This window comes from Neisseria perflava (assembly GCF_002863305.2).
Taxonomy (GTDB): Bacteria; Pseudomonadota; Gammaproteobacteria; order Burkholderiales; family Neisseriaceae; genus Neisseria; species Neisseria perflava_A.
The window spans coordinates 863,832-979,174 of record NZ_CP136962.1 but is presented as its reverse complement, the minus strand read 5'-3'; the positions used below and the strand labels follow the sequence as shown (position 1 = coordinate 979,174).

The following is a 115,343-nucleotide window of genomic DNA, read 5'->3' as shown; positions in this document are numbered from 1 at the left end:
GGCGGCGCAAGTCGTGCCGAAACGGTACGCAATGGTGTGTCCGCTTTATTGGAGCAAGGTTTGGCCGAGGCGCAAGATAATATTTTGGTTCATGATGCCGCGCGCTGTTGTCTGCCTGCTGAAGCGTTAACGCGTTTGCTTGATGAGGCGGGCGAGAGTAATGAGGGCGGTATTTTGGCCATACCGGTGGCTGATACGCTCAAGCGGGCAGACGGCAATCATCATATTGATGAAACCGTTGCACGCGCAGGATTGTGGCAGGCGCAAACGCCGCAGCTTTTTCAGACGGCCTTGTTACATCGTGCTTTATCGGTTGATGATTTAAGTGAAATTACGGATGAAGCATCAGCGATTGAAAAACTGGGTATCCGGCCGCGCTTGGTGCAGGGCGATACGCGCAATTTGAAATTGACGCTGCCGCAAGACGAATACATTGTCAGATTGTTGCTCAAGGCCGTCTGAACAATCAAAACCCATTATTTAAGGAAACAAACATGAATATCCGTGTCGGACAGGGCTACGATGTCCATCAGTTGGTCGAAGGGCGAGATTTGATACTCGGCGGCGTAAACATTCCGTTTGAAAAAGGCTTGCTGGGTCATTCAGATGCCGATGCGCTGTTGCATGCGATTACCGATGCCCTGTTGGGTGCGGCCGGTTTGGGCGATATCGGCAGCCATTTTCCCGATACTGCCGCCGAGTTCAAAGATGCTGACAGCCGTGTGCTGTTGCGCGAGGCTTATCAAAGCGTGCAGGAGTTGGGTTGGAAGGTGGTTAATGTCGATACGACCGTGATTGCGCAAAAGCCAAAACTTGCGCCGCATATTCCGGCAATGCGCGCTAATATTGCCGCAGATTTGGGTTTGCCCGAAAACTGCGTGAACATCAAGGGTAAAACCAACGAAAAACTTGGCTATCTGGGACGTATGGAAGCCATTGAAGCGCAAGCGGCAGTATTGCTGATTAAAGCCTAAGAGCTTAAAATTACTTTATTATTCAAACTGAAAGACTGACAACATGGCAACTCAAGACGAACTCAAACGTATTGCCGCCGAAAAAGCGGTGGAATTTGTTCCTGAAAACGAATACATCGGTATCGGTACCGGCTCTACCATCAACTTTTTTATCGAAGCTTTGGGTAAAAGCGGTAAGAAAATCAAGGGTGCCGTGTCTACTTCTAAAAAATCCAGCGAGCTTTTGGCGAAATATGAGATTCCAGAAGTTTCACTGAATGAAGTGATGGGTTTGGCGGTTTATGTTGACGGCGCAGACGAAGTCAACCATGCGCTGCAAATGATTAAGGGTGGCGGCGGTGCGCATTTGAACGAAAAAATCGTGGCCAGCGCATCCGATAAATTTGTTTGTATTGCCGATGAAAGCAAATATGTTTCCCGTTTGGGTAAATTCCCATTGCCGGTGGAAGTGGTTGAAAATGCCCGTTCGCTGGTGTCGCGCAAACTGCTTGCCATGGGCGGACAGCCTGAGTTGCGTGTTGGTTATACTACTTTCTATGGAAATCAAATCGTTGATGTTCATGGCCTCAATATCGATCAAGCCCTGAAAATGGAAGACGAAATCAACAAAATCACCGGCGTACTCGAAAACGGTATTTTTGCCCGCGATGCCGCCGATGTGTTGGTTTTAGGTACGGCAGAAGGCGCAAAAGTCATCCTGCCTTGTCAGGATTAATGAAGATTAATCAATCTTAAAGGCCGTCTGAAAGTGCATCAGGTCTTTCAGACGGCCTTTAATTTGGCAAAATATGCAAATCAGTAAAATTATAAAATGGTTGCCCGTTGTTTTATCCGTTTTGGGCGCGCTTGGTTACAGCTCACGCGATACTGAGTTGATTCGTACCGGGGTAAGCGTTGCTGCAACATTGGCACAAGGCGACAATATCGGTTTGGAAAAGGTCAATGAATGGCTGGGAAAAAATGTCGTCAAAGCCACATCTGACACCAAAGCCGAAGCTAAACCTAAACCGGAACAAAAACAAAAGTCATCGCGACAATCCTACACATACAACGGAAAAATCATCAAAATCCATGATGGCGATACCATGCACATTATCGATAGCGACGGCAGGAAACATAAAATCCGTATGGCCCATATCGATGCACCAGAAATCAATCAGGCTTATGGTACGCAATCACGAGACAATCTGATTGATGCTGCATTGAATAAAAAAGCCAAAGTCCGCGTGTTTGAAGCCGATCGCTACCAGCGCGAAGTTGCCCAAGTATCAGTCGGCACGATTGACTTGAATTTAATGCAGATACGGGATGGCGCCGCATGGCATTATGAAAGTTATGCCAAAAAACAACAAAGTAAAACTGCCTACACTGACTATTCGGCCGCACAAAAACAAGCCAAGGAAAAACGTAAAGGTTTATGGAAAAAAGATAATCCGCAAGCGCCTTGGCAATTTCGCCGTCAAAACCACGAGCAGCAGAACGGTAATAAAAAGCAGTCTGATAAACAATGGTTTGGGATTTGGTAGGTTTTAAGAAAGAGGCCGTCTGAAAACTTTCAGACAGCCTTTAATCATTAAGGTTTAGTATAAGATAAGAATGAGTGGCAGGTTTATGATTAGAGGGTAATAGAAATAAAAGTGTGGTGTAATATTTTTAAGAAGGGCGGATATGAAAAAAGACACCGTTAGCTGGTGTCTTTAGTATCTGGCAGAGAGGAAGGGATTCGAACCCTCGATACGCTATTCACGTATACACGCTTTCCAGGCGTGCGACTTAAACCACTCATCCACCTCTCTGTGGACTATTATCCTAACTTGTTATCAGAATAATGTAAAACTTGACTGATTGATTTATCAGTGGTGCCCAGGAGAAGACTCGAACTTCCACACCCGTGAGGATACTAGCACCTGAAGCTAGCGCGTCTACCAATTCCGCCACCTGGGCAATTTAAATTTTCTTAAGCAAAGAAGCACCAAATTATTTGGTGCCCAGGAGAAGACTCGAACTTCCACGCCCGTGAGGACACTAGCACCTGAAGCTAGCGCGTCTACCAATTCCGCCACCTGGGCTTTGCTTTATTCTTCAATTTAAGGTAGAGTTGACTACCTGAACTGCGAAGAAGCAGCTATTATATATTTTAAAAAAAGAATGTCAACTATCAAAATGAACAAAAATACTAAATCTTTAAATTTACGAGAAAAAGACCCGTATTTGGAGCGGGAGAAACAACGTTACTCTCATCCGTTGCCCAGCCGTGAGTGGGTCATTGAATTATTGGAACAAAAAGGTGTGCCGACAAAAATCGAAGCTTTGGCACATGAATTGTCGATTACAGAAGATGAATATGAATTCTTCGAACGCCGTCTGAAAGCGATGGCGCGCGATGGTCAGGTGTTGATCAATCGACGTGGCGCGGTGTGCGCGGCAGAAAAATTGGCATTGGTTAAATGCCGTGTCGAAGCGCATAAAGACGGCTTTGGTTTTGCCGTGCCGCTAACGCCGACGGGCGAGGGCGATTTTATTTTGTATGAGCGTCAGATGCGCGGCGTGATGCATGGGGATATTGTTACTGTTCGTCCTGCTGGTATCGACCGCAGAGGCCGTCGTGAAGGTACAGTTTTGGATGTGGTGGAGCGTGCGCAGTCTAAAGTGGTCGGCCGTTTTTATATGGATCGCGGTGTGGCTATTTTAGAGGCAGAAGACAAGCGTTTGAGCCAAAGTATCGTGTTAGAGCCTGAAAGCGTGGCGAACTTTAAACCGCAATCCGGCCAAGTGATTATGGCTGAAATTGAGACGTATCCTGAAGCGCATCGTCCTGCTGTGGCTAAGCTGATTGAAGTGTTGGGCGATTATGCCGACAGCGGTATGGAAATCGAAATCGCTGTACGCAAGCACCATTTGCCTCATCAATTCAGCGAAGCATGTGTCAAAGCTGCGAAGAAAATTCCTGATCATGTGCGTAAAACCGACTTGAAAGGGCGCGTGGACTTACGTGATTTGCCTTTGGTAACCATTGACGGTGAAACTGCGCGGGACTTTGACGATGCGGTTTTTGCTGAAAAAGTCGGCCGCAATTACCGTTTGGTGGTAGCGATTGCCGATGTCAGCCATTATGTCCGTCCTGATGACGGAATTGATGTAGATGCTCAGGAACGCAGTACCAGCGTGTATTTCCCACGCCGTGTGATTCCGATGCTGCCGGAGAAGTTGTCCAATGGTATCTGCTCGCTCAATCCTGATGTTGAACGCCTGTGTATGGTGTGCGATATGGTGATTACCTATGCCGGCAATATCAAGGAATACCGTTTCTATCCGGCAGTAATGCGTTCGCATGCGCGACTGACTTACAATCAAGTTTGGGATTGGATTTCAGACGGCCGGGATCATCCGTTTAAACCACAAATTGATACTCTGTATAAGTTATTTAAAATCTTGCAGAAAAAACGTTTCGAACGTGGCGCGGTTGAGTTTGAGAGCGTTGAAACCCAGATGATTTTTGATGACAACGGTAAAATCGACAAGATTGTTCCCGTTGTCCGCAACGATGCGCACAAGCTGATTGAAGAATGTATGTTGGCGGCAAATGTTTGCGCGGCAGAATTTTTGCTGAAAAACAAACATACGGCTTTATTCCGCAATCACTTGGGCCCGACCCCCGAAAAACTGGCCACTTTACGCGAGCAGCTTGGTTTGTTGGGGCTGAGTTTGGGTGGTGGCGATAATCCGACGCCGAAAGATTATGCTGCGCTTGCTGAGCAATTTAAAAACCGTCCGGACGCGGAATTGTTACAAGTAATGATGTTGCGTTCTATGCAGCAGGCGGTTTATGAGCCGCATTGCGACGGTCACTTTGGTCTGGCTTATGGTGCATATGCACACTTTACTTCGCCTATCCGCCGTTATCCCGATTTGACGGTACATCGTGCCATTAAGGCTGTGTTGAACGGACAAACTTACCAGCCCAATAAAACCTGGGAGGCTTTGGGCGTGCATACCTCTTTCTGCGAACGCCGAGCTGATGATGCCAGCCGCGATGTGGAAAACTGGCTGAAAACTTATTATATGCGCGACAAAGTCGGCGAAGCCTTTAGTGGCAAGATTTCGGGCATAACCAGCTTCGGTATTTTTGTAACCTTGGATGATATTCATATCGACGGCTTGGTACATATCAGCGATTTGGGAGAGGATTATTTCAACTTCCGTCCTGAAATTATGGCGATTGAGGGCGAGCGTAGTGGTGTCCGTTTCAACATGGGCGATACGGTCACTGTAAAAGTCGCGCGTGCCGATTTGGATACCAGCAAGATTGATTTGACCTTAATCAGCGGCGGTTCAGTTGGTAAGAAACGCGGCAGTAGAAAAGTGAAATCTGTGAGTAAGCCGACAGCTGCTGACAAGCCTGTCGAAAAGCGTAAGCGTAAACTTTCGGCTAAAGAAATTGATGAAGCGTTGGCTACTCCTGTGAAGGCAAAGAAGAGCAAGGTGAAAAGTAAACCTGCTTCTAAGCCGGCCAAACCAAGCAAACCTAAAGTCGCAAGCAAGAAAAAAGCGCAGGAGAAAACAGCTTCTGTCAAAGCTGGGCGTAAAAATAATGCTCAAGGCAAAAGCGTGAAGATTAAAGTGAAGAAAGCTGCTAAGAAATAAGCTGTATTCAATTCAGGCCGTCTGAAAAGTTTCAGACGGCCTGAATTTGTGATTTTATGAATAACACCAAGGATAAATAAGATGATAAAACTGTACGGTATTCCCAATTGCGATACGGTTAAAAAAGCGCGCAGTTGGTTGGCGGAAAACGGCATCGAGTTTGAGTTTGTAGATTTTAAGAAAAACGCCCCGACTGCCGAATTGATTGATGGCTGGCTGGAGCAGGCGGCTTTGGAAATTTTGCTCAATAAAAGAGGCACGACTTGGCGCAAGTTGGATAAAGATGCGCAAGAATCTGCCGCCACAAAAGAAGGGGCGATTGCTTTAATGGTGGAGAATCCCAGTATCATCAAGCGGCCTGTATTGGTCAAAGAAGGACAGGTTCATATCGGATTTTCAGTAGAAGCGTATCAGGAAATTTTCGGATAAGGCATTTTTAGGTTTTTAGGCCGTCTGAAAAAGCAAGCCTCGAAAAAATACGTTACAATACGCGCTTTGAGCCTGTTTTCAGGATTTTAAGATTTTTGCGGCAGCATTTTGCGTCTGCCACGCCAAACTTTTCTTTCGGATAAATATGTTCCATATTGTTGAAAAATATAAAACACCCGCCCAGATTGTTTTAGGTATCATCGGTCTGACCTTTATCGGATTCGGTGCCAATAATTTGTCTTCGCCGGGTTCTGATTACATTGTTAAAGTCGGGGATGAGAAAGTCAGCGAACACGCTTTACAGATTGCGATACAAAACGAGCAGGCTGCCGGCAATAATGCGCCTTCGCGTGATGCGATATTCCAATCTTTATTGCAAAGAGCTTACCTGAAGCAGGGCGCCAAGCTGATGGGCATCGCTGTGTCTCAGGAACAAATCAAGCAAGTTATTGTGGATGATCCGAATTTCCATGATGCTTCCGGTAAATTCAGTCAGGATTTGCTCAAGAAATATTTGGATCAACGCAGGATAACCGAGGATCAGTTCGTTGAAGATATCCGTGAACAGTTCCAATTGCAAAATCTGTTGAATTTGGTGCAAAACGGTGCTCTGGTCAGTGATGCGCAAGCGCGTCAGTTGATTAACCTAACTCAAGCAACGCGTACCATCCGTTCATTTACGTTCAGCCCTGAAGCATTTGCTGCACAAGTCAAAGTAGATGATGCGGCTTTGCAAAAATATTATGAAGCGCATAAGAAAGATTACTTGATTCCTCAAGCCGTTAAGCTGGAATATGTAGCTTTGAACATCAAAGATTTGGCTGACAAACAAACCGTCAGTGCGGAAGAAGTACAAAAAGCTTACGACAGCAAAAGCGTAGATTTGTCGCCAAGAGCCGAAATTGCGCATATTTTCATTCCGGTTATGCCTAATGGAGATGAAGCAAGCAATGCGGAAATTAAAGCCGAAGTGGACAAAATGGCTGCGGAGCTTAAAGCACATCCAGATTCGTTTGCCGAACTGGCGGCTAAGTATTCTAAAGACCTGTCCAGCAGCAACAAAGGCGGCAACTTGGGTTACCTGAGCAAAAGCGGCGGCAGCGGCTTCGGGCCAGAGTTTGATAAAGCGGCATTTGCATTGGGCAAAGGCGAAGTCAGCGATACCGTTAAATCATCTTTGGGTTATCACGTCATTAAAGTTTTGAATGTCGAAGCTGAACCGACTTTAGAACAAGCCAAAGCGCGTATCGAAGCAGCCTTGAAACTGAAAAAAGCGGCTTCTGCCTTTAATGCCGCTAAAGAAAAACTGGGTGAAGATACCTTCAATGATCCGTCTTCTCTGGCAAAAGCAGCCGCCAATTCAGGTTTGAAAGTAGAAAGCCTGGATGAATGGGTGACCAAAGCGGGTGCGAAGGAAGCCGGCTTGCCTGAAGCATTGATTAATGCCGCGTTTAGTGATGATGTACTGAAGAAAAAACACAATTCTGAAGTGATCGCCATCAACAACGATACCGTTTGGGTCATTCGTGCGAAAGAAGTGCGCGAAGAGAAAATCGCACCATTTGCGGAAGTCAAAGACAATGTCCGTGCAGCATATCAGCGCTCTGAAGCCGCCAAACTGGCAGAGAAAAAAGCCCAGGAAACTTTGGCCGCATTGAAAGCCGGTAAAGCTGCCGATGTTCAATGGTCGCCTGTTTCTCAATTGAGCGCGCAAGATGCACGTAAAACCATGTCTCCGGAGGCTTATGCAGCTTTGTTGAAAGCGCGTCCTGCCGGTGGCAAACCTGCGTATACATTGTTGGAAGGTATGCCTGCGCCGGTGATTATGGAAGTTCAGAGCGTTTCTGCTCCTGAAAATGCCGATTCACAGATTCCTGCTGCCAAACAGGCTTTGGTTCAGCAGCTTTCTGCCAATGTTTTCGATGCCTTGCTCCAGTATTTGGATAAGAAAATCGATCGTACGCAAGGTGCACAACAAGTTAATAATGCTGCCGAATAAGCAGAGTATTTGAGTAGGGCAGCCGGATGAATTCCGGCTGTTTTCTTATTTTTAGCTATCTTTTTAAAGGCCGTCTGAAATCATGAGTAAAAATCCTGATGCCTTTGTCCGCTTGATTAATGCATTAAAAATCCTGCCAAATGTCGGCCCGAAATCCGCACAACGCATGGCTTACCAGCTTTTACAGTACAAACGCGAAGAAGCGCAGGAGTTGGTGGACGCTTTGCAGTTTGCTTTGAGACAGGTGCAACATTGTCGGATGTGCAACACATTTTGCGAAGGCGATTTGTGTGAAATTTGTGCGGACGAAAAACGCGAGAAAAGCCGCTTGATGATTGTGCATATGCCGGCGGATGTTTCCAGTATGGAGGCGGCTAATTGCCATGATGGCCTGTATTTTGTTCTGATGGGGCAAGTCAGTCCGGCGCAGGGCATGGATATTTCGGCAGTAGCGTTAGATAAGCTGGTTGTCCGTTTGCAGGCGAGTGATATTGAGGAAATTATCATTGCAACCAACTTCACAGCCGAAGGCGATGCGACAGCATATGTATTGGCGGAATTGTTTAAAAATCTTCCTTATAAAGTCAGCCGATTGGCAAGGGGAATCCCTTTGGGTGGCGAGATGGAATATGTGGATGCCGGTACTTTGGCACAGGCTGTTTACGATAGAAGAAATATTCAATCTTAAATGGCAATATAAAAAGGCCGTCTGAAAGTCTTTCAGACGGCCTTTTCATTGATTAAATCAGATTATTTGCAGCTGACGCCTTGAATTTGAGGCGTATCGCCGTTGCCGACTTTGAATGCGCATTTGGTTGCGCTGCTGCCGGATACGGTAACAACACCGTTTCCGCTGTTGAGGCTGACAGGTTCTTTTACGCCCATGCCGACAGCAGTAGCTGCCAGTTTTTGAACATCGGCGTCGGAGTAAGCGGTATTGTTTGAACTGATTTTGATTTCTTTGGCGGCATATGCATTGAAGCTGAATGACAAACCTACAGCTACGGATACGAGGGCCAAGAATTTTTTGCTGTTCATTAGTGTATTTCCTTTTTGATGGTGACAAAGTGTGTCACAGCTTCAGAATAAGGGCGATTGGCCGATTGTGCAAGTTTTTCGGCGGAATTTACGGGAAGATACATGGTTTTACATACACTTTATCCCTGAATGCTACATCAGTCGGGCAATCGGACGACCTGTCGGTTTTACGGTACAATAAGCGTTTTTTGACAAACGAATGAGGCATTTTTGAATGGCTTCTTTAGAAACTTGGATAGGCCTGCGCTATCTGCGTGCGAAAAAACGCAATGGCTTTATGTCATTTATTACCATGATTTCAATCGCCGGTATCGCCTTGGGCGTAACGGCACTGATTGTGGTGCTATCAGTGATGAACGGATTTCAGAAAGAGATACGCGGCCAATTGTTGAACGTCGCACCTCATGCGGAAATCGGCTATTACGATGTCGGCAGTGCGCCGGGTTGGCAGAATTTGCGCGAATTTGTAAAAGGCAAAAAGGAAGTGTTGGCCAGCGCGCCTTATGTTTCCGATCAAGCTTTGCTTGCCAATGCCGGAGAAGTACGCGGTGTACAGATACGCGGTATCTTGCCGTCTGAAGAAAAAAATGTCGTTGATTACGGCAAGGATATGCCGGCCGGCAGTTTTGACGATTTGAAGCCGGGAGAATTTGATATTATTTTAGGCCAAGGGCTGGCTGAGGCATTGGGTACGGAGCTTGGCGGCAAGGTTACAGTGATTACGCCAGAGGGTAATGTCACTCCTGCCGGCGTGGTGCCACGCTTGAAGCAGTTTAATGTAGTCGGTGTGGTAAAAACCGGTGTTTATGAGGTCGATAATACCTTGGCCATGACGCATATCAAGGATGCGCAAGTCTTGTATCGACTGGGTGAAAATGTCGGTGGACTGCGTTTGCGGTTGGCTGATCCTCAGAATGCACCATCTTTCATTGCCAAGTTGATTCCCGATGCTAAAAAAGATGAAGTATGGGTGCGTGACTGGACGTTTAACAACCGCAGCTATTTTGAAGCCGTTGAGTTGGAAAAACGCATGATGTTCATCATTTTGACACTGATTATCGCGGTTGCTGCGTTTAACCTCGTCTCGTCTTTGGTAATGGCGGTAACGGAAAAACAAGCCGATATTGCGATTTTGCGCACTTTGGGTTTGTCCCCTGGCGGCGTCATGAAGATTTTCTTGGTGCAGGGCGCATTTGCGGGATTCTTCGGTACGCTTGTAGGCGTGGTATGCGGTGTATTGCTGGGTTGGAATGTCGGCAAGATTGTCGCGTTTTTTGAAGACCTGTTCGGCGTACATTTGATTAACTCGCAGGTTTATTTCATCGATTACCTGCCTAGTGATGTGAACTTGAAGGATGTTGCCGTTATTGCCTGCATTTCGCTTGGCTTGGCATTTATTGCCACACTGTATCCGAGCTGGCGTGCAGCAAAAACCCAACCTGCGGAGGCTTTGCGCTATGAGTAAGACAATTTTGAAATGTATCGGCGTTGGCAAAAGCTATAATGACGGTGCATTGAATGTACAAGTGTTGAATCATTTAGATTTTGAAGTTGCCGAAGCGGAAAGCGTGAGTATTATTGGTTCATCAGGTAGCGGTAAATCCACATTGCTGCACCTTCTTGGTGGCTTGGATATGCCGTCTGAAGGCAAGGTGATACTGATGAATCAGGATTTGGGCGGCTTGAGCCAAAAACAGTTGGGCGAATTGCGCAACCGTTATTTAGGTTTTGTGTATCAGTTCCACCATCTATTGCCTGAGTTTTCTGCTTTGGAAAATGTCATGATGCCGCTTTTAATCGGTAAAATGCCCAAGGCGATGGCTGAGGAGAAAGCTGTCAATATGCTGAAAAAGGTTGGCTTAGATAAGCGTATGCTGCACCGTCCGAGTGAACTTTCCGGCGGCGAGCGTCAGCGTGCGGCGATTGCCCGTGCTTTGGTCAATGAGCCGAAATGCCTGTTGGCAGATGAGCCGACAGGGAACCTTGACCGTAAAAATGCGCAAAATGTGCTGGACATGATGCTGGATTTGAAACGCGAATTGAACACCAGCTTGATTGTGGTGACCCATGATGACGATCTGGCTGAGCGTTTCGACCGGGTAATGACCATGAAAGACGGCAGCCTGCAAGTGTTGCAATAAGGTTATTATTTCAGGAAAATATTTTATGCTTTGAACGGTATAATAGAGGCCGTCTGAAAATAGGTTTTCATTTATGGAAACGCTGTTTTTCAGACGGCCTTTCTTTTGTCCGTATCAATCAAGCATAAACCATGAATCCAACCGACTCTATCCTTTCCTCTGCCGCAGATGCGGCCATAGCGTTTTTCCGCCGCCACGAAGTACAGGGAGCATCCGTTATTGAGCCTTATGTGGTTCGACTGTTTGCAGCCTTGCAAAACGGGCATTCGTTTATTTACTTGGATAAAGCGGATGTTGATGCCTTAAGCAACTTGCCGAATTTGGTCGGCAATGAGGATAAACCGCTTATCCTGCAAGGCCGGAAATTGTTTTTAGGGCGGATGTGGCAGTTGGAGCATGATTTGGCTGTTGAAATCAAACGGCTGGCAAGTGCCGAGGCGGAAGAAGTGAATTTCATGGCGGCTTCAAAAAGCCTGAGCGACTGGTTTGATACTAAAGACAGCAAAGAGCAAAGGGGTGCTGCGGCTTTGGCCTTGCTGCAAAACTTTATGCTGATTACCGGCGGGCCGGGTACGGGGAAGACGACGACCGTAGCAAAGCTTTTGGGTCTGATTTGCAATAACAGTACGAAGCTGCCCCGTATTGCGTTGGCTGCGCCGACGGGCAAAGCGGCTGCGCATATGGTACGGGCTTTGCAGCGTGCTTTGGACGGTTTTGATTTGTCTCCGAGCGTCAAAGCGCATTTGGAAAACTTGGAAGGGCAGACTGTTCATCGTTTGTTGAAACTGCGTCCGCCGCAAATGCGCCCTGCGTTCAATCATGAATATCCGCTTGCATTGGATGTTTTGGTGGTGGATGAGGCCTCAATGTTGGATTTGCCGCTGGTGTTGGATTTGTTGCGCGCCGTGCCGACCGGCTGTCGTCTGGTGTTGCTTGGCGATGAAAACCAGTTACCGTCGGTTGGCTTGGGTGCCGTATTGGCGGCATTGTCGCGTCCGACGGCTTTGGATAAAGAAACCGCTGAAAAGCTGGAAGTGTACCTGCCCAATCATGGCTTTGAAATTAAAGGGCAGCCACAGGCTTTATCGCAAAACAATGCCAAATTGACATTCAGCCACCGTTTCGGTGCAGACAGCGGTATTGGTTGTTTGGCAAGGGCGGTGGTGTCCGGGGAAAAGCAAACTGCGGTCGAACAGTTTGACAAGTTCCCCAAAGAATTGGAAATGAAAACAGGCCGTCTGAAAGAGCAGGTCGCTTTGCTGTATCAAAAGCAACAGGATTATTGGCAGGCCGTGGCAGAGAATAATGTTGCACTCGCTTATGGTCATGCGGCCGATGTGGTGGTATTGGCAGCTTGGCGGCAGGATGCGGATGATTTGAATCAGGCTTATCAAGAATACTTGCAACGACAAGGCAAGGTTTCGGGCGAAACGCCTTGGTTTGCCGGACAAATCATCATGATTACGCACAATGATTACATGCTGGAAGTGTTTAACGGCGACATCGGGCTGATTATGAAAGATGAAGAATCGTTGAATGGCTTGTCTGCCTATTTTCCTGAGAAAGATGGATTCAAAAAAATTGCCATCAGCCGTTTGCCTGATTTTGAATCGGCTTTTGCCATGACGGTGCATAAGAGCCAAGGTTCGGAATATCGGGAAGTATGGCTGTTGCCCCCGTCAGTGCCTGCAACGACGGAAAGTGAAGAGGAAGCCCGAGGTTTGGATAAGGCTTTGCTTTACACGGCCATTACCCGTGCGCGTGAACGTTTTGTGTTTTGGGGAAATGCGGAGGAATTGTGTCAGGCTGTGGGATGCCATCAAAAACGCAGGACAGCATTGGCCGATGCCTTGAAATGGCAGTTTGAACAGCCTGATGAGCAGGCTTCTGTTTGACCTGAATCAAGAGGCCGTTTGAAAGGGAATAAAGCGTTTAAATCTGCTTGACTGATTACACTAATTTACATACGATAAAAATAATTAGTAAATAAAATGAATAATTTATACGAAATTCATAATTTTGTACGCTTTATCGAATACTTCACTTTCAATACCTTCTTTTGGAGAGTCGGCATGAAATTTCAAACCAAACTGATTGCAACCTGTATTTTATTGGCTTCATCATCTTATTCATTGGCAGAAAATGCTGATGGCGGACGTGATGCGGCGGCTTTGGCCACCACCAACGATTATGTCAATTCCGGCAGCATCATTCGCAAAGATGACGATAAAATCAGCATTTTCAATGATTTGTTGACTGTAAATGGTGGCTTGCGCGTACGTGCGGATACCAAAGACATCAATGCCAACAACAGCGGTATCAATCCGACGCCTGAAGACACCAATGCCAACTTCAATGCGGAGTTTTGGTTACGCGCGAAACTGTACAAAGATTGGAAGTTGGTTGCCCAAATCGAGCCGAATATTGATTTGGAAACTGGTAAGTTCAACGGCGATCATGATGTGCCGGTGAATAAACTGTATGCCGAAGGTACTTTGTACAACAACATTAAAGCGCGTGTCGGTAAATTTGGCGCGTTCTCTTCATACGGCCGCGTATGGGATACCGAAGTTACCGGCGGCGAAATCTTCTTTGACAATAAAACCCTGCCTACCAAAATCTATGCGGGCCGCCGTACTGGCAATCTGAACGACAACACATGGGGCATTGGTGGCCGTCGCAGACATTTTGCCGCAGTTCAAAGCGTGTTGCCTGTAAATGAGAATATCAACGTCGGCGCAACCGTCAGCTACATGAAAGACATCGATGTACGCGGTGCGAAGAAAAATGCAGTCTTCGGAGAAATCGGTACGGACATCAAGTTTAATGACGATTGGCATTGGATGGCTGCAGTCAGCAAGTCCAATATCAAAGCCTATAATGATGCCGGCCAAAAAATCAAAAATGATGGCGTGTTCACTGAAGTGCGCTATAAATCAGCCGACTGGAACGTCCGCAATTCTTACGACGTATTCTTGAACTACCGCCGTGTCGGTTCGTTGTCCGGTGTCTCTTCCGTTGAGGATTACAGCAAAAACGTCCAAGGCGTGCAAATCGGTGCGACCTATATTCCTTGGAAAAACTGGAAACTCAAAGGCTTCTATTTAGCCGGCAAACAGGTTACGCCTACTGTTGGCACGGATAAGCAGGACGTAAACGTTATTCGTGGTCAGTTAGAATATAAATTTTAATCATCACAAATAAAAAAACAGGCAGGATGTCCTGCCTGTTTTTGGTTTTCAGACGGCATGGATATAGGGCCGTCTGAAATAATGGATTCAACGCTTACCAGCTATCGCGCTTCATACGGTCAAGCTGACGGCGGTCGCGTTTGGTCGGGCGTCCGTCCGGATAAGCAGCACTGATGCGGCTGGCTTGGTCGAGCTGTTTTTGAGCTTCGCGTTCGGCAGCCGTTTTCATGTCTTCTTCGTAGAGTAAACGCGCTTCCGGTGCCGGTCGGCGTTGATGATTGAGCGCGGCAACTTTGAATTTATAGGGCAGGGAGTTCAAAGTCATGTCGATGGTGTCGCCGGCAGAAATATTTTTGCTGTTTTTCACCTTTGAGCCGTTTACCAAAACCCTGCCCAGCTCAATATGTTTTTGTGCCAGCGCGCGGGTCTTGAAAAAGCGCGCGGCCCACAGCCATTTGTCCAAGCGCATGGACGAATTGTCATGATCGTTTTTCATAGCCTGTTTGAAATGATTGAACTGAATTGAAGTTTATCATAAGATACGGCACTTCATTCGTTTAGTGCAGATATACTATTTCTTTGTTAAAGGCCGTCTGAAAGATTTTTTATTGCAAAAGATGGCAGTTTCCCTTTGAGAAATGCTGTCAAATACGCCTGATTAGCGTATCATGTCAGCAACCGTTACCGAGAGCTTTGTTTTATGAAACCCGTTTTTTTGGACTTCGAACAACCCATCGCCGAATTAACCAATAAAATCGACGAGTTGCGATTCGTACAAGACGAATCTGCCGTTGATATTTCCGACGAGATTGCCAGACTGCAAAAGAAAAGCAGTGAGTTGACCAAGTCGATTTTCAGCAAGCTGACTCCGGCTCAAATTTCACAAGTGTCCCGCCATCCGCAACGTCCTTATACTTTGGACTATATCAACGGTATTTTTACCGATTTTGAAGAATTGCACGGCGACCGCCATTATTCTGACGATCATGCCATTGTCGGCGGTTTGGCGCGTTTCAACGGCCAAAGCGTGATGGTTATTGGTCATCAAAAAGGCCGCGATACCAAAGAAAAAATCCGCCGCAATTTCGGTATGCCGCGTCCTGAGGGTTACCGTAAAGCACTGCGCTTGATGCAGACTGCCGAAAAATTCAATATTCCGGTCATGACCTTTGTCGATACCCCGGGCGCGTATCCGGGCATTGGTGCGGAAGAACGCGGCCAGTCTGAAGCCATCGGCCGTAATTTGTACGAACTGACCCGCCTGCATGTGCCGGTATTGTGCACCATCATTGGCGAAGGCGGCTCGGGTGGCGCTTTGGCAGTGGCTGTCGGCGACTACGTCAATATGCTGCAATACTCGACTTATTCGGTGATTTCTCCCGAAGGTTGCGCCTCTATTCTTTGGAAAACTGCTGAAAAAGCAGCAGATGCCGCGCAAGCATTGGGTATTACCGCCAAACGCTTGCAAGAGTTGGATGTCATCGATAAAGTAATTGATGAGCCTTTAGGTGGCGCACACCGTGATTTTGAAACTACGATGAAAAACGTCAAAACCGTTTTGGAACAGCAATTAAGCGAAGCGCAAAGCATGACTATGCCTGACTTGCTTTCTCGCCGTTTCGACCGCATCATGGCTTACGGTAAATTTACCGATAAATAAGTTTGACTGTTGAAGAAGCAAGCAGATGCCGTCGCTGCTTGCTTTTTTTGTGTTCTATTTTTGAGTAATTCACAATTTCAGGCCGTCTGAAATGTCGCCAGTATCCCCTGATTCCCTATTTAAAAGTTTTCAAGCAGCTTTTCCTGATTTGCCGAGCCACACTGTTTTTGAAGTTGGCTTGAGTGGCGGATTGGATTCTGTCGTCCTGCTGCATCTTTTGCATCGGATGCGCGAATTTCGCTATTTTGATTTGCGTGCCGTCCATGTTCATCATGGTTTAAGTACCAATGCCGACAGTTGGGCTAAATTTTGTCAGGATTATTGTCAGCGTCTGAATGTTGCCTTGCGGGTGTGCCGTGTCAATGTGGAAAAACAAGGAAAAGGTTTGGAAGCGGTGGCTAGGGCTGCACGATATCAGGCATTTTCAGACGGCCTGAAGAAAATTATTGTTTTGGCCCATCATCACAATGATCAAATCGAAACATTTATGCTGTCGGCTGTACGCGGGGGTGGATTGCGCGGTATGGCGGCCATGCCGGTATGGCGTGATTTAAATGAGGAGATTCAAATCTGGCGACCGCTTTTGGCATTTTCCCGTCAGGAACTGGCTGAGTATGCGCAACAATGGGGATTATCTTTTGTTGAAGACGAAAGTAATGAAGACTCCGGCTATTTACGCAATTGGATGAGAAATCAGGCTTTGCCGCAATGGCAGCAGCGTATTCCGAATTTTGAGCAGCAAATTTGTGCCAATGTTCGATTATTGCAGGAAGATTTGCAGCTTTTAGATGAATTGATTGAGTCTGAATACCAGTGCATCAGTCCAAGTGGAATATTCAGCATCAGTCTGTGGCGGCAATGTACGCCGCTTTTGCGTCGTCGGCTTCTTTGGTATTTTTTGCGAAAGCAAACGGAATCATTGCCTTCTTATCACAGTATTGCCGATTTTGCCCGAGTGTTGGAAACCGCTGATCAGGCGCAGTTGAATTTGCCAGATGGGGAACTGGTCGCATATCGGGACAAGCTGTTTGTTTGTCAGGAAAGTGAGTTTCAAACACTGCCTTGGTGTAATGGCAGGGAAGTTCGAGGCCGTCTGAAAGATATTTTGTTGGAAAATGGTTTCGTTTTATTACCGTTTAAGGGAGGTTTGTTAGAAGAGGAGTTGGTGAAGCCGGCGGTACTTAGAAGTGTGGCCAAAGGTGATGTGATTCAGTCGGGACAGAGGGAAAAATCAGTCGAAAAACTATTGCAAGAGTGTCATATTGTGCCACTCGTCCGTAAATATTGGCCGATTATCCTAAGTATGGGCAACAAGTGCCTTGCTGTTGTTAATCTTCGGGTGGGAAGCGGTGTTCAAATAGGCGAAGGCTATCTGCCTGTTCATGAAAAGTTGGTCAAATATATAGCAGAAAAGCAAAGAGACTAACTGTAAATTTAGTAAGTATTAGTAATTTAACTACTTGTGCTAAGTGTATATATAATAAGCAATACAGCTTATGTTAGAGCATCTGCACGAATAAACTTTGGCAATTGAGTGTAATCTTGTGGAACTATTTCAAAGCGTTGCTGTCTTTACTGTGCACAGCACGCTTTACTATTTTTGGTTTAAAGCAGTAAAACGATTAAAGGTTGGGTATGAACGATCGCCAAATAGATCAAGTTTTGGTGGAGCGCGCGCAGAAAGGTGACCATAAGGCATTCGAGATGCTGATGTCCAAGTATCAGCGTCGGCTAAACAGACTGATTTCCCGGTTTATTCAGGATGAGCATGAAGTGCACGATGTAACCCAAGAGGCAATGATTAGGGCTTATCGTGCGCTGGTTAATTTTCGCGGTGAGAGTGCGTTTTATACATGGCTGTACCGTATCGGTATCAATACGGCAAAGAATTTTCTGACCACTTCGGGTCGCCAGTTTTTTGTCAGTTCGGAAGCAGCCAATGAGGAGGGAGATGTTCTTGATTTAACCGATCAGGTTGCGGATTACCATACGCCGGAAGCTGAAATGATGAATCGGGAAATCTTGCAGACCGTCGAAGCAAGCATTGCGCAACTGCCAGACGATATGCGTCAAGCCATTACGCTTAGGGAAATGGATGGCTTGTCTTACGAAGAAATAGCTCGGGTAGTGGATTGTCCGATAGGTACTGTACGTTCGCGTATTTTCAGAGCGCGTGAACTGATTGCAAAAGATTTGCGGCCGCTGTTGGATACTTCTGAAGATCAAAGGTGGTAATAAAAATGAACGAAAAAACAAATAAAGCATTGGAGTATGTGTCTGCATTGATGGACGGTGAAGCATTGACTGATGAGATGCTGGATGCCGTATTGGCAGACGAGGAAGCTATGCGCGCTTGGCATGAGTACCACATTATCGGCGACTGTATCCGTCAGGGTGCAGCGGCAAGTGTTGCCGGTGAAACCATGCAAAGCAAAGCATTTACAGTGCCTCAAACCGAAGCTGAAGGCAAACAGGAAAAATATGCTCAGCGTGAAGCGGCTAATAGCGGCTTCTTCAAATTCTTCGCGGCCGCTGCCAGCGTGTGTGCGATTGCTGTTGCAGTATGGCAATTTACACCGCAAACTTCTCGTGACGCTCTGCCGGTTGCAGAGAAGTCTAATACTCAGCCTGCCCAAAATATCATTCCAGTGAGCGGTACGCCTAGTGATAAAGCGGCTTCCGAGCCTGGAGAGACTGTTGTACCGAATGCGGCAAAAGACGGCAAACTTGAAAACCGTCCGACTGTCCGTACCGAGCAGCAAAATGAGCAGCAGACTGTTGTGCAGTAAAAAATGAAATCATGTAAAACCCTTGCTTTATTGCAAGGGTTTTTTTATTTTCGTAGTAAAACCGTTAGGCCGTCTGAAAGCATAGCTTCAACGAAGTCAAAACAGTTATAATGCGCTCCATGAAACTGATTACCTCTGCTCAAAACGAACAGCTCAAACATTTATTCCGTCTACTGACGCAGGCCAAAGCAAGGCGTGAAAGCGGTGAAACCGTATTGGAAGGCGTACATCTGCTGCAAACTTATTTGCAAAGCGGCGGTACGCCCAAACAGGTTTATCTGCCTGAAAAGAAACAGCAACATCCTGAAATTCAAGAAATTACAGCGCAGTTGGATGAGGGATTGATTACTTGGGTTGGTAACGAAGCACTGTCTAAAATCACCAGCCTGACTGATGCCGATGATGTGATGACTTGGATTGATATTCCGCAGCAGGCAGGTTTACCTTCAGACGGCGATTGTGTGGTATTGGAGCGGGTACAAGACCCCGGCAATGCAGGCACAATTTTGCGCAGCGCGGCGGCGGCAGGAGTCAGGCAAATCGTGTGCGGCAATGATTCCGTGGATATCTGGTCGCCCAAAGTATTGCGAGCGGGGATGGGCGCGCATTTTCTGCTGTCTATTTTCAGCAGAGTGGAATTATCCGCTTGGATGGAAACGTATTGGCATCAAATTTGGGCAACCGCCTTGGGCGGGCGCAATATCGGTTTGTATGAAATGGACCTCAGTCAACCTTGTGCTTGGGTGTTTGGCAATGAAGGCAGCGGCGTGAGCGAAACGGTAAAAGAGAAGGCCGATGCCTGTGTCAAAATTCCCATGTTGGGGCAAACCGAATCATTGAATGTCGCGATGGCGGCGACGGTTTGTCTGTTTGAACAAATGCGGCAGCGTATCCATGCCCAGGCCGTCTGAAAACAATAATACGATTTTATTTTAAGGAACAAAAATGCAAATACTGACTTTTGATGAAGCGGCACGCAGCCGCTTGATGGAATTGCTGGATGCCAAATCCGAAGCCCACAACACCATGCGTTGTGATGAGGTTCAAGGTTTCATGATGGCATTGTTGAGTGGCCCAGATGCTTTGAATCCGACCAACTGGCTGCCTGAGATTTTGGGTGAAGAATCTTTGTTTGATGCCAAAGAGCGCACCGAAATCGAGCGTTTGGTCATGGCAATGGCCGCCGATATGCGCATGAAGCTTAACGAGAAAATCCTGCCTGATTTGTGGTTTTATGAAGATGAAGCCGGCAATCCGGATTTCTACACTTGGTGTAACGCCTATCTTTACGCATTGGATATTGTGCCTACCGATTGGTTTGAAGCAGTCGATCAAGAAGAGTTTGAGGATTTGTTCTATCCGATTATGGCTTTGGGCGGCATCTATGATGATGAGGAAAACGGCGAAGTCATCTTGCATCTCAATGAAAAAGAGTTGACCCAGCTGGAATCTGATTTGCCGCATGTCCTGCTTGATATTTACTGGTATTGGCAGGCCATCATCAATAAACCTCAAACCGTACGCCGTGAAGGCGAAAAAGTGGGGCGTAACGATCCTTGCCCTTGTGGCAGCGGTAAAAAATACAAAGCCTGTTGCGGTAAATAAACAGCGAAATAAAAAGGCCGTCTGAATGCTTGAAATTCAGACGGCCTTTAATGTTTTGTCTTAGAACAACGAGGCCAACCAAACAAACAGGATGGTTAGTGCGATGGTCAAGGCACAGCCGATTTTGGCTACTGTGCCGATGATGAAGCCGATAAACGTACCGATACCGACTTTGCCTGCCTGCCAAGTGTCTTTGCGTGCGATAAATTCGCCGATGGCCGCACCGGTCAACGGGCCGAGCAACAAGCCGGGAATGGAGAAGAATGCGCCGACGATGCCGCCGATAAATGCACCCCAAACCGCGGTTTTACTTGCTCCGGTATATTTTGCACCTAATGCCCCCGCCACATAGTCCATTGCAGTACCGAATACGGCAACGATAGCCAAAAAGGTCAGCGTACCTGAGCCAAACACTTGATAATTACCGGCATAACCCAATAGCCATGCGCCACCAAACATCAAGCCCAATCCGGGTAAGGCAGGGTAAATAGTGCCTAAAATGCCGACAACAATGGCAATCAAGCCGAGAACGATGAGAACAGCAGCCATGAGGTTCCTTTTGAATTTAAGAGTGTAGGCAGTATTATGGGCACGTTTTGTTATATTTTCATGAGAGATTGTGCAATAAAATGAAAAATTATCCGGAGGCGCGCCCAATTAAAATCGATGGATGAATATCTGAGCGAATTATTGTGAATCATGCTCTGAATGATTGAATAAATTTCTATTCAAATATAAAAGCAGGCCTACCAATACGGCTAAGTACACTGCAACCCAATACGCATCTGTATAACCAATAGCCTTTGCCAGCCGAAGGGCGGCGAAACCGGCCGCGTAACTGCCGAGCAGAACCACGGAAAATTGCAGGCTGCTGTCGAGTGCGGCGGTGGCACGGTTGGATTTGTCCATCACCAACGCCAGTATCACCGGCAGCAGCAGTGTGTAGCTCAGGCTCAGGGCGATGATTTGCGCGGGCGGCAGCCAAGGGTGGACACGTGCGAACGTATCGATGGCGGTCATGGACGCCAAAAGCGGCAGTTGCAGCGCGTAGAGCAGGAACACGAGTTTGCGGCGCGGATAATTGCGCGAAAACCAGCCCGACAGCGGCGTAACGATCAGGCAGGCAACAGGAATGCCCACCGCCAGAATCCCGCCCGTCTGCTTCGGGTTGAAGCCCAAATCCGCCAGCTTGGGCACAAAGGTTGCCGCCATAAACGCATACGGTGCGGCAACGGCAAACAGCAAAACCAGCCACCGCCAGCCTGTTTCAGGTTGCTGCCAAAAAGAAACCAGCCGCGTTGCCAACGCCGTCCAACTGCCTTGCGCAGTCGGACTTTCCGGCTCGCGGTAGTACAAGAGTTGCAGCAGCATCAGCAGGCTGAACGCCAGCATCAAGCCCGCAGCCGCCGTCTGTCCGTATTCCTGATACAGCCACAACACCAGTGCGCCTCCGATCATCTTGCCGCCGCGCGCCGCCATCGTCTGAATCACGCCGCCGAAACCGCGTTCGCGGTGCGGCAGGACGATGCATGACAAACCCAGCATCGCGCAGCCGTACACCGCCGACATCGCCGAGAGCAGTATGCAGCAGGTCAAAAGCAGCGCGAAGTTCTGCGTTATGTCGGTACAGGCCATCAGCCCGAACACTGCCGAAAGCCCCAGCGTCGCCGCCAGCAGCCAGCCGCGAAACCGCCCGAACCGCCCCGCCGGTCGCCGCTCCATCAGTGCGGCAAACAATACCTTCGCCGCTTCGATACCACCGATTAAATGTATCCAGCTCAGTTGGTTCAGGCTGTAACCGTGATTTTTCAAAATAGCGACCAGCGCGACCAGATAAAAACCGGTTAGCGTGAATTTGTAAGTGCTGCCGCCGATAAGCAGCAGCCAGTCGCGTGAGTTTGGGGAAGTCTGATTGTCGGACATCACATGATTCTTTTGAAGATGAGGCAAATAAAGGGACAAGGCCGTCTGAACATATTGGGTGGCAATACTCAATTTGTATTTAAATAGGTTTAGTATCTTTTCAGACGGCCTTCAACGCTTCTTCTGCGCGAAGCAGGGCGGTTGTTTCATCTGCTTCGACGATATAGTTCACGCCCAGCGCGGGGCCGAGTTTGGACGATTGTTCGCGGAAGAACGCCAGCTGCGCCGCGTCGGGTTCGATAAGGAGCATGGCGGCGCAGCGTTCGGACAGTTGCGGCCGATGTGCCTTTATCCATTCGATGTAGGTTTTGCGGTCGGCAATGCGCTGTTCATCGCTTACCTGCCGCTGCATCGGGGTGCAGACGGTGGCGAAGCGGGCGTTTTGGTTTAACAGGGTTTCGAATTCGGTCAGCCAGTTGGCGAAGTCGGCGACGTGGGTCAGGTCGGTCAGGTAGATGGTGCCTTCGGGCAGGGTTTTGGCAGGGGTGAAGTAGTGCATGGGATTCCTTTGGGTGTTTTGGAGGAATAAACGGTAGGTCGGGCATAAATGTCCGACCTATGTTTTTTCAGACGGCCTCTATCATTTCAGCTTCATTTAAAACTTCCATTCCGCGCTCACACCCACGCTTCTGGGACGTTGGTAGAGCGCGTCTTGGCGGTCGGTGCTGGAAATGAATATGGGTTGGTGGCGGTTGAACACGTTGTCGGCGTAGAGCGAGACGCGGCCTTGTTTGAAGTTGTAGGCGGTGTAGAGGTTGACTTGGTTGTATGCGCCGATTTTGCCTGATTCGGCATTGTCGGCGGCGGAGTAGTAGCCGCCGTAGAAGCGCACGTCGCCGCCGGCTTCCCAGCCTTTGTCGTTCAGGTATTTCACGCCGATGTTGGCGGTGTATTTGGGTGCGCGGCCGAGTTTGTTGCCTTCGATGCCGCTGTCGGGATAGCTTTTGATTTTGGTGTTGAGCAGTCCCAGTCCGGTGATGAGTTTCAGGCTGTCGGTCGCCTGCCAGTCGGCGGCGAGTTCCGCGCCGTAGGTATGGACTTTTTTGGCGTTGCGGATGACGACGGAGTTGGTGCCGAGATAGAAGGGGAGCTGCATGTCGCGGTAGTGGTTCAGGAACAGGTTGCCGGAGAGTTGCAGGCGGCGGTCTGCGCTGCGCCAGCGGGTGTACCACTCGTAGTTGTTCACATATTCGGGCTCATAAGTGTAGGTTACGACGGGGCGGCCAAAGGTGATGCCCGCGCCGCCGGGGTTGTAGCCGCGCGCGGCTTTGATGCCGCTGACCCATTGGTCGGTGGGTTTGAAGGCGATATCGATTTTGGGCAGGAACACGGTCTGGCCTTTGTCCAAATCAAGGTGCAGTGCGCCGCTGCCGCCGCTTCGTTTGTGCGTTTCTTTTTCAAGGCGTGCGGCGGCTGTGATGTCCCATTTTTCGCTGGGGCTGTATGTGGTTTCGGCAAACAGGGCGCGCACGCTGTTGCGGTCGTCAAAGGTGTTGCGGCCGCCGACGCTGCGGATGTCCACCCATTCGTCTTGTTTGCTGCGGAAGTAGTGCAGTCCGGCAAGGCCTTTCAGACGGCCTTTGTTTGAAAAATGCAATACCGGTTCCCATTGCAGTTCGCGACCTTTGAGTTCGGCGGGCACGCCTTGCGGGCTGACGGTCATCGGCAGGTGCAGCCGCTCGTTGTGGTAGCGGCCGTAAACCAGTTTGTTTTCCAGTTTCAGATAGTCGTTAAGCTGCCACGATACGTCCCAGATGCCCGATGTCGAGCCGGTTACGAACACGGGTTTTTCTTTTAAAAAACGGCGGCTGGCGGTGTTGCCCATGATTTCGTTTTGCGGCGCGCGCGAACGGATGTGGTTCAGTGTCAGGCGGCTGTAAAAATCGGGATGGTTTTCGGGCGTGAGCAGGAGTTTGAAGCGCACATTGGTGTTTTCCACGCGGCGCGGGTTGCCGGTCGGCTCGTAGGACACGAACGGCTCGTAGCTTTCGCGCTGCTGCCGCTCCGCGCTCAGGCGGAAGGCAAGGTTGTTTTTCACAATCGGGCCGGACACTACGCCGGCGATGTTGCGCGTTTTTTGGTTGCCCAAACCCAAGCGCAGCGCGCCTCCCCATTCGTCGGTCGGGTCTTTGGAACGCATCACCACCGCGCCCGCCACCGCGTTCTGCCCGCGCACATGGCTTTGCGGCCCGCACAAGACTTCCACCTGCTGCATGTCCCACAGCGACTGCGTGCCGAAGGCGTATTCGTTGTAAGTGGCGGATCGGCCGTCTATGGACAGGTTTAGGCGCGGCCGCGTGCCCGCGAAAAACGCCACTGCGCCGACGGCAGGACCGGAGCCGTCCACGCCGCGCACGGTCGGCAAATCGTTGCCGCTGCCCAAGTCCACCGTGTTCACAGTCTGTTTGAGCAAGTCGGTTGCGGAAAGATTGTGGCCGCTGCGGTCGATGTTCGGCGTGGTGAAAACGCGGTTGGACGTGGCGGTTTCAAAGCCGCTGCGGTTGGTGCGTTCGCCGGTTACGACGACTTCTTCCAACTGCACTTGTTCCGCATCGGCGGCATAAATCCATTCGGAGGCGAAAGCGGCGGCAATCAATAGGGGGAGGCGGCGGAGGGTGTGTTTCTGCATTTCCTTATCCTTTCAGACGGCATACGTCGGGGTGGATTGAACATCAGGTAATCCAATTGCTCCGTCAGTATGCAAATATTTGTGTTTACATATTTACATAAAACAAACTATTAATGTAAAGTATAAGAAATAAGAAACAGGAATGCAAGTGTTTATCATTCACTTTACTTCCCTCTTATCTTGTGAATCGTCCAAAAAAATCCCTCTCCTATTTTTGGGAGAAGGTTGGTGGAGGCAGATTCTGTAATCTTCATGAATTTGGCCTGCTAAGCATCCGATAGCCCTCATTCGTAGAGCGGAGCGGAGGGATTAGGAAAGAGGTCGTCTGAAAGCCGCCATATTGCCATTGCCGCCATGGGGAAATATGATAAGCATCCGACTTGCGGATAACTTTAACGAACCTCCTTTATGAACAAAATCAAAATCTTCTTACCGTCATGACCGCCAGCAAACAACAAACCATCACCGACACCGCCCGCCACTTATTCCGCGAACATGGCTTTTCCGCCGTATCCGTAGGCAGTATCTGCGCCGAGGCCAGCGTCAGCCGCGTCACTTTTTACAAATATTACAGCGGTAAAAACGCACTCTTGCAGGAAATTGTTACCGAGCAGAAAAACCGAGTCCGTGCCGAATTTGAAAATCTGCTTGAACGGCAATGCAGCCTCCGCGAAGCCGCCGAGGCTGTGTTTGCCCTGCAAAAACAATCGTTTGAAGAACTCTATTCCGCCGCTTTCCTGCGCGACATTGAAGAGAACACCGATTTGGAGCTGGAGCGGTTTTTCCACGAATTGAACGAAGAAAAATACGCCTTTATGCGCGGATTCTTCCATGCTCTGCAACAACGCCGCCTGATTCAGCCTGATTTGCCGGTGGAGCTCATCGACCTGTTCATCCGTCAGGCGGATATATTGATGCGCCATCCGCAACTGGCCGCGCTTTATGCCGCCGCGCCGCAAAAGTTGCCGCAGGATATATTGGGGTTGCTGCTGCACGGTTTGTCAGGGAAAGAATAGATAAAAAAGAATAGAAGAATTTTCAAATATGAATATTCAGACGGCCTTTCAGTAAATAGCTACCGAAAGACCGTCTGAAAATTAAATAGAATTATAAACCGCAGGTTTTAGGTTTATTTGCCAGAATATTGATGACTTTGCGTTCGGCTTTTTGCGGTTCGATTTTGATTTCGCTTTCGTCTTCTTCGCTGCCGTCGGAGAAACGTTCCGGCATTTTTTCGCTGTCAAACGCCAAGTCGCCGCCGTGTTTCAGGCTTTGACCGCGCTCCAAGCCGACAAAGTCGAAAAGTTCGGTATCGGCCAAATGCGATGGAACGACGTTTTGCAGGGCGGAGAACATGGATTCAATACGGCCGGGGAAGCGTTTGTCCCAATCGCGCAACATATCGCCGATGACTTGGCGTTGCAGGTTGGGCTGAGAGCCGCAGAGGTTGCATGGGATAATTGGGAATTGCTTCAGCTCGGCGTATTTGATCAAGTCCTTCTCTTTGACATACGCGAGAGGACGGATGACGATGTGTTCGCCGTTGTCGCTGACCAGTTTGGGCGGCATGGCTTTGAGTTTGCCGCCGTAGAACATATTCAGGAACATGGTGGCAAGAATGTCGTCGCGGTGGTGTCCCAAGGCGATTTTGGTGCAGCCCAATTCTTTTGCGGTGCGGTAGAGAATGCCGCGGCGCAGGCGGCTGCACAGCGAACAAGTCGTTTTGCCTTCGTCCAACACGCGTTTGACGGTGGAGTAGGTGTCTTCTTCAACGATTTTGTAGGGGACGCCGATGCTTTCGAGATAGGTCGGCAATACCTCTTCAGGGAAGCCCGGCTGTTTTTGGTCGAGATTAACGGCGACCAGTTCAAAATCAATCGGCGCGCTGGCTTGAAGCTGGCGCAGGATGTCTAAAAGGGCGTAGCTGTCTTTACCGCCTGAGAGGCAGACCATGATTTTGTCGCCCGGCTCGATCATGTTGAAATCGTTAATCGCGTCGCCGACGGCGTGGCGCAGGCGTTTGCTGAGTTTGTTGTTTTCTAATTCTTGCTTGGTTTTTTTGGACATGGCTGTTTGTGCTTTGAAATAATAGAAAAATTTAAGGGCGGTATTGTACCGCAAAAGAATAAAGGCCGTCTGAAAAACTGCGCCTGCTTGGTTGAAGCGGCGTTTTCAGACGGCCTGATATTTATGCTTTATTTGATTTGAAGGGCGGTAATTTTGATTTCAACCTTCCAGTCGGGCGAAGCCAGTTTCGCCTCCACGCAGGCGCGGGCCGGAGCGCGTTCAAGGGCTGTCCATGCGTCCCAGGCTTCGTTCATGGCGGCGTAGTCGTTCATATCGGGCAGATAGATGGTAGCTTCTAAAATATGGGCTTTGTCGGATTGGCATTGTGCGAGCCATGAATCGATTTGCGCCAAAACGTTTTCAGTTTGCGCTTTGGCATCGGCCTCAGGATTTTCGGGAACCATGCCGGAGAGGAAAACCAAGCCGTTGGCTACGACGGCTTCCGAATAGCGTTTGCTTGCACCAAGATAGCGGATGTCCATGTTGTCTCCTGATTTCAAAAAGAAGGTATGGTAACATTGCAGTTGTTTACGTTCCACATTTAAGAGGGGCCGTCTGAAAAGGATGGCAGAAAACAACCCATGAGTAAAGCAGAATATCCGGTTACGCAGGCAGTGCGCTTTTTACGCAGTAAGAAAATTGATTTTGTCCCTTATGTTTATGCGTATGAAGAACATGGCGGTACGGCGCGTTTTGCCGAGTGCACGGGCAAGCCTGAGCATCAAGTCATCAAAACAATCGTCCTGCAGGATGAACACAAAAAAGGCTTGGTTGTTTTAATGCATGGCGACAAGCATATTTCCACCCGCAATTTGGCGCGAGAACTGGGCTTGAAACACATCGAGCCGGCAACGGCAGATCAGGCAACGAAATGGACAGGCTATTTGGTTGGCGGTACGTCGCCATTCGGTATGAAAACCGCGTTGCCGGTTTATGTGGAAGAAAGCATTTGGGCTTTGGACGAGATTTTTATCAATGGCGGCAAACGTGGGTTTATCGTAGGCATGAAGCCTGAAAACCTGCGGACGCTCAATCCGCAAGATGTTCATGTTGCAGTGGACGCGTAAAGGAGGGGAATACAGATGGAACAAGTGAATTTATACGAAATTTTGGGCGTGTCTCAGGATGCTGATATTAACGTTATCCGCGAGGCTTACGGCAAATTGGTGGCCAATCCGGATATTCAGAAAGATGCGGAGCGGTTTAAAGCTATCGGACAGGCGTTTGAAGTATTGTCTCATCCGGAAAAGCGTTTGGCTTATGATGCGGCTATGCAGTACGAACGTCAGGAAGTCAAAGACAATAGCTTCAATGATACGGCGACAAATGTGGTCAATACGCCCAGCTCAGACGTGAAAAACTATGTTTTTATCGCTTATGTTACATATGCTGTGGGCTTATTGATTTTGTTTACCCCCGTTGTCGGTGTGATTATGGCGTATGTTAAACGCGATGAGGCTCAAGGCAGTATTTACGCCAGTCATATCGATTATTTGATTAAGACATTTTGGGTGTCTTTGGTGGGTACGGTTTTGGGAACTTTTACTACACTTATTTTGATTGGTTGGTTGATTCTGTTGGTAACTGCCATTTGGTTTATTTACCGTGTAGTCATCGGACTGATTAAACTGAATGAAGATAAGCCCGTCTCCAATCAAGGATGGTTCTAAAGCATGGCATATTTATTGGCAAGTATCGTTTGCAGCGTGTTGGTTTCCGTATTGCTGAAAGTGGCGCGCAAGCAAAAAATCAATATCGAGCAAGCGGTGGCGGTGAACTATATCGTTGCCATCACTTTGACCATGCTGGTGTTAAAGCCTGATTTGAGCAATCCTCAGGTATTTTTACCGACTTGGTGGCTTTTTGCGGCTTTAGGTCTTTTGCTGCCAAGCGTGTTTGTCATTATGGGCAAATCGGTAGATGCAGCAGGTATCGTCAAGTCGGATGCAGCACAACGTTTATCATTGTTTCTGCCGATTGTCGCTTCATTCACGCTTTTCCATGAGCAGTTGACCGAAGGCCGTCTGATTGGTTTGGTATTGGCATTTACGGCACTGTTTTTCTTGCTTTGGAAAAGCGATGGCGGCAAGAAATCCGGCGGCCTCAGTACGCAAGTGATGCTGCTTTTGGGCGTTTGGTGCGGCTATGGCGTCATTGATATTTTGTTCAAACAAGTGGCAAAAAGCGGTACCGCGTTTGCCGGTAATTTGCTGGTGGCATTTTGTTTGGCAGGTATATTGATGTTTGGCTACCTGTTTGCCAAAGGAAGCAAATGGACCAAAGAGGGTATAGTGGGCGGTATGATTTTAGGCTGCCTGAACTTTTTGAATATTGTTACCTACATCTCGGCACACCAAATCATGAAGGATAATCCGACCTTGGTGTTTGCCGGTATGAACATCGGCGTAATTGTTTTGGGTACGCTGATTGGTGCGGCAATGTTTAAAGAAAAAATCAGCAGCATTAATGCAGCCGGTATCAGTATTGCTATTTGCTCGATAGCCTGCCTGTTTTACTGGCCGCAGATTCGCAGCTTGGTAGGTTAAAAATACTTATGCCGTCTGAAAATTTTCAGACGGCCTTATTTTTATTATAAAATAGCCATTCATGCGCCGATTTGGCCGTATGGGAATTATTTTGCGCTTACGGGCGTTTCTATGTTAAACAATAAGTTGAACTCACACAATAATATCGATAGTTACATCATGAAACATATTAAAAAACACATTCAATGCGCCGTTCTCGGCATGCTGGTATTGTCCGGTTGCCAATCGTATCAGGAAGATCAAAGCCGCCGCAGTAAAATGGCACAATTTGCGCTTAACCATCCCGTGGCCGCCCAAGTCATCGGTATGGAGGACGAAGGCTTAATCAATATGACCAGTAATGCCACACGCTTTGCCGAGCGTACAGGTTTGGATGACAAAGCAAACGGCGACAGCAGGGGAACACAGGTCAATGCCGTACGCCAAGCATTATGGCAGGCGGCGATTGCTTCTAAATTCGACAGCATTATTGCCGAAAAAGCAGGTAATGCGCGCCTGACGGATATGGAGTTGCGAGAAGGTAAAGACGACTACTTCAGCCGCTACCTTGCCGACCAAGCGGTCGATCAACGCAACAACCGTATCGGCCGCAGTATCGGCAGTGCCAAGCCCGACAGCGATATGAAAACGCTGGCGGCAAGCATTTTGTTCTACTACAACAAAGTAGGCTTATGGACGGCTTCCGAAGTGAACAACCGTTGGCGCATCAAACAGGAAAAACTTTCAGACGGCCAGTATGCCGAGGCATTGAAAAATATCGCCAAATTGGATCAAAACGGTATGACCGAACAGGAACGTAATAGTTATAAAACCGGTACGCTCAGCGAAATCAAACGTTCGGTTAAAGCCATACGTCAAGTCGAAGACTGATTTTAAGACTTCATTATTGAAAGGCAATTGTTATGAATTTCCCTCCGCGTTATGTCTCAAACACCCGTATGCGCCGTATGCGTAAAGACGATTTTTCACGTCGTCTGATGCGCGAGCATACTTTGACGGCAGATGATTTAATCTATCCGGTTTTTGTATTGGAAGGCCAGAATCAGGAAGAGGCAGTCCCATCCATGCCGGGTGTCAAACGCCAAAGTTTGGACAAATTGTTGTTCACTGCTGAAGAAGCACTGAAGCTTGGCATTCCTATGCTGGCTTTGTTTCCTGTGGTAACGCAAAACAAAACCGAGTTTGCGGAGGAGGCTTATAACCCTGAAGGCTTGGTACCGACAGTAGTGCGAACCCTGCGCGAGAAATTCCCAGAGCTGGGGATTATGACCGACGTTGCCTTGGACCCTTATACCATTCACGGCCAAGACGGTTTAACCGATGAAAATGGCTATGTCCTCAACGATGAAACCATTGAAGTTTTGGTAAAACAGGCTTTGTGTCATGCCGATGCAGGCGCACAAGTCATTGCCCCGTCAGACATGATGGACGGACGCATTCTTGCTATCCGTGAAGCCTTGGAAGATGCCGGACATATCCATACACGCATTATGGCGTATTCGGCAAAATATGCTTCAGCATTCTACGGCCCGTTCCGCGATGCCGTCGGCAGCTCCGGCAATTTGGGTAAGGCAGACAAGAAAACCTACCAAATGGACCCTGCAAATACTAACGAAGCCTTGCACGAAGTCGCATTGGATATTCAAGAAGGCGCAGACATGGTAATGGTAAAACCGGGTTTGCCATATCTGGATGTCGTCCGCCGAGTTAAAGACGAGTTTGGCGTACCGACTTATGCTTACCAAGTTTCCGGTGAATATGCCATGCTTCAAGCTGCCATTCAAAATGGCTGGTTGGATGGTGAGAAAACCATTTTGGAAAGCTTATTGGCATTCAAACGCGCCGGCGCCGATGGTATTTTGACTTACTACGCGATTGAAGCGGCAAAATTGTTGAAGAAGTAAAATAAAGAAATAAATTAAAAAGCGGCAAACAGTGTTTATCCTGTTTTGCCGCTTTTTTGTATTATTTAATTTTGGGATAATTACTTAAATTCTTCTATTTTTTCTGGTTATCGATTTCTTTTTGTAGTATCCTGTTACAAAAAATGTTACTGACACAGGTCCTCCAGTCCATCCTTTCCATTTCCTACCTAGAAAAAATCTTAGGTTTCATCCTGTCATCTATCCGGATCTGACTGAATTGAAGACTGTTCGATTTTTCCTACTTAAAGACAAAGCCTTTAAAAAACTTTGATCAAAATCTGCTTGATGGTTGATTATCTACCAAGACTGTATTAGAAACAAAAATAATTCCTCTTATATCTGATTTTCAATTTTTATGTGGCTAAGCAGGATTTAGAAGCCAACACTCTAAGGTCTAGTATCCTTTATTCAAAATATGAAATAGGTCATCTCTTAAAACGATTCCATCATCTTCTATTAAATAAGCGATATGTTCCCAGAATGTTAACTCTTGTTCAATGGGCTCTTCCAAATCTGCCACTTTATTCATCAGATCTGTTGCAATTTCCTCTGCTTGATAAGCCTGACTCTTATAGAATTTTGATTTTAAAAGAAAGACGGCAGACATAAATAGAGAATAGGAAGAAACAAAAGCCTGTAAAGAATGATTGACAAAAATTCTTGGCTTTTGAAATACTTCTACTCCTTCCGAATTGCAAATTAAGAAGATCTGGTTCTTTTGGCTAATCACAAAATAGCCTAAAAAACACTGTCCGAAAAGAGTATATCTGTCTTGCTCTTTCCTTATTTCCAATAGCTCATTGCCTGCTTTTACAAAAGAGAATCCCATCTTGGAATAATCCTCTAAATAAGCAAAGAGATTGAAACGAATCTCATCAAAGCTGAGTTTTCTCTTTTTTATGGAGGTGTGAACTCCTTGTTCCTTCAATGAATCATCTATATTTACTTTCATCTGTTTATCCTATTTCCTAGGCTATTTTTACCAAGCATTTTTAACTTTCAAACCTTGATGATTGCCTTTTTTCTTAGTCATATGAAAAGGCTTACTTATTTTAAGACTTTCTCTTTTTTGTATCTCTAAGAACTCATATACGAGGATGTATTTCAAGAAAATATGGGTATACAAGCATATGGATAGACACCATAACTCGTTTTGCAAGCCGCTTCTTCGAATGGAATCCAGATAGCCTGATAAAGGAAATGACAGATGCAACAGAGCATAAACCCATTATAAAAAAGGATAATTCCTATATTTTTTCAATTTATTATCAATATAAGTGGATTGAATTCTTAGTTTTCTTTAGAGTTTGAATAAGGTTTATTTTGGAAATCTGAAGAGTTTTGTATATTAAACAAAGGCCGTCTGAAAAAAACAGTCTACTGATTTTTCAGACGGCCTTATATGATTTAAACTTTAGTGGTGGCTGCAACCGCCGTGGGTTTCACGCAATGCTTCGGCTGCTTGTTCGTCTGCGTGGTAGCTGGAGCGGACCATTGCACCGATGGCGGCATTGGTAAAGCCCAATTCGTATGCTTCTTTTTCAAAAACTTTGAACTGGTCAGGCGTTACATAGCGCAAGACAGGTAAGTGGCCGTCTGAAGGTTGCAGATATTGGCCGATGGTAATCATCTCGATATTGTTGGCACGCATATCGCGCATGATTTCGCGCACGTCCTCGTCTGTTTCGCCCAAGCCGACCATGATGCCGGATTTGGTCGGGATATGTGGCATCATTTCTTTGTAGCGGCGCAGAAGCTCGAGGGAGTGTTGGTAGTTGGCACCCGGACGGGCTTTTTTATACAGGCTTGGATGGGTTTCCAAGTTATGGTTCATCACGTCGGGCGGTGTTTCTGCCAAGATTTCCAGTGCGATGTCCAGACGGCCGCGGAAATCGGGAACGAGGATTTCGATTTTGGTATTCGGGCTGGTTTCGCGGATGGCTTTGATGCAGTCGGCGAAGTGTTGGGCACCGCCATCACGCAGGTCGTCACGGTCGACGGAAGTGATCACGACATAGCGCAGGTTCATGGATTTGACGGATTCGGCCAAGTGTTTAGGCTCGTCAGGATCCAACATGTTGGGGCGGCCATGGCCAACGTCGCAGAACGGGCAGCGGCGGGTACAAATATCGCCCATGATCATGAATGTGGCCGTACCCTTGGTAAAGCATTCGCTGATATTTGGACAAGATGCTTCTTCGCATACGGTATGCATTTTTTGTTCGCGAAGAATGTTTTTGATTTCAAAAAATTTTTTGCCCGGTAATTTAGCGCGGATCCATTCGGGCTTTTTCAATTTTTGTTCCAATGGAACCACTTTAATCGGAATGCGTGCAGTTTTGTCTGCGCCTTTCAGTTTGATGCCGCGTTTGGGGTCGTGTTTTACTTCTTCACTCATGGTGATGTGTTCTTTCTGTCGTTATGAAGGCCGTCTGAAAAGCTGATTGCGGCCTTTATGGCCTAAGGGTTTGTTGATTCAGAGGGGCAGTTAAAAGATGGCGTTTGGGTCGAATATTTCAGACGGCCTTATGCCAGCTCTTTTTGTAAATGCTTGGTCAGTTTGTCTGAAACTTCTGCCAAACTGGGTGCCGGAGAAACATAGTCGGCAATTTGGGTCATTTCCATCCCGGCATAACCGCAGGGGTTGATGTGGGTAAACGGGCTTAAATCCATGTTCACGTTAAGCGCCAAGCCGTGGTAAACGGAGCCGTCTTTAATACGCAGGCCTAGGGAAGCGATTTTACGCTCGCCGACGTAAACGCCAGGACGTTTTGGGTCGGCGGCTGCTTCGATGCCGTATTCTGCCAAGGTGGCGATGATGCTGTTTTCAAGTGCGGAAACGATATGGCGGACGCTGGTTTTACGGCGTTTGAAATTGATCATCGTATAGACGACCAATTGACCGGGACCGTGGTAGGTAATTTGACCGCCTCTGTCAATTTGGACAACGGGTATATCGTCGCGAATGAGGAGGTGTTCGGGTTTGCCGGCCAAGCCTTGGGTAAATACGGGCGGATGTTCGACCACCCATAATTCGTCTTCGGTATTTTCGTCACGCGAGGCATTGAATGCCTTCATGGCTTCGAAAGTCGGCAGGTAATCGACCAAGCCTTTGTGCACGATTTTCATTACAACACCACTTTAACCAATTCGTGGGAAGTCAGGTCGCGGTAGATATTGTCCAACTGCTCTTGATTATCAACATTTACATGGACAGTCGCGCCGGTATAGTTGCCTTTGCTGCTTGGGCGCGTAGTGATGTGGTGCGGCTCGGTATCGGGAGCATGTTTGCGCACGGTTTCCAAGATGGCGGATTCAAATTCCGGATGAACCGCGCCCATGACTTTTACAGGAAAGGTGCAAGGGAATTCAATTAATGATTTTTTTTCGGTTGAGTCTGTCATGGTTTACTACCTTGTTTGGTTTGCCAGGGCCGTCTGAAAAGTTTTCAGACGGCCCAAAATCCGATATATTTTATCGTAAACGTCCATATCGGGCTATTAAAAATGATGTTTTCGAAAATAGGTGCGGATAAGCTGTTTTCAAGTCTTGAAATGGAGCGCTTCAGCCCAATTTTGAGCTACATTCTGATTTAACAATGATTGAGATTATTAACTATGCCGACAAAAGACAAATATTTCGAGGAATACAGTGCGCTGGCTACTTTGCCTTTACGCGATGTCGTGGTGTATCCGCATATGGTATTGCCGCTGTTCGTCGGTCGTCCTAAATCGATTGCAGCCCTTGAGGCGGCAATGGCTAATGATGATCCGGTTTTCCTGTTGGCCCAGCTTGACCCTAATACAGAAGACCCTAAAGCTGAAGATTTGCACCAAACTGGTACGGTTGCCCAAGTTTTGCAGGTTTTGAAGCTGCCTGACGGTACTGTTAAAGTGTTGGTGGAAGGTATCCGTCGTGCGCGCGCGTTGACGGTTGACGAAACAGGCGGATTGTTTTTGTCCCATGTTGAGGTGATTGATGAAAATAGCGACAAGGACAATCCCGAAATTGAAGCCTTGCGCCGTACCTTGCTGACTCAATTTGAGCAATATGCGAAATTGAACAAAAAAATCCCTGCCGAAGTCATCAGTACCATCAGCAGTATCGATGACAACAGCCGTCTTGCCGATACGATTGCCGCGCATTTACAGCTGAAGTTGGAGCAGCGTCAATATGTGCTGGAGACCGCCGGCATTGTCGAACGTTTGGAATTTCTGCTGGCTCAGTTGGAAGCCGAACTCGACATCATGCAGGTTGAGAAACGCATCCGTGGCCGTGTAAAACGTCAAATGGAAAAATCCCAACGCGAGTATTACTTGAATGAGCAAGTGAAAGCGATTCAGAAAGAATTGGGCGAAGAAGACGAGCGCGGCGAGCTGGACGCGTTGGAAGCAAAAATCAAAGAAGCAGGCATGAGCAAAGAGGCTGAAGAAAAATGTCTGTCTGAATTGAAAAAACTGAAAATGATGCCGCCGATGTCTGCGGAATCTACCGTCGTGCGCAACTACATCGATACTTTGCTTGAGTTGCCATGGAAGAAAAAATCCCGTGTCAGCAAAGATATTGCCAAGGCTGATTTGATTTTGAATGCCGACCACTATGGTTTGGAAAAAGTCAAAGAACGTATTTTGGAATATTTGGCTGTTCAAAAACGTATGGACAAGCTCAAAGGCCCGATTTTGTGTTTGGTCGGTCCTCCGGGAGTGGGTAAAACTTCCTTGGGCGAATCGATTGCCAAAGCTACAGGCCGTCAATATGTGCGTATGGCATTAGGCGGCGTGCGTGATGAAAGCGAAATCCGCGGCCACCGCCGTACCTATATCGGCTCTATGCCGGGCAAAATCCTGCAAAACATGGCAAAAGCGGGTGTAAAAAACCCATTGTTCCTGCTTGATGAAATCGACAAAATGGGCAGTGATTTCCGTGGCGATCCAGCCAGTGCATTGCTTGAGGTGCTTGATCCTGAGCAAAATAACAAGTTTGCCGACCATTATGCCGAAGTCGATTACGATTTGAGCGATGTGATGTTTATTGCCACTTCAAACAGCTTGAATATCCCGACTCCGCTGCTTGACCGTATGGAAATCATCCGTCTGTCCGGTTACACGGAAGATGAAAAAATCAATATCGCCATGCAATACCTTGTGCCGAAACAAATGAAGCGCAATGGTGTGAAAGAGGGTGAGTTGGTGGTTGATGAAAGTGCGGTGCGCGATATTATCCGTTACTACACCCGCGAGGCCGGCGTCCGCTCGTTGGATCGCGAAATTGCCAAAATCTGCCGCAAAGTAGTAATGCAGGTTACCTTGAATGAGGATAAGAAAAAAGCGTCCAAATCCAAAACAGCAAGCAAGGCCAAGCCTAAAGCAATTAAAGTTACTGAGAAAAATCTGCATGACTATCTAGGCGTGCGCCGTTTCGACTATGGCGTGGCCGAAAGCGAAAACCGCATCGGCCAGGTAACCGGTCTGGCTTGGACTGAAGTCGGTGGCGAGTTGTTGACTGTTGAGGCGGTTGCCTTGCCGGGCAAGGGTACGATTCAATGTACCGGCCAACTGGGCGATGTGATGAAAGAATCAGTATCGGCCGCATGGTCGGTTGTCCGTTCCCGTGCCGAATCAGTGGGTCTGGCTCCTGATTTTTACGAGAAGAAAGACATTCACGTCCATGTGCCTGAAGGTGCGACGCCGAAAGACGGTCCAAGCGCAGGTATTGCCATGACTTTGGCGATGGTTTCTGCCTTTACCAAAATTCCGGTGCGTGCGGATGTGGCGATGACCGGTGAAATCACTTTGCGTGGCGAAGTGTTGCCGATCGGCGGTTTGAAAGAAAAACTGCTGGCTGCTTTGCGCGGCGGCATCAAGCATGTATTGATTCCGAAAGACAACGTCAAAGATTTGGAAGAAATCCCTGAAAATGTCAAAACCGGTCTGACCATCCATCCGGTCAAATGGATTGATGAAGTGTTGGCTTTGAGTCTGGAAACTCAGCCTGAGCAATGGGCGGCTGAATTGGCGGTTGCTGAGACCCCGCAAACTTCTAAGACGAAGTCAAGAACAAAAGCAACCAAGCATTAAGTTGGCCGTCTGATGTTGCAAAAAATGTGGTTTTGCCCTGAATGCCACAAAAATAGGGCAATTCCACATCTTTTACTTGACATGATAATTTCAGAATTGCTATAAAGTGCGTATGTGCTTTAAAAGTGCTTAAGCCCCGAGTATTCGGGCATTTCATCATTTTTTACGATAGGAAGGGACTAATTGTGAACAAGTCTGAATTGATCGAAGCAATTGCTCAAGAAGCCGGCATTTCCAAATCTGCTGCGCAAAAAGCTTTGGATGCTACTACTAATGCCGTAACCAACGCATTGAAAAGCGGCGACACTGTTACTCTGGTCGGTTTCGGTACTTTCTACGTCGGCGAACGCGCCGAACGTCAAGGCCGCAACCCAAAAACTGGCGAGCCTTTGACTATTGCTGCTGCTAAAACTCCTAAATTCCGTGCCGGTAAAGCATTGAAAGACGCTCTGTAATTTAGAGTCTTTCCCTGAATGGGAATAAAAAACCGATTTGATTCGGTTTTTTATTTTGAAGGCCGTCCGTCTGAAACCTTTCAGACGGCCTTTAGTTTGTTGAGTGCATAAAAAGGCTGAAATCCTAATGATAAAAGGATTTTAGCCTTTTTAGTTTATCTTGTTACATTTGATTTTTATATTGATATACCTTATCATTAAGGGAAACAATAACAGTATTCAAAACAAACCGCACTTATCGAAAGAAGGGGCAAATAGCCATTCGTAAACAATCTTTCAAATGTGCTACACATTCATCATACTTCTCACGTTTTTTCAATAATCTATTTTTAAAACAAAAAGAAAAGAGAGACTTATGTCTGCTGTTCCTTTGTCGCGCCTGAAAAAAGGCGCAGTCGTACATATTGATTCCATTGCTCCCAATCCTGTTTTTGGTGATTTGGATACCTTGGTAACCCGTCGTCTTGCAGATTTGGGTTTTTCCAGCGGAATGCCGTTGCAAGTGATTGCAGTGGGTGGTTTTGGGAGAGGCCCGTTTGCGGTACGTTTGGGTAACCAATCTCAATTTTCCCTGCGTTCGGAAGAGGCCGGGAAGATTATGTGTCGTATCGTTGAGGCCGTTTAAGGCCGTCTGAAAGAATAAGGAAAAATGATGGAACTAAGCTATTTTGCCTTGATTGGCGCGCCAAACTGCGGCAAAACCGTTTTGTTCAACGGTTTGACCGGCTCACATGCCAAGGTTGCCAATTATCCGGGCGTAACTGTCGATAAGCGCGAGGGCGCCTTCCTCGACGACGAGGCCGTCCGCATTATCGACCTGCCGGGCACATACAGCCTACGCACGACCAGCCCCGACGAAGCGGTGGCGAAAGATGTAATGGTAGGCAAGATGGGCATTCCGCCCGATGCCATTATTGCCGTTGCCGACGCGACCAACCTGCGTATGACCCTGCGCATGATTTTGGAACTGAAAACGCTGGGACTGCCTATGGTGGTGTCGCTGAATTTGAGCGACGTGGCCCGCAAAAGGGGCTTGAATATCGACGCGGCCAAACTGAGCGAGTTGTTGGATGCACCTGTTTTGGAAACAGTTGCAGTGAGCGCGTCGGGTGTACAGGCTGTACGCGAAGCCGTGGCGAAGCTGCCGCGCAAACGCTCTTTCCCCGCAAACCCCGCCTCTGCCGAACGCACGCTCGATGCGCTGGATAGCGACAAACTTTATCAAGAAGTCGAATCGATTTTGGCACAAGTGGTACGCACCCAGATGACGCTGCCCGCATGGCACAAAAAACTCGACGACATCGTGCTGCACCCCGTCTGGGGCATGATTATGCTGCTGGTCATCCTGTTTATGGTGTTCCAAGCGGTTTACACATGGGCGGCGCCGATTATGGACGCCATCGAAGGTGGCTTTACCGCGCTGGGCGAATGGATAGGCGCCAACATGGAGCCGGGCATCCTCAGCGACTTGCTCGTCAACGGCGTCATTGCCGGTTTGGGCAGCGTGTTGGTGTTCCTGCCGCAGATTACGATTTTGTTTGCCTTTATCCTGCTATTGGAAGACTCAGGCTATCTGCCGCGTGCAGCCTTCCTGCTGGATAACATCATGGCAAAAAGCGGTTTGTCCGGCCGTTCGTTTATTCCCCTTTTGTCCAGCTTTGCCTGTGCCGTTCCTGCCGTGATGTCGGCGCGTACCATTAACGACCCGCGCGAACGCCTTGTTACCATCGCGGTTGCGCCGTTGCTGACTTGTTCCGCACGTTTGCCAGTGTATGCGCTGATTATCGCCGCTGTTATTCCTGACCGTACAGTGGGTGGGATTTTCAACCTGCAAGGCCTGACATTGTTTATTCTTTATATCGTAGGCATTCTGTCGGCTGCATTGGCAGCGTATATCATGAAACGCTTGGCGCGGATGAAAGGCAATGTGCAACAATTCCCACTTTTGATGGAATTGCCGACTTTCCGTACGCCTAACTTCAAACACATCATGACCAGCCTGTGGGATAGGGTAAAAGCCTTCCTGAAACGCGCGGGTACCATCATTTTTGCGTTGGCCGTGGTTCTGTGGGGCTTGGTAAGCTGGCCGCAACCGCCTGAAGGCGCAACCGGTGCCGCCATCGATTACAGCTTGGCAGGTACGCTTGGTCATGCTATTCAGCCGTTTTTTGCACCTTTGGGCTTTACTTGGGAAATGTGTATCGCCATGATTCCGGGTATTGCCGCGCGCGAAGTGGTCGTTGCCGCATTGGGTACCGTTTATGCCGTCAGCGCGTCGTCTGAAGATGCCGTACAAAACGCATTAATTCCCATCATACACAACAACTGGGGCTTGCCGACTGCCTTTGCCTTCTTGGCTTGGTATGTGTATGCTCCGATGTGTGCCGCGACTTTGACCGTGATTAGACGCGAAACCAAATCCACGAAAAATATGCTTATGATTACAGGCTATTTGTTCCTGATGGCTTATTTTGCCGCATTCGTGGTTTACCAAATTTCTTCAAGGATACTATCATCATGACTCAATATATTATCGTCGGCTTGATTATGCTCGCCTGCGTATTCTTCCTCTTGCGAAAATTCGTATTCAAACCGAAAAAACGCGACTGCAGCAGCGGCTGCGGCAAATGTGGCGGTTGCGGTTAAATAAAGAGGGTTAGGTAAAAGTAAAAGGCCGTCTGAAATGGTTTCAGACGGCCTTTTTGTATGTTTGAACTATGGTTCAATTGTTGTTGTAGGTCTTTCTAAGATTCTGTGACAAAATGTTTAAACTGTCTTTTTTCTTGGGAATAGGATACAAGTGATTAAGAATATCAATGCTCCCCCTACGAAATCAATCAAATGGTGTTGATAGACAAATAAGACCGAAATGGCGAGTAAAAATCCCCATATACCAAAAAATGATTTTAAGAATTTGGATTTGAATTCTCTACAATAAACCTCAGCTGAAAGAAAAGCGAAACTCACATGTAATGACGGGCATTGATTAAAACTACTGTCCAATTTTCCCAAAATATAAAAGAAGGATTTTAAAATTTGGTTATCGACTTCAGGCTTGGGAAAATAAAATTTCATGGGAAATATTACAAATAGAGCAGTAGAAACTCCGATTAAAAAGGTTGCTCTTTTTATCAGTAATTTCAGACTGCTTTCGTTCTTTTCCAAAAATATAGTGACCAAGAAGAAAAACGGTGACGTCATATAAGGCAACATAAATATGGGCAAGAAAGGAATATTCCTTTCCCAGTCCATAAAATATGAAGGCACATTATCGACTGTATAGGTATAAAACTCAGCTCCCTTGTAAAAAACGACAAAAAATATTGATATAAAAATTGTATATTTAATCTTTAGTTTCGATAGCTTATCCACTTACCGATTCTCTCCATCCATGATTCCAATATAATTAAAATCGTAAAAATTCATCACATTATCATATATATCAGTGATATGGAATATGTCGCACTGTCTCTAATATTTTGTCGGATGGTTATCCCACCTATGGTTTCAGACGGCCTCGAAAGGTGGATTGCAAAAAAAGCGCAAAACTACAGATTGGGTATGATATTGAAGTGAATCTTTCAGTAGTCTCATGATTTATTGAACGGGAAGCCTGAAATGTCCGGTAATGGTGTAGCGGTAGAGGACATCGTCTTCACGGGTTCCCGAACCGATATTATGGATAATCAGTGGCCTGTCGCCGATTTTGCGGTCAGAGACAATGCCGATATGGGGACGGTTGCCTTTTAGTTCCCAAGTTACGATATCTCCGGCTTGATAGTTTGTATCTTGAACTACCCAACCTTGGCGTGTGAAATAAGTTATCAGGTTAGGGACGCGGCGGTGGTCGATATTAGTGTCCGGCTGTTTCAAACCCCAGCGTTTAGGATAGACAGAAAAGTTACTGCTCATGTCTTGATGAACAAGCTCTTGCAAATCTATATTTTGGTCACGTAAGGCTCGGATAATAACGTCTGTGCAAACACCTTTTGATATAGGTACATCGCCCATCGGATAAGTGAGCTTCGTGTAAGCCGGGTCATAACGAAGGGTTTTGCCAATTTGGTTGCGCGCAGATTGTACGATTTGCGGTGATGGTCCTTCGGGTTCGGTAATCTTTTGTTGTAGGAAATCGGTATTAATACTTAGGATCGAGTTGTGATGACGGGCAAAAAATACAGCTGTTGTAATCAGAAGGATGGAAAGCGCAATACTGAGAACTATGGGCTTAAAGGCAATTTTGTGTTTCATGATATATGCATGGCTTAGATGTTGACTGCATTATTATCAGATTTTTGGGTGGGTTGGCAATGCATAATGGAAAAATGGTCTTGAGCAAGTATGTACGGGCAAATAATAGATGAGTGTTATTTGGGTATTACTAAAACGTTTTTCTTAAATATAGATTTTAAATTGGCACATGATAAAAGGCCGTCTGAAATTGTTTCAGACGGCCTTGGTTATTGGAGAAGGCTTATTTCAACGCTTCCAGCAGCTTTCCGTGTATTCCACCAAAACCGCCGTTGCTCATGACCAAAATATGATCGCCTGCTTCGGCATTTTTGACGATTTCGGCAACAAAGGCATCGAAGTCGTTGCCAACGTGCAGTTTGCTGCCTAAAGGTGCGAGGGCTTCGGCGATGTCCCAGTCCACGCCACCGGCGTAGCAGAACACTTGGTCTGCATCGTTTAAGCTTGCAGGTAAGGCGGCTTTCATTGTGCCAAGTTTCATGGTATTGGAACGCGGCTCGAGGACAGCGAGGATGCGTGCGTTACCGATGCGCTGGCGTAAACCTTCGATGGTGGTTTCGATGGCGGTCGGGTGGTGGGCGAAGTCGTCGTAAACAGTGATGCCGTTTACCGTGCCTTTGATTTCCATACGGCGTTTGACGTTTTTAAATGCACTTAAAGCTTCGCAGGCCGTCTGAATATCGACGCCGGCATGACGTGCAGCGGAGATAACGGCGAGGGCGTTCATACGGTTGTGTTCGCCCATCAGTTCCCACGCGACGTGTCCGACTGTTTCGCCGTGATGGCGTACGTCGAACGAGCCGTCGGCATGGACGGTACCAACCTGCCAGCCTTGTTCGGTACCGAATTTTTCTACGGGCGTCCAGCAGCCTTTGTCCAAAGTATCTTGCAGGCTTTGCTGCTGGCCATTGCAGACGATGAGGCCTTCAGACGGCACGGTGCGTACCAAATGATGGAATTGGGTTTGAATGGCGCCCAAATCGGCAAAAATGTCGGCGTGGTCGAATTCTAAATTGTTCAAAATTGCGGTACGCGGACGGTAGTGTACGAATTTGGAGCGTTTGTCGAAAAAGGCGGTGTCGTATTCGTCGGCTTCGATGACGAAGAATGGGGATTTTGAGTTAGGGTCTTGGCGAGGCGTTTGCGGCAGGCGGGCGGAAACACTGAAGTTTTCCGGTACGCCGCCAATCAGGAAGCCCGGCGCGAGACCGGCATATTCTAAGACCCATGCCAGCATGGAGGCTGTGGTCGTTTTGCCGTGTGTTCCGGCTACGCCGAGTACCCAGTGCTGGTGTAATACGTTTTCAGCAAGCCATTGCGGGCCGGAAATATAAGGCAGGCCGCGGTTTAAAATCGCTTCAACCACATCCATCCCGCGTTTGGCAACATTACCGATAACGTAAATATCGGCTTTAAATTCGTCTAATTGAGCTGCATCAAAACCTTCGTGTACGTCTATGCCCAATGCTTCGAGCTGGGTGCTCATCGGCGGATACATCTTTGCGTCGCAACCGCTGACTTTAAAACCTGCTTCTTTGGCAATAGCCGCTACGCCGCCCATAAATGTGCCGCCGATACCGATAATGTGGATGTGTTTCATGATAAAACCGTCTTGGGAATGAATTAATTTTAAAGCCGTCATTATAACGGAGTTTGGATAAAGAAAGGGGTCGTCTGAAAAGTTAGACAACAATAAGAATAGGAAACAAATACGAGGAATTTGATTTTAAAAGGAGGGCATTGAGGTTTTGCAAGTATGGGATTGGGGTTAGCCCTGCTTTGGAAAGAGTTATTTGATACGGTAAAGTTGTTCACGAAGGTCAGGTGAAGCATTGCCTTGAATTCCTCCATACTTGATGGCGTGAGGTTTTCGGTAACTGGTTTATTTGGATAGACTTTAGAAAATGGATGGTTGTTGTTATTAAAATAATGCCGTCTGAGAAATAAGTCTTGATTAAAACAAGTCATGACTTTTTTCAGACGGCATTTGTATCCTGTGTTTTACGATTTCTATTAAAGTGCTGCTTCTGAGCGTTCTCCGGTACGAATACGGATGGCTTCTTCAACCGGATAAATGAAGATTTTACCGTCACCGATTTTGCCGGAATGTGCGGTTTCCAAAATGGCATCAACGGCCTGATCGACTTTGTCGTCAGCCAATACCAATTCGATTTTCACTTTAGGCAGGAAATCAACTGCGTATTCTGCGCCGCGATAAATTTCCGTATGGCCTTTTTGGCGGCCGAAACCTTTGACTTCGCTGACGGTCATGCCGGTAATGCCGATTTCAGTCAGGATTTCGCGTACATCGTCGAGTTTGAAAGGTTTGATAATAGCTTCGATTTTTTTCATATTGAGTCTCCTTGTTTGCGAAAAGGCCGTCTGAAACATTCAGACGGCCTTTGTTCCATCAAGTTCGTTCAAATTTTATTTGAGTGAACTTATTTCTTTTTCTGAGCAGGCAGGTCGGTACATACGCCCAATGCCACTTCCGCAGCCATACCGATGGATTCGCCCAGGGTTGGGTGTGGGTGGATGGTTTTACCGATATCGGCTGCATCACAGCCCATTTCAATCGCCAAGCAGACTTCGCCGATCATATCGCCGCCGTTAGGACCAACGATACCGCCGCCGATGATGCGGCCGGTTTCAGCATCAAAAATCAGCTTGGTGAAACCATTGTCGCAACCGTTGGCAATCGCACGACCGGAAGCAGCCCATGGGAAGTTGGCTTTGGTGATTTTGCGGCCGGAGGCTTTGGCAGACAACTCGGTTTCGCCAACCCATGCCACTTCAGGAGAAGTGTAGGCAACGCCCGGAATAACGCGCGCGTCAAAGTAGGCTTTGTGGCCGGCGCAGTTTTCAGCGGCAACGTGGCCTTCGTGAACGGCTTTGTGCGCCAGCATAGGCTGACCGACGATGTCGCCGATGGCGTAGATGTGCGGCACATTGGTACGCATTTGTTTATCGACTTCGATGAAGCCGCGATCGGTCACAGCGACACCGGCTTTTTCAGCGCTGATGAGTTTGCCGTTAGGAGCACGACCGGCAGCTACGAGTACGGCATCGTAACGTTGTGGCTCTTTAGGCGCATTTGCACCTTCAAAGGTAACGTAAACGCCGTCTTCTTTAGGCTCGACAGCAACAGTTTTGGTGTTGATCATGATGTTGTCAAAACGGTATTCGTTTTGTTTTTGCCATACTTTAACCAAGTCGCGGTCTGCGCCTTGCATCAGGCCGTCCATCATTTCAACAACATCCAGACGAGAACCCAGAGTGCTGTAAACCGTACCCATTTCGAGACCGATGATGCCGCCGCCGATGATCAATAGTTTGCCCGGTACTTCTTTCAGAGCCAAAGCGCCGCTGGAGTCGATGATGCGAGGGTCTTCAGGGATGAAAGGCAGTTTGGTTACGCGGCTGCCGGCAGCAATGATACAGTTTTTGAAGGCAACGATTTTTTTCTCGCCGGTAGGCGTAGCTTGTTCGTACACTTCGCTGGTCGTCAGAGAAACTTCCAAGTGGTGCGGATCCAAGAATTGGCCGTCACCTTGGATAACGTCTACTTTACGGCCTTTAGCCATGCCTGCCAAACCGGTAGTCAGACGGGAAACAACGCCGTCTTTGTAGCCGCGCAGCATGTCGATGTCGAGTTCAGGCTCTGGGTATTTGATACCGTTGGCAGCCAAGTGACGTACTTCATCGATAACGGCAGCGTTGTGCAACAAGGCTTTGGAAGGGATACAGCCGACGTTCAAGCAAACGCCGCCCAAAGTTTTGTAACGTTCAACGATGGCAACTTTCAAGCCTTCGTCGGCAGCGGCAAATGCAGCGGAATAACCGCCGGGACCGCCACCCAATACGACCACATCGTATTCGGCATCGGCAGAACCGCCGAATTGTGCAGCTTGAGGAGCTGGAGCAGCAGCTTTAGGGGCTTCTTGTGCAGGAGCAGCTGGTGCTTCGGCTTTAGGAGCGGCAGCTGCACCTTCTGCTTCAACGACTGCAATCAAGCCGCCTTCGGAGATTTTATCGCCGACTTTAACTTTAACTTCTTTAACGACACCTGCAACTTCGGCAGGTACGTCCATAGTGGCTTTATCGGTTTCCAAAGTAATCAGGGTATCGTCCACGGCAATGGTGTCGCCTACATTTACTTCAACCGCAATAATATCTACATTTTCGTGACCGCCAATGTCTGGCACTTTTAATTCAACTAAGCTCATGTCTAATCTTTCTGAATGATGTTCGGACTTCTTTTTTCAGACGGCCTAAGTAAAAAGGCCGTCTGAAAATGCTTGGATTACAGAGTAATGCGGCGGAAGTCTTTCAACAGGTTAGCCAGGAATACGGTAAAGCGCATACCGGCGGCACCGTCGATGACGCGGTGGTCGAAGGACAGGCTCAATGGGCACATCAAGCGAGGAGCGAATTCTTTGCCGTTCCAAACCGGTTTGATTTGGGATTTGCACACGCCCAAGATGGCAACTTCAGGAGCATTCACGATCGGAGTGAAGCCTGTGCCGCCGATACCGCCCAAGCTGGAAATGGTAAAGCATGCACCTTGCATTTCTTGCGGTTTGAGCTTGCCTTCGCGGGCTTTTTTAGACAATTCGGTCAGCTCTTGGCTGATTTGTTTCAAGCCTTTTTGATCCACGTCTTTGATTACTGGAACAACCAAGCCGTTTGGTGTGTCGGCTGCGAAACCGATGTTGAAGTAGTTTTTCAGCACCAAGTTGTCGCCATCCAAAGAGGCATTGAATTCAGGGAAGGCTTTCAGCGCAGCAACAGAGGCTTTGATGATGAACGCCAATGGGGACAGTTTCACGCCTTCGCGTTCCCATTCTTTGTTCAGCTGTTTGCGGAATTCTTCCAATTCGGTCATGTCCGCTTCTTCGTGTACGGTAACGTGAGGAATCACAACCCAGTTGCGAGACAGGTTTTGACCGGAGATTTTCTTAATGCGAGACAGTTCTTTAACTTCGACGCTGCCGAATTTAGAGAAGTCAACTTTAGGCCATGGCAACCAGTCCAGACCACCGCCCAAAGAGGCAGCGGCAGGTTTGCCAGCACCGCTTTGCATAACGGATTTAACGAAGGCTTTAACGTCTTCGCCCATGATACGGCCTTTCAGACCGGTACCTTTGACTTGACCCAGATCTACGCCCAATTCGCGTGCCAGTTTGCGTGCGGAAGGACCGGCATGTGCTTTGGCAAATGCAGCTTCGTCAATTTTGGCAGCTACAGGTGCAGCCGGAGCAGGCGCAGCGGCTGGTGCTGGAGCGGCAGCAGGGGCTGAAGCAGCGGCTGGTGCAGGTGCAGCAGCTTGAGCGGCAGGAGCAGGAGCTGCTGCGGCAGAACCGGCAGTTTCTACTTCGATAATGGCAGAACCTTCAGATACTTTGTCGCCAACTTTTACAAATACGGCTTTAACCACACCGGCTTCTGTACATGGTACGTCCATAGTGGCTTTGTCGGTTTCCAGAGTAATCAGAGTGTCGTCAACGGCAACAGTGTCGCCAACTTTAATTTCAACGGCAATAATGTCTACATCTGTATGACCGCCAATATCCGGTACAACGACTTTTACAGTTGCACCGCCTGCAGGGGCTGCGGCAGGAGCGGCAGCCGGAGCTGCAGGAGCCGGGGCTGCATCGGCAGCGGCGGCATCGGTTTCAACGGTCAGAATAACGCCGCCTTCAGAGATTTTATCGCCAACTTTAACTTTAACTTCTTTTACGACACCGGCTGCATCGGCAGGTACGTCCATAGTGGCTTTGTCGGTTTCTAAAGTAATCAGGGTGTCGTCAACGGCAATGGTGTCGCCTGCTTTAACTTCTACAGCGATGATGTCGACGTTTTCATGACCGCCGATATCAGGGACTTTGATTTCTACGATACTCATTTGAGTTCCTTTAATATTTTCAGTTTGATGCCGTCTGAAAACTGTTTCACACGGCATCGGTACAGTTTGTCTGTTCAAACCATTCAAACATTTGGTTTCCAGACGGCCTAATGTTGGCATGAAGCAAACAGGCCGTCTGAAACATCAATTAGCGTTTCCAGCTAGGAGCTGCATCGGCTTTGATACCATATTTTTTAATGGCTTGTTGAACGGTTTCTTTGCTGACTTTGCCCTGTTCGGCCAGAGCGCTCAATGCAGCAACGGCAACGTTGTAGCGGTCAACTTCGAAGAAGCTGCGCAGGTTGGCACGGCTGTCGGAACGACCGAAGCCATCGGTACCCAAGACGTGGTAGTCGTTAGGGATGTAGGCACGGATACGGTCGGCATAGCTGCGGATGTAGTCGGTAGCGGCAATAACCGGACCGTCATGGCCTTGCAGTTGAGAAGTAACAAACGGTACTTTTGCAGTTTCCAATGGGTTCAGACGATTGAAGCGTTCCACTTCGATGGCATCGCGGTGCAGCTGGTTGAATGATGGGCAAGACCAGATGTCTGCTTCTACGCCGAAGTCGGCTTTCAACAATTCGGCACCGGCAATTACTTCTTGCAGGATGGTACCGGAACCCATCAATTGGACTTTTTTGTCGCCTTTGCCACTGGCTTTCAGCAAGTACATACCTTTCAGGATATCTTGTTCTACGCCTTCAGGCATGTCCGGATGGGTGTAGTTTTCATTCATCAGGGTGATGTAGTAGAACACGTCTTCGTGGTTAACATACATGCGGCGCAAGCCATCGTGTACGATAACGGCTACTTCATATTGGAATGTCGGATCGTAAGTTACACAGTTTGGAATCAAGTCTGCTTGAATGTGGCTGTGGCCGTCTTCGTGTTGCAAACCTTCGCCATTCAGTGTTGTACGGCCGGCTGTACCACCCAGCAGGAAACCGCGTGCATGCATATCGCCTGCTGCCCATGCCAAGTCGCCAACGCGTTGGAAACCGAACATAGAGTAGTAGATATAGAAAGGAATCATGGCAAAGTCGTTGTTTGCGTAGCTGGTCGCAGCAGCAATCCAGTCAGCCATGGCACCTGGTTCGTTAATACCTTCTTGCAAGATTTGACCGTCAACAGATTCTTTATAGAACATCAGTTGGTCTTTATCTTGAGGGGTGTATTGTTGGCCTTTAGGGTTCCAAATACCGTATTGACGGAACATACCTTCCATACCGAACGTACGGCTTTCATCTGGAACGATAGGCACCACGCGTTTGCCGATTTTTTTGTCTTTCAGCAAAGTAGACAGGATGCGGACGAAAGCCATGGTGGTTGAGAATTCACGGTCACCGCTGGATTTCAGTTGAGTCTCAAATGCTGACAACTCAGGCACTTCCAGAACTTCTTGGGTAGGTTTGCGTTGAGGCAGGTAGCCACCCAAAGCTTCACGGCGTGCATGCAGGTATTTGTATTCTTCGCTGTCGGGAGCAAAAGTCAGGTAAGGCAGGTCGCCGCTGTCGATTTGCTCATCGGTAACAGGAATGTCAAAGCGGTCACGGAATTGTTTCAAAGAAGCTTTGTCCATTTTTTTGGCTTGGTGGGCAACGTTTTGACCTTCGCCGGATGCGCCCATGCCGTAACCTTTAATGGTTTTCGCCAAGATTACAGTAGGTTTGCCGTCAGCGTGGTTCACTGCGCGGTCGTAAGCGTTGTACACTTTTTGAGGGTCATGGCCACCACGGTTCAATGCCCAAATTTGTTCATCAGTCATATCGGCGACCAATGCTTTCAGTTCAGGCGTATTGAAGAAGTGTTCGCGAACGTATGCACCGTCTTTGGATTTGTAAGTTTGGTAGTCACCGTCCAAGCACTCTTCCATACGTTTGCGCAGGATGCCATCTTTGTCTTTTGCCAAGAGGCGGTCCCAACGACGACCCCAGATGACTTTCACAACATTCCAGCCGGCGCCGGCAAAGTTGCCTTCCAGCTCTTGAATGATTTTGCCGTTACCGCGTACTGGACCGTCCAAACGTTGCAGGTTACAGTTGATGACGAATACCAGGTTATCCAAGCCTTCGCGTGAAGCCAGAGCAATAGCACCTTGGCTTTCAGGTTCATCCATTTCGCCGTCGCCACAGAATACCCATACTTTACGGCCTTTGGTTTTAGCCAGGCCGCGAGATTCCAAGTATTTCAGGAAACGGGCTTGGTAAATCGCCATCAATGGGCCAAGACCCATAGATACGGTTGGGAATTGCCAGAAGTCAGGCAACAGGTGAGGGTGAGGATAGGAAGGCAGACCATGACCGGCAACTTCTTGACGGAAGTTGTTCAATTGGTCTTCAGTCAGACGGCCTTCAACGAAAGCGCGTGCGTAGATACCAGGGGCAACGTGGCCTTGGAAGAATACCAAATCGCCTTCTTCGCCTTCACCTTTAGCTTTCCAGAAGTGGTTGAAGCCGACTTCGTACATAGTGGCGGCTGATTGGAAAGATGCAATGTGTCCACCCAATTCCAAATCTTTTTTACCTGCGCGCAAAACGATAGCGGCAGCGTTCCAACGAACGAATGCACGGATACGGTGTTCGATGTTTTGGTCGCCGGGGATGCCTTTTTCGTCTTCAACGGAAACGGTGTTCAAGTATGGAGTAGTGGTGCCATGAGGCATACGGATGCCTTTGTCACGGCTGTATTTGACCAAACTTTCCAGCAGATACTGGGCGCGTTCGCTGCCTTCATATTCTAAAACAGAGCTTAACGCGTCTAACCATTCTTTGGTTTCAATTGGGTCAACATCGTGTAATTGGGTGGACATAATATCTATCCTTGTGTTGAGTGTTTTTCAATGACGGAGTATTACTCCGATATTTTCGTTTGTGAACATATGTGAGTTAAAAACGAAAATTCCTAGAGTTAGATTCGAAAAAAGTTTTAATTACTGAAATATTTTCAATACGTTATAGCCATTGATGGAAAATCAGAAAGAATTGAACTTTTTACGAACCGGCTAACCTGCAAATGCTATCAGTAATTGGGCAAACTGGCAAATCATGCTGTAGATATTGATAGGATGTAAAGGTTGAAATAAGATTTTTTAAAAGAGTTATGGAGCTTGTTTTTAAATCGGGATATTGAGTAGATACAGTAAAAAAGTATTAAATGTTTGAGTAAATGGATTCGAATACGAAAAATATTTTTCAAATTTTGTTGTGAATTGAAAGTTTATATTGGATTTAGGGTTTGAAAGGGAAAATTTAGATTATCTGATTCTTTACAAAGAGAATAGGTCGTGTCTGAAGACTTTAAAGAGATTAAGAGGGAATGGGATTTGAAGATGACGATTATTGAGGAAGGGTAAATAAAAAAAATGACATGTACAGGCTGTTTAGTTTAGCTCTGACATGTCATTTATGTAGGAAGTTAGAATTTCAGACGGCCTTTAAGCGGCAGAGACCTTTTGAGCGAATTGCTTCCATTGAGCCAAAAGCTCTTTAAGAACATCTTGTTGTTCATGTCCATGTTGGATGGCTTCTTGTAGCAAGAAACAAGCATTGTTGATGTCTTTTTCTACGCCCATACCATGATAATACAGACAGGCAAGATTATATTGAGCCATTGTGTCTCGTTGTTTGGCCGCTGCTTCAAACCATTTTGCAGCTTGGGCATAGTCGACAGGTACACCTTGTCCACTGTAATACATCATACCAAGATTGGTTTGGGATTTGCTGTGCCCACGTTCTGCGGATTGGTGGTATAGATCCAGTGCTTCAGCGTAATTTTGTTGGCGTTTTAAGCCATAGTGCGCTGCAAATGCCAGCTTGTATAGACGTTCAGCCTCTTGACGTTGGAGGGCGATTTCTTTCGTCAGTTCATAGTTTTGCTGGTTATTCAATGCGCTGTCAGACAGAAGTTTTTGGTAGGCGACAAGATTACCTAAATCAGCCGAGCGTTGATAATATTGACGCGCTGTGTCTGCATCAACTGCTCGTCCCAATCCATAACGATGGATATCACCTAAAAGACGCAAACCTTCCGGATCATTTTGATCCGCTGCAAATTTAGCGTGCTGATAGGCCTTTTGAGGGTCCCGCTCGGTGTTTTTACCCAATAGATATATTTCGGCAAGTGCTACATGCGCATTGCTGTCACCTTGTTCGGCAGCTTTTTCAAACCATTCCAATGCTTCAGCAGGATTTGATGCGGCTAAGAGTTCTGCAAGAGAAGTTTGCGCCGGAACAATGTCGTAATCGGCGGCGATACGTAAATGTTCGATTGCTTTTTCAGGGTTTTGTGCAACACCTTGCCCCAATTTGTATTGAAGGCCGAGTTGCCAGTGTGCCGCAATAAATCCCTGTGCAGCGGATTGCTGATAAAGTTTATGGGAATATTCCAAATCGGGAGAGCTGGAATATTGGTAATGCTGGGCTAAGAAATATTGTGCCTGAGGATTTTGTTGTTCGGTAGCTTTCAATGCCCATTTGACGGCTTCTTGGTCATTGCCGTTATCTGCATATAAACGCATCAGGCGCAGTTGGGCAGGAGCCAATCCTTCTTCGGCAAGCTCTTGATAGGCGTCAACTAAATCTTCTATTGCAATCCCTCTGCTTTCTTCTATTTGCAGAAGGTTGTAACGAGCATATGGATGACCGGCTTGGGCAGCTTGTTTGAGATATGAGACAGCAATTGCTAAATCTTGCGCATTTTCGTGGTGTTCGATCAGGCATCCTGCCAGCTGAAATGCAGCCTCAATATGTCCGGCTTCTGCTGCTTCGCAGAGCAAAGGGATGGCTCGTGCAAAGTCAGGTGGGTCTTGAGTGATTAATTTTTCTGCTAGCAGAAAAGATTCTTCATATTGTTGAGCATTCATCGGTTTGCTTTTATATTTTGTGAAGGATTAGGAATAAAATAATCGGCCGACAGGGTGCGGCCGTTATGATTTTGTAATTTTGAGGTTATTTACAAAAACAGGCAACCGTATTTGTACTTTTATACTTAGAATAATGGAATAATTTTTTTTTATGCTGCATAAATACAACAGAAGGATATGATAAAGTGGGTTGAGAAAATACTTCTGCTGTTTATTCAGTTTAAATTATTTATCATCCGGTTTTTTACGCCACAAAACAAGTAATTTGCCAATATGTTGCACCAGTTGAGCACCCAGTGTTTCACACAGGGTATCACAAATTTCAATACGTTCAGCACGATCATCCCCAAAAACACGGACTTTAATCAATTCGTGCGCTGTCAATGCGGCATCGGTTTCTTTGATGACCGAGTCGGTCAAGCCTTGTTGGCCAACCATAACGACAGGGTGGAGGTGGTGTGCTTGGGCTTTCAAGGCCAAAATTTCTTTGGTGCTTAATTTGTTGTCGCTCATTTTGATAAGTATCCAATTAAAAAGAATAATGGCTATATTGTACGCGATTTAGAACATTTACGGGGGAAATAACGTACAATGCTGATTTTAACTTAAGCATTTCAAATCAAGATGGCTGTACGCTCAAAATCTTCAAAAGCATGGCTGCATGAGCACGTCAACGATCATTATGTCCATATGGCACAAAAAGACGGATATCGTGCCAGAGCGGCTTATAAATTATTGGAAATCAATCAAAAAGATAAATTAATCAAGCCGGGTACGGTTTTGGCGGATTTGGGCAGCGCGCCGGGAAGTTGGTCACAGGTAGCGGCCAAGCTGGTCGGTAAAACAGGGGCAGTGTTTGCTTTGGATATTTTGCCGATGGATGCTATTGAAGGCGTGTCGTTTATTCAGGGCGACTTTAGGGAGGATGCTGTTTTGGAACAGTTTGAAGCCTTATTAGATAATCGTCCGTTAGACCTTGTAATCTGTGATATGGCACCCAATATGTCAGGCAATGCCGTAACCGACCAGGCACGCAGTTTTTATTTGTGTGAACTGGCTTTGGATTTTGCTTCCCAACATTTGAAAACCGGAGGCAGTTTTTTAGTGAAGGTGTTTCAAGGCGCGGGTTATCAAGAGTATACGGCGGCTATGCGTGAATTTTTTGCCAGTGTACAAACTCGAAAGCCGGATGCTTCCCGCAATCGTTCCAGTGAGATTTACCTATTAGGTAAAAATAAACGCTGACAATGTAGGGTGGGTGCTTTAAAATTCTTTCCCTTGATTTTATTTATTTTGTAACCATGGAGCCTGTTCAGTGGGGAATACCATTAAAAACATATTAGTCTGGGTAGTGGGTGGTGCTATGCTTTTAGCAGCATTCAATGCACTCAGCGATAAGCAGGAAGATAAACAGCAAATCGAATATTCTCAATTTATTCAGCAAGTTAATAGTGGCGAAGTATCCAATGTCAATATTGAAGGATCTGTTGTCAGCGGCTATCTGATTAAAGGTGAGCGCACCGATAAAACTGCCTTCTATACCAATGCGCCTTTGGATGACAACTTGGTTAAAACACTGTTGGATAACAAAGTACGCGTCAAAGTGACTCCGGAAGAAAAACCAAGCATGCTGGCCAGTCTGTTTTACAGCCTGCTGCCTGTTTTGTTGTTGATTGGCGCATGGTTCTACTTCATGCGCATGCAAAGCGGCGGTGGCGGTAAAGGCGGCGCATTCTCTTTTGGTAAAAGCCGTGCACGTTTGTTGGATAAAGATTCCAATAAAGTGACTTTTGCAGATGTTGCCGGTTGTGATGAGGCAAAAGAAGAAGTACAAGAAATCGTAGATTATTTGAAAGCACCCAATCGTTATCAAAGCTTAGGCGGTCGTGTGCCGCGCGGTATTTTGTTAGCAGGCAGCCCCGGTACGGGTAAAACATTGCTGGCTAAAGCGATTGCTGGTGAGGCTGGTGTGCCATTCTTCAGTATTTCAGGTTCTGATTTCGTAGAAATGTTTGTCGGTGTCGGCGCGAGCCGTGTCCGCGATATGTTCGAGCAGGCCAAGAAAAACGCGCCATGTATCATCTTTATCGATGAAATTGATGCTGTCGGCCGTCAGCGCGGTGCCGGTTTGGGCGGTGGCAATGATGAGCGTGAGCAAACATTAAACCAATTATTGGTTGAAATGGATGGTTTTGAAAGCAACCAAACTGTTATTGTGATCGCAGCAACCAACCGTCCTGATGTACTTGACCCTGCGTTGCAGCGTCCGGGCCGTTTTGACCGTCAAGTCGTTGTTCCATTGCCTGATATCCGTGGCCGTGAGCAAATCTTGAAAGTACACGCTAAAAAAGTACCTTTGGATGCATCCGTAGATTTGACTTCTTTAGCACGCGGTACACCTGGTTTTTCAGGTGCGGATTTGGCAAACTTGGTCAATGAAGCAGCTTTGTTTGCCGGCCGTCGTAATAAAGTTAAAGTCGATCAAAGCGACTTTGAAGATGCTAAAGACAAAATCTACATGGGTCCGGAGCGTCGCAGTATGGTAATGCACGAAGATGAAAAACGTGCGACAGCCTATCATGAGGCCGGTCATGCAATCGTAGCGGAAAGCCTGCCGTTTACCGATCCGGTTCACAAAGTAACGATTATGCCTCGTGGCCGTGCATTGGGTTTGACTTGGCAACTGCCTGAGCGTGACCGCATCAGTATGTACAAAGATCAAATGTTGAGCCAGCTCTCAATCTTGTTTGGTGGCCGTATTGCTGAAGATATTTTTATTGGCCGTATTTCTACCGGCGCATCTAACGACTTCGAGCGTGCAACTCAAATGGCACGCGAGATGGTAACGCGTTATGGTATGAGCGACAAAATGGGTGTGATGGTTTATGCTGAGAACGAAGGTGAAGTATTCTTGGGTCGCAGCGTAACCCGTTCTCAAAATATTTCCGAGAAAACCCAACAAGATATCGATGCGGAAATCCGCCGTATTTTGGATGAGCAATACCAAGTGGCTTACAAAATCTTGGATGAAAATCGCGATAAGATGGAAACCATGTGCAAAGCACTGATGGATTGGGAAACTATCGATCGAGACCAAGTTTTGGAAATTATGGCCGGTAAACAACCTAGCCCGCCTAAAGATTACAGCCACAATGTCCGTGATGACAAAGTAGAAGAGTCTGAAGCACCTATTGCTGAAGCTGCTGAACCTGTTGAGCAAAATGAGGTTCAGAATACTGAGTCAGTAGAAGCAGACAAAACAGATAAATCTGTATAAGGCTTGAAACAGAAAACGGTAGCTTTTAAGCTACCGTTTTTATTTTGAAGATAAGCTAAAGGCCGTCTGAAAATTTTCAGACGACCTGATTTTATTGAGTCAATTACAAAACAGCCAAAGCCGCTTCGTAGTCAGGCTCGTTCGCAATTTCAGAAACCAACTCAGCGTGGAGAACTTGGTTTTGCTCGTTCAAAACCACAACTGCGCGGGCAGTCAGGCCGCGTAATGGGCTTTCTGTCAGTGTAACACCGTAATCGTTAGAAAAGCTGCTGCGGAATGTGGAAAATGTCACTACATTTTCCAAACCTTCTGCGCCGCAGAAACGGGCTTGTGCAAACGGTAAATCAGCAGAAATGCACAAAACAACGGTATTATCCAAAGAAGAAGCACGTTTGTTGAAAGTGCGGACGGATTGGGCGCATACGCCGGTGTCAATGCTGGGGAAAATATTCAGCACTTTGCGTTTGCCTGCAAAGTCAGCCAATGATTTCTCAGATAGGTCTGCCGCTACCAATGTGAAATCATGTGCAACTTGGCCGATAGCGGGCAAGTTGCCGTTTGTAGAAATAGGTGAGCCTTGGAAAGTAACTTGAGCCATGATTCAGTCCTTGTGTCAGGGGAAAATAGGATGGTTAGGGGTTTAGTAATGGCGGCGACGGAAATAGAACATGCCTTCGCTGTCAATTTCTAAAATATAGCGGCCGTTTTGTACGGCGGCATAACCGCTTTTGCCCTCGGTATAAGGCTGTAAAGCAGCGTGTGAAATCAGATAGTCGGTCAGTTTGTTGCCGTCTTGGGCAATATTGTCTACCATTTTTGCAAAGACAGTGTGGCAGACGCCGTTGGCTGACCAGCCGGCTGAAACGCCTTTTTCATTTTTTTCCATGCATTGGCCGCTGATGACTTCTAAGTCGGTAGGGTGCTTGCCAATCAGATTGATGATGCCGCCCTCTATGCCGTTAATCGGATAGGTACGTTGTTTTTTACCTTCTTTAGTTTCGCCTTCTTGAGCTGTACCTAAATCCAAACCGGCTATGGCTTGTTCATCGATATATTTAACTTTGAAGGTAGGTTTAGGCACTTTGCCTGAAGCAGCATCATTGGCTGCAGTATCTTCAGCTTTACCGCCGCAGGCAGCCAATGAAAGGCTGAGCAAGATAAGGAGGAAGGTTTTTTTCATATGAGAAACCCTAGAAAATGATTATATTTCAAATGATAAACGATATTATGGCCGTCTGAAATATTCAGACGGCCTTGCTATTATTATTTCAACGGACGAATACCTACTGCATCGCGTACTTTATCCAACAATTCGCGTGCTTCTTTACGCGCTTTTTGTGCGCCGGTTTGCAAAATGTCTTCAATTTGAGAGGGTTTGGCTGTCAACTCATTGTAACGCTCGCGCGGTTCTGCGAGCTCGGCATTGATTTTTGCACCCAAGAGTTTCTTAGCCTCACCCCAAGCAAGGCCTTCGGCCAGCATTTGCGTGAACTCGGCAGTTTCAAACGGCGTGGAGAAGGCTTTGTAGATTTCAAACAGAGGACTTTCATCAGGCTGTTTCGGCTCGCCGGGTTCTTTCATATTGGTGATGATTTTGTTGACCGATTTTTGGGTTTTCTTGTCGTTTTCCCAAAGCGGAATGGTATTGCCGTAGGACTTGGACATTTTGCGGCCGTCCAAGCCGACCAAGAGTTCGACATTATCGTCGATTTTTACTTCTGGCAGGGTGAAGAGTTCTTGGAAGCGGTGGTTGAAGCGGCCGGCAATATCGCGAGCCATTTCAACGTGTTGGATTTGGTCGCGACCGACTGGAACTTCATGGGCATTGAACATAAGGATGTCGGCAGTCATGAGGATAGGGTAGCTGTACAGGCCCATTTCCACACCATGATCCGGATCTTCCTGACCGTTTTCGGTATTTGCCTGTACTGCGGCTTTATAAGCGTGGGCGCGGTTCATCAGGCCTTTTGCAGTGATACAGGTCAGAATCCAGTTCAACTCCATCACTTCGGGAATATCGCTTTGACGGTAGAAAATGGTCTGTTCCGGATTGAGTCCGCAGGCGAGCCATGTGGCGGCAACAGCTTGAGTAGATTGATGAATCATTTTCGGCTCATGACATTTGATGATGCCGTGATAGTCGGCCAAAAAGAGGAATGATTCGGTATTGGAATCTTGCGCTGCGCGGATAGCCGGGCGGATGGCACCGACATAGTTGCCCAAGTGTGGAATACCTGTTGTGGTAACGCCTGTTAAAACTCGTTTTTTGCTCATGAAAGTATCCTTCGGCACAAAGGCCGTCTGAAAATAAATATGGTGCCGATTATACCTGATTATTCTTGATTTTTCAGACGGCCTTTTGAGTAAAGGGTAACTGGATAATAAAGTTATACACATAAAATTACAAAAATAAAACTTTATAAAACAACGAGATAATAAAAATTTTTAATTAATGGAGTAAATAGCTATTGAGTTATCCACATTTACGCTTATATAAGCTCTAACAGAATATATTTGAAGAGGAACTTAAAATGAGATTTGATAAATTGACTGCCAAATTTCAGCAAGCTCTGCAAGAAGGTCAAAGTTTGGCTTTGGCTGCGGACAGCAGCTACCTTGAGGCCGGCTTTATCTTAAAAGCGTTGCTTGACGATCAAAACAGCGGTGCTGCTGCGTTACTGGCTCATGCAGGTGTGAATGTGCCTCAAGTAAAACAACGTTTGCAGCAACATTTGAGCAGCTTGCCAAAAGTATCCGGACAAGGTGGCGATATTATGCCTAGCCGTGAGCTGCAAGCTGTATTGAACTTGATGGACAAGGCTGCGACCAAACGTGGCGATGCCTATATCGCCAGCGAACTTTTCCTGCTGGCTTTGGTTCAGCAGAATGATGCGACCGGCAAAATTTTAAAAGAAGCCGGTGCAACCGAACAAAATATCAATGCCGCGATCGATGCGGTACGAGGAGGACAAAACGTGAACGATGCGAATGCTGAAGACCAACGCGATGCTTTGAAAAAATACACACTCGACCTGACTCAACGCGCCCGAGACGGTAAGCTCGACCCCGTTATCGGTCGTGATGATGAAATTCGTCGTGCCATTCAGGTATTGCAACGCCGTACCAAAAACAACCCTGTGCTGATTGGTGAGCCGGGTGTGGGTAAAACCGCTATTGTTGAAGGCTTGGCGCAACGCATTGTTAACGGCGAAGTACCTGAATCCCTGCGTAACAAACGCCTTTTGGTTTTGGACTTGGCGGCTTTGATTGCCGGCGCGAAATACCGTGGCGAATTTGAAGAACGCTTGAAAGGCGTTTTGAACGACTTGGCTAAAGACGATGGCAATACACTGATTTTCATCGACGAAATCCATACTTTGGTTGGCGCAGGTAAAACCGATGGTGCAATGGATGCAGGCAATATGCTGAAACCGGCTTTAGCACGCGGCGAATTGCATTGTATTGGTGCGACTACTTTGGACGAATATCGTCAATACATCGAAAAAGACGCGGCACTCGAACGCCGCTTCCAAAAAGTATTGGTTGGTGAGCCAAGCGTGGAAGATACCATCGCTATTTTGCGCGGTTTGCAAGAGCGTTATGAAATCCACCACGGTATCGATATTACCGACCCTGCTATCGTTGCCGCAGCGGAGTTGAGCGACCGTTATATTACCGACCGCTTCCTACCTGATAAAGCGATTGATTTGATCGACGAAGCAGCCAGCCGCATCAAAATGGAGCTGGACAGCAAACCTGAGCAAATGGATAAACTTGACCGTCGCATTATCCAGCTCAAAATGGAAAAAATGCACGTTGCCAAAGAAAGCGATGATGCCAGCAAGAAACGTCTGGAATTGATAGACGAAGAAATCGATGGCTTGCAAAAAGAATACGCCGATTTGGACGAAATCTGGAAAGCAGAAAAAGCCGCCTCTTCCAGCACTGCCGACATCAAAAAACAGATGGACGACATCAAAGTCAAAATCGAGCAGGCCAAACGTCAAGGCGATTTTGCCCGTGCGTCCGAACTCGAATACGGTGAGTTGCCGAAATTGGGTGCACAGTTGCAAGCTGCGGAAAGTAACCCTGACGGCAAAAAACAAAACAAACTTTTCCGTACTGAAGTCGGCGCGGATGAAGTGGCCGAAATCGTTTCCCGTATAACTGGCATTCCTGTGTCAAAAATGATGGAAGGTGAACGCGACAAGCTGCTGAAGATGGAAGAAGTATTGCACCGCCGCGTGGTTGGTCAAGACGAAGCCGTGCGCGCCGTGTCTGACGCTATCCGCCGCAGCCGTTCCGGTTTGGCCGATCCGAATAAACCTTACGGCAGCTTCCTGTTCTTAGGCCCGACCGGCGTGGGTAAGACCGAATTGTGTAAGGCATTGGCAGGCTTCCTGTTTGACAGCGAAGATCACCTGATTCGTATCGATATGTCCGAATACATGGAAAAACATGCTGTTGCCCGCTTAATCGGTGCGCCTCCCGGCTATGTCGGCTACGAAGAAGGCGGCTACCTGACTGAGCAAGTCCGCCGCAAACCATACAGCGTGATTCTTTTGGATGAAGTGGAAAAAGCCCATCCGGACGTGTTTAATATCTTGCTGCAAGTATTGGATGACGGCCGCTTGACCGATGGACAAGGTCGCACCGTGGACTTCAAAAATACTGTTATCGTGATGACTTCCAATATTGGTAGCCAACATATCCAACAAATGGGTACTCAAGACTACGAAGCGGTAAAAGAGGTTGTGATGGAGGATGTGAAAGAACATTTCCGTCCTGAAATGATCAACCGTATTGATGAAGTAGTCGTGTTCCATGGTTTGGATCAAGCCAATATCCGCAGCATTGCGAAAATCCAGCTTAAAGGTTTGGAAAAACGTTTGGAAGCACAACATCTGCATCTGAAAGTCGATGATGCTGCCTTGGATCTGATTGCCGAAGCCGGTTTTGATCCTGTGTATGGTGCCCGTCCGCTCAAACGCGCCATTCAGTCAGAAATCGAAAACCCGCTGGCAAAAGCATTGCTTGAAGGCAAATATGCACCGGATAGCACAATCCATGTTAAAGAAGAGGGTGGTAAGCTCTTGTTTACACAAGGTTAAAACAATGTAGTGCGCTGTTGTAAAAGGCCGTCTGAAAGAATTCAGACGGCCTTTCTTACTTATTGATTCACATCATATATTTGTTATGTGATTTGATTATTCATTGAATTTTAGAGAATATTAATTGAAAATCTTGTGCCATGGGTTGATAAAGAATGCGATATAATCCGACCTGTTTGCCAAGGGTCTTGCTAAATATCTCATTTTATGTAATAATACTACAATGCAAAAACTGACTAATCAAAATCTTCACATTATTTTGTCGGAACGCTTAAATGATACCGACTTTGTTCTTATTCTCAATGCATTAATCAAATTTTTGCGCCGAGGAGGCAAAAAACAGGCTTCCGAACGTTTCGATTTGATTTTATCTACTTTAAAACAAGACGATGCTTTATGCCGTCAATTCAGCCTGCGCTTCTATGCCTGGTTGTCTAAAGTTCACATCTATCCTGCACTGATTAAGCTAGGTATTTTCTCGCGCCATAGTTTTACTCGGGAGATGGGCATACGGATTTATGAACGTTTCAGCCCGTCTTATAAAGATTTTTCTAATCTGCGCGAAGTATTTTTATATCTTTTTCATTCGAAAAACGATGATAAATGGTTGCAAACTCTGAGTTTGCGCCAATGGTTGAGCATGTATGAATTGTTGCAGGGTAAGGCGGATCCTGCTTTGCTTCAGACGGCCAGCCGACAGTTGGCAGATGCCCGTTTGCGAGCGGTAGAAATGCTGTCGATTTGGATTGCTTCTGAAGCGATTGAGCCGGATTTAATACGGATCGCCCCCCGTTTGTTGGAGGCGGATTCGGCATTTGTCGCTTTGCAGCGTGAAATTGCAAAATTGGTTGAACACTATCGCCACAGTGAAGAAACTTATGATACGGCGCACTTGGAGGTCATGTTTGACCAGTGCGACAAGCAAATTGAGTATCTGCGTCGGCGTGGTACAGGAGCGGGGTCTGGCTCGTCAGTGAAAGTTGCGCACTTGTTGGAGCGCCTGCAACAAACCATAGACCGCCTGAAACTGTTGACTAATATTCAAATCGAAACCGGCAGCCGTACCCGCTTAACCATCAATCTGATGAATGCGATGATTTACGCGGCGGTAGAGCAATACAGCACCAGCCACTTGCGTAAAAGCAGTATCCGAATGCTGGCACGCAGTATCACGGAAAACAAAAGCCATCATGGTGAGCATTACATTACGCGCAACCGTAGCGAATATTTCAAAATGTTTTATTCCGCAGCAGGCGGCGGCGTAATTATTGCTTTGATGGCGTTGAATAAAATCCATATTGCGTCTTTGGGATTCGGTGAGTTTACTACTTCATTCCTTGCCGGACTTAACTACGGCTTAGGCTTTATGTTGATTCATATGCTGCACTGCACTGTTGCGACCAAGCAGCCTGCCATGACGGCGGCGAGTTTTGCCGAGCAGGTGGACTCAAATGAAGGCAGCAAGGCGGTGGACAACAAATTGGCAAAACTGCTGATTGATGTGTGCCGTTCGCAAAGTGTTGCCGTGTTTGGTAATGTATCGATTGCCGTATTGTTGGCGGCGGGGATCGCTTGGGGTTATGCCTACACGCATGGTCAGCCTTTATTGAATGAGGCAGTTACAGCCTACCAGCTTAAATCTATTGAGATTTTTACTCAGCCTACCTTGTGGTATGCCGCTATTGCCGGTGTATGGCTGTTTTGCTCGGGGATTATTGCCGGCTTTTTTGACAACCGTTCCGATTATCTGAACTTGCGTCAGCGCCTGCCGTTTAATCCGTTTTTACGAAAAATCATGCGTCCGCAGCCGCGCCGCCGTTTGGCCGCTTATATTCATAAGCATTACGGATCGCTTATGGGCAATTTTATTTTCGGTATGCTTTTGGGGATGACTGGCTATTTTGGCCATCTTTTTGGCTTGCCGCTGGATATTCGCCATGTGGCGTTCTCTTCGGCAAATTTGGGTTATGCCGCGATTAGCGGTCATGCAGATATATCTACTTTTATGCTTGGCTTGGCAAGTGTATTGGCAATCGGCATGGTGAATCTGGTGGTCAGCTTTTCTTTAGCTTTGGCCGTTGCGCTCCGTTCTCGAGGCACGCGTTTGGGCAGTATGCGTAATCTGCTGAAGAGTTTCTGGAGTCAAGTGAAAGCCAATCCTTTGATTTTGCTGTATCCGGTTCAAGTGAATAACAAAGACAACACGAAGTAAGATTGAAGAAAGGCCGTCTGAATATATATTTTTCAGACGGCCTTTTGATTTAAAAACTATAAAGATTAGGCTTGCAGAGAGGCACGGTTTTCCAAAACTTGGTCAATCAAACCATATTCTTTAGCTTCATCGGCAGACATATAATTGTCGCGGTCGGTATCGCGTTCTAAGTCGGCCAAATCGCGATCACAATGTTTAGCGAGCAAGCGGTTCAGTTTCTCTTTGATTTTCAGCAGCTCTTTAGCGTGAATTTCAATATCGGATGCTTGACCCGCCAAGCCGCCGCTGATGAGCGGCTGGTGAATCATGATGCGGCTGTTTGGCAGGGCAAAGCGTTTGCCTTTTTCGCCTGCGGACAACAGGAATGCACCCATACTTGCCGCTTGGCCCAAGCATAAAGTAGAAACATGAGGCTTGATGAAGTTCATGGTGTCGTAAATCGACATACCGGCAGTAACCGAACCGCCCGGAGAGTTGATATAGAAGAAGATATCTTTATCAGGGTTTTCACTTTCCAAGAACAGCAATTGCGCCACAACCAGATTGGCAGATTCGTCTGTCACCGGGCCGATCAAGAAAACGATGCGCTCTTTCAAAAGGCGTGAGTAGATGTCGAATGCGCGCTCGCCGCGACCGCTTTGTTCGATAACGGTAGGGACAAGGTAATTATTGAAATCGAAGGACATTTTTGTCTCCTGTTAATGATGGAAAAGCACCAAAGCCATTTAAAGCGCTTCGGTGCTTTTGATTGTCTGTTTCAGACGGCCTTAGAGCAATTAAGCTTGTGCGCCCATTACTTCGTCAAAAGACAGCGCTTTTTCAGTTACTTTAGCTTTGCTCAGAACGAAATCAACAACGTTGCTTTCTACTGCCAAAGAAGTCGGGCCTTGCAGGCGGGAAGGCTCTGCGTAGTACCAGTCGATAACTTCTTGAGGATCTTCGTAGCTTTCAGCGAAGTTGGCAACAACGGCTTTAATTTGGTCTTCAGTTGGCTCAAGTTTGTTTTCTTCAACCAATTTAGCCAGAATCAGACCCAAAGAAACGCGGCGTTCTGCTTGTTCTTTGAACATATCCAAAGGCAGATCCAAGTTTGCAGCGTCAGCCATACCTTGGTTAACGAAGTTTTGTTTCATTTCGTTTGCTAGGCGGGCTGCTTCTTCGTTGACCAAAGCAACAGGAACTTGCAAGTCAGTCGCTTTGAGCAGGGCGTTCATGACAGATTCTTTGGTTTGTTCACCGATGCGGCGCTCAACTTCGCGGCCGACGTTTTTCTTCACTTCTTCACGCATTTTAGCAACGTCGCCGTCTTCAATACCTAGAGCTTTGGCAAAGTCTGCATTAACTTCAGGCAAGGTGGCTTCAGAAACGTTGTTCAGAGTGATGGTGAATACGGCAGATTTACCGGCAACATCTTTACCGTGGTAGTCTTCAGGGAAGTTTACGGTAACGTCTTTGCTTTCACCGGCTTTCATACCGACAACACCGGCTTCGAATTCAGGCAACATTTGACCTGCACCCAATACGAAAGCGTAGTTTTTAGATGCACCGCCAGCGAAAGGTTCGCCGTCGATTTTGCCTTCAAAGTCGATGATGACGCGGTCGCCGCTTTGGGCTTCGCGGTCAACATGGTTGAAGCGGGTGCGTTGTTTACGCAGGATTTCTACAGTTTGGTCAACTTCGGCATCGCCAACGGTTGCAGTTACTTTTTCTACTTCTTGGGCAGACAGGTCGCCGATGGTTACTTCGGGGAAGACTTCAAAAATAGCGGCAACTTTGAAAGACTCTTGATCGTCTTGTTCTTCAACGGCTTCAAAGCGTGGGTAACCGGCAACTTTCAATTCTTGGGCAACGGCAACATCGTAGAATTCGCGTTGTACCAATTCGTTGATAACGTCGTTTTGTGCGCTTGCACCGTACATTTGGGCAATCATTTTGAACGGTGCTTTACCCGGACGGAAGCCGTCAATTTTGGCGCGGCGTTGGGTTTGTTTCAGTTTTTTCTCAGTTTCTGCGTTGATTTTGGACCAAGGCAGAGACAATACTACTTTGCGTTCCAGATTTTCTAAAGTTTCAACAGTTACGCTCATCGTAAGCCCTTAAATTTGTTGTGTTTAAACGGTTATCCTTCTGCTCAGTATTCCGAAGAATTTCGGAAGCGTGCATAAGGTCAAAATTTAGCTGCTTAGTATAACACAATGTTTCACGAATAACATAAAAAGGCTGTCTGAAAAGTGGGAAATTCTTTTCAGACGGCCTTTGTGTTTTGATATTGTTGTTTTTTACAGCTGGTCTTTTTGTGCCAGAATCCGTCGGCTGCCGTTGATGTCTGCCGGAGAAAGAACACCGGCATTTTCAAGCGCATCTATCAAATTGGCGGCACGGTTGTAGCCGATGCGCAATTGGCGTTGCAGGGCGGAAATGGAAGTCTTGCGGCTCTCCAATACGAAGGCAACGGCTTGATCAAATAACTCATCGCTGTTTGCGTTCGGATTGACAATATTGGTGGTCTCGATGGCCGCTTCGCCACTGAGCAGACCTTCCACATAATTGGTTGGAGCCTGTTCTTTGACGAAATTGACGACTTGATGTACTTCATCATCGGAAACAAATGCACCTTGCAGGCGTGTCGGTTCTGCGCTGCCCGGTTGCAGGAATAACGAGTCGCCGTATTTGAGCAATTCGTCTGCACCCATTTGGTCAAGAATGGTGCGGCTGTCGATTTTGCTTTGTACGGTAAAGGCCATGCGTGTTGGAATGTTGGCTTTAATCAGACCGGTAACTACATCGACACTCGGGCGCTGGGTGGCGACAATCATGTGAATGCCTGCCGCACGCGCTTTTTGGGCAAGACGTGCGATTTGCTGCTCAACGGATTTGCGTTCGGTCATCATCAAGTCAGCCAACTCATCGATAACGACCACAATCAACGGCAGTTTTTCCAGAGGCTCAGGATCGTCAGGATTTAAGCTGAACGGATTGAGTAATGGTTTGCCTGCTGCTTTGGCTTGTTCGACTTTTTGGTTGAAGCCGTCCAAATTACGCACGCCGGCATGAGAAAGCAGGCGATAACGTTTTTCCATTTCGGCAACGCACCAGTTCAACGCTTGTCCTGCCTCGCGCATATCGGTCACAACCGGACAAAGCAGGTGCGGAATGCCGTCGTAAATGCTCAATTCCAGCATTTTCGGGTCAATCATAATGAAACGGACCTCGTCAGGCGTGGCTTTGAAGAGCATAGACATAATCATACCGTTCACGCCGACAGATTTGCCCGAGCCGGTCATACCTGCGACCAAAAGGTGCGGCATTTTTGCCAAGTCGCCGACAACGGGCGTACCTGCAATATCTTTACCCAAAGCAACGGTCAGTTTGGACTTAGCATCGGTAAATACGGATGAAGAGAGGATTTCGCTCAACATCACGTCTTGGCGTTTCTCATTGGGCAATTCAATGCCCATGGTGTTTTTACCGGCAATGGTTTCTACGATGCGTACCGCTTGCAGAGACATCGAGCGCGCCAAATCTTTGGACAGCGCGACAATTTGACTGCCTTTGACACCTTGTGCCGGTTCGATTTCGTAGCGGGTAATCACGGGGCCGGAAGTGGCGGAAACAACCTGTACGCCGATGCCAAATTCAGCCAGCTTGGCTTCGATCAATTCTGCGGTCTGTTGCAATTCATCCGGATTGACGGCAACTGGTTCTTCAGACGGCATACGCAACAGGTTCATGTTGGGCTTGTGGTACTCGCCATTGTTTTTAGGTTCTGTATCGTCAAACAGGGAAGTTTGGATTTTAGGAGGCGGCGCAACAGATACGGCAACAGTTTTACGGTTGCTGCTGCTTCCTGCCAACGGAGCAACCGGAGTGGCGGTAATGGTTTTTGCCTCTTTAACCATGCGGCGCGTATTTTGGGTTTCCAAAGCTTCGGCGCTGACATCTTCTTTTTTATTTTGATATTGCGACAGTTTTTTCATCAAGCTGCCAAACAGGTCGCCCACATGGCTGCTGGATTTGGCCATGACTTCCAACCATGACACCTGAGCCAACAGGGAAATGGACAACAGCAACATCACCAGCATAATCAACAGGCTGCCTGATTTGCCCAACAGCCAAGCCAAGCCTGAGCCCGCAAGTAAGCCGACCAAGCCGCCTGCACCGACGGGAAGGGATTCGCTCAATGCGTTGTCAAACAAGAAATGTTCGATAATCGGGCTGCACACCAGCAGGAGAAATAATGCCAAAGCGGCTACGCCGTGATTGTAAGGCTTATGGTTTTCCTGCTTTTTCATGGGGCGGAAATTTTTATAGAGGAAAACGCAAGATGCAGCTATCCACCACCAAAACGATAAGCCGAACAGATAATATCCGACATCGGAAAGATAGGAGCCAAAGAGGCCGCCGAGATTGGCGACATCGTTGCTTTTGGGAACGCTGCGCGACCATGCAGGGTCGTCCATGCTGAAGCTGGCCAGGGAAATAGCCAGATAAATGGTGATAACCAAGCCAAACAGCCATAAAGCATCATTAATCAAGTTGACGACATGCTCGGGACGCGCTTTTTTTTCTTCATTTTTTTGCAGCTCTTTGGCGGCCTTGAGGCGTTGGGAGACTTTATTGTCGGCTTGAGTTTGTGCTTTGGTGGATTTGCGTGTGGTCGGTTTGGCTGCCGGTTTAGTAGAGACGCGTTTTTTTGTTTGGGTTTTAGAAGATTTTGCAGTCATGAGATAAAGGCCGTCTGAAAAGACCGGAGGTAATGTGCGTAAAGGGCAAATTATACCGTATTTACTGGGCACAAGAAATTGAAACGGGCGTAATCATTATAGGATTCAGGCCGTCTGTTTGGCATAACGAAAATTTTGGATTTCGTTTCCACCTATTCAGACGGCCTGATGTTTTGATTGATTTGGACTTACATCCTGCCCAGTTCGCGCTGGAGGGCTTGAATGTTTTTCTCCCTATCCAAAACAGCGCCTTGCAGCATACTGATGGCCTGTTGATTGACGCTGCCGCCTTTGGCTGTCCGCGCTTGGCTCAGTTGCTTTTTGGCATCGGCCAAAGCCGCGCGTTCATTGGATAACTCGGTTTCCAGAATAGAGCGGCGGCTGTTGACACCGGAGGATTTTGGAACCGGAGGAGGAGCCGTTTCAGAAGCAGTGCGGATAGGGGCAGGTTTGGGCGTTGCTTTGTGGTTGGATTTTGCCGCTGTGTTTTTGCTTTTTGCCGGAGCCGTTTGTGATGTTGGCGCGTTGAGTGTAGGCGCATCGCTGACCGGGGCGTCGTATCGGCTGCTACTGTATTTGCCGACAATCGGCAAATCGTTGACGGCTTGGCAGTTGCCGCTTGGGCGCGAGGTATAGACAATCGAGCCGTTGACTTCACAGGTGTAGATTTTTGCGGCGTGGGCTTGGCCGTTGAAAACGGCAAGCGGCAGCAGGGATAGGGTAAGCAGATATTTTTTCATGATTCAGGTAGGGCTGATTCGTTGCAGTTGAGCATTTTATTCTTGTTCAGACGGCATGGGCTGCTGTTTTTTGGCTTTTGCCCCGTTTTTGTTTTTGCTCGGTTTGTCGGCTTTTTTCTCTTGTTTATTGGATTTTTCCGCGCGTGCCTTTTTCTTAGGCTTTGCACTTGCGCGTTCATCAGAGGCATTGAGACTGCGGATGTTGAGGTGGTAACCGCTGCCTTGATGGCCGCTGATTTTAGGCAATTCGGCCTGTGCGCAGGAGGATTTAGGTTCGGAGGTATAGCTGCCGTTGCCACAGGAATAAACTGCGGCGGCTGCGTGAAGAGAAATGCCCAAGACGAAAGAGGATACGAGGAAGTATCCGGCTTGTTTGATGGTTGAAGTCATGTTTTTCCGTATTGTGTTTTATTTCAGACGGCCTGATGGCTCTAGTTTTATTGGGAAAACTCGGCTTCGACATCAACTTGGATTTGCTCAAGCTCTTCCTGCCATTGCAGCCAGTTTTCTTCCAGTTGCGTTAATTTTACTTTAGTTTCTGTTAATTGTGCGAGTGTCTCTTGCAATTTGGGTTTATTTTCTTCTGAATAAGCAGATTCTTGTGCCAAAAATGCTTCACAGGCCATCTGAATATCAGTCAATCGTGCGATTTCTTTTTCGGCTTTGTCGATTTTCTGCTGAATCGGTTTGCTGCGTTTGGCTTTTTCCTGACGGATTTGTGCTTCTATGCGCTTGGTGTCCTTACGGCTTTGGCTTTGTGCAGAAGCGGCGGGGGCTGCTGCGGCGTTTTCTTGTGCCAACCGCCATTGACGGTAGTCGTTCAAATCTCCGTCGAAGTTGTTCAGACGGCCTTTGTCAATCAGTAGGAAGCTGTCGGTAGTTGCTTCAAGCAGGCTGCGGTCGTGCGAAACAACAATCAATGCACCTTGGAAACTTTGCAGGGCAAGTGTCAGGGCGTGGCACATATCCAAGTCTAGGTGGTTGGTCGGTTCGTCAAGCAGCAGCAGATTAGGTTTTTGCCAGATAATCATGGCAAGGGCGAGCCGCGCTTTTTCGCCACCAGAGAACGGCTCGGTCTTTTGAACCGCCATATCGCCGACGAAGTTGAAACCGCCTAAAAAGTTGCGGATTTCCTGTTCGCGGACTTCGGGCGAAAGCTGCTGGATATGCCAAACCGGACTTTGATCGGCGCGTAAAGTATCCAGTTGGTGCTGGGCAAAATAGCCGATATTGAGCTTTTCGGAGCGGACGATGCTGCCGGAAAGTAAATCGATTTTTCCAGCCAAGGCTTTGATAAATGTGGATTTACCGCTGCCGTTCACACCCAACAGGCCGTAACGTGCACCGCTTTCCAGAGACAAGGTGATATCGTGCAAAACGGTATTATCGCCATAACCCAAGTCGGCATGGTCGAGTTTCAACAATGGATTGGGCAGGTGGGTCGGATTGGCAAACTCAAAGGAAAACTCACTATCCAAATGCGCAGGGGCGATGCGCTCGAGTTTGGCTAATGCCTTCATGCGGCTTTGAGCTTGTACGGCTTTTGTGGCTTTGGCTTTGAAACGGTCGATAAAGGATTGCAGATGTTTGATTTGCGCCTGCTGTTTGACGTAGGCGGCTTGTTGCTGCGCCAGACGTTGGGCGCGTTCGGCTTGATAGAAATCGTAATTGCCGCCGTATTGGGTCAGTTTTTGTTGCGACAGTTCGATGGTGTGCGTTGTGGTGGCATTCAAGAAGTCGCGGTCATGGGAGATGATGATTTGCGTACAGGGAAGGGAGGCGATATGGTTTTCCAGCCACAATACGGTTTCTAAATCCAAGTGGTTGGTCGGTTCGTCCAAAAGCAGCAAATCGGCACGACAAATCAGCGCTTGGGCAAGGTTGAGGCGCATACGCCAGCCGCCGGAGAAGGATTTGACGGGGCGGGTATGTTCTTCTTGTGCAAAACCTAAGCCGTTAAGCAGTTTGGCGGCACGTGCCGGAGCAGTATAGGCATCGATTTCTTCAAGTTTGGCGTGATATTCGGCTTGCTTCATGCCGTCGTTTTGCGCTTCTGCTTGGGCTAAGGCCGTCTGAAAAGCCTGCAATTCGGCATCGCCTTGTAAAACGTAGTCTAAAGCGGAAATATCTAAATCAGGCGTTTCTTGAGAGACGGAAGCCAGACGCCATGTTTTGGGAATAAGGATTTCGCCACCATCTTGAGTAATTTCACCTTTTATCAGCGCAAACAGGCTGGATTTCCCCGTACCGTTTTTACCGATTAAACCAACGCGTTGGCCGGGGTTGATTACGGCATCGGCTTTATCGAGCAGGACTTTCAAACCGCGTTGCAGGGTGAGTTTTTTGATTTCTATCATGATGGCAGGCAAGGGGGTGTAAAACGAAAGGCGTTATTTTACCTGAAAAGATATATAAAAGGCCGTCTGAACAAGTATGAAAACGAAATCAACGATTTCTATTTCACTTATTCAGACGGCCTTTATGAAATGACGGTCGGAAATGCTTTCAAATTGTCTGTCGTTTCAATTAAATTTGAAGATCGGCATTGTCTGCACGGATTTGGCGCAGGAATTTTTGTGTCCGCTCATGTTTGGGATGATTGAACAAATCTTGCGGGCTGCCTTGTTCGACAATAACGCCGCCATCCATCACGACGACGGTGGTTGCCACTTCCAAGGCAAATTTGATTTCATGCGTAACGACAACCATGGTCCAGCCTTCTTGTGCCAACTCCTTCATGGTATCCAAAACATCTTGCACCAATTCAGGGTCAAGCGCGGAAGTCGGTTCGTCAAACAGCATCAATTCAGGCTGAATTGCCAATGCTCGGGCAATGCCGACGCGCTGCTGTTGACCGCCGGAAAGCTGGTAGGGGTAGAGGTCAATCTTATCGCCCAAACCGACTTTTTTAAGCAATTTGACAGCCTCTTCACGCGCTTTGGCGACAGGCTTGCCTTGTACGGCAACCGGCCCTTCCATAACGTTTTCCAACGCAGTTTTGTGCGGAAAGAGGTTGTATTGTTGGAACACCATGCCGGACTTGCGGCGCAGTGCCAAAATATCGTGTTTGCTTGGTTTTTTGGAAAAATCGATGCTTAACGGCTGTGCGTTGTCAAACTCGATCTGACCTTGTTCAGGCATTTCCAAAGCGTTTAAACAGCGTAAAAACGTGGTTTTGCCCGAGCCGGACGGACCTAGGATAACAACCACTTGTCCTTTGCCGACATCCAAATCGATGCCGCGCAAAATGGTATTTTCGCCAAAGGTCTTATGGATATTGCGGATTTTAATCATGACAACTCCTTATTTGGCGACATAGCGGTCAAAGCGTTTTTCCAAGTGCGCCTGAATCAAAAACAGCACTTTGCAGAAACACCAATAAACCAATGCGGCTTCGATATAAATGGGCAAAAAGTCATAAGTACGGTTTGCTGTCTCTTGGGCAACACGGAAAAGCTCCGTTACCGTTACCACGGCGGCAAGCGAGGTATTTTTGAACAAGCCGATAAACTCGTTGCTCAAAGGCGGTACGGCAACGCGGAATGCCTGTGGCGCGATAATGCGGCGGAACGTCTGCATATAGGTCATACCGATGGAGAAACCGGCTTCCCATTGGCCTTTAGGTACGGACAAGATTGCCGCGCGTATGGTTTCGGAAGCGTATGCGCCGACATTGAGCGAAAAGCCGATGATGGCTGCAGGAATCGGGTCGATATAGATGCCGACGGAAGGTAAACCGTAGAATACGATGACCAACTGCACCAAAAGCGGCGTACCGCGAATGACCGAAATATAAAATTCCACCAGCTTCAGCAAGCATTTTTGGAAAATACCGCCGGAGGGCATGATCCGCACCAAAGCAACGGCTACGGCAATAATCATGCCGATAACGAAAGAAGCGATCGCCAAAGGCAAAGATACTGCGAAGCCGGCTTTGACCATGGGCCAAAACGCGCTGATGAGCATATCAGCGCGTGTTTCCGTCATAAACGGCAGAGAGGCAAGGAAATTATTTAACACTGATGTCTTTTCCGAAGAATTGTTCGCCCAGTTTTTTCAGCGTGCCGTCGGCTTTCAGCTCAGTCATGGCTGTGCTGAATTTAGCCAATGCTTCATCGTTGCCTTTATTGACAATCAAGCCGGAGCCGACTTTTTCGTCAGCCGGTGCAGACCAAACGATTTTTACGCCGGCATTTGGGTTTTTCTTCAGGTAGTCCAATACTGCCAATTCGTCGTTCAGGGTTGCATCGGCACGTTTTTGTTCAATCAAGGTCAGGGATTGCGCCAAACCATCTACCGGTACGAGTTCTGCGCCTGCAGCTTTGGCTTTTTCACCATAGTTGCTGGTCAGGGATTGTGCGGTTTTCACGCCTTTGATGTCGTCGATGGATTTGATGTTGCTGTCTTTGCGCGCAACCAATACAGCACCGCTCCAGCTGTAAGGTTCGGATTTGTCAAAAGTTGCTTGACGCTCAGGGCTGGTCAGGCCGACTTGGTTGGCAACCACGTCGAAACGGCCGGCTTTCAAACCTGCCATCATAGAGTCCCATTGTGTTTCTTTAAATTCGACTTTTACGCCCAGTTTGTCGGCAACGGCGCGGGTAACTTCGACATCGTAGCCGGTCAATTTGCCGTCTTTATCGTGGTAGGTGAAGGGTGCGTAAGTACCTTCCGTACCGACAGTGATGGTACCTTTGTTGTTGATACGTTCAATCAGTGAGCCGGAAGCCGCGCCGGATTGGGCCGGTGCAGAAGAAGCTGAGTTGCTGCCTTCGCCGCCGCAAGCAGCCAAAACTACTGCAGCGATGGTGCCGAGTACGAATTTTTTCAACATGGATTTTTACTCCTGATTTTTAGTGTGTCATCTGGTATTAAAGCATGCATTCTAAGCGAAACTGCCCAAAATACAAAATACATCTTAGTTTCTTAAAAGGCCGTCTGAACGCTGATTTGTTCAGACGGCCTTGAGTGGTGTATCAAAATTTCGGCTTATGCAATTTCAAGCCACATGACTTGATAGGGTTGCAGTACCAAATCCTGATTCAGGGAAACGGTTTGACCGCTGATCAAATCGTGCGCTTTAAACGGCATGGCTTGCAGCGTATGCGCACTGATGGTTTGCGGATGTTCGCTGAAGTTGCCGAATGCCAATAGTGCGTTGTTGCGCATATAGCCGATGATATGTTTGTTGTTGGTATTGAAGGTAACCAACTTGCCACCGTCAAAGCGCGGATTGCTTTGGCGGATGGCAATCATATGGCGCAAACCTTGGAAGATTTGACCGGCAGTGGTCGAGCTGTCATGGCGTTGGTTGTACAACTCTTCATTATAACGAGGACGGTGTGCCCAGCGGCTGTCGTCGCTCTTATTGCTGTCTTGCGACCAGTCGTCATCATTGAGCGTACCCACTTCGTCACCCAAGTAAATCAGCGGCAGACCGCCGGTACTCAGGGCGATGCTGTACAAAAGTTTGATGCGGTCAACGGCATATGGGTCATTTTGAGCCAAACCGACCAATGCTGCGGCTGTACCGCTGACACGGCAGTCGCCTGTGTTTGGGTTGTATTGGAACGGTACACCGCGCGCGAAGCTGCCGTCAAAATGGTTGACGAAGAAGCGGTTGAGGAATTGTCGGTGGTCGTAGCCGTGGATGCCGAACTGCCATGCGTCCTCATCGGCAAATGTCCAGCCGATGTCGTCATGGCTGCGGACGTAGTTGACCCATGCAGTGTGGTCGGGCAGGTTGTGGCGGTAGGTCAGTGCCTGATGGAGCAGGTTGACTTCGCGCGTGGCAAGCGTGTTCCACAACAATGCCATTTGCAGCGGGTTGTAACCGATTTGGCATTCGTCTTGGCTGATGTATTGGACAACTTGGTCGGGGTGGACGATGGCTTCGGATTTGAAGAACACGGCCGGGGCGGCAATACGCATCACAGAGTTAAACGCGCGAATTAAGGCATGGGCTTGCGGCAGGTTTTCGCAGCTTGTGCCCATTTGTTTCCAAATAAAGGCAACGGCATCCATGCGTAGAATATCAACGCCCAAGTTGGCAAGGAACATCATTTCGCCTGCCATAGCGCGGAACACCCATGGGTTGCTGTAATTCAAGTCCCATTGGAAGGAATTGAACGTTGTCCATACCCAGCGGCCGTCTTCCAGTTGTGAGAAACCGCCCGGATGTTGGTCGGGGAAGATTTCACGCAGGGTGCGGTCGTATTGGTCGGGCATCCAACGGTCAGGGAAAATGTAGTAGAAATTGTCGTAGAGCGGGTCGCCGGCGGTGCAGCGTTTTGCCCATTCGTGTTCATTGGAAGTGTGGTTGAAGATGAAATCGACAACGGCGGAAATGCCTGCTTCGTGCAGTGCGGCAATGACATCGCGTAAGTCGTCTATCGTACCCAAAGCCGGATTGACATCGCGGTAGCTGCTGACTGCATAGCCGCCGTCGCTTTTGCCTTCAGGACATTTAAACAGGGGCATCAGGTGCAGATAGGTTAGGCCCAATTCTTGGAAATAAGGGATTTTGGCTTTCAAGCCTTGCAGATCGCCTGCGAACAAATCGACGTAGCACACGCCGCCGACCTGTTTGTTGGACAAAATCCAGTCAGGATCGTTTTCGCGCGCGATATCGATATCTTTTAAAGATGCGTTGCGTTGGGAATAGCTTTGCCATGCTTGAGCAATCAGTTGCTCCAGCATGGGGAGGACGGCTTCATTGTTATTGTAAACGTTGTCCAGCTCGTGCATCAGTTTGGGAAAGTGTTCTTCAAGCCGTCTGTCAAACTGTTTCCAGTCTTCAGATGCCTCGATGCTTGCACGCTGTTCGGGAGTGTATATCGATAGGGTGCGTTCTTTAAGGTGATGCAAGGTCAAATCAACCTGTTGAGTCTGGGTCAACATAATGCCTACTCCGAAGTTAAGGTGAAATTGTTTTGAAGCTTGGTTTCACTTCTTTTGCAAATTCATGCCGATTGTGGGCGGCTAAGACTGTAATTTTGTGTCAAGAAACTGTCCCAATGATACTGGAAGTGCTTGAGTGTGCATAGGGTTTTCAAGGTTAGGAACGATGATTTTCCAAGTGTTTGATTTTGATTAGAAGTAAGGTTGAGTATATGGAAAGTGGCCTTTTGACGAACTTATCTTTCAGACGGCCTGAATCTTGTGAGAAAAACTTTTATTTTTATTATCTTAGATATCTCTTTATTTCAATATGGCCGTCTGAAACATATGTGCAACATAGCGGATTACTTATTTCATCTAAAAACGTATCATAGAGATTAAGTTCATGACTTCTGATGTAAATCAAAATTCTATAAAGAGGCAGTTATTGTGTTTTAAATAGAGGGGGGATGTACGAGTTTCATTTATTAAAAAATGAATCCATTATTTTTCTTATTGATAGTGGTTATTATATAGATTATCAAGTTAATAAGGGAAAGGTGTCTGTCAGGTTTGTCATGCTTTTTTAATATTATTTTTTAAAATTAGACTTGACCCATTACAAGCAATTACTTAAAGTACCCATCTTATTTTTACACAAGAAAACGGGTTGTCCCGTTCCAAAAAAATGAGCGCAATCAAACCACCACAAATCACTGTATTCGACAGCAAGCCAACCGATGCTTATTTCTTCGGTACTTGCGTTCTCGACCTTTTCATGCCGGAAGCAGGCATGGATGCCATTACTTTAATTGAACAACAGGGCATTCGTATTCATTATCCGATGGAGCAAAGCTGCTGCGGCCAACCGGCCTATTCGTCAGGTCATCCTAAAGAAGCCTTTGATGTTGCCAAAGCGCAACTGGATTTATTTCCTGAAAATTGGCCGATTGTTGTGCCTTCCGGTTCTTGCGGCGGCATGATGAAACACCACTGGCCGACTTTGTTCAAAGGTACCGAGTACGAGCAAAAAGCCCTTGATTGCGCCAACCGTATCATTGAATTTACCCACTTCCTGCTGGCGATTGGTTACAAACCTGAAGATAAAGGCGAGCCGGTTAAAGTGGCTGTTCATACTTCCTGCGCGGCGCGTCGCGAGATGAATGTCCATTTGTCAGGCTGGCAGCTGATTGACGGCATGGAAAATGTTGAACGTATCGTTCACGACCATGAAAGTGAATGCTGCGGTTTTGGCGGTACATTCTCTGTCAAACAAGCCGATATTTCCGGTGCGATGGTAACCGACAAAGTTGCAGCCTTAAAAGAAACAGGTGCAACTGAAATCATCAGCGCGGATTGCGGCTGCATGATGAATATCGGCGGCAAAATTGCCAAAGATGAACCCAATATGCCACGTCCGAAACATATTGCATCTTTCCTGTTGGAACGTACCGGAGGTAAAGCATGAGCGCGCGCGAAAATATTTTAGCGAAATTGAAAAAAGCCGATGCCTTGCCGATGGAAGAGCCGCCTGTTTTCGATTATTACCGTGAAATGGGTGTTTCTTGGGCAAACGATGTCGAACGCTTGAAACATTGGGCGGCTGCCATGCGTGCCGTCAAAACTGAAATCTATTGGGTTACTAAAACCAACTGGCCGCAAGTATTTTGCCAAGCAGCCGAAGGCAAAGGCTTGAAAAACATTCTGCTTCCATTGGAAACGGAACATGGTCAGCTGGCTCGTGCAGCTTTGGCCGATACCAATATTGAACCGCGCGGTTTTGAGCGAAAAATCGACGACTGGAAAAATGAATTTTTTGCCGATATTGAGGCTGGATTTAGCGGCTCTAAATGCGGTATTGCCCGTACCGGTACGATTATGCTGGAGTCCAGCCCTGTCGAGCCGCGCAGCCTGAGTTTGGTTCCGCCTGTGCATTTCTGCCTGTTTGACACCAGCAAAATGTACAACGAATTCCATAATGCTGTTGAAGGCGAAAAACTGGTAGAAAAAGGCATGCCTACCAACGTTATTTTGATTTCCGGCCCGTCTAAGACTGCCGATATTCAATTGACTTTGGCCTATGGTGCACACGGCCCACGCGATTTAGTGGTTTTGGCCGTTCTGCCTGATCATATTTCCCCTGCCGATTTGGAGGAAAAAGCATGAGTTCCCAAACCATTAAATTCCATATGAAGCCGGAAACGTTCAAGCAAAACGCCGCGATTTCTTTGCAAGACAAGCCTTTGCGTAAAAGCTTGCGCACAGCGATGGATATGCTGATGACCAAGCGCAAAGCCGTTTTGACAGATGAAGAAGAGCTGCAAAGCCTGCGGGATTTGTGTGAGCACGTCCGTCAGCGTTCTTTGTCCAAATTGCCTGCATTGTTGGAGCAATTGGAAGAAAACCTGACCAAGTTGGGCGTTAAAGTCCACTGGGCGGAAACACCGGCCGAAGCCTGCCAAATCATTCACAACATCATTACCGATAAAAACGGTAAGCTGATGGTGAAAGGCAAATCTATGGTCAGCGAAGAGATTGAGCTGAACCATTATCTGCAAGACCGGGGCATCAAAGCGGTTGAGAGCGACTTGGGCGAGTTTATCGTACAAATGGCCGGCGAGAAACCAACCCATATCGTGATGCCTGCCATTCACAAGACCAAAGAGCAGGTGAGTGAGCTTTTCCATCAAAACCTCGGCACGCCGTTAACTGACGACGTGGACCAACTGACCGGCTTTGCCCGTAAAGCACTGCGCGATATTTACAGCACTGCCGACGTCGGTTTGAGCGGTGTGAACTTTGCCGTTGCTGAAACAGGCACTTTGTGTCTGGTTGAAAACGAAGGCAACGGCCGCTTGAGTACCACTGTACCGCCTGTGCACATCGCCATTACCGGTATTGAAAAAGTGGTTGCGAAACTGTCGGATGTGCCGCCTTTGTACAGCCTGTTGCCACGCTCCGCCATTGGTCAGAACATTACCACTTATTTCAATATGATTACCGGACCTCGCCGCAGCGAAGAACTGGACGGTCCTCAAGAAATGCACTTGGTACTGCTTGATAACGGCCGTAGCCAAGCGTATGCAGAAGATCAAATGCGCCGTACCTTGCAATGTATCCGTTGCGGTGCGTGTATGAACCACTGTCCGGTTTACACCCGTATCGGTGGCGCGGCTTACGGCACGACTTATCCCGGTCCGATTGGCGAGATTATCTCTCCGCATTTGTTGGGCTTGGATGCGACACGCGATCTGCCGACTGCGTGTACCATGTGCGGCGCCTGTGTCGAAGTTTGCCCGGTACGCATTCCGATTACCGAACAAATGCAACGTCTGCGCGTTGAAGCACAACGTTCGCCAACAGAAGCCGTTCCTCATCCTATCCGTGGTCAAGGCGCATCGCATACCTTCGGTGAGCAAATGGCGTGGCGTACGTTTAACGGTATTTTCAGCGGCAGTAAGGCTTATCGAGCATTCGGTTGGGCGGCTACCAAATTCCGTGCATTGACGCCAAGCAAGCAGTTAAGCTGGACCAATAACCATGTTCCGATGAAACCTGCCAAGCAAACATTGCATGAGATGATGGCAGAAAGAAAACATCAGCAAGAAAAAGCATAAGACTTGAAAATAAAACCTGGGGGATAAAAGCTTCAGGTTTTATTTTTTATTGAATAGTGCTGGTGTTGAATGACTGATAGTAATTGATTTTATTATCTTATTTTTATTTCTATTAAACAAGAGGCCGTCTGAAAATGAATTTCAGACGGCCTTTATTGCAGCACAAAGTTTAAAGCAATACTTTTTCTACGCCACCGTTATTGGCTTTTTTTACAAACTCGTCCAGCCAGTTTTCGCCGAGGATGTGTTTCGCCATTTCGATGACGATATAGTCGGCGGGCATGTCGTTGTCGTCGGCGTAGCGGCTTAGGCCTTGCAGGCAGGCGGGGCAGGTGGTGAGCATTTTGACGGGTTCGCCCTGCGGCAGTTCTTTGAGGTTTTTCTCGATTTCTTCCTGTTTGCGGAATTTGACCTGGGTGGCGATGTCGGGGCGTTTGACGGCGAACATGCCGGATTCGCCGCAGCAGCGGTCGCTTAAAACGACTTTCTGCCCCATGAGGCTGCTTGCCATTTGGGTGGCGTTCATGGTTTTGATGGGCGTGTGGCAGGGGTCGTGGTAGAGGTATTGCTGACCTTTCACGCCGTTCAGTTTCACGCCTTTTTCGAGCAGGTATTCGTGGATGTCGATGATGCGGCAGCCGGGGAAGATTTCTTCAAAGCGGTATTTTTCGAGCTGGTCGTAGCAGGTACCGCAACTGACGACGACGGTTTTGATGTCGAGGTAGTTGAGGGTGTTCGCCATGCGGTGGAAGGCGACGCGGTTGTTGGTGCTCATCTGCTCAGCTTTTGCCTTGTTGCCGCCTGCGTCCTGCGGATAGCCGCAACACATATAGCCGGGCGGCAGGACGGTTTGTACGCCGACATGCCAGAGCATGGCTTGGACGGCGAGTCCGATTTGGCTGAACAGGCGTTCGGAACCGCAGCCGGGGAAGTAGAACACGGCTTCGGCATCTTCAGGCGTGGCGGGGTTGCGGATGATGGGGATGCTTTTGTCGTCTTCGATGCCGAGCATGGAGCGCGGTGTTTTGGCGGGCACACTTTTGGGCAAAGGACGGTTGATGAAGTGGATGATTTGTTCTTTGACCGGGGCAGTGCCGACGGTGGCTTTGGGTTCAGCTTTTTGTTTTTTGGTGCCGACGGGCAGGAGTTTGCCGATTTTGTAGGCGAAGTTCTGCGCGGGAAAGCCGGTCTGTATCATGGCAGCGCGCAAGGCTTTGATGGTTTTCGGGCCAGTGGCGTTCAAAAACGCCATGCCCATCGATGCGGCGGGCGCGAAGCGTTTGTGGCCGGAATCGGCAAGGTAGTTGCGGATGGCTACGGTAACGTCGCCGAAGTCGATGTTGACCGGGCAGGGTTTGACGCAACGGTGGCACACGGTGCAGTGGTCGCCGATGTCCATGAGTTCTTCGAAGTGTTTGATGGAAACGCCGCGGCGGGTTTGCTCTTCGTATAAGAAGGCTTCGGTCAAGAGCCCCACGCCGAGGATTTTGTTGCGCGGGCTGTACAGCAGGTTGGCACGCGGGACGTGGGTGGAGCAGACGGGTTTGCATTTGCCGCAGCGCAGGCAGTCTTTGACGGAATCGGCGATGGTGCCGAGGTCTGATTTTTCCATAATCAGCGATTCTGCGCCCAACAGCTCGAAAGACGGTGTGTAGGCGTTGCGTAAGTCCGAGCCTTTCATCAGTTTGTGACGGTTGAAGGTGTGTTTGGGATCGACTTGGTTTTTGTAGTCCCAAAACGGCTGCAAATCTTCATCGGTCAGAAATTCGAGCTTGGTGATGCCGATGCCGTGTTCGCCGGAAATCACGCCGCCGAGCGAGCGGGCGAGCTTCATGATGCGTTCGACCGAACGATAGGCCGTCTGAAGCATTTGGGAGTCGTCTGAATTGACGGGGATGTTGGTGTGAACGTTGCCGTCGCCGGCGTGCATGTGCAGGGCGACGAAGACACGCCCGCGCACGGTTTTGGCGTGGATTTTGCCCAAGCCTTCGATGATTTTGGTGTCGGTTTTGCCGCTGAAGATTTCGGCGAGCGGTTTCATTACGTCTTCTTTGACGGACACGCGCAGGCGGAAATCGCGGAATGCGGTGAAACAGCTCTCGTCGTCTTTGGCTTCGGGCGCGGCATGGACGGCTGCGCCGTAGCGGGCTTTATAGTCGGCAAGCGGCGTATCGAGATTGGCGAGCAACCAGTCCCAACGCTCTTTGACAGCGGAAACGTGGGCAAGGGCGTGTTTGCCGCGTTCGCCCAAAAGTTCGGCGGTCGGCAGGTCCGTGCCCATTTTGTCGATAGGGAGTTTGCCCGAAAGGTATTGCTCCAATGCGGCGCACAGGGTGAGTTTGTTTTGGATGGAAAGCTCGATGTTGATGCGTTCGATACCGTCTGAATACTCGCCCAGCCGTTCCAGCGGAATCACCACGTCTTCGTTGATTTTAAAGGCGTTGGTGTGCTTGGCGATGGCGGCGGTGCGGCTGCGGTCGAGCCAGAAGGTTTTGCGCGCTTCGGGCGACACGGCGATAAAGCCTTCGCCGTCGCGGGCGCGGGCAAGTTCGCAGATGTGTTCGGCGGCTGCCTGTACGGCGGCTTCGTCGTCTGAAACCACGTCCGCCAGCAAGACCATTTTCGGCCGCCCCTTACCTGCCGCTTTGGTGGCGTAGCCGACGGCACGGACATAACGCCAGTCCAAATGTTCCAAACCCGCCAGCCGCACGCTGTCGTGGGCGAGCAGGAAATCGCGGATTTCGACGATAGAAGGCGTGGCGGTGGCAACTGTGCCGAAAAACTCCATACACACGGTGCGCGTGTGCTTCGGCATTTTATGCAACACGAAGGCAACGCTGGTAATGATGCCGTCCGTGCCTTCTTTTTGCACGCCGGGCAGGCCGCTCAAGAATTTGTCGGTAACGTCTTTGCCCAAACCAACTTTGCGGAATTTGTGGCCGGGGATTTCCAAGCGTTCGGTTTTAACGATATTGAGGCCGTCTGAATCCAACGTGTGCACGTCGAACACGGCGGTTTCTTCGTCGTGGATTTTGCCGAAATTGTGGTGCACGCGCTCAATGCGCAGCCATTCGCCCTGCGGGTTGACCATCTGCCAGTAGGCGAGGTTGTCCAACGCCGTACCCCACAGCACGGCTTTTTTGCCGCCCGCGTTCATCGCCACATTGCCGCCCACGCAGGATGCGTCGGCGGAAGTCGGATCGACGGCGAACACCAAACCCGCCTGATGCGCGGTTTCTTCTACCCGCCGCGTTACCACGCCCGCGCCGCAATGGATAATCGGATGTTTGCCGTTTAAACCCGCCAGTTCGACAAATTCCACGCCGCGATGCTTGTCCAGTTTTTCCGTATTGATGACCGCGCTCATGGCATCCAAAGGCACGGCGCCGCCGGTATAACCCGTACCGCCGCCACGCGGGATAATGACCAAGTCCAGCTCGATTAAGGCGCGAACTAAAGGCGCGATCTCTGTCTCGGTATCAGGATTGACAACGACAAACGGATACTCCACGCGCCAGTCGGTTGCATCGGTAACATGCGTTACGCGAGCCAATCCGTCAAACATGATGTTGTGCGGTTTGGTGATTTTGCTTAAGCGTTCCAAAATCTGATGGCGTTTTTGGCTGGTTTCATCAAAACTGCTATCAAAACGCTCGACTGCTTTTTCTGCTGCGGCAACCAAGACATCCACTTGCCGATTATCGTCGCGGCGTTTACGGATTTCATTTAAGCGGTGGCGCATTTCGCGTACCAACGCGGTGCGGCGTTTTGGGTGCTCCAGCAAGTCATCGACCAGATACGGATTGCGCACAACCACCCAAATATCGCCCAATACTTCAAACAGCATTCGTGCCGAACGTCCTGTCTTACGCTGACCGCGCAGGTCTTGCAGGATTTGCCACGCTTCGTCGCCCAACAGTCGGATGACGATTTCGCGGTCGGTATAAGAAGTATAGTTATAGGGAATTTCTCGAATACGCTGAGGGGCAGTAGTCGTGGTCATGGTCGTGTTCCGTTGATGGATGTAATGTTTTTATATTAAAGGCCGTCTGAAAAATGCAATTTCTTCTTGATGGCGTAAAGTGTTAATGTAGTGTAATTTTCGATATTTTTCAACGGAAAAGACGATAAACATTTCAATGGGAATGATTTGCAACTAGGCAATATTGTTTACAATCTTGTCGTGTAAATGGTTTTCAGACGGTCTGAGAGATTTTATCGCTTGAGTTTTTCTGCAAAACCGCTATAATGCGTTTCTTCTACGGCGGGTCTCCCCGCATGGTAATTCGGAACACCGGGTCAGGGGCGGAAGCCAGCAGCCCACTCTGATGAGCCAGTGCCGGGGGTTCGGCTCGCCACCTTATTCAAAAATGCCGGAGATAGTTAAGTCTCCGGCATTTTTCATTGTATAAAGCGTAATAAAAATAAAAAGGCCATCTGAAATCTCATTTTCAGACGGCCTTTGAGTTTATGAACCAGCTATTTATGCTTCTTCTGATTTTGTATTGGGCAAAACGCAGTTCAGGATAATGGCCAATACGGCGCACAAACCTACACCGGCAAAGCTCAAAGTACCTACTTTGATAATCATGCCGCCGATACCGGTCGTCAATACGGAGCTGACGATAACCAGATTTTTCGGCTGCATCAAATCGACTTTTGCATCAATCAATGTTTTGATGCCCAAAGAGGCGATTGTACCGAACAGCAGCAACATAATGCCGCCCATAACTGGCATAGGAATCGAAGCCAAAAACGCGTTAAACTTACCGAAAAATGCCATGAAAATCGCAAAAATTGCCGCCCAAGTCATGATGACGGGGTTGCTGTTTTTGGTAATCATCACCGCGCCGGTTACTTCACCGTAAGTGGTTACAGGAGGGCCGCCAATCAAACCAGCTACGCATACGCCCAAGCCGTCGCCGGCGAGGGTTTTGTCCAAGCCCGGGTCTTTGGTGTAGTTTTTGCCGGTCACATTACCGATGGCCATAATGCCGCCGATGTGTTCGATGGCCGGGGCGATGGCGACGGGCAACATAAACAAGGCAGCCTGCCAGTTGACTTGAGGCGTTTCAAAATGAGGGACGGCAAACCAAGGAGCTTTGATGATGGCGCTGGTATCGACCAGGCCCATGATTAGAGCCAACACATAACCGGAAGCCACGCCGATCAGAATCGGAATCAGCTTCATCATTTTGCTGCCGAAGACAGAAACAATGACGGTTACCGCAAAGGTAAAGCCGGAGAGAATCAGCGAGTCGATATAGTCGATGACCTGTTTGCCGCCTGATTGACCCATGGCCATCTTGCTGGCTTCTGAGGCAACGGACAAACCGATTACCATAATCACCGGGCCGATAACCACGGGCGGCAACAGCTTGTGTACCGCATCCAGACCGCGCCATCTGATCAATGCGGCAAAGATGAAGTACATGAAACCTGCCGCAAACAGGCCAAACATGGTAGAAGGCAGACCCCATTCTTTGACTGAATAGATGATCGGTGCAATAAAGGCAAAAGAAGAACCGAGGAAAATCGGCACTTTACGTTTGGTAACCAATTGGAACAACAAGGTGCCCAAGCCTGCGCCCAATAATGCCAAAGCCGGGTTCAGTCCCGTCAGAAGCGGCACAAGCACCATGGCACCGAATGCGACAAACAAAATCTGCGCACCGGCTACCGCCGTTTTAAGCTGATTCATAAAAGCTCCGAAGAAAATTCAAATGGCGCAGATTATACTGATTTATCCTAATTGTGAACATTTATTTACAAAAGGCCGTCTGAACATATGTAACGATGACACCTGTTCAGACGGCCTTATTCGATAGCGAATTGTTAATAACTTATCAAAATCGATTAGGAAAATTTTCAGCCGCGTGTTTCGCGCCAAACCAAATAATCGCGCAGGGGTGGCATGGGCGGATTGATGCAGTGCGGACAGATGCCGGTTGTGTCTTCATCGTCGCTGTCGATATGGTAGTCGTTTGGATCGAAGCGCACCTGCTGCATCACAGCTTGCGCCAATGCTTGTTCCTGTACGACATCAAATTCAAATTTTTCCAAAATCTCATTCAATAGGCAGATTTCGCCGTCGCTGAAAGATTCGCTGTGTTTGACAATGAGGCGTTGATAATCTTTATTGCTGATTTTTTCGTGAAGTAAATTGGTCTGGATAGTCATGATTTTATTGTTGAAATAAGATGGTTAAGGTGCGGATTATAGCGGATATCGTGTCGGCTGTTTCAAAGGGCGTCTTTAAGTTGACGGGCTTTGGCGAATGTGGGGATAAATCTGTTCAATTCAATATTGACTGCCTGAAAATCGCGGCTATCAAAAAAATCGCCGATACGTATGGTTTTTCCCTGATAATCGAAAGACCATGCACCTTGTACACATTTTTGGATACGTAAAATATTGGGGACATTGTGAATTTTTCGTTTCATACCATTTTGGTAGAGGTTTTCGTTTGGCAACCTCTGTTTCCTTCCTTGTGCAACAGGAGCTTGGGGAATATGGTCACGAGAATGCCATTCGGAGATTTCTGACAACGGGAAACTACGCCAACGCCCAATGGAAAACAAGGTATAACCATGAGACAGCGTATGGTTACGGATCTTGATGTTTTCACGTCCGAAAAGTTGCCAAAGAAGGCCGTAAACAAGTGAACCGACTAAGTAGAAAGTAAAAAGTAAAGGGATGAGAATGGCTTCTAAATTAGTGAAATAGTGCTCTTCAAGGTAAAACGGCGCGATGCATGTAAGAACAAAGGAAAACATAAGAAATACCGCGGTAAAACCGATTTCCTGCGAGTCATGTACAACACGAGCAGATACGGCAATGCCGTCGGGCATGCGTTCGATTTTATAACGCGAAGATGCCATCAATAGCCTCCTATTTTTTCAGCCTGATACGCTTTTTGCAGCGGCCTAATTTGCGCCAAGCGGGCATGATCGATTTGTTCGGCAATTAAATGGGCTTTGCCTTGTGCGCGGCACTCGGCGGCAATTTTGCCTGCATCTACTTGATTGGCGGCCTCAAGTAAGGCCAGCCAGTGTTCACGTTGCGGATAAGGCGTGTTTTCAAGATTCAGACGGCCTTGTTTGTCGGCCACGCAGACGTTTAAGGCCGTCTGAAAACGTTCGGGGCGGCGGAATGCGTCGGTTTTTTTCAAAACATTCAAAATAGTTTTACTTTTGAACTGCCCGACTTGATGGAGCATGATGTGCCAACGGCAGACGAGTTCGGCAAGCTCGGCGCAGTGTTTGGGCGCGCGCAGGCGTTGATTGACTTCGCGGACGGGTTCGACGCCGTTAAGGTCGTGTCCGTAGTGTTTCGGCAGTATATCGGCCGGTGTTTTTGCCTTGCCCAAGTCGTGCAATAAGGCAGCATAGCGTTCAGCGAGGGACAGGTTCATCTCGGCGGCTCGTTGTACAACCATCAGCGTATGAATACCGCTGTCGATTTCGGGATGATAGTCGGCGCGTTGCGGTACGCCGAAAAGGGCATCGACTTCTGGCAGTAAAACTTTGAGTGCGCCGCATTCGCGCAAAACTTCAATCATTCGGCGCGGATTTTTCTCCATCAAGCCTTTGGCCAATTCCTGCCAGACACGTTCGGCAACCAAGGCATCCGCTTCGCCGTTTTCTACCATTTGCCGCATCAGCGACATGGTTTCATCGGCAATTTGAAAACCATAACGCGCGGCAAAATGGGCGATACGCAAAATCCGCACAGGGTCTTCGGCAAAGGCAGGCGAAACGTGGCGCAGGATGCCGGCCGCCAAATCTTGTTGTCCGCCAAAAGGATCGATGATCGTGCCGTCTGAATCCTGAGCCATGGAATTGATGGTCAGGTCGCGGCGCATTAGGTCTTGTTCCAGCGTAACGTCTTTATCGGCATGAAAACTGAATCCGGCATAGCCTTTGGCAGTTTTACGCTCGGTACGGGCGAGGGCGTATTCTTCGTGGCTGTCCGGGTGGAGAAAGACGGGAAAATCCTTGCCAACAGGTTGATAGCCTTGAGCCAACATGGTTTGCGCATCTGCACCGACGACTACCCAGTCGCGGTCTTTGACGGGCAGGCCTAAAAGATGGTCGCGGACAGCGCCGCCGACAAGATAGGTTTTGATGGTTTGTGTATTCATATAAAAATCGAACGATATAAAAAGGCCGTCTGAAAAGCCGTATTGGGTTTTCAGACGGCCTGAGTCAGAACGCTATTATGACGCTTTAGGTTTGTTGCTGTCGATAATCTTCAGTCCTGCGGCGACAACAAACCATATCGTTATGCGGCATATCCTTTATAATAAGTCCATTCAAATACGGAGCGGCAAATAATGCAGACTTGGCACGAGGCAATTGGTGCGGAAAAAGAAAAGGCGTATTTTCAAACGATTTTGGAGAAGGTACGCCATGAAAGGCAGGCGGGGATAACCGTTTATCCGCCTGAACGCGATGTATTCAATGCCTTTCGGACGACTGAATTCGGAAATGTAAAAGTAGTGATTTTGGGGCAAGACCCGTATCACGGCGCGGGGCAGGCTCATGGTTTGGCGTTTTCCGTCCAGCCTGAAATTGCAGTGCCGCCGTCGCTGGTCAATATTTATAAAGAGTTGGCGACGGATATTGAAGGCTTTCAGATTCCGCAACATGGCTATTTGCAGCATTGGGCGGAACAGGGCGTGTTGCTGTTGAACACAGTATTGACTGTCCGTGCCGGTTCGGCGCATTCCCATGCGACCTTCGGTTGGGAAGCGTTTACCGATGAAGTCATCCGACAATTGGATAAGGAACGCGAGCATTTAGTCTTTATGCTGTGGGGCAGCCATGCGCAGAAGAAAGGCGCGTTTATCGACCGCAACCGTCATTTGGTGCTGACCGCGCCGCATCCTTCGCCCTTGTCGGCGTATCGCGGCTTTTTCGGTTGCAAACATTTTTCACAGGCAAACGCTTATTTGCAGGCAAATGGTTTAAAGCCGATTGATTGGCAGGTTTAAATTAAGATGAAAGGCCGTCTGAAAGCAGATTTTCAGACGGCCTTATGATTTAGTCTTAAATTGAATATTCAATCAGCTCGTTTTGAGAAAAGACATAAACCTGTTTCGGAATCAGATTTAATTCTTTGCCTTCGGCGATTTGGTAACGCGCGGCATCGCTGCCGGCCAGCGTGATATGTACGTCTTGTTTGTCGTGTTTCACCAGAATATGCGTCAATGCCCCGACGGCGTGGATTTTTTCGATTTTGGCACGAATCATCGGCGTTTCGTTTTCGGCGGCAAGCTGCCATTCGTGCGGGCGGATATAGCCGATGGCGGTTTGTTCCTGCCATTTGTATTGCGCGTCCAATTTCCATTCGAAACCGTGGTAATGCCAGATGCCTTTTTCGATGCGTCCTTCAAATGCATCGGTTTCGCCGAGGAACTCGGTAACAAAGGCGTTTTCGGGTTTGCGGTAAATGGCTTCGGCACTGCCGGTTTGCTCGATTTTGCCGTGGTTCATAACGACGATTTCGTCGGAAACTTCAAGGGCTTCTTCTTGGTCGTGCGTCACCAGAATGCTGGTTACGCCCAAGTTGTGATGGATGTCGCGTAGCCAGGTACGCAATTCTTTGCGTACTTTGGCATCCAACGCGCCGAAGGGTTCGTCCAAAAGCAGGAGTTTCGGTTCGACGGCGAGGGCACGGGCAAGGGCGATGCGTTGGCGTTGGCCGCCGGAGAGCTGGTGCGGATAGGATTTTGCCAAATGCGAGAGCTGCACGAGTTTGAGCAATTCTTCGACTTTGGTGCGGATTTGTTCTTTGGACGGGCGTTCGGACTTGGGCAATACGGTCAAACCGAAGGCGACGTTGTCAAATACGTTCATGTGGCGGAAGAGGGCGTAGTGTTGGAACACGAAACCGACTTTGCGCTCGCGCACATGCTTGGCGGTGACGTCTTGCCCGTCAAAGAGAATTTGGCCGCCGTCAGCGTTTTCCAGTCCGGCGATGATGCGCAGGAGCGTGGTTTTGCCGCAGCCGGAAGGGCCGAGCAGGGAAACGAGTTTGCCGGTGGGGACGTTGAGGTTGATGTTTTTCAGCGCGTGGAAACTGCCGAAGTGTTTGTTTAAGTTTTGAATAGTGATGCTCATGCTGCGTTCCTTTCGGCGGTGGCGAGTTTTTTGTTTTGTAATTTTGTGATGATATTTTGCACCAGCAAGGTGGCCAAGGCTAAAAGTGCCAATACGCCGGAGAGGGCGAATGCGCCGGTGAAATTGTATTCGTTGTAGAAGATTTCGACCAAAAGCGGGATGGTGTTGGTTTCGCCGCGAATGTGCCCCGATACCACGCTGACCGCGCCGAACTCGCCCATCGCGCGGGCGTTGGTAAGAATGATGCCGTAGAGCAGCGCCCATTTGATGTTGGGCAGGGTAACGCGCCAAAACATCTGCCAACCGTTTGCGCCGAGTATCAAAGCAGCCTGTTCTTCACTGTCGCCTTGCGCCTGCATTAAAGGGATGATTTCGCGCGCAACAAAAGGGAAAGTAACGAACAGCGTCGCCAAAATAATGCCGGGGATGGCGAAGATAATCTGTATGCCTTGCGCTTCGAGCCAGCCGCCCAACGCCGTGTGCGCGCCGAACAATAAGACGAACATCAAACCGGCCACCACGGGCGATACGGAAAACGGCAAATCGAGCAGGGTAGTCAGCAACTGCTTGCCGCGAAAATCAAAACGGGTCAGCAACCACGCCATCGCCACGCCCAATACGGCATTGACGGGAACGACAATCAGCGCGGTAATCAGCGTCAATTTGATGGCAGACCATGCTTCGGGATCGGTCAGAGATTGCAGGTACAAATCCCAACCGCCTTTTAAGGCTTCATAGAATACGGCAACCAAAGGTACGACCAGCATCAGCAGCAGAAAGCCCAAGGCGGTAGCGGTCAGCAATACGCGCAGCCAACGCGGTTCGCTCAAGTTTGGATTGGTGGAATGGGTTTTCATGGTAGGGTAGTCTCGATTTATTCTTGTATCTGTTTGGGCCGTCTGAAAAATGTTTGCTTGATGTTTCAGACGGCCTGTTGTTTGTTAAACCCTCGCTCCGGCGCGGCGGCTTAAAGTCCATTGCATAATGTTTAAAATCAGCAAAATGACAAACGAAATCATCAGCATAAACAGAGCGACGGCAGATGCGCCCTGAGCATCGTATTGCTCCAGCTTGCCGGTAATAATCAAGGGTAGGATTTCAGACACCATCGGAATATTGCCCGCGATAAAGATGACCGAGCCGTATTCGCCGGTAGAGCGGGCAAACATCATGCCTGCACCGGTCAACAGGGCCGGCGTGATTTCAGGCAAAAGGACGCGGCGGAACGTAGTCCAACGGCTTGCGCCCAAAGTTGCCGCCGCTTCTTCATACTCGCCCGACAATTCTTCCAATACCGGCTGCACAGCGCGGACGATAAAGGGCAGGCTGACGACAATCAGCGCAATCCAGATGCCGGTAGGCGTAAAGGCGATTTTGATGCCCAAAGGCTCGAAAAAACGACCTATCCAGCCATTGGGCGCGTACAAGGTTGCCAACGCAATGCCTGTTACCGCCGTCGGCAGCGCAAACGGCAAATCGACCAAAGCGTTTACTAATCCTTTGCTCGGAAATTCATAGCGCACCAATACCCAGGCAACCAATGTACCGAATACGATATTGGTCAACATCGCATAAAATGACATTCGCAAGCTCAGCCAGACAGCCGCCAAGACATTGGGTTCGGTAATCGTGTTCCAAAATCCGCTCCAGCCGATTTCCGCCGCTTTGGCCGCCATCATGGCAAACGGCAAAACCACCAAAAGCGACAGGCATAAAACCGTCAAACCCAGGCTGAGTTTGAAACCCGGCAATACAGAAGGCGTTTTGAGTAACAACATAATGGCAACCGTCAAAATTTAATACGCGCTTACTTTAACAAGGCCGTCTGGAAACTGGAAAGAATGCTTTGTTTGGTATAAAGACGATTTTGTTATATTGAAGACATGAAAAGGCCGTCTGAACAATCATATTTCAGACGGCCTTGCTGGTGTGGTAGTAAGTATCAATAGGCAACAGGATCTTGAGAGGCAGGTTGGCGTTGCGCTGCGTCGTAGTTTTCCTGAGCTGAGCGGACAGCTTTTTCCAAACCGTTGATCCGTTCGAGATAGCGAGCATAGTTGCGTTCATTGCCATAACGCACTTTTTTGCCTTCTTCCAAATTTTTCTTGGCGGTATCTAAAGCACGCTTGGCTGCGCCGACATCAGCCGGATTGACAGGGGCGACAGCTTCTTCCACTTGCTCGGTTTTGCTGGGGGAAGTCGGCGTTGTCGGTGTTGAAACAGGCGCAGAAGTATATACGGATGGTTTGCCGATATTGCTGGCTTTGCAGTTTTTGCCGCCGGCTTGGGTATAGACTTTGCGACCGGCAGAATCGGTACATTCAAAAATAGGCGCGGCGGAAACCGCAGTTGTCAAAGTGAGCAGTAATGTGCTGATCCAGATTTTGTTCATTTTTATTTTTCCTTAAAACCATTTCCACCAAACAAACAAAGCCGCAATCATGATGATGTTGGTGAAGAGGATGGGTTTCCACTGTCTGGGCGCGCGCCGTAATTCAGTGCCAGAACGCGTGCGGCGGATATAGAAAAACGGGCTGAGCAGCATGGAAGCGGCGCATACCAAAATAATCACGGCGTAATAGATTTTGTGCGTTTCCATATCGTTTCTCCGTTTCAGACGGCCTGAAAGGCTGCCTACAACGCATTTTTGCGCGAAGCGTTGCCTATTTTTATCTTGCGTCAGGTATTGGGGGCATTTGCCATAGCCTCAATCCTGAGGTCTTTGCAAAAATATGCTACAATCGCGTCCGATTATAACATTCTATTTATAAAGGTTTTACGAATAATGATTTCTACCAACGGCATCACCATGCAGTTCGGCGCGAAGCCGCTGTTTGAAAACGTATCCGTCAAGTTCGGCGAAGGCAACCGCTACGGCTTGATCGGCGCGAACGGTTCGGGCAAATCCACCTTCATGAAAATCCTCGGCGGCGATTTGGAACAGACTGCGGGCGAAGTCGCGATTGAAAACGGCGTACGCTTGGGTAAATTGCGTCAAGACCAATTTGCCTACGAAGACATGCGCGTGCTGGACGTGGTGATGATGGGGCACACCGAAATGTGGGCGGCGATGACCGAACGCGACGCGATTTACGCCAACCTCGAAGCCACCGAAGACGATTACATGAAAGCCGCCGAACTGGAAGCCAAGTTCGCAGAATACGACGGCTATACCGCCGAAGCGCGCGCCGCCGAACTGTTGAGCGGCGTAGGCATTTCCGAAGATTTGCACAATGCGACCATGGCGGAAGTCGCCCCGGGCTTCAAGCTGCGCGTATTGCTGGCGCAAGCCCTGTTCTCCAAACCTGATGTGTTGTTGCTTGACGAGCCGACCAACAACTTGGACATCAACACCATCCGCTGGCTGGAAGGCGTGTTGAACCAATACGACTCCACCATGATCATCATCTCGCACGACCGTCACTTCTTGAACGAAGTCTGCACACACATGGCGGATTTGGACTACAACACCATCACCATCTATCCGGGCAACTACGACGACTACATGCTCGCTTCTGCCCAATCGCGTGAGCGCGCCCTGAAAGACAACGCCAAAGCCAAAGAGAAACTGCAAGAGCTGCAAGAGTTTGTCGCCCGCTTCTCCGCCAACAAATCCAAAGCCCGTCAGGCAACCAGCCGTCTGAAACAGGCAGACAAAATCAAATCGGAGATGGTCGAAGTCAAACCTTCTACTCGTCAAAACCCATATATCCGTTTTGAAGCCGACGAAAAAGCCAAGTTGCACCGTCAGGCTGTGGAAGTTGAAAAACTGGCCAAACGCTTTGAAACCCAGTTGTTTAAAAACCTGAACTTCATCCTTGAAGCAGGCCAGCGCCTCGCCATCATCGGCCCGAACGGCGCGGGTAAATCTACCTTGCTGAAACTCTTGGCCGGCGCATACAACCCCGAATATTCAGACGGCCTGCTGCCGGACGAAGGCACCATCAAATGGGCGGAAAAAGCCAGTGTCGGCTACTATCCGCAAGACCATGAAAACGACTTCGACGTCGATATGGACCTGAGCGAATGGATGCGCCAATGGGGTCAGGAAGGCGATGACGAACAAGTCATCCGCGGCACTTTGGGCCGCTTGCTCTTCGGCAGCAACGATGTCGTGAAAAAAGTGAAGGTTCTTTCCGGTGGCGAAAAAGGTCGTATGCTTTACGGAAAACTGTTGCTGTTGAAACCCAATGTCTTGGTTATGGACGAACCGACCAATCACATGGACATGGAAAGCATTGAATCCTTGAACATGGCGCTGGAAAAATACAACGGCACGCTGATTTTCGTATCACATGACCGTCAGTTTGTATCTTCGCTGGCTACCCAAATCATTGAATTGGATGGCAAAGGCGGATATGAACACTACTTGGGTGATTACGAAAGCTATCTGGAGAAAAAAGGAGTTTTGTAAGGAAACAATATGAATGCACATCTTAAAAAACTACTACAAAACCTGCTTGCGCTAATCGTGTTGCCTATACTGGGCTGGTACATTACGCTTGGAGACGCTGTAAATGTTGTCGACACTGAACATGCTTCTCGCAAAGGCCGAGCAGTGGCTTGGTTATTTAATGAGTTTGGCGCAACCGGTGTTTGGGGCTTTTTAGGCATAATTTGGATTGCCTGCCTGATTTTAGCCATTCGTTCATACCAAGCATGGCAGAAGAATAAGTCGCAGTAAGTCAAGGTTTCAGGTAGCCTAAATGTAAGTTAACGCGTAGTAGATACCCACATAATTTATCAGATTAGATGACAAAGGTGGACATAAAACGGGCGATTGAGAAAGCTATCTGGAGAAAAAGGGCTTAGTTTAAGCTCATATTGATAAGCTATTAAGGTATTGAAATGCTGTCTGAAAATCTTTATGTTTTCAGACGGCATTTTTTTCTTTATCAAACTTAATAATAGATTACTGAACTTTTATGCTAATTTTATGACTAATAGGAGCTTATATCGGAGATTAATTTAAAAATACAATATTTTTGAAGGAATATATCAAATGGTAGACCTTAAAACTGTAGTACCAAACGCTTCCCAATATGGTGCAAAACTTGCCTACACGACTTACGAGGCAGAACAAGGTAAGTTGAAGAACGGTATTTTTGAGAACCACTCTTCTTCTAAAGAAGCAGAACGCGCAACTGCCCGTGAAGCAAGCGGTCAGGCATATGTTGATTTGCCAACTAATGCATCTGTGTCATTTATTGCACAAGCAGATGCCAATGCTGTAACCATCCGTTATACCGTTCCTGACGGTGAAAGCGGTAAAGTAGAAGTCAAAGTCAATAATACAGTGATCGGTACTTTGGATTTATCTTCCAAATCCAACTGGCAATATTTGGATAACTACAAATATCATCCGGATGGCGATATTAAAGTTCATGATACACCCGCGGCAGATAGGCTTGCCCGCTTCCAATTTGACGAAGTCAGTCAATTATTTAAAGATGCCCATATCAATAAAGGAGATACAGTTACCATCACTAATCTCGACAGCACACCCGTAGGCATTGACTTGGTTGATTTGGAAAAAGCACCGGATGCCATTAGACAGCCTGAAAATAGTGTCAGCATTACTGATTTCGGCGCAATTGCCAATGACGGCTCGGATGATTACCAGGCATTTATGAAGGCAGTAGAAGCCGCAAAAAATACAGAATATAAAACTGTTTATATCCCCGAAGGCCAATTTGATTTTTCACGACCGATTTCTCTTTATGTTCCTGATGGTATTAAGATTACCGGTGCAGGGCAATGGCACACCAAGTTACATTTTTTGAATACAGAAGCTGCTGAATATGATAAAAACGGTAATTATGTCAAAGGTGGTGGAGGTATTGATTTCGTATCTGGTAGTAACAATATAGATTTGGGTAATCTCTCCATGGATTCAAATCTAAACTCAAGATATGATGAGAAAGCCAATTACAAAGGCATATCCGGTACTTTAGGTACTGGCTCTTCTATTCACGATATCAAAATCGAACATTTTGAAGCTGGCGTATGGATTGGAGATTATTCTCAAAACAAACCTTTAAATTACACTGATGGTTTGACTATCTCCAATGCCACTATTCGTAATAACTTTGCAGACGGCGTTAACTTTGCCCAAGGTACCAGCAATTCCACCGTTATCAATTCCAATATCCGCGGCAATGGTGATGATGGCTTAGCAACATGGTCAAGTCATCATGAGAATACCAATGCCCATGTTGCTGAAAATAACCACTTTTTAAACAATACCGTTGAATTAGGCTGGCGTGCGGCAGGTATTGGTATCTTTGGCGGCAAAGGTCATGAAGTAGCCAATAACCTTATTAAAGATAATGCCAATTGGGGTGGCGTACGCTTAAACACTGTATTCAAAAACAGCCATAATTTTGATTTCAATGATACGGGTATTTCCGTTCACGATAACTTACTGGTAAACAATGGGACTAATGCGGACACATATGGTCGTGTTAAAGGTTCTATCGATTTGGAAGAAGGCAGGGATTATGCTACTCCCAAAAAAGATATTTTGGGAGAACTCAACAATATCAAAATTGAAAATAACACTATTGTGAATAATCTTTCCGATCAAGAAATTACCAAAACCCGTAATCCTAAAGAAGGTAATATTCCAGAGTCTGTAAACGAGACTACATTGACCATCGAAAATAATCACAGCCTTTCGGTAGCAGAAAATAATTCTGCAAAAAATGTAGCGGAAGTAGATGATCACAGTCTTACCCAAGCCTCACTTCATTTAGGTGCTGATAATATCATCACAATTACAGACAGCAGCCATGCTCTTGTCAGCGGCGGCGATGGCAATGACCGTATCAGAGGCGGTTTGGGCAATGATACGATTAACGGTGATTCAGGTAATGACATTATTTTTGGCTATGATGGAGACGATCGTCTCAATGGCGGTATGGGTAATGATTCTATACATGGAGGCAATGGCAACGATACTTTATGGGGCGAAAGTGGCAATGACCGTTTGAATGGCGGCGATGGTAACGACGTTTTGTTCGGCGGACAAGGAACCGATTACTTGGTAGGCGGCAAGGGTGCCGATACTTATGTTTTCAGCCTTGGAGAAGGTAAGGATACGATTGTCGATAATGTGGGCGAACATAATGCACTGCAATTTGGCCAAAATATTTCTGTTAATGACCTGCATATTGATGCCATTACTGATGTTCGAGGCAATATCGATTGGAAAATTACCATCAAGGGATCAGAAGGGGACAGCATAACCATCAATGACCAATTCGTTTCCGGTAACACTAACGATGCCGTGATTGATACTTTCCGTTTCGATAAAGGTACATTGAGCTTGCAAGAGTTGATGGGCAGGTTGTCAGGCAACGGCAATATCAATAATTTGTCAGCCGTCAATACGCATACTGAGCGCATGAGCTACTCGTCTGTCGATACGGTTGATGTTCACGATGACACAGCATCTACCGCTAACGCTGGAATCATCTAAATTAGCTGTCTTTTAGGCTGAATAAAGGCCGTCTGAAAACTAGAAAATAGGTTTCAGACGGCCTTTTTGTGGCTTATCTTGTTTATTGTTGGTTGTTTAGGAAGGATTAACTGAATAAACCTTTAAACCACAACACAATCGCGTCCCACATACGGCGCAACCAGCTGCCTTCTTCCACGCCGGTCAGGGCGACGACGTCTTTTTCGGCAATGATTTTGCCGTCTTTCATGACTTTCAGCTTGCCCAATACTTGGCCTTTTTCAATCGGGGCGAGGACAGGCTGAAGTGTTTCTAAGATTGGTTTGACGTTTTTGCCGGTATCGTGGGGGATGGTAATGTAAACATCGTCCAAGAAACCGATGTCTACGGCTTTGGTGCTGCCTTTGTAAACTTTGACTTGGGAAATTACTTCTCCGCCGTTATAAAGTTTGGGCGTATCAAATGCCTGCAACGCCCAGTTGAGCAGTTTGCTGCTTTCACTGGCGCGCGCTTCGGTAGATTCTGCACCGGCAAGGATGGAAACAATACGGCGGTTGTTGCGTTTGCTGGAAGCGGCAAGGTGATAGCCTGCGCCTTCAGAATAGCCGGTTTTCAAACCGTCGATACTGCTGTCGCGATAGAGGAGAAGGTTTCGGTTGGGCTGCTCGATATTATTGTATTTGAAAGATTTGTTTGCAAACAAAGGATAGTATTTCGGATAGTCGTTGATCAGTGCGGCTGCCAAAATGGCCAAGTCGCCAACGGTTGAAACATGGCCGTTAGAAGAAATGCCGGTCGGGTTGTTGAAGTGGGTGTGCTTCATGCCCAAGCGTTTGGCTTCTTCATTCATTTGTTTGACGAATTCGTCGATAGAGCCGTTGCCGATGGCTTCGGCAAGGGTAATGGCGGCATCGTTGGCCGATTGGATGGTTGTACCCTTAATCAAGGAGCTGACGCTGACAGGTACTTTGGGGTCGAGGAACATACGCGAACCTTCGACCTTCCATGCGGTATTGGAAACGGTCAGCATTTGGCCTGCCTCAAGCGTACCGTTTTCCAGTGCTTTAAAGGCAAGGTAGGCGGTCATCATTTGCGTCAACGCGGCTGGCTCGATAGGCGTGTCGGCATTGTTGGATGCCAAGGTTTGCTTGCTGTGCAGGTCGGTAACGATATAGGCAGTCGCCGCAATTTCCGGAGGCGTTGTCGGGCTGTTGATGCTGTGCAGCAGCGGCTGCGTTTGAGCCTCGCTTTGTACGGCAGGTGCGGATGCAGCTGGGTCGGCAGCGAGGGCAGGAGTATTCAGGAGGGCAGCAAAAATTAAGCTAAGTAGCGTTTTTTTCATCATTATTTGTGGATTTGAATATGAGTGGATACTGTTATGAAGCAAACAGTTTGGCATATTAAATAGATATTAAGCGGACATTATACCGTCTCATTTAGGCTTTGCTAAGATTTTTCTTGCCTTCAGACGGCCTCAGGGGTATGGTTTTAACTTTTTCCTCCGGTCGATTTGACCGAATTGTAATTTATTTCCGAACACTAAAATACCATGAACCATTCCCTTCCTCTTTCTGATTATCTAACCCGTATTTTGACCGCTTCCGTTTATGATGTGGCCGTAGAAACGCCTTTGGATTTGGCACGCAGTCTGTCAGGCCGTCTGAACAATCAGGTTTTGCTCAAGCGCGAAGATTTGCAGCCTGTGTTTTCATTCAAAATCCGTGGTGCATACAACAAAATGGCGAAGCTGCCGAAAGAAGCCTTGGATTGCGGCGTGATTGCAGCAAGCGCGGGCAACCATGCGCAGGGTGTGGCTTTATCGGCGCAGTATTTGGGTTGCCGCGCCGTCATTGTAATGCCGGAAACAACGCCTAAAATCAAAATTGACGCGGTAAAGAGCCGAGGCGGCGAAGTGGTATTGAAAGGCGTGTCTTACAACGATGCCTATGATTATGCGATGGAGTTGGCAGAAAAGGAAAAACTGACTTATATCGCGCCGTTTGATGATCCTGATGTGATTGCCGGTCAGGGAACCATCGGCATGGAAATCCTCCGTCAACACCGTAATATCAATGCGATTTTTGTCCCGATTGGCGGCGGCGGTTTGGCAGCAGGTGTAGCGGCGTTTATCAAACAAGTTTGCCCTGAAATTAAAGTGATTGGCGTGCAAACCGATGATTCTTGCTGTATGAAGCAATCGATCGAGGCTGGGGAAATCGTACATTTGAAAGATGTCGGTCTGTTTTCAGACGGCACGGCAGTTAAAGTGGTGGGCGAGGAAACCTTCCGCCTGTGTAAAGAGCTGTTGGACGAAATTATTACGGTCAATACGGATATGTTGTGCGGCGCGATTAAAGATATTTTTGACGATACGCGCAGCATTACCGAGCCTGCGGGCGCATTGGCCCTAGCCGGCCTGAAGGCTTACGTTGCGAAAAACAATATCCAAGGTCAAAACCTGGTTGCCGTTACCAGCGGCGCCAATATGAACTTCCACCGCCTGCGCCATGTTTCAGAACGCAGTGAGCTGGGCGAAGGCAACGAAGGTATTTTTGCCGTTACCATTCCCGAAGAAAAGGGCAGCTTCCTGAAGTTTATCAATTTGTTGGGAAGCCGGAACATTACTGAGTTCAACTATCGCTACGGCAGCGATAAAAATGCGCATATTTTTGTCGGCTTGCAAACCGCCGGTGCGCAAGACTTGGCCGTCATCAGTGAACAACTGACTGAAGCAGGCCTGCCCAATGTCGATTTGACCAATGATGAAATCGCCAAAATCCATATCCGTTACATGGTCGGTGGCCGTACGGAAAAAGTAGCCAACGAACGTTTGGTCAGCTTTGAATTTCCTGAACGCCCGGGTGCGTTGTCCCGTTTCTTGAACCATATGCGCGCCGAATGGAATATTACTTTGTTCCATTATCGCAATCATGGTGCGGACTACGGCCGTATTTTGGTCGGTATCGATGTACCTGAAAGCGACAATGAAGCCTTTGCCGACTTCTTGGAGAGCTTGGGTTATGTTTATAAAGAAGAAACCGATAATCCGGCTTATAAACTTTTCTTGGCTTAATCAGTAAGATAAAAGGCCGTCTGAAATTTTTCAGACGGCCTTGTGTTTTATGTTCGGCTTTATTTCTTACGGAACACCAAGTCCCAAACGCCATGACCCAATCGTTTGCCTCGGGCTTCAAATTTGGTTTCAGGACGATAATCGGGCGTAGGGGCGTAATCGGCAGCCGTGTTTTGCAAAGCATCGAAACTGCTCAAAACTTCCAGCATTTGCACGGTGTATTCTTCCCAGTCGGTCGCCATATGGACATAGCCGCCGCTTTTGAGTTTGGGCAGCAGCTTTTCAACAAACGGCACTTGTACCAAGCGGCGTTTGTTGTGACGTTTTTTGTGCCAAGGGTCGGGGAAGAAAATATGAATGCCGTCTAAAGAACCGTCTTCCAGCATCTTTTCCACTACTTCCACCGCATCATGACGCATTACGCGGATGTTGGAAATGTGTTCCTCCTCAATCAGTTTCAAGATATTGCCCACGCCCGGGCCGTGAACATCAATCGCTAAAAAGTCGGTATTGGGCAGACGTTTGGCGATTTCCACCGTTGCAACACCCATACCGAAACCGATTTCCAAAACTTTAGGGTTGTCCCGTCCAAAAGTGCGGTTCAAATCCAAAGGGGCTTCTTGGAAGTCCACACCAAATTGCGGCCACATCGTATCGATGGCGCGCTGTTGGGCAGCGGTCATATGGCCTTGGCGCAAGACGAAACTGCGGATGCTGCGTTTGTGTTCTTCAGGAACGGTATTTTCGGGTGTATTTTCTGGAATGTTTTCGGACATGTTGTTTTAAATCAGTGAGAAATCAAATAAAAAGGCCGTCTGAAAGAATCAGACAACCCTGCATATAAATCGGCGTGATTATAGCGAATAAACGCTTTTCCTGAAACCTTTTAAAAAGAAGGTTTCAGACGGCCTGATTAAGACAATACCGGTTGCGGTACTTTGTGTTGCACCGCATAAACCGCTGCTTGGACGCGGCTGCTTAGGTTCAACTTGCGCAACAGGTTTTGCACATGCACTTTGACGGTTGACTCTGCCAGATTCAAATGGCGGGCAATGATTTTGTTGCTGTGTCCGGCGGCAAGATAGCCCAAGATTTCCATCTCACGCGGGGTCAGTTGCTCCAGCAGATGGTCGGAGCGGGAAGGAGATGGAGAAATCAGCGATTGCACCAAGCGGCTGGTCATTTCTGGAGAGAATACATTGTCGCCATCGACGGCTTTGCGGATGCTTTCCAACAGGAAGTCGGCATTGATGTTTTTCAGCAAAAAGCCTTTTGCACCCATACGCATACATTCGGTCAAATCATCGCTGTCTTCGGAAACAGTCAGCATGATGACGGTTAGTTGCGGATTGATGCTCAAAATTTGAGCCAGTGCTTCGCGGCCGTTCATGACCGGCATATCCAAGTCCAGCAAGACCACATCAGGCTTGAGCTGCTCAACCATTTTTACGCCGGCCAGGCCGTCTGAAGCTTCGCCGATGACTTCAAAATCAGGCTGGCGGGAGAGCAGGGCTTTGATGCCACTGCGAAATAGGGTGTGGTCGTCAATAAGGGTAATTTTAATCGTCATGATGCTGTTCTCATTTGTTGCGGCAAAGTCAGCATAACCGCCGTACCTTGCCCAATCTGTGATGTAATGGCCAATTCTGCGTTAATCCGTTGGGCCCGTTCCTGCATAATGCCCAAGCCGACATGTTCGCCTGAAGGCCGGTTTGATAGGTGTTCTTTATTAAAGCCTGCGCCGTCGTCCCGAATCGTCATGACAAAATCGCCGTGGTTGGCAATTTCGACGCTGACATGTTGCGCACGCGCGTGCTTCCGGATATTGGACAGGCTTTCCTGCAAGATGAAGATGATTTGCAAATGCTCATCATAATTCAAAGCCTGTCCGTCGTCCTGCCATTTTAAATCAACTGGAATACCGGTTTGTCGTTCAAAACGCGCCAGCAGCGATTCTACCGCTTCAGGGAAATCTTTATTACTGATTTTGGTGCGGAAATTCATCAGAAGCTCGCGGACGTCTTCATAGCATTCCTGCACGCCGTCTTTAATGAAGCTGATGTTTTCTTCAGCCTGCTCGCGTTGGTTTGAAGCAAACGCGCTTTCCAACATTTGCACCTGCAAATTCAAAAAGGTCAGGGCTTGTGCAATGCTGTCATGCAAACCTTGTGCAATCAAGTTGCGTTCCTGCAAGACGGCAAGCAGGCGGCGTTCTTGTTCCATGCGGTTGTTGGCGATAGAAATGCCCAGCTGCCCGCTTAAAGTCTGCAACAATTTTTCGTCTTGCTCATTGAGCATATGGCCGTCTGAAAAATACAGGGCCAATACACCGAGCTGTTCGTCTTGATAAACGATTGGGAATTCTACATGATTTCCCTCTTCGGTTTCACCGACACTTGCCGCCAAGTCAGAGCGTTTGCGTTCTTCATCGGAAAGATATACCGTACCGCCCAAAGCGGAAAACGCCGGCAGAATCTGAGCCAAAAATTCTTCTGCGGCCTGTTGCGGCGTAAAGGTTTGGTGCAGATTGCGCGTGGTTTGGTAGAGCAGGGTCAAATCACGGTTTTGCCGCGCCAAGTCTTGGGTTTGTTGGGCAACCTGTCCTTCTAAATCCGTATAAAGCGTTTTCAGACGGCGGCTCATTTGGTTGAAGCCCTTGCTGACTTGGGCGAATTCACGAATTTGGTCTGTATCGATTTGTACCCCGAAACGACCTTCGCTGATGGTTTCTACCCCGTCGCGCAATTTTTCCAGCGGCCGGATGATCCACGAATAATGCCAAACAATCATCAAGCCGGCGGCCACTAAAATCATCAGCATCATCGCCATTTGAAAACGGCGCAGCCACAAAGTATTTTGCTCGTTGGCGTTTTCCATCGCTTGTAAAAACAGCTCGATATTGCCGGCAAAACGGTATAGGCCGATTTGGGTCGGCCGTTCGTAATGTTGCAAAGAAGGCTTGATGTTGGATTCCCAATCAATCAACAGCATCGATTGGATCAAATCGTAAGCCAGCGGCATTTGTGACGGAATCAGCGGATGAATGGCATCGCTTTGCGTTACATTGGCCAGCGTACGTTCAAATTCTTTGATTTGGTTGTCAATTTGCGCATTGGGCGTACGGACGCTTGCCATATAAGCCAAACGATACACCTGCATTTTCAAGCTGCCCGCATCTTCAATCGTTTTAGCCGCGCTTTCTAAACGCCAAGAAAGCAGCAGGGTAAAGGCAATCGATAAAAAAGCCGAGCCGACCCATAACACAGTCAGTAGTTTTAAACGCGAGGACAGGCTCAGGCCGTCTGAAGATCCGGAGAATAAACGCATAAAGCACGCAGGAAGACTAATCCGATAATCTTATAAAAATATCATTCTTTCGGCCTATAAACAACCTGTCTAAAATAATTGTATGGTTATGATAAGAAAAAACAGGGGTTTAATGTAAAATCATGTTATGATAAAATTCATCTTAAGTGAATTAAATCACAAAATCAGGTTTCAGACGGCCTGAAGCCTTAAAACTTATTCCATAAATACAACATCTCGAATAACACTTACACACTCTGCTTTGCAAAGGACTACCAAAATGAAAATTTTTGCACTGATATTGGCCGGCGGGCAGGGAAGCCGGATGGGAGGTGTCGATAAAGGGTTGGTGCAGTGGCACAACAAAGCCTTGATAGATCATGTTATCGAAAAAATCCGCCCGCAAGTCAGTCATATCGCCATCAGTGCCAACCGCAATCTCGAATCCTACGCCCAACGCAGCGCGCACGTTTTCTCCGATGCGCGCCAATGGCAACATTACGGCCCTTTAGCCGCCTTGTGTACTGCCGCCAACGATTTACAAATTGCTACTGCCGATTGGCTGCTCATCGTATCTTGCGATATGCCGCGGTTGCCGGAAAATTTGGTGTCCCAATTTGAAACCATCGCGCGGCGCACGCCATTGTGCAATGCGTTTTATGTAGAGACCTCTGCCAGGCCGCATTACAGCGTGATGTTTATCCGACCGCAAATCCTACAAAGCACCGTGCCATACCTTTATTCAGGAATGCGCAGCATCCGAGGTTGGCTGCAGCAACAGCGCGCGAGGGTTGTCCATTTCCCTCATGAGCAGGATTTTATCAGCTACAACACGGAAAATGATTTGGCTCAGCCTTTGTAGTTGGGTAGGTAAGGGGACTAATATTCAGATAGGAATACGTCATTTGATGATGCTTAAAAATCTTTCAATAGGTAATAACTATCTTGTAATTAGTTCCCTTAGAAATTCATCAATCCGTATATTTAAATAAAATATACGTTCTTCGTTAAAATAAACTTTGGCTTTTTCCCTATCGACTGTAGCTTTTAGGTCATTTAGTCTGCCTAAGTCCAAATTTTCGCTGGTATATTTTCTTGCCAACAGTGCACGTAGCAAATCTCCATCCAGCCCTAAACCTTTAATTACTTTTAGCACCTTATCATTGGCATCTTTTTGTTTGTACGTGGTGATGTAATCACTTAATGCTAAATTTGGATCAAGCTTGATATCGCCGGATTGCACATCGTGCAAAAACAACTCAGCAAATTTTTGATCTTCTTTAGAAAGCGTAGCAAAAGAGTGGTGTAGCTCCTCAAGTGCAGCAGCTTCTTCTATGCCGCCGATGGTTTTAAGCCATTTTTCAAAACGGGCATTCATATAATTTTGATCAATTTTATCGGTTTCGATTTCGTTGATGTGCGAACGCAAATCAAACGGCACATCATCGCTACCGCCACCATTGCCTGAACTTTCTTTAAACAAATCTTTATAACGAGCCAGCAGTTTATCGTAAGTCTCTTGATCAAAATTGAGTGTGGCAGTGATCACGCTGTCATCTTCCTGTACCACGTCATAGCTTAATTTTTCCCAAGAAAAGCCCAAGAGCCGAGCAGCTTGTAAGTGCTCATTGAGCTGATTGAATAGTTTGACAAACTTTGCGCATGAGGTTGTGTCATCAGGATTTTTTGAAAAATCTTCTAATCCTGCCCATTTGAAAATATCGGCAATATCGGCAAAGCAGACATTCATTTTGTCGATAACCTTATCTAAATTATCGACAAACAGCCCCATTGGGCGGTCGCCCGAATAAAGTTTTACGGCTCGCTCAATATTGCGTTGCATCGTATGCGGCTTGCGGTAATAGCGGATTAAACCAAAAGGCTTATCGGTTTTGTCGCATACGCGGTTAGTACGGGAAAACGCCTGAATCAAGTTGGCGTAATCCAAAATTTTGTCTAGATAGAGCGTATTGAGCCATTTGCTGTCAAAGCCTGTCAGCATCTGATCGACCACAATCAACAAATCCAGCTGCTCGTCGGGCTTGATTCTCTTATACGCATTGATATGCGACAACCTATCCGACAAATCCGTTTTAAATCGGGAATAAGTGGCGTAGCCGAAATTTGTGTGGAACTGGGCGTTGTAATCTTTCAAAATTTCGGCAATCCATATTTCCTTATCGTTGCCTTGCCCATCGTTAAGAATATTCGGATCGAAAAGGGCGGTCAGTTTCGGCCAGGGATTTTTAGCTTCCTCAGGATCTTTGGCTTCCTCAGAATTTTTGGCTTCCTCAGCAATTCTGATTTTCTCAGCAATTTTGGCTTTAATTAAGCGATAATAATTGACCGCTTCGGGAATAGAGCTGGTGGCAAAAATGGCATGATATTTTTTGCCTTGGCTGAGGCGTCGCCAATTATCCAGCATGTCGTCGATCACTGCATTCACATGTTCCGGCGTTTGATATTGCACATTGGGTATATAATCTTCAATGCCTTTTTGATATTTGCCGTCTGAAGTATATTCTCCCGCCATCGGCACATCATTCATAAATTGATTGTAGATTTTTTTCTTTTGATCATCGGCAAATACTTCGCTTTCATCTGTTGCTTTGGCTTCTTGCAAAGCGACAGTTCTGCGTAAATCGCTGTCTTTAAAGGTACGGATATGGAAGGGGTGAAAGCCCAGCACATTTTCATCGCGAATGCCGTCTGCAATCGAATAGCGGTGCAATTCATTGCCGAAAACCGTGGCAGTGGTTGAATTTCTCTTAGCGTTTTCTTCTTCAATCGGCGTGCCGGTAAAGCCGAAGAAAATCGCATTGGGGAAGGTGTGCTTAATGGTGAGCAACATATCGCCAAAAGTAGTACGGTGGGCTTCATCAACGATAAACACCAAACGTTTACCACTGATTTGCTCGATATCAGCCTCATTTACCCCTTCTTCCGCCTTGATATTACTCATTTTTTGAATGGAGGTAACGATTAAGCGGTCGCGGTCTTGTTTGCTTTTCAGCTTGGCGAGCAAAATGGCGGTGTTTTCCGTTGCCTGCACATCATCTTTACTATCAGCAAAATTCTGATATTCCTCCAGAGATTGCTTGCCCAGCTCAATACGGTCGAGCAAGAAAATCACCTTATCCGCATCTTTGCGACGGCTGATTAACTGCGCCGATTTAAAACTCGACATCGTTTTGCCCGAGCCTGTGGTATGCCAAATATAGCCGCCGCGCTGATTGCCCGAAGTCCAATCTGTTTTTGCCACCGTGTCGGCAATTTTGTTGACTGCATAATACTGATAGCTGCGCAACACTTTCAGCTGCTCGTCTTTCGCATCGGCAATGGTGTAATCGCCGATAAACTGGTGCGCCATCGGAATCGAGAGGAAATGCGTCGCCACCTTATCCCAATCGTTCATATACACATTATTGAAATCCGCCCAACGGAAATAAAACGCAGGATTTAATGGACCGCCGGTATTGGCAAAATAGCGGCATTCTTCCGGCGTCATCGCCACAAACACCTGCACCAGGCTAAAAATGCCCGAAAATGCGCCCGCCTTATGGTATCGCTCGATTTGATTGGTCGCTTGGCTAATCGGCACGCCTGAGCGTTTCAGCTCAATATGGAACATCGGCATACCATTGATTAACAACATCAAATCGCCGCGCTGCTTGGAGTATAAATCCGAACGAGGAGTAAATTGGGGCTGCTGGGCAATTTGATAGCGGCTTTTGCCGGCAGAAATTTCCTCACGGTCAAAAATATCCAGCGACACTTCCTTGCCGAAATGACGGCTTTTCTCATTTTCACGCTTGATTGCCACCGTTTTGCCGTTGATAAAGCCGTTTAAAGCATAAGGCGTTTTCAATGCCTGTACCTGATCCAAAATCTGGTTCATTTCCGTGCGAAGCAACGGCACATCGAGCTTGTCGATATGTTGGTTGGTTTTATTCAAATGCTCCTGCCAGTTGGCAATTAACTTTTCTTCGGTGGGATAGCGCAACACTTCCTTTTCCCAGCTTTTAGTGGACAGCAAGGCAATCAGTGCGTTTTCAAAATCAGCTTCTTTATTAAACATTCTTTTTCTCCGTAAGGGCGCTACTACAATTTTTCAGACGGCCTCAATCATGGTCAGGAACGCCCGCCCTATACCAACATCGCTGCCAATAGCCCTTTTTTGAGTTGGTTTAATTTTTCGACCTCTGCCGACTGTAATGCAATGGTTTCGTCCAGTTGGCGGAAGAAGTTGCCGATGGCGGTTTGTTCTTTTAGAGATGGAGCAAAAAATTCCATTTGCGATAATGTATTTTTAGATATTTCTAAAAATGTTGAGCCAGACGCATTTTTTAAAGCATAGTCTTTAATTTTAAATCCCATGGTATAGAGAAAATAAACATCTAATCTTTCCCCAACAACAAAAGATTGAAATCCTTGATTTGTAGCTCCGTCTCTAGTAAGAATTGCCATGTCGCCAATACTTGCTCTCGATGTAAAAAGTACCGTTCTATTTGCAGGGAGGATTTGGGCTGAACTTTTTTGTAATCCAAGTAGTGTAATTTTTTTTACACTCCCATTTGCATAGGCAGCTTCTCCAATTTCAGTAGGAGAGTACCAGTCAATATCACCATTCCAATATGCTGAATTCGTTGTATCAGGCGTACCTCCGCCAATAATTTCAACCTCTATACCCAACTTCCTAGATTCCCACTCCCCATCAAACCCTTTAAAGCGGATTTCCGGTATTTTTTCACCGTTTGTGGGGAACATTTTTGCCAGCATTGCCTTTTTAAGCTGACGGCTTTTTTCCAATACCGCACGGCTCTCGGCGATTTGGTTGTCTAAGCGACGGAAAAACAAACCGAGGTGGGTTTGTTCGGGGAGTGATGGAGCTAAAAATTCAAAACTCCGTAACCCATCTAAAGCCAAGAATTTTTGTGTATTACCTGTATTTTTTCGTGAAACATAGGTTTCAAAAATATTACTTTGTAATAAAGGAAGTAAAAATTCATTTTTTACTTCTAAAAGCTCTTTGATCAACCCTACATTCTTAATTGCGTAACCACCTGCTTTAACCAATACAGGCTTTCCAATAGTTCCTATTAACCCAAGTAAAATATCGCCGCTCTCTACTTTGGATCGTTTGTTAATTTCTTCATAATCTTCTTGGGATATTAATGAAACATTAGAAAAATCCAGACCGTTTTCAGTTAAATTTTTTGATGTAACTAATGGAATCCCTTGATTTTGATATATTGGAGAATCGTGAGTTCCATCTCGCACATCAGAAACCTTCCCCAATATTCTATCTTCCCACGCCCCCGTAAACCCTTTAAACCGCAAACGTGGCTCTTGTTGCTTATTCATTTTGTCCCCTTAGCATTTCAAAATCGTCTGCCATGCGGCAATGCCCTGCAAATCAAACTCGCTGCCGGTGAGTTCGTCCATCATTTGCGCCAGTGCGGCGGCGCTTTCTTGTTTACGCTCGCTGATGTGCTGATAGGTGTCGGCATATTTGTCGCAAAGTGCGGTCAGTTTTTGGCTGAATTGCGCCAGCATGTTTTCAGGCAGCCTGCACATCGCCGCATTGAGCGGAACAAACCATTTTTGACGGAGCAAATCGAGGGCCTCGGCATCATCTAAGGCTTCAATAGTGGCTTTGGTTTTGCTGTGAAGCTCGGCGGATTGGGTTTTGAGTTCTGCCTTAAGTGTTTTTTCTTCGGCAAGCAGTTTATAGGCCGTCTGTAATTTTGCGCCCAGGCTTTCTTCGGCAAAAATGTGTTTGTCGATGGCTTTGGTCAAGTCGGCTTTTTTGGCAATTGTTATGCCGTCGGCTTCCAATTCTTGTTGCAAGGCTTTTGGAATTTCGGCATTGATAAAGCCGTCGCCTTCTTCATTGACGGCAGGGCAGGCTTTTTCTTCTTCGCTCAGGTTTTCCAAAATGCTTTGCATTTCGGCGGCGATTTCCGCCAAGCGGCTTTCTTTGGCTTTTAGGTTTGCCAATTCCTGCGGCAGTTTGACGGCTTGCACCAATTCAAACGGCAGAATATGCCCCACCCAGCCGTCTTGTACTTCGGCTTCTTTTTTGGTTTTGCTGTCTTTTTTCAACACCATAAATGGATCAACCTGCTTAATTGCCTGTTTGCCCTCGGTTTGAATCATCTCCAAATCGGCGGCAATGCCTGCCACATCGACGCGCCATAGGTCATCGAGTTTTTGATAGGCGGTATAAAAATCCAATAGGGGCATTGCCTGCACTTTTTGGCGGATGAGTTCGGCAAGCTGCTGCTGGGTTTGGGAGATATTGAGCGTTTCCATCGGCTCAATCAGCAGGATTTCCAAGCGAGCGGGGAAATCGGCAAAGTTTTGGGCAAATTGCGCTTGGTAATTCAGCACGCTGGCGTGGCTTTGCATGGCGGCTTTGAGATTGTCGGTTTTCGGCTGCACATAAGGTGTGCTGTTATCGGTAAACAAGGCCGTCTGTAAACCGTCAAAGGCTGCCCAATAGTCTGCGAATTGTGCCAGCTCTGCTTTGGGAATGCCGCCGTGTATGGTGGCGAAAATATCCCATTGCTCCGTCGGTTCGGCGGAATCGACATAGCGCGGAATGTTGAGGTTGTAGCCGTTTGCTACAATTTCGGCTTTCGGCACAATGCGGGAGAATTTAGGCAATTCTTGGCGATGGGTTACGCAATCGACAATGCGCTTGATGTCGCTTGCCTGCAAATGGTTGTTTTTGCCCACTTTGATGAAATGCTTGGAGGCGTCAATCATCAACACGTCGTTACGTTCGCGCTCTTGGCGTAAAACGATGATGATGGTGGGAATGCCCGTGCCGAAAAAGATATTGGCAGGCAGCCCGATAATGGCATCGATATGATTGTATTCAATCAGATTTTTGCGGATTTTCTCTTCTTCGCCACCCCTAAAAAGCACGCCATGCGGCAAAACGATGGTCATGATGCCTTCGGGCTTTAAGTGGAAGAGGTCGTGCAATAGAAAGGCAAAATCGGCTTTTGCCTGCGGGGCGACGCCAAAGCGTTTGTAGCGGATGTCGCCTTCTTTGTCTTTGGGATTCCACGGCTGGGAATAGGGCGGATTGGACACTACGGCATCCAGATACAGCGGATCGCCTTCCAGCGGCCAGTCGTCTTCTAATGTGTCGGCGTTGCGGGTGAAAATATTGCTCGGCAAAATGCCGCGCATGACCAGATTCATGCGCGTGAGGTTGTAAGTGTTTTCTTTTAATTCTTGTGCGTAATATTTGATGCTGTCGGCGCTTTTGAGATGTTTGGCAACGCTATGGCCGATGTTGATCAGCAATGAACCTGAGCCGCTGGTCGGGTCGTAAATGCTGATTTCTTCACGGTCTTTGAGATGGTCGGCAATGATCTCCGACATCAGCAAAGATACTTCGTGCGGCGTATAAAATTCGCCCGCTTTTTTGCCTGCGTTGGCAGCAAACATACTAATCAGGTATTCATAAATAAAGCCCAATACGTCATAGCCCTGTTTGCCGTCCATCGGTATATCGGCAATCAGTACAAAAAGGTCTTTCACCGCATTGGTTTGGCTGGCGGCGGTATCTCCCAATTTGCTCAAACCGGATTCTAAGGTTTTGAAAATACCGTCAAAAACTGAGATGTAGTTTTCTGCAATATTGCGGCTGAAAGCGCTCATTGCAGTGCGGACGTTGGCAATATTGAAATCCGAGCCTTGGGCTAGCCAAGTTGAGAATAGATGTTCGTAGCTGATGAAATAACCGAGGTTTCTTTTGATATGGTTGACAAGCTCCCCGTTAGCTTCGGTAAGCTCATCGGCAAAATTTGATTTTTCTAAGCCTTGTTCAAGGGCAAATTTCTCCAGTTTGTCGGACAAAAATTTGTAGAAAATAAAGCCTAAGATGTAGTCTTTGTATTCGTTCGCTTCAATTTTGGAACGCATTTTATTCGCAGATTGCCAAATTTTGGCTGCAAGTTGTTGTTTATTCATTTTTTCTCTTATTGGTTTTTGATTTTATACATATTACGGTATTTATGATTACTTGGTGCAGGCTAGCTATGATAAACCATCAACACAGTGTTTACATAATTTACATCGTAGAGGAAGTATGATTCATCGATGCAATGCAAAATGGTAGGAAAGCTCACATTACACAAAGGCCGTCTGAAACTCAACTTTCAGACGGCATCTTGTATCCATATAAGAGCCGCTATCTCTATTGGCGAGGATGAGATTGAGCTTGTCATCTTTGAATATATCAGACGGTCTTAAAACTCAATTAAATAATGTCCGGATTTAGCACCAAATCATATTCGCCAAACTTTGGAAATAGAATTACCTTATCTTTTTGAGGATATAATTCTGTTTTTTCATATCGCTCATTATTAATAAAATCTTCTTTCAAGATATAGCAGTCATCCGTATTTTCATTGAAGAAATAAGTATATCCTTCTGCTAAGTCATGAGATTCCAAAGTTATATAATCTCTCCATACAGCCATAGAAAGAAAATAATATTGCGAATTAGAATATTTTTGAAATTGATGGGTTAAATAATCCCTTCCAAATTTATCGAAAAAATTTACTGAAAAAAAACCTACTTCCTCTCGCAAAGTAATTACATATTCAGGTTGTTTCACCGAACCTATTACGGCAGTATATAACTCCCCTTTAATATGTTTTTCCTCAGCTTGTTTCTCAGAAAAAGGCTTATGAAGTTCCTTATAACCATAAGACCACTGCTCACAATAAAAAATATCTTTCTTCATTTGTAAATCCTTCCTATTGTATCCCTAATGCTAACATTTTCTTCTAATGATTAGGATAGAACAAGCGTTTGAATTTTGAAGACGATTTATAAAAACTCTTTGAAATCTCTCTACTCTTTGAAAAAGAAAAAAGGCCGTCTGAAAAGTGCAGGCTGCTTTTTGGGATTTCAGATGGCCTTTAAAAGCAGTCTGCGCTTGGAGGGGGTATTGTGTTTAGCTATCTGCCAAATACTTTCCGCCAGGCATTCGGATTGATTTTAAACTTGGCTTTGAACTGCAAACGTAGGTTTGCCGCGCTGCCGAAGCCACTTTGTTCAGCGATGCGGTCTATCGGCAAATCCGTATTTTCCAACAAATCCTGCGCCTGCCATAGCCGCTCTGTGGTGAGCCACTCACCGAAATTCATGCCTGTGGCTTGAGAAAAATGGCGGATAAAGGTACGGCGGGAAATGGCTAATTTTTTTGCCAAATCGTCCAAGCGGTATGGGGTGGCAAGGTTTTGGCGCAGTTCGTCCAATAGGTGATTGATTTTGTCATTGGCTGTACGACGTTCGACAGGTCGGTGGATAAACTGTGCCTGCCCGCCTTCGCGGTGTGGTGCCGCAACCAAGGTACGGGCAAGGTCGTTGGCAACGGTTGCACCGTGGATTTTACGGATGAGGTAAAGGCAACAATCCAGCCCGCCAGCCGCACCTGCCGATGTTAAAAAGTTGCCGTCTTCCGCATATAGGCGGTTGGTATCTAGATGAATTTTAGGGAAACGGCGGACAAAGTCATCTTCGGCAAGCCAGTGGGTGGCGGCGGTTCTGCCGTCTAAAAGTCCTGTGTAGGCAAGGGCGTAAGTGCCGTAACATAGGGCGGTGATATGTGCACCACGTTGTACTGCTTTCTGTAAATGTGCGCTCAACTCGGGTGTCGGGGCTTCTTCAATATTGCGCCAGCCTGCGATGACGATGATGTCGGCTTCTTCCGTCAAATCTAATCCGCCGTGTACGGGAATGCTTGCGCCCAGTGCCGTGATGACGTCTTTGCTGTCATCGGAACAGATTTTCAGGTCAAAGAGCGGATTGTCCCGATAGGTCGTCTGAAAAACAGAAAAGGGAATGTTGAAGACAAAATCGTTCATGCCCGATTGAGCATATAGCACGATTTTGGGGACAGCTTGATTTTGGCGAAACTCGTTACGCTCGTTTTCAGACGACATTTTGGCACTATCCTTACGTTTATTGGCAATATTGCCTATTTTAGCCGATGCACCTGCTGCTTAAAATACGCTCCATGATTTTTTAAGGAGCAACATCATGAAATTCAAGCAATTTATTCTTGCCACTGTTTTGGGCGCGACAGCCTTTTCCGCTTGGGCAGACGATTCATACCAACATATCCGTAACGCTACTGCCAAAGTCGAATACGCAGGGCAGACGTTTTTGATTGACCCGTTTTTCGCACCCAAGCACTCCATGAACGGCTTTGCCGGCACGTTCAACAGCCAAGCCAAAATGCCGCTGGTCGGGCTGCCGATGAGCGTGAATAAAATTTTGGACGGTGTGGATGCAGTTATCGTTACCCATACTCACGAAGACCATTGGGACGAAGCCGCCGCACGTTCCATTCCGAAGAAACTGCCCATATATGTGCAGCACCAAGCCGACGCGGCAAAAATCCGCAGCCAAGGCTTTACTGATGTACGCGTGTTGAACGGCAGCTCTGTCTTCAACGGCGTAACCATCAGCAAAACCGGCGGCGTACATGGTACAGAAGCCATGTATGCCAACCCGCAGCTAGCCGAAATCTTAGGCGATGCAATGGGTGTGGTATTCCAAAGCAGCGGACACAAAACCGCTTATGTTATGGGTGATACTGTGTGGACGGCAGATGTAAACAAAGCATTGAACCGCTACAAACCCGATTATCTGATTATGAACACGGGCTACGCGCTGATTTCAGGCATTTCAGACGGCATTATTATGGGGACGGCTGATGTATTAAAAGCCAGCCAAGTCATGCCTAAAGCCAAAATCATCACCGTACACATGGATACCGTGAATCATACCGCCGTCAGCCGCGCCGATATGCGTAAATTTATACGCGGTCAAGGCATTGAAAGCCGTGTGAACGTTCCGGAAGACGGAGAAATCCTGAAACTGGATTGATAAACGACACATTACCCTAAGCAGCCTGCACCTTGTTTTTCAAAGTGCAGGCTGCTTTATTTTTTCGCTGCTTTTGTTAAACCGTCCAACCATGCTTGATGGCCGTTTACCATTGGATTTGGCACAGTTTCTGCCAAGCCTTTGGCGAGTTTGCCGATTTGGCTTTCTTCGGTTAATACACGCTCGCGGTTGTTAGGCAGGCTTTCTAAAATCCAAGCGCCGAAAATTAAAGTGGTGGTGCTGGCGATTAACGAAAGCATCGTACAAAATCAGCTTGAACAGCAGTAAATTGACTTTGCGGTGGTTACACTAGACTTCCAAGCACAGGATATTCACGCAAAAAATTTGTATGACGAACGCTATATTTGTGCCGTTCGCCACGATCACCCAATAGCCCAACAAACAGAACTTACCCTTGAGCAATTTTGCCAGTTAGAGCAAGCCTTAATTTCCTATCATGGCGGCAGCTTCAGTGGTGTTACCGACCAAGCGCTGCAATCGATGGGGCTACAAAGAAATGTCAACCTATCGGTACAAAACTTTATTGTTTTGCCTGAATTACTAGAACAAAGCGATTTATTGGCAGTCCTGCCTGAACGTTTGATTGGCAACTTGCCCAATCTCAAACGCTTTGAACCCCTTCTTAAAATTCAAGGTTTTACCAAAACACTGATTTGGCACGAACGGACACATAAAGATCCTGCTTATAAATGGATCAGAGAGTTGATAGAAAAGGCTTGTTTGATTGAAGAGGAATAATGAATGCTAATGATAGGTACGAGAAATTTC

The 115,343-nt window shown here is 47.6% G+C and carries 97 protein-coding genes, 3 tRNA genes, 1 other RNA gene and 2 pseudogenes (1 of these 103 only partly in view); 45 read left to right on the top strand and 58 right to left on the bottom strand.

Going from position 1 to position 115,343, the window contains the following annotated elements:
* From ispD to CYJ98_RS04375, 4 genes are all read left to right on the top strand, one after another.
* Positions 1-462, top strand: the 3' portion of a protein-coding gene (gene ispD, locus CYJ98_RS04390; protein ID WP_101755496.1) for a 2-C-methyl-D-erythritol 4-phosphate cytidylyltransferase. It extends 225 nt beyond the left edge of the window; the window shows 462 of its 687 coding nt (coding positions 226-687); the start codon falls outside the window, past its left edge; the stop codon is at positions 460-462.
* A gap of 32 nt (positions 463-494) precedes the next feature.
* On the top strand, positions 495-974 hold the full coding sequence (gene ispF / locus CYJ98_RS04385) for a 2-C-methyl-D-erythritol 2,4-cyclodiphosphate synthase (protein WP_070608281.1): 480 nt from the start codon (positions 495-497) through the stop codon (positions 972-974).
* 43 nt (positions 975-1,017) lie between these two features.
* Positions 1,018-1,689, top strand: a complete 672-nt coding sequence (gene rpiA, locus CYJ98_RS04380) for a ribose-5-phosphate isomerase RpiA (RefSeq protein ID WP_003679072.1) — start codon at positions 1,018-1,020, stop codon at positions 1,687-1,689.
* Between the two features lie 73 nt (positions 1,690-1,762).
* Positions 1,763-2,500, top strand: coding sequence for a thermonuclease family protein (locus CYJ98_RS04375; protein WP_101755495.1), 738 nt, complete (start codon positions 1,763-1,765; stop codon positions 2,498-2,500).
* A gap of 179 nt (positions 2,501-2,679) precedes the next feature.
* Here the strand turns inward: CYJ98_RS04375 and CYJ98_RS04370 are convergent.
* The 3 genes from CYJ98_RS04370 to CYJ98_RS04360 all read right to left on the bottom strand — a co-directional run bounded on the left by CYJ98_RS04370 (position 2,680) and on the right by CYJ98_RS04360 (position 3,043).
* Positions 2,680-2,770 (bottom strand) — tRNA-Ser (locus CYJ98_RS04370).
* A 61-nt stretch (positions 2,771-2,831) separates the two neighbouring features.
* A tRNA-Leu gene (locus CYJ98_RS04365) sits at positions 2,832-2,918 on the bottom strand.
* Between the two features lie 38 nt (positions 2,919-2,956).
* Positions 2,957-3,043: transfer RNA gene (locus CYJ98_RS04360), tRNA-Leu, on the bottom strand.
* Positions 3,044-3,122: 79 nt separating this feature from the next.
* On the opposite strand from CYJ98_RS04360, the gene rnr reads away from it, so the two are divergent.
* The 4 genes from rnr (at position 3,123) to recR (ending at position 8,734) form a co-directional block, all read left to right on the top strand.
* Positions 3,123-5,618, top strand: a complete 2,496-nt coding sequence (rnr, locus tag CYJ98_RS04355; protein WP_162817323.1) for a ribonuclease R — start codon at positions 3,123-3,125, stop codon at positions 5,616-5,618.
* A gap of 81 nt (positions 5,619-5,699) precedes the next feature.
* Positions 5,700-6,047, top strand: coding sequence for an ArsC family reductase (locus CYJ98_RS04350; protein WP_070826225.1), 348 nt, complete (start codon positions 5,700-5,702; stop codon positions 6,045-6,047).
* 145 nt (positions 6,048-6,192) lie between these two features.
* Positions 6,193-8,046, top strand: coding sequence for a SurA N-terminal domain-containing protein (locus tag CYJ98_RS04345; protein WP_101755493.1), 1,854 nt, complete (start codon positions 6,193-6,195; stop codon positions 8,044-8,046).
* Positions 8,047-8,128: 82 nt separating this feature from the next.
* Positions 8,129-8,734: a recombination mediator RecR gene (gene recR / locus CYJ98_RS04340; protein WP_101755492.1), complete on the top strand. Its 606-nt coding sequence runs from the start codon at positions 8,129-8,131 to the stop codon at positions 8,732-8,734.
* A 62-nt stretch (positions 8,735-8,796) separates the two neighbouring features.
* Here recR and CYJ98_RS04335 read toward each other — a convergent pair whose 3' ends face one another.
* Positions 8,797-9,084 carry a hypothetical protein gene (locus CYJ98_RS04335; RefSeq protein WP_003683377.1) on the bottom strand — a complete coding sequence of 96 codons (288 nt, stop codon included), beginning with the start codon at positions 9,082-9,084 and terminating at the stop codon, positions 8,797-8,799.
* Positions 9,085-9,298: 214 nt separating this feature from the next.
* On the opposite strand from CYJ98_RS04335, the gene CYJ98_RS04330 reads away from it, so the two are divergent.
* The 4 genes from CYJ98_RS04330 to CYJ98_RS04315 all read left to right on the top strand — a co-directional run bounded on the left by CYJ98_RS04330 (position 9,299) and on the right by CYJ98_RS04315 (position 14,416).
* Positions 9,299-10,549 carry a lipoprotein-releasing ABC transporter permease subunit gene (locus CYJ98_RS04330; RefSeq protein ID WP_003746931.1) on the top strand — a complete coding sequence of 417 codons (1,251 nt, stop codon included), beginning with the start codon at positions 9,299-9,301 and terminating at the stop codon, positions 10,547-10,549.
* The gene (lolD, locus tag CYJ98_RS04325; protein ID WP_101755491.1) at positions 10,542-11,225 is read left to right on the top strand and encodes a lipoprotein-releasing ABC transporter ATP-binding protein LolD; all 684 of its coding nucleotides are present in this window, start codon (positions 10,542-10,544) and stop codon (positions 11,223-11,225) included. The genes CYJ98_RS04330 and lolD overlap by 8 nt, the downstream gene beginning before the upstream one ends.
* Before the next feature lie 131 nt (positions 11,226-11,356).
* Positions 11,357-13,120: an exodeoxyribonuclease V subunit alpha gene (recD, locus tag CYJ98_RS04320; protein WP_101755490.1), complete on the top strand. Its 1,764-nt coding sequence runs from the start codon at positions 11,357-11,359 to the stop codon at positions 13,118-13,120.
* A 96-nt stretch (positions 13,121-13,216) separates the two neighbouring features.
* Complete coding sequence (locus CYJ98_RS04315) at positions 13,217-14,416, top strand: hypothetical protein (protein ID WP_101755489.1); 1,200 nt, start codon at positions 13,217-13,219, stop codon at positions 14,414-14,416.
* A 94-nt stretch (positions 14,417-14,510) separates the two neighbouring features.
* Here CYJ98_RS04315 and CYJ98_RS04310 read toward each other — a convergent pair whose 3' ends face one another.
* Positions 14,511-14,912, bottom strand: coding sequence for an RNA-binding S4 domain-containing protein (locus CYJ98_RS04310; RefSeq protein WP_003679090.1), 402 nt, complete (start codon positions 14,910-14,912; stop codon positions 14,511-14,513).
* Between the two features lie 204 nt (positions 14,913-15,116).
* Between CYJ98_RS04310 and CYJ98_RS04305 the strand changes: the two genes are divergently transcribed.
* The 6 genes from CYJ98_RS04305 (at position 15,117) to CYJ98_RS04280 (ending at position 20,470) form a co-directional block, all read left to right on the top strand.
* A complete protein-coding gene (locus CYJ98_RS04305) occupies positions 15,117-16,076 on the top strand; it encodes an acetyl-CoA carboxylase carboxyltransferase subunit alpha (RefSeq protein ID WP_049333774.1) in 960 nt (319 codons plus the stop codon).
* 226 nt (positions 16,077-16,302) lie between these two features.
* Positions 16,303-17,502, top strand: coding sequence for a tRNA lysidine(34) synthetase TilS (gene tilS, locus CYJ98_RS04300; RefSeq protein WP_244169018.1), 1,200 nt, complete (start codon positions 16,303-16,305; stop codon positions 17,500-17,502).
* Between the two features lie 209 nt (positions 17,503-17,711).
* Positions 17,712-18,311, top strand: a complete 600-nt coding sequence (gene rpoE, locus CYJ98_RS04295; protein WP_063068110.1) for an RNA polymerase sigma factor RpoE — start codon at positions 17,712-17,714, stop codon at positions 18,309-18,311.
* Between the two features lie 5 nt (positions 18,312-18,316).
* The gene (locus CYJ98_RS04290) at positions 18,317-18,865 is read left to right on the top strand and encodes a sigma-E factor negative regulatory protein (protein ID WP_070625344.1); all 549 of its coding nucleotides are present in this window, start codon (positions 18,317-18,319) and stop codon (positions 18,863-18,865) included.
* Between the two features lie 119 nt (positions 18,866-18,984).
* Positions 18,985-19,776 (top strand): TrmH family RNA methyltransferase, encoded by a 792-nt coding sequence (locus CYJ98_RS04285; protein WP_101755622.1) that lies wholly within the window; start codon positions 18,985-18,987, stop codon positions 19,774-19,776.
* Positions 19,777-19,810: 34 nt separating this feature from the next.
* The gene (locus CYJ98_RS04280; protein ID WP_049348483.1) at positions 19,811-20,470 is read left to right on the top strand and encodes a YecA family protein; all 660 of its coding nucleotides are present in this window, start codon (positions 19,811-19,813) and stop codon (positions 20,468-20,470) included.
* Positions 20,471-20,530: 60 nt separating this feature from the next.
* Here the strand turns inward: CYJ98_RS04280 and CYJ98_RS04275 are convergent, their stop codons facing one another.
* The 4 genes from CYJ98_RS04275 to CYJ98_RS04260 all read right to left on the bottom strand — a co-directional run bounded on the left by CYJ98_RS04275 (position 20,531) and on the right by CYJ98_RS04260 (position 25,022).
* A complete protein-coding gene (locus tag CYJ98_RS04275; protein ID WP_101755487.1) occupies positions 20,531-21,019 on the bottom strand; it encodes a DUF456 domain-containing protein in 489 nt (162 codons plus the stop codon).
* A 138-nt stretch (positions 21,020-21,157) separates the two neighbouring features.
* Positions 21,158-22,393, bottom strand: coding sequence for an MFS transporter (locus tag CYJ98_RS04270; RefSeq protein ID WP_101755486.1), 1,236 nt, complete (start codon positions 22,391-22,393; stop codon positions 21,158-21,160).
* Positions 22,394-22,493: 100 nt separating this feature from the next.
* On the bottom strand, positions 22,494-22,892 hold the full coding sequence (locus tag CYJ98_RS04265) for an extensin (protein WP_101755485.1): 399 nt from the start codon (positions 22,890-22,892) through the stop codon (positions 22,494-22,496).
* 96 nt (positions 22,893-22,988) lie between these two features.
* Positions 22,989-25,022, bottom strand: coding sequence for a TonB-dependent receptor (locus CYJ98_RS04260; RefSeq protein WP_101755484.1), 2,034 nt, complete (start codon positions 25,020-25,022; stop codon positions 22,989-22,991).
* Between the two features lie 437 nt (positions 25,023-25,459).
* Between CYJ98_RS04260 and CYJ98_RS04255 the strand changes: the two genes are divergently transcribed.
* On the top strand, positions 25,460-26,038 hold the full coding sequence (locus tag CYJ98_RS04255; protein ID WP_101755483.1) for a TetR/AcrR family transcriptional regulator: 579 nt from the start codon (positions 25,460-25,462) through the stop codon (positions 26,036-26,038).
* Between the two features lie 91 nt (positions 26,039-26,129).
* On the opposite strand, the gene ttcA is transcribed toward CYJ98_RS04255, so the two are convergent.
* Together ttcA and CYJ98_RS04245 are read right to left on the bottom strand one after the other, a co-directional pair.
* Positions 26,130-27,089 carry a tRNA 2-thiocytidine(32) synthetase TtcA gene (ttcA, locus tag CYJ98_RS04250; RefSeq protein ID WP_004519719.1) on the bottom strand — a complete coding sequence of 320 codons (960 nt, stop codon included), beginning with the start codon at positions 27,087-27,089 and terminating at the stop codon, positions 26,130-26,132.
* A 128-nt stretch (positions 27,090-27,217) separates the two neighbouring features.
* The gene (locus CYJ98_RS04245; protein ID WP_101755482.1) at positions 27,218-27,571 is read right to left on the bottom strand and encodes a RidA family protein; all 354 of its coding nucleotides are present in this window, start codon (positions 27,569-27,571) and stop codon (positions 27,218-27,220) included.
* Between the two features lie 99 nt (positions 27,572-27,670).
* Between CYJ98_RS04245 and ybaK the strand changes: the two genes are divergently transcribed.
* From ybaK to hemB, 5 genes are all read left to right on the top strand, one after another.
* The gene (gene ybaK, locus CYJ98_RS04240; protein ID WP_101755481.1) at positions 27,671-28,156 is read left to right on the top strand and encodes a Cys-tRNA(Pro) deacylase; all 486 of its coding nucleotides are present in this window, start codon (positions 27,671-27,673) and stop codon (positions 28,154-28,156) included.
* A 15-nt stretch (positions 28,157-28,171) separates the two neighbouring features.
* Complete coding sequence (locus tag CYJ98_RS04235; RefSeq protein WP_101755480.1) at positions 28,172-28,759, top strand: DnaJ domain-containing protein; 588 nt, start codon at positions 28,172-28,174, stop codon at positions 28,757-28,759.
* A 3-nt stretch (positions 28,760-28,762) separates the two neighbouring features.
* The gene (locus CYJ98_RS04230) at positions 28,763-29,635 is read left to right on the top strand and encodes a DMT family transporter (protein ID WP_101755479.1); all 873 of its coding nucleotides are present in this window, start codon (positions 28,763-28,765) and stop codon (positions 29,633-29,635) included.
* 159 nt (positions 29,636-29,794) lie between these two features.
* Complete coding sequence (locus CYJ98_RS04225) at positions 29,795-30,505, top strand: DUF6973 domain-containing protein (protein ID WP_070608363.1); 711 nt, start codon at positions 29,795-29,797, stop codon at positions 30,503-30,505.
* Positions 30,506-30,537: 32 nt separating this feature from the next.
* Positions 30,538-31,539 carry a porphobilinogen synthase gene (gene hemB, locus CYJ98_RS04220; protein ID WP_003683488.1) on the top strand — a complete coding sequence of 334 codons (1,002 nt, stop codon included), beginning with the start codon at positions 30,538-30,540 and terminating at the stop codon, positions 31,537-31,539.
* A gap of 415 nt (positions 31,540-31,954) precedes the next feature.
* Here the strand turns inward: hemB and CYJ98_RS04215 are convergent, their stop codons facing one another.
* From CYJ98_RS04215 to CYJ98_RS04200, 4 genes are all read right to left on the bottom strand, one after another.
* On the bottom strand, positions 31,955-32,512 hold the full coding sequence (locus CYJ98_RS04215; RefSeq protein ID WP_101755478.1) for an immunity protein: 558 nt from the start codon (positions 32,510-32,512) through the stop codon (positions 31,955-31,957).
* A 462-nt stretch (positions 32,513-32,974) separates the two neighbouring features.
* Complete coding sequence (gene lipA, locus CYJ98_RS04210; RefSeq protein ID WP_070591250.1) at positions 32,975-33,958, bottom strand: lipoyl synthase; 984 nt, start codon at positions 33,956-33,958, stop codon at positions 32,975-32,977.
* 128 nt (positions 33,959-34,086) lie between these two features.
* Positions 34,087-34,689: a lipoyl(octanoyl) transferase LipB gene (lipB, locus tag CYJ98_RS04205; RefSeq protein ID WP_049352317.1), complete on the bottom strand. Its 603-nt coding sequence runs from the start codon at positions 34,687-34,689 to the stop codon at positions 34,087-34,089.
* Entirely contained in the window at positions 34,689-34,964 is a 276-nt protein-coding gene (locus CYJ98_RS04200; protein ID WP_101755477.1) for a YbeD family protein, read from the bottom strand. The genes lipB and CYJ98_RS04200 overlap by 1 nt, the downstream gene beginning before the upstream one ends.
* Before the next feature lie 213 nt (positions 34,965-35,177).
* Here CYJ98_RS04200 and lon point away from each other — a divergent pair, with 213 nt between their 5' ends.
* From lon to CYJ98_RS04175, 5 genes are all read left to right on the top strand, one after another.
* Complete coding sequence (gene lon, locus CYJ98_RS04195) at positions 35,178-37,637, top strand: endopeptidase La (RefSeq protein WP_101755476.1); 2,460 nt, start codon at positions 35,178-35,180, stop codon at positions 37,635-37,637.
* Positions 37,638-37,822: 185 nt separating this feature from the next.
* On the top strand, positions 37,823-38,092 hold the full coding sequence (locus tag CYJ98_RS04190; RefSeq protein WP_070625332.1) for an HU family DNA-binding protein: 270 nt from the start codon (positions 37,823-37,825) through the stop codon (positions 38,090-38,092).
* Positions 38,093-38,447: 355 nt separating this feature from the next.
* Complete coding sequence (locus tag CYJ98_RS04185; protein ID WP_003746882.1) at positions 38,448-38,717, top strand: FeoA family protein; 270 nt, start codon at positions 38,448-38,450, stop codon at positions 38,715-38,717.
* A gap of 27 nt (positions 38,718-38,744) precedes the next feature.
* Complete coding sequence (gene feoB / locus CYJ98_RS04180; RefSeq protein WP_049336637.1) at positions 38,745-40,613, top strand: ferrous iron transporter B; 1,869 nt, start codon at positions 38,745-38,747, stop codon at positions 40,611-40,613.
* A complete protein-coding gene (locus CYJ98_RS04175) occupies positions 40,610-40,738 on the top strand; it encodes a FeoB-associated Cys-rich membrane protein (protein WP_003683546.1) in 129 nt (42 codons plus the stop codon). Before feoB ends, CYJ98_RS04175 begins: the two co-directional genes overlap by 4 nt.
* Before the next feature lie 120 nt (positions 40,739-40,858).
* On the opposite strand, the gene CYJ98_RS04170 is transcribed toward CYJ98_RS04175, so the two are convergent.
* The 9 genes from CYJ98_RS04170 to yhbY all read right to left on the bottom strand — a co-directional run bounded on the left by CYJ98_RS04170 (position 40,859) and on the right by yhbY (position 53,625).
* A complete protein-coding gene (locus CYJ98_RS04170; protein ID WP_070647095.1) occupies positions 40,859-41,464 on the bottom strand; it encodes a phosphatase PAP2 family protein in 606 nt (201 codons plus the stop codon).
* Positions 41,465-41,689: 225 nt separating this feature from the next.
* The gene (locus CYJ98_RS04165; RefSeq protein ID WP_101755475.1) at positions 41,690-42,343 is read right to left on the bottom strand and encodes a DUF1287 domain-containing protein; all 654 of its coding nucleotides are present in this window, start codon (positions 42,341-42,343) and stop codon (positions 41,690-41,692) included.
* A 223-nt stretch (positions 42,344-42,566) separates the two neighbouring features.
* Positions 42,567-43,943, bottom strand: coding sequence for a UDP-N-acetylmuramate:L-alanyl-gamma-D-glutamyl-meso-diaminopimelate ligase (gene mpl / locus CYJ98_RS04160; RefSeq protein WP_101755621.1), 1,377 nt, complete (start codon positions 43,941-43,943; stop codon positions 42,567-42,569).
* Positions 43,944-44,356: 413 nt separating this feature from the next.
* On the bottom strand, positions 44,357-44,695 hold the full coding sequence (locus CYJ98_RS04155; protein ID WP_003683576.1) for a P-II family nitrogen regulator: 339 nt from the start codon (positions 44,693-44,695) through the stop codon (positions 44,357-44,359).
* An 89-nt stretch (positions 44,696-44,784) separates the two neighbouring features.
* Positions 44,785-46,569, bottom strand: a complete 1,785-nt coding sequence (lpdA, locus tag CYJ98_RS04150; RefSeq protein WP_101755474.1) for a dihydrolipoyl dehydrogenase — start codon at positions 46,567-46,569, stop codon at positions 44,785-44,787.
* Between the two features lie 77 nt (positions 46,570-46,646).
* On the bottom strand, positions 46,647-48,248 hold the full coding sequence (aceF, locus tag CYJ98_RS04145) for a dihydrolipoyllysine-residue acetyltransferase (protein WP_101755473.1): 1,602 nt from the start codon (positions 48,246-48,248) through the stop codon (positions 46,647-46,649).
* A gap of 148 nt (positions 48,249-48,396) precedes the next feature.
* Positions 48,397-51,060 (bottom strand): pyruvate dehydrogenase (acetyl-transferring), homodimeric type, encoded by a 2,664-nt coding sequence (gene aceE, locus CYJ98_RS04140; protein ID WP_101755472.1) that lies wholly within the window; start codon positions 51,058-51,060, stop codon positions 48,397-48,399.
* A 624-nt stretch (positions 51,061-51,684) separates the two neighbouring features.
* On the bottom strand, positions 51,685-53,112 hold the full coding sequence (locus CYJ98_RS04135) for a tetratricopeptide repeat protein (RefSeq protein ID WP_101755471.1): 1,428 nt from the start codon (positions 53,110-53,112) through the stop codon (positions 51,685-51,687).
* Between the two features lie 225 nt (positions 53,113-53,337).
* Positions 53,338-53,625, bottom strand: coding sequence for a ribosome assembly RNA-binding protein YhbY (yhbY, locus tag CYJ98_RS04130; protein ID WP_101755470.1), 288 nt, complete (start codon positions 53,623-53,625; stop codon positions 53,338-53,340).
* A 111-nt stretch (positions 53,626-53,736) separates the two neighbouring features.
* Between yhbY and CYJ98_RS04125 the strand changes: the two genes are divergently transcribed.
* Positions 53,737-54,357, top strand: coding sequence for an RlmE family RNA methyltransferase (locus CYJ98_RS04125; RefSeq protein ID WP_101755469.1), 621 nt, complete (start codon positions 53,737-53,739; stop codon positions 54,355-54,357).
* Positions 54,358-54,427: 70 nt separating this feature from the next.
* A complete protein-coding gene (gene ftsH / locus CYJ98_RS04120) occupies positions 54,428-56,389 on the top strand; it encodes an ATP-dependent zinc metalloprotease FtsH (protein WP_101755468.1) in 1,962 nt (653 codons plus the stop codon).
* 103 nt (positions 56,390-56,492) lie between these two features.
* Here the strand turns inward: ftsH and tpx are convergent, their stop codons facing one another.
* The 3 genes from tpx to trpS form a co-directional block, all read right to left on the bottom strand.
* On the bottom strand, positions 56,493-56,987 hold the full coding sequence (gene tpx / locus CYJ98_RS04115) for a thiol peroxidase (RefSeq protein ID WP_101755467.1): 495 nt from the start codon (positions 56,985-56,987) through the stop codon (positions 56,493-56,495).
* 42 nt (positions 56,988-57,029) lie between these two features.
* The gene (locus tag CYJ98_RS04110; RefSeq protein WP_101755466.1) at positions 57,030-57,569 is read right to left on the bottom strand and encodes a hypothetical protein; all 540 of its coding nucleotides are present in this window, start codon (positions 57,567-57,569) and stop codon (positions 57,030-57,032) included.
* A gap of 83 nt (positions 57,570-57,652) precedes the next feature.
* The gene (trpS, locus tag CYJ98_RS04105; RefSeq protein WP_101755465.1) at positions 57,653-58,663 is read right to left on the bottom strand and encodes a tryptophan--tRNA ligase; all 1,011 of its coding nucleotides are present in this window, start codon (positions 58,661-58,663) and stop codon (positions 57,653-57,655) included.
* A 257-nt stretch (positions 58,664-58,920) separates the two neighbouring features.
* Here trpS and clpB point away from each other — a divergent pair, with 257 nt between their 5' ends.
* Together clpB and CYJ98_RS04095 are read left to right on the top strand one after the other, a co-directional pair.
* A complete protein-coding gene (gene clpB / locus CYJ98_RS04100) occupies positions 58,921-61,500 on the top strand; it encodes an ATP-dependent chaperone ClpB (RefSeq protein ID WP_101755464.1) in 2,580 nt (859 codons plus the stop codon).
* 223 nt (positions 61,501-61,723) lie between these two features.
* Positions 61,724-63,712 carry a site-specific recombinase gene (locus tag CYJ98_RS04095; RefSeq protein WP_101755463.1) on the top strand — a complete coding sequence of 663 codons (1,989 nt, stop codon included), beginning with the start codon at positions 61,724-61,726 and terminating at the stop codon, positions 63,710-63,712.
* A 65-nt stretch (positions 63,713-63,777) separates the two neighbouring features.
* On the opposite strand, the gene clpP is transcribed toward CYJ98_RS04095, so the two are convergent.
* The 11 genes and pseudogenes from clpP to CYJ98_RS04045 all read right to left on the bottom strand — a co-directional run bounded on the left by clpP (position 63,778) and on the right by CYJ98_RS04045 (position 76,076).
* Positions 63,778-64,398: an ATP-dependent Clp endopeptidase proteolytic subunit ClpP gene (gene clpP, locus CYJ98_RS04090; protein WP_003683589.1), complete on the bottom strand. Its 621-nt coding sequence runs from the start codon at positions 64,396-64,398 to the stop codon at positions 63,778-63,780.
* A 90-nt stretch (positions 64,399-64,488) separates the two neighbouring features.
* Positions 64,489-65,799, bottom strand: a complete 1,311-nt coding sequence (gene tig, locus CYJ98_RS04085; protein WP_101755462.1) for a trigger factor — start codon at positions 65,797-65,799, stop codon at positions 64,489-64,491.
* Positions 65,800-65,991: 192 nt separating this feature from the next.
* Positions 65,992-67,632 (bottom strand): annotated as a pseudogene (locus tag CYJ98_RS04080) (DNA translocase FtsK); the annotation flags it as partial.
* A 101-nt stretch (positions 67,633-67,733) separates the two neighbouring features.
* Positions 67,734-68,436 (bottom strand): annotated as a pseudogene (locus CYJ98_RS11105) (DNA translocase FtsK 4TM domain-containing protein); the annotation flags it as partial.
* Between the two features lie 188 nt (positions 68,437-68,624).
* Positions 68,625-69,176 carry a hypothetical protein gene (locus tag CYJ98_RS04075; RefSeq protein WP_101755460.1) on the bottom strand — a complete coding sequence of 184 codons (552 nt, stop codon included), beginning with the start codon at positions 69,174-69,176 and terminating at the stop codon, positions 68,625-68,627.
* 36 nt (positions 69,177-69,212) lie between these two features.
* Positions 69,213-69,566, bottom strand: a complete 354-nt coding sequence (locus CYJ98_RS04070) for a nucleolar protein (RefSeq protein ID WP_101755459.1) — start codon at positions 69,564-69,566, stop codon at positions 69,213-69,215.
* 47 nt (positions 69,567-69,613) lie between these two features.
* A complete protein-coding gene (locus tag CYJ98_RS04065) occupies positions 69,614-71,533 on the bottom strand; it encodes an ATP-binding cassette domain-containing protein (protein WP_101755458.1) in 1,920 nt (639 codons plus the stop codon).
* Positions 71,534-71,702: 169 nt separating this feature from the next.
* On the bottom strand, positions 71,703-72,470 hold the full coding sequence (locus CYJ98_RS04060; RefSeq protein WP_004520600.1) for an amino acid ABC transporter ATP-binding protein: 768 nt from the start codon (positions 72,468-72,470) through the stop codon (positions 71,703-71,705).
* Between the two features lie 9 nt (positions 72,471-72,479).
* The gene (locus CYJ98_RS04055; protein ID WP_167382860.1) at positions 72,480-73,196 is read right to left on the bottom strand and encodes an amino acid ABC transporter permease; all 717 of its coding nucleotides are present in this window, start codon (positions 73,194-73,196) and stop codon (positions 72,480-72,482) included.
* Positions 73,186-74,010: an amino acid ABC transporter substrate-binding protein gene (locus CYJ98_RS04050; protein WP_036490794.1), complete on the bottom strand. Its 825-nt coding sequence runs from the start codon at positions 74,008-74,010 to the stop codon at positions 73,186-73,188. Before CYJ98_RS04050 ends, CYJ98_RS04055 begins: the two co-directional genes overlap by 11 nt.
* Before the next feature lie 155 nt (positions 74,011-74,165).
* A complete protein-coding gene (locus CYJ98_RS04045) occupies positions 74,166-76,076 on the bottom strand; it encodes an alpha-amylase family protein (protein WP_101755457.1) in 1,911 nt (636 codons plus the stop codon).
* A gap of 667 nt (positions 76,077-76,743) precedes the next feature.
* Here CYJ98_RS04045 and CYJ98_RS04040 point away from each other — a divergent pair.
* Genes CYJ98_RS04040 through CYJ98_RS04030 form a run of 3 tightly spaced genes read left to right on the top strand, consistent with a single transcriptional unit; the run spans position 76,744 to position 79,672 of the window.
* Complete coding sequence (locus CYJ98_RS04040; protein WP_101755619.1) at positions 76,744-77,523, top strand: (Fe-S)-binding protein; 780 nt, start codon at positions 76,744-76,746, stop codon at positions 77,521-77,523.
* On the top strand, positions 77,520-78,221 hold the full coding sequence (locus CYJ98_RS04035) for a LutC/YkgG family protein (protein WP_101755456.1): 702 nt from the start codon (positions 77,520-77,522) through the stop codon (positions 78,219-78,221). The genes CYJ98_RS04040 and CYJ98_RS04035 overlap by 4 nt, the downstream gene beginning before the upstream one ends.
* The gene (locus CYJ98_RS04030) at positions 78,218-79,672 is read left to right on the top strand and encodes a LutB/LldF family L-lactate oxidation iron-sulfur protein (RefSeq protein ID WP_101755455.1); all 1,455 of its coding nucleotides are present in this window, start codon (positions 78,218-78,220) and stop codon (positions 79,670-79,672) included. Before CYJ98_RS04035 ends, CYJ98_RS04030 begins: the two co-directional genes overlap by 4 nt.
* A 169-nt stretch (positions 79,673-79,841) precedes the next feature.
* On the opposite strand, the gene CYJ98_RS04025 is transcribed toward CYJ98_RS04030, so the two are convergent.
* Complete coding sequence (locus CYJ98_RS04025) at positions 79,842-83,675, bottom strand: DUF3683 domain-containing protein (protein ID WP_101755454.1); 3,834 nt, start codon at positions 83,673-83,675, stop codon at positions 79,842-79,844.
* A gap of 260 nt (positions 83,676-83,935) precedes the next feature.
* On the opposite strand from CYJ98_RS04025, the gene ffs reads away from it, so the two are divergent.
* Positions 83,936-84,032: signal recognition particle sRNA small type (ffs, locus tag CYJ98_RS04020), an RNA gene on the top strand.
* A 123-nt stretch (positions 84,033-84,155) separates the two neighbouring features.
* Here ffs and CYJ98_RS04015 read toward each other — a convergent pair.
* The 4 genes from CYJ98_RS04015 to CYJ98_RS04000 form a co-directional block, all read right to left on the bottom strand.
* Positions 84,156-85,373 (bottom strand): uracil-xanthine permease family protein, encoded by a 1,218-nt coding sequence (locus tag CYJ98_RS04015; RefSeq protein WP_101755453.1) that lies wholly within the window; start codon positions 85,371-85,373, stop codon positions 84,156-84,158.
* A gap of 167 nt (positions 85,374-85,540) precedes the next feature.
* On the bottom strand, positions 85,541-85,852 hold the full coding sequence (locus tag CYJ98_RS04010) for a hypothetical protein (protein WP_004520589.1): 312 nt from the start codon (positions 85,850-85,852) through the stop codon (positions 85,541-85,543).
* Positions 85,853-85,914: 62 nt separating this feature from the next.
* A complete protein-coding gene (locus CYJ98_RS04005) occupies positions 85,915-86,553 on the bottom strand; it encodes a hypothetical protein (RefSeq protein ID WP_004520588.1) in 639 nt (212 codons plus the stop codon).
* The gene (locus CYJ98_RS04000) at positions 86,553-87,815 is read right to left on the bottom strand and encodes a multifunctional CCA addition/repair protein (RefSeq protein WP_101755452.1); all 1,263 of its coding nucleotides are present in this window, start codon (positions 87,813-87,815) and stop codon (positions 86,553-86,555) included. The genes CYJ98_RS04005 and CYJ98_RS04000 overlap by 1 nt, the downstream gene beginning before the upstream one ends.
* Before the next feature lie 192 nt (positions 87,816-88,007).
* Here CYJ98_RS04000 and ung point away from each other — a divergent pair, with 192 nt between their 5' ends.
* A complete protein-coding gene (gene ung, locus CYJ98_RS03995) occupies positions 88,008-88,667 on the top strand; it encodes a uracil-DNA glycosylase (protein ID WP_070504904.1) in 660 nt (219 codons plus the stop codon).
* A 55-nt stretch (positions 88,668-88,722) separates the two neighbouring features.
* Here the strand turns inward: ung and CYJ98_RS03990 are convergent, their stop codons facing one another.
* From CYJ98_RS03990 to CYJ98_RS03970, 5 genes are all read right to left on the bottom strand, one after another.
* On the bottom strand, positions 88,723-89,796 hold the full coding sequence (locus tag CYJ98_RS03990; protein ID WP_039862401.1) for a sulfate/molybdate ABC transporter ATP-binding protein: 1,074 nt from the start codon (positions 89,794-89,796) through the stop codon (positions 88,723-88,725).
* The gene (gene cysW, locus CYJ98_RS03985) at positions 89,793-90,653 is read right to left on the bottom strand and encodes a sulfate ABC transporter permease subunit CysW (protein WP_004520581.1); all 861 of its coding nucleotides are present in this window, start codon (positions 90,651-90,653) and stop codon (positions 89,793-89,795) included. Before cysW ends, CYJ98_RS03990 begins: the two co-directional genes overlap by 4 nt.
* 84 nt (positions 90,654-90,737) lie before the next feature.
* Positions 90,738-91,574, bottom strand: a complete 837-nt coding sequence (gene cysT / locus CYJ98_RS03980) for a sulfate ABC transporter permease subunit CysT (protein ID WP_101755451.1) — start codon at positions 91,572-91,574, stop codon at positions 90,738-90,740.
* A gap of 164 nt (positions 91,575-91,738) precedes the next feature.
* Entirely contained in the window at positions 91,739-92,188 is a 450-nt protein-coding gene (locus CYJ98_RS03975; protein ID WP_101755450.1) for a DUF4124 domain-containing protein, read from the bottom strand.
* 12 nt (positions 92,189-92,200) lie between these two features.
* Complete coding sequence (locus tag CYJ98_RS03970) at positions 92,201-92,395, bottom strand: hypothetical protein (protein WP_101755449.1); 195 nt, start codon at positions 92,393-92,395, stop codon at positions 92,201-92,203.
* A 186-nt stretch (positions 92,396-92,581) separates the two neighbouring features.
* Here CYJ98_RS03970 and CYJ98_RS03965 point away from each other — a divergent pair, with 186 nt between their 5' ends.
* The 3 genes from CYJ98_RS03965 to CYJ98_RS03955 all read left to right on the top strand — a co-directional run bounded on the left by CYJ98_RS03965 (position 92,582) and on the right by CYJ98_RS03955 (position 97,276).
* On the top strand, positions 92,582-94,210 hold the full coding sequence (locus CYJ98_RS03965; RefSeq protein WP_101755448.1) for an ABC-F family ATPase: 1,629 nt from the start codon (positions 92,582-92,584) through the stop codon (positions 94,208-94,210).
* A gap of 9 nt (positions 94,211-94,219) precedes the next feature.
* Positions 94,220-94,480, top strand: coding sequence for a hypothetical protein (locus CYJ98_RS03960; protein ID WP_101755447.1), 261 nt, complete (start codon positions 94,220-94,222; stop codon positions 94,478-94,480).
* A 318-nt stretch (positions 94,481-94,798) separates the two neighbouring features.
* Positions 94,799-97,276 carry a calcium-binding protein gene (locus tag CYJ98_RS03955; protein WP_101755446.1) on the top strand — a complete coding sequence of 826 codons (2,478 nt, stop codon included), beginning with the start codon at positions 94,799-94,801 and terminating at the stop codon, positions 97,274-97,276.
* A gap of 106 nt (positions 97,277-97,382) precedes the next feature.
* Here CYJ98_RS03955 and CYJ98_RS03950 read toward each other — a convergent pair whose 3' ends face one another.
* Positions 97,383-98,600, bottom strand: a complete 1,218-nt coding sequence (locus CYJ98_RS03950) for a D-alanyl-D-alanine carboxypeptidase family protein (protein ID WP_101755445.1) — start codon at positions 98,598-98,600, stop codon at positions 97,383-97,385.
* 204 nt (positions 98,601-98,804) lie between these two features.
* Between CYJ98_RS03950 and ilvA the strand changes: the two genes are divergently transcribed.
* Positions 98,805-100,328, top strand: a complete 1,524-nt coding sequence (gene ilvA / locus CYJ98_RS03945) for a threonine ammonia-lyase, biosynthetic (RefSeq protein WP_101755444.1) — start codon at positions 98,805-98,807, stop codon at positions 100,326-100,328.
* 59 nt (positions 100,329-100,387) lie between these two features.
* Here ilvA and trmB read toward each other — a convergent pair whose 3' ends face one another.
* From trmB to CYJ98_RS03930, 3 genes are all read right to left on the bottom strand, one after another.
* Positions 100,388-101,104: a tRNA (guanosine(46)-N7)-methyltransferase TrmB gene (gene trmB / locus CYJ98_RS03940; protein WP_101755443.1), complete on the bottom strand. Its 717-nt coding sequence runs from the start codon at positions 101,102-101,104 to the stop codon at positions 100,388-100,390.
* Positions 101,105-101,241: 137 nt separating this feature from the next.
* Entirely contained in the window at positions 101,242-101,898 is a 657-nt protein-coding gene (locus tag CYJ98_RS03935; protein ID WP_049333503.1) for a response regulator, read from the bottom strand.
* The gene (locus tag CYJ98_RS03930; protein WP_101755442.1) at positions 101,895-103,655 is read right to left on the bottom strand and encodes a histidine kinase; all 1,761 of its coding nucleotides are present in this window, start codon (positions 103,653-103,655) and stop codon (positions 101,895-101,897) included. The genes CYJ98_RS03935 and CYJ98_RS03930 overlap by 4 nt, the downstream gene beginning before the upstream one ends.
* Positions 103,656-103,914: 259 nt before the next feature.
* Here CYJ98_RS03930 and mobA point away from each other — a divergent pair, with 259 nt between their 5' ends.
* Positions 103,915-104,496, top strand: coding sequence for a molybdenum cofactor guanylyltransferase MobA (gene mobA, locus CYJ98_RS03925; protein WP_101755441.1), 582 nt, complete (start codon positions 103,915-103,917; stop codon positions 104,494-104,496).
* A gap of 78 nt (positions 104,497-104,574) precedes the next feature.
* Here the strand turns inward: mobA and CYJ98_RS03920 are convergent, their stop codons facing one another.
* The 5 genes from CYJ98_RS03920 to CYJ98_RS03900 form a co-directional block, all read right to left on the bottom strand.
* Positions 104,575-107,712, bottom strand: coding sequence for a type I restriction endonuclease subunit R (locus tag CYJ98_RS03920; protein ID WP_101755440.1), 3,138 nt, complete (start codon positions 107,710-107,712; stop codon positions 104,575-104,577).
* Positions 107,713-107,780: 68 nt separating this feature from the next.
* Positions 107,781-108,998, bottom strand: coding sequence for a restriction endonuclease subunit S (locus CYJ98_RS03915; RefSeq protein ID WP_101755439.1), 1,218 nt, complete (start codon positions 108,996-108,998; stop codon positions 107,781-107,783).
* Positions 108,999-109,007: 9 nt separating this feature from the next.
* The gene (locus tag CYJ98_RS03910; protein WP_101755438.1) at positions 109,008-111,623 is read right to left on the bottom strand and encodes a type I restriction-modification system subunit M; all 2,616 of its coding nucleotides are present in this window, start codon (positions 111,621-111,623) and stop codon (positions 109,008-109,010) included.
* Positions 111,624-111,912: 289 nt separating this feature from the next.
* Positions 111,913-112,401, bottom strand: coding sequence for a hypothetical protein (locus CYJ98_RS03905; RefSeq protein WP_101755437.1), 489 nt, complete (start codon positions 112,399-112,401; stop codon positions 111,913-111,915).
* Positions 112,402-112,618: 217 nt separating this feature from the next.
* Positions 112,619-113,605, bottom strand: coding sequence for a GlxA family transcriptional regulator (locus CYJ98_RS03900; protein WP_101755436.1), 987 nt, complete (start codon positions 113,603-113,605; stop codon positions 112,619-112,621).
* A 97-nt stretch (positions 113,606-113,702) separates the two neighbouring features.
* Between CYJ98_RS03900 and CYJ98_RS03895 the strand changes: the two genes are divergently transcribed.
* Positions 113,703-114,554, top strand: coding sequence for an MBL fold metallo-hydrolase (locus CYJ98_RS03895; protein ID WP_070587643.1), 852 nt, complete (start codon positions 113,703-113,705; stop codon positions 114,552-114,554).
* Between the two features lie 56 nt (positions 114,555-114,610).
* On the opposite strand, the gene CYJ98_RS03890 is transcribed toward CYJ98_RS03895, so the two are convergent.
* Positions 114,611-114,814, bottom strand: coding sequence for a hypothetical protein (locus CYJ98_RS03890; protein ID WP_070587640.1), 204 nt, complete (start codon positions 114,812-114,814; stop codon positions 114,611-114,613).
* Between the two features lie 40 nt (positions 114,815-114,854).
* Here CYJ98_RS03890 and CYJ98_RS03885 point away from each other — a divergent pair, with 40 nt between their 5' ends.
* Entirely contained in the window at positions 114,855-115,313 is a 459-nt protein-coding gene (locus CYJ98_RS03885; RefSeq protein ID WP_101755435.1) for a LysR substrate-binding domain-containing protein, read from the top strand.
* Positions 115,314-115,343 lie beyond the last annotated feature (30 nt).

Bases quoted from the DNA above. Each gene is read 5' to 3' on its own strand.
- ispF (WP_070608281.1), top strand. From the start codon at position 495: ATGAATATCCGTGTCGGACAGGGCTACGATGTCCATCAGTTGGTCGAA.
- rpiA (WP_003679072.1), top strand. From the start codon at position 1,018: ATGGCAACTCAAGACGAACTCAAACGTATTGCCGCCGAAAAAGCGGTG.
- CYJ98_RS04375 (WP_101755495.1), top strand. From the start codon at position 1,763: ATGCAAATCAGTAAAATTATAAAATGGTTGCCCGTTGTTTTATCCGTT.
- rnr (WP_162817323.1), top strand. From the start codon at position 3,123: ATGTCAACTATCAAAATGAACAAAAATACTAAATCTTTAAATTTACGA.
- CYJ98_RS04350 (WP_070826225.1), top strand. From the start codon at position 5,700: ATGATAAAACTGTACGGTATTCCCAATTGCGATACGGTTAAAAAAGCG.
- CYJ98_RS04345 (WP_101755493.1), top strand. From the start codon at position 6,193: ATGTTCCATATTGTTGAAAAATATAAAACACCCGCCCAGATTGTTTTA.
- recR (WP_101755492.1), top strand. From the start codon at position 8,129: ATGAGTAAAAATCCTGATGCCTTTGTCCGCTTGATTAATGCATTAAAA.
- CYJ98_RS04335 (WP_003683377.1), bottom strand. From the start codon at position 9,084: ATGAACAGCAAAAAATTCTTGGCCCTCGTATCCGTAGCTGTAGGTTTG.
- CYJ98_RS04330 (WP_003746931.1), top strand. From the start codon at position 9,299: ATGGCTTCTTTAGAAACTTGGATAGGCCTGCGCTATCTGCGTGCGAAA.
- lolD (WP_101755491.1), top strand. From the start codon at position 10,542: ATGAGTAAGACAATTTTGAAATGTATCGGCGTTGGCAAAAGCTATAAT.
- recD (WP_101755490.1), top strand. From the start codon at position 11,357: ATGAATCCAACCGACTCTATCCTTTCCTCTGCCGCAGATGCGGCCATA.
- CYJ98_RS04315 (WP_101755489.1), top strand. From the start codon at position 13,217: ATGAATAATTTATACGAAATTCATAATTTTGTACGCTTTATCGAATAC.
- CYJ98_RS04310 (WP_003679090.1), bottom strand. From the start codon at position 14,912: ATGAAAAACGATCATGACAATTCGTCCATGCGCTTGGACAAATGGCTG.
- CYJ98_RS04305 (WP_049333774.1), top strand. From the start codon at position 15,117: ATGAAACCCGTTTTTTTGGACTTCGAACAACCCATCGCCGAATTAACC.
- tilS (WP_244169018.1), top strand. From the start codon at position 16,303: ATGCGCGAATTTCGCTATTTTGATTTGCGTGCCGTCCATGTTCATCAT.
- rpoE (WP_063068110.1), top strand. From the start codon at position 17,712: ATGAACGATCGCCAAATAGATCAAGTTTTGGTGGAGCGCGCGCAGAAA.
- CYJ98_RS04290 (WP_070625344.1), top strand. From the start codon at position 18,317: ATGAACGAAAAAACAAATAAAGCATTGGAGTATGTGTCTGCATTGATG.
- CYJ98_RS04285 (WP_101755622.1), top strand. From the start codon at position 18,985: ATGAAACTGATTACCTCTGCTCAAAACGAACAGCTCAAACATTTATTC.
- CYJ98_RS04280 (WP_049348483.1), top strand. From the start codon at position 19,811: ATGCAAATACTGACTTTTGATGAAGCGGCACGCAGCCGCTTGATGGAA.
- CYJ98_RS04275 (WP_101755487.1), bottom strand. From the start codon at position 21,019: ATGGCTGCTGTTCTCATCGTTCTCGGCTTGATTGCCATTGTTGTCGGC.
- CYJ98_RS04270 (WP_101755486.1), bottom strand. From the start codon at position 22,393: ATGTCCGACAATCAGACTTCCCCAAACTCACGCGACTGGCTGCTGCTT.
- CYJ98_RS04265 (WP_101755485.1), bottom strand. From the start codon at position 22,892: ATGCACTACTTCACCCCTGCCAAAACCCTGCCCGAAGGCACCATCTAC.
- CYJ98_RS04260 (WP_101755484.1), bottom strand. From the start codon at position 25,022: ATGCAGAAACACACCCTCCGCCGCCTCCCCCTATTGATTGCCGCCGCT.
- CYJ98_RS04255 (WP_101755483.1), top strand. From the start codon at position 25,460: ATGACCGCCAGCAAACAACAAACCATCACCGACACCGCCCGCCACTTA.
- ttcA (WP_004519719.1), bottom strand. From the start codon at position 27,089: ATGTCCAAAAAAACCAAGCAAGAATTAGAAAACAACAAACTCAGCAAA.
- CYJ98_RS04245 (WP_101755482.1), bottom strand. From the start codon at position 27,571: ATGGACATCCGCTATCTTGGTGCAAGCAAACGCTATTCGGAAGCCGTC.
- ybaK (WP_101755481.1), top strand. From the start codon at position 27,671: ATGAGTAAAGCAGAATATCCGGTTACGCAGGCAGTGCGCTTTTTACGC.
- CYJ98_RS04235 (WP_101755480.1), top strand. From the start codon at position 28,172: ATGGAACAAGTGAATTTATACGAAATTTTGGGCGTGTCTCAGGATGCT.
- CYJ98_RS04230 (WP_101755479.1), top strand. From the start codon at position 28,763: ATGGCATATTTATTGGCAAGTATCGTTTGCAGCGTGTTGGTTTCCGTA.
- CYJ98_RS04225 (WP_070608363.1), top strand. From the start codon at position 29,795: ATGAAACATATTAAAAAACACATTCAATGCGCCGTTCTCGGCATGCTG.
- hemB (WP_003683488.1), top strand. From the start codon at position 30,538: ATGAATTTCCCTCCGCGTTATGTCTCAAACACCCGTATGCGCCGTATG.
- CYJ98_RS04215 (WP_101755478.1), bottom strand. From the start codon at position 32,512: ATGAAAGTAAATATAGATGATTCATTGAAGGAACAAGGAGTTCACACC.
- lipA (WP_070591250.1), bottom strand. From the start codon at position 33,958: ATGAGTGAAGAAGTAAAACACGACCCCAAACGCGGCATCAAACTGAAA.
- lipB (WP_049352317.1), bottom strand. From the start codon at position 34,689: ATGAAAATCGTGCACAAAGGCTTGGTCGATTACCTGCCGACTTTCGAA.
- CYJ98_RS04200 (WP_101755477.1), bottom strand. From the start codon at position 34,964: ATGACAGACTCAACCGAAAAAAAATCATTAATTGAATTCCCTTGCACC.
- lon (WP_101755476.1), top strand. From the start codon at position 35,178: ATGCCGACAAAAGACAAATATTTCGAGGAATACAGTGCGCTGGCTACT.
- CYJ98_RS04185 (WP_003746882.1), top strand. From the start codon at position 38,448: ATGTCTGCTGTTCCTTTGTCGCGCCTGAAAAAAGGCGCAGTCGTACAT.
- feoB (WP_049336637.1), top strand. From the start codon at position 38,745: ATGGAACTAAGCTATTTTGCCTTGATTGGCGCGCCAAACTGCGGCAAA.
- CYJ98_RS04175 (WP_003683546.1), top strand. From the start codon at position 40,610: ATGACTCAATATATTATCGTCGGCTTGATTATGCTCGCCTGCGTATTC.
- CYJ98_RS04165 (WP_101755475.1), bottom strand. From the start codon at position 42,343: ATGAAACACAAAATTGCCTTTAAGCCCATAGTTCTCAGTATTGCGCTT.
- mpl (WP_101755621.1), bottom strand. From the start codon at position 43,943: ATGAAACACATCCACATTATCGGTATCGGCGGCACATTTATGGGCGGC.
- CYJ98_RS04155 (WP_003683576.1), bottom strand. From the start codon at position 44,695: ATGAAAAAAATCGAAGCTATTATCAAACCTTTCAAACTCGACGATGTA.
- lpdA (WP_101755474.1), bottom strand. From the start codon at position 46,569: ATGAGCTTAGTTGAATTAAAAGTGCCAGACATTGGCGGTCACGAAAAT.
- aceF (WP_101755473.1), bottom strand. From the start codon at position 48,248: ATGAGTATCGTAGAAATCAAAGTCCCTGATATCGGCGGTCATGAAAAC.
- aceE (WP_101755472.1), bottom strand. From the start codon at position 51,060: ATGTCCACCCAATTACACGATGTTGACCCAATTGAAACCAAAGAATGG.
- CYJ98_RS04135 (WP_101755471.1), bottom strand. From the start codon at position 53,112: ATGAATGCTCAACAATATGAAGAATCTTTTCTGCTAGCAGAAAAATTA.
- yhbY (WP_101755470.1), bottom strand. From the start codon at position 53,625: ATGAGCGACAACAAATTAAGCACCAAAGAAATTTTGGCCTTGAAAGCC.
- CYJ98_RS04125 (WP_101755469.1), top strand. From the start codon at position 53,737: ATGGCTGTACGCTCAAAATCTTCAAAAGCATGGCTGCATGAGCACGTC.
- tpx (WP_101755467.1), bottom strand. From the start codon at position 56,987: ATGGCTCAAGTTACTTTCCAAGGCTCACCTATTTCTACAAACGGCAAC.
- CYJ98_RS04110 (WP_101755466.1), bottom strand. From the start codon at position 57,569: ATGAAAAAAACCTTCCTCCTTATCTTGCTCAGCCTTTCATTGGCTGCC.
- trpS (WP_101755465.1), bottom strand. From the start codon at position 58,663: ATGAGCAAAAAACGAGTTTTAACAGGCGTTACCACAACAGGTATTCCA.
- clpB (WP_101755464.1), top strand. From the start codon at position 58,921: ATGAGATTTGATAAATTGACTGCCAAATTTCAGCAAGCTCTGCAAGAA.
- CYJ98_RS04095 (WP_101755463.1), top strand. From the start codon at position 61,724: ATGCAAAAACTGACTAATCAAAATCTTCACATTATTTTGTCGGAACGC.
- clpP (WP_003683589.1), bottom strand. From the start codon at position 64,398: ATGTCCTTCGATTTCAATAATTACCTTGTCCCTACCGTTATCGAACAA.
- tig (WP_101755462.1), bottom strand. From the start codon at position 65,799: ATGAGCGTAACTGTTGAAACTTTAGAAAATCTGGAACGCAAAGTAGTA.
- CYJ98_RS04075 (WP_101755460.1), bottom strand. From the start codon at position 69,176: ATGAAAAAATATCTGCTTACCCTATCCCTGCTGCCGCTTGCCGTTTTC.
- CYJ98_RS04070 (WP_101755459.1), bottom strand. From the start codon at position 69,566: ATGACTTCAACCATCAAACAAGCCGGATACTTCCTCGTATCCTCTTTC.
- CYJ98_RS04065 (WP_101755458.1), bottom strand. From the start codon at position 71,533: ATGATAGAAATCAAAAAACTCACCCTGCAACGCGGTTTGAAAGTCCTG.
- CYJ98_RS04060 (WP_004520600.1), bottom strand. From the start codon at position 72,470: ATGATTAAAATCCGCAATATCCATAAGACCTTTGGCGAAAATACCATT.
- CYJ98_RS04050 (WP_036490794.1), bottom strand. From the start codon at position 74,010: ATGTTGAAAAAATTCGTACTCGGCACCATCGCTGCAGTAGTTTTGGCT.
- CYJ98_RS04045 (WP_101755457.1), bottom strand. From the start codon at position 76,076: ATGTTGACCCAGACTCAACAGGTTGATTTGACCTTGCATCACCTTAAA.
- CYJ98_RS04040 (WP_101755619.1), top strand. From the start codon at position 76,744: ATGAGCGCAATCAAACCACCACAAATCACTGTATTCGACAGCAAGCCA.
- CYJ98_RS04035 (WP_101755456.1), top strand. From the start codon at position 77,520: ATGAGCGCGCGCGAAAATATTTTAGCGAAATTGAAAAAAGCCGATGCC.
- CYJ98_RS04030 (WP_101755455.1), top strand. From the start codon at position 78,218: ATGAGTTCCCAAACCATTAAATTCCATATGAAGCCGGAAACGTTCAAG.
- CYJ98_RS04025 (WP_101755454.1), bottom strand. From the start codon at position 83,675: ATGACCACGACTACTGCCCCTCAGCGTATTCGAGAAATTCCCTATAAC.
- CYJ98_RS04015 (WP_101755453.1), bottom strand. From the start codon at position 85,373: ATGAATCAGCTTAAAACGGCGGTAGCCGGTGCGCAGATTTTGTTTGTC.
- CYJ98_RS04010 (WP_004520589.1), bottom strand. From the start codon at position 85,852: ATGACTATCCAGACCAATTTACTTCACGAAAAAATCAGCAATAAAGAT.
- CYJ98_RS04005 (WP_004520588.1), bottom strand. From the start codon at position 86,553: ATGGCATCTTCGCGTTATAAAATCGAACGCATGCCCGACGGCATTGCC.
- CYJ98_RS04000 (WP_101755452.1), bottom strand. From the start codon at position 87,815: ATGAATACACAAACCATCAAAACCTATCTTGTCGGCGGCGCTGTCCGC.
- ung (WP_070504904.1), top strand. From the start codon at position 88,008: ATGCAGACTTGGCACGAGGCAATTGGTGCGGAAAAAGAAAAGGCGTAT.
- CYJ98_RS03990 (WP_039862401.1), bottom strand. From the start codon at position 89,796: ATGAGCATCACTATTCAAAACTTAAACAAACACTTCGGCAGTTTCCAC.
- cysW (WP_004520581.1), bottom strand. From the start codon at position 90,653: ATGAAAACCCATTCCACCAATCCAAACTTGAGCGAACCGCGTTGGCTG.
- cysT (WP_101755451.1), bottom strand. From the start codon at position 91,574: ATGTTGTTACTCAAAACGCCTTCTGTATTGCCGGGTTTCAAACTCAGC.
- CYJ98_RS03975 (WP_101755450.1), bottom strand. From the start codon at position 92,188: ATGAACAAAATCTGGATCAGCACATTACTGCTCACTTTGACAACTGCG.
- CYJ98_RS03970 (WP_101755449.1), bottom strand. From the start codon at position 92,395: ATGGAAACGCACAAAATCTATTACGCCGTGATTATTTTGGTATGCGCC.
- CYJ98_RS03965 (WP_101755448.1), top strand. From the start codon at position 92,582: ATGATTTCTACCAACGGCATCACCATGCAGTTCGGCGCGAAGCCGCTG.
- CYJ98_RS03960 (WP_101755447.1), top strand. From the start codon at position 94,220: ATGAATGCACATCTTAAAAAACTACTACAAAACCTGCTTGCGCTAATC.
- CYJ98_RS03955 (WP_101755446.1), top strand. From the start codon at position 94,799: ATGGTAGACCTTAAAACTGTAGTACCAAACGCTTCCCAATATGGTGCA.
- CYJ98_RS03950 (WP_101755445.1), bottom strand. From the start codon at position 98,600: ATGATGAAAAAAACGCTACTTAGCTTAATTTTTGCTGCCCTCCTGAAT.
- ilvA (WP_101755444.1), top strand. From the start codon at position 98,805: ATGAACCATTCCCTTCCTCTTTCTGATTATCTAACCCGTATTTTGACC.
- trmB (WP_101755443.1), bottom strand. From the start codon at position 101,104: ATGTCCGAAAACATTCCAGAAAATACACCCGAAAATACCGTTCCTGAA.
- CYJ98_RS03935 (WP_049333503.1), bottom strand. From the start codon at position 101,898: ATGACGATTAAAATTACCCTTATTGACGACCACACCCTATTTCGCAGT.
- CYJ98_RS03930 (WP_101755442.1), bottom strand. From the start codon at position 103,655: ATGCGTTTATTCTCCGGATCTTCAGACGGCCTGAGCCTGTCCTCGCGT.
- mobA (WP_101755441.1), top strand. From the start codon at position 103,915: ATGAAAATTTTTGCACTGATATTGGCCGGCGGGCAGGGAAGCCGGATG.
- CYJ98_RS03920 (WP_101755440.1), bottom strand. From the start codon at position 107,712: ATGTTTAATAAAGAAGCTGATTTTGAAAACGCACTGATTGCCTTGCTG.
- CYJ98_RS03915 (WP_101755439.1), bottom strand. From the start codon at position 108,998: ATGAATAAGCAACAAGAGCCACGTTTGCGGTTTAAAGGGTTTACGGGG.
- CYJ98_RS03910 (WP_101755438.1), bottom strand. From the start codon at position 111,623: ATGAATAAACAACAACTTGCAGCCAAAATTTGGCAATCTGCGAATAAA.
- CYJ98_RS03905 (WP_101755437.1), bottom strand. From the start codon at position 112,401: ATGAAGAAAGATATTTTTTATTGTGAGCAGTGGTCTTATGGTTATAAG.
- CYJ98_RS03900 (WP_101755436.1), bottom strand. From the start codon at position 113,605: ATGTCGTCTGAAAACGAGCGTAACGAGTTTCGCCAAAATCAAGCTGTC.
- CYJ98_RS03895 (WP_070587643.1), top strand. From the start codon at position 113,703: ATGAAATTCAAGCAATTTATTCTTGCCACTGTTTTGGGCGCGACAGCC.
- CYJ98_RS03890 (WP_070587640.1), bottom strand. From the start codon at position 114,814: ATGCTTTCGTTAATCGCCAGCACCACCACTTTAATTTTCGGCGCTTGG.